Here is a 114118-nt window from a genome sequence, read left to right on the forward strand (position 1 = left end):
GCACGACCTTGCCAAGGTCGGGGTCGCGAGTTCGAGTCTCGTTTCCCGCTCCAAATTTCTTCTTATACCTGATTTATCCACAGCGCAATCACGCGCCGGGGATGATTTTCGTCCTGTCCAGAAAATACTGTGAACAGACTTATCCACAGGTTAATCTTTTGCCTTAATCCCGAAAAATACTTCACTATGTAAATAGTATTTATCTATATTGTTGAAATATAAGAATGAAATTTCATTTCAAAGTGTTAACTCGATCGCTTGACGAACGTCTGCATGTTGAAACGCAATGTGTTTTTATTTTTATTCACACCCTGTGAATGAATCAGGCGTCGCGCGGTAACCCTTTTTCAACCACCCTGACCAGCCGTAGCTTTTTCGGTAGTTGCACCTCAATCACATTGGCATTTCTTTTTGCAATTTGCTGCGCAATCGCCCATTCGATATGTTCGTCGAGAAGTGGGTGCTCACCCCGGCGGCTTTCCAGCGCCTGCAGGTTCGCTTCATTCCAGGGCGCATTGCCCAACGCAACGGCGATATTACGCAGCCAGCGCAGATGACCAATACGGCGAATGGCCGATCCTTCCGTCACTTTTAAAAACCAGGGCTCGCTCCAGGCGAACAGTTCTACCAGCGCCGGGGCATGCAGCGCCTGACGCGGGCTGAAATCATCTTCATCGGTTAATTGCGCGAAGCGGTTCCACGGGCAAATCAGCTGGCAGTCATCACAGCCGTATATGCGGTTACCGATCAGCGGACGAAATTCTTCCGGAATAGCGCCTTCCAGTTCGATAGTCAGATAGGAGATACAGCGCCGGGCATCAACGGTATAGGGCTCGACGATGGCGCCGGTTGGGCAGATGGTCATGCAGGCAACGCAGCGTCCGCACTCTTCTTCAACGGGCTGGTCGACGGGAAGAGGGAGATCGATAAGCAATTCGCCGAGGAAAAAGAACGAGCCGGCATCGCGGCTAAGGATGAGTGAGTGCTTACCTGTCCATCCCAGCCCCGCTTTTTCGGCTAAAGGGCGTTCAAGAATCGGCGCGGAATCGACAAAAGGTCTAAAATTGAGCGAAGCACACTGCCCCTGAATCATCTCACCTAATTTTTTCAGGCGATTACGTAACAGCTTGTGATAGTCCCGTCCAAGGGCATAACGGCTAACGTAACCCAACGCGGGATCTTTCAGGGTTCGGGCGAAAGCGGCATTAGCGGGAAGATAGTTCATCCTGACGCTAATCACGCGGAGCGTACCGGGCTGGAGTTCATGAGGTCGCGCGCGCATCATGCCATGACGCGCCATCCACTCCATTTCGCCATGGTATTGTTTATCCAGCCACGCCTGCAGTTTGGGTTCGCTGGCGCTGAGATCGGTATCGGTAATACCGACCTGCTGGAACCCCAGCTCTGTGCCCCATTGTTTGATTTGCTGCGCTAACTGATTGAGATCGAGGGGCTGTGACATGATGGACCATACGATGACGAAAAACGCTGACAGTATACCACATATCATCTGGTCGGCGGATGCGCTACGGCGGGCGGAAAAAGAGGCGGCGGATGCCCTCGGGCTGACGTTATACGAGCTGATGCGTCGTGCGGGCGAAGCGGCTTTTGAACGGGCTTACGAGTACTATCCTGAAAACCGGTGCTGGCTGATTCTCTGCGGTCACGGCAATAACGGCGGCGACGGCTACGTGGTGGCTCGCCTGGCGCAGTCGCGAGGTATTCAGGTCACGCTGGTGTCGCTGGATAGCGAGAAGCCGCTGCCGAAAGAGGCCAGTACCGCGCGTGAAGAGTGGCTCAACGCCGGCGGTACGATTCATGCCGCCGACATCGCCTGGCCAGAAGATATCACGCTAATTATTGACGGCCTGCTCGGGACCGGATTGCAGAGCGCTCCACGGGAAAACGTTGCGGAGCTTATCGCGCGCGTTAATGCCCATCCGGCGCCGGTTGTGGCGCTGGATATCCCCTCAGGTCTGAATGCGCAGACGGGGACCACGCCGGGTGCGGTTATCCAGGCTGCTCATACCATCACCTTTATCGCGCTTAAGCCCGGATTGCTGACCGGCAAGGCTCGCGATGTCGTTGGCCGCTTGCATCACCACGCCCTGGGGCTTGAGGGTTGGCTGGCAGGCCAGACGACGGCGCTCAGTCGCTTCGATGCCTCGAAGCTTGCCGACTGGCTACCGCCCAGACGCCCAACGTCGCACAAAGGCGACCACGGGAAGCTGGTCATTATCGGCGGCGAACCGGGTACGGCGGGAGCCATCCGCATGAGCGGCGAGGCGGCTCTGCGCGCGGGCGCCGGGCTGGTGCGAGTCCTGACTCACCGGGACAACATTGCGCCCATTCTGACCGCCAGGCCTGAACTGATGGTCCATGAGCTGACCTCCCGCTCGCTCGAAGAGAGTCTGCAATGGGCGGATGTCGTCGCGATTGGGCCGGGTCTGGGGCAGGGCGAGTGGGGTAAAAATGCGCTGCGCCAGGTGGAGAATTTTCGCAAACCGATGGTCTGGGATGCGGATGCGCTGAACCTGCTGGCAATCAATCCCGATAAACGTCACAATCGCGTGCTGACGCCGCATCCCGGCGAAGCCGCTCGTCTGCTGAACGTGAGTGCGGCAGAAATTGAAAGCGATCGCTTACATTCTGCACAACGTCTGGTAAAACGTTATGGCGGCGTCGTTGTGCTGAAAGGCGCAGGTACGATCGTGGCGAGTGACGCTGGCGAGACGGGTATTATCGATGCCGGCAACGCCGGAATGGCCAGCGGCGGAATGGGCGATGTCCTGACCGGCATTATTGCTGCGTTGTTAGGCCAGCAGCTGACGCCGTATGATGCCGCTTGCGCCGGATGCGTTGCTCATGGCGAAGCCGCCGATCGTCTGGCGGCCAGATACGGCACCCGCGGCATGCTGGCGACCGATCTTTTTTCCACGCTCAGGCGTGTTGTTAACCCGGATGTGATTGACGTAGACCATGATTAATCGAGTGATTCCTTTACCCGACGAGCAGGCAACTCTCAGCCTTGGCAACCGCGTAGCGCAGGCATGCACTGGCGCGACGGTCATCTATTTGTACGGCGATTTAGGGGCGGGTAAAACGACCTTTAGCCGCGGTTTCCTTCAGGCTCTCGGTCACCGCGGCAACGTTAAAAGCCCGACCTATACCCTTGTCGAGCCTTATAGTCTCGATAAGTTGATGGTCTATCACTTCGATCTCTATCGCCTGGCGGACCCTGAAGAGCTCGAGTTTATGGGGATCCGCGATTATTTTACCGACGACGCCATCTGCCTGGTGGAATGGCCGCAGCAGGGTACAGGCGTACTGCCGGAACCGGATGTTGAAATTCACCTTGAATATCAGGCTCAAGGGCGTGAGGCGCGCGTAACTGCGGTCTCCTCATTGGGTGAGTCTTTATTGGCGCGTTTGGCTAATTAGCCTGAAGGACGACGGGATGATGTATCGCTTAACCAGTTGGCTGACCGCCGCACTGATGCTGTTCAGCATTCAGGCCACTGCGGCAAGTTTATCCGATATCCAGGTCTCAAATGGCGATCGGCAGGCCCGTATTACCATAAGTTTTATCGGCGACCCTGAATATTCGTTTAGCCCGCAGGGCAAACGCACCGTCGCGCTGGATATCAAACAGAGCGGCGTACTCCAGGGCTTGCCGCTGCAGTTTAGCGGCAATAATCTGGTAAAAAGCATTCGTTCCGGAGCGCCGCAGGATACCCAGTCGCTGCGTCTGTTGGTGGATTTAACCGCCGACGGCAAAACGCGCGCGGTGAAACAGCAGAACGGTTCTAACTATACCGTGGTGTTTACGATTAATGCCGATGAACCGCCTCCGCCACCGCGTGTCGTGGTGAAACAGGCAGAACGGCCCGTGGCGCAGCCCTTGCGTCCGAGCGAACCGGCGCGCAACCCGTTTAAAGCCGATAACGACCGCCTGACTGCGGTGACCAGTACGACCAGCGTAACGCGTCCTGCGGCACGTACCGTTTCTAGCGACGATAAAGTGATTATCGCCATTGATGCCGGTCACGGTGGCCAGGATCCGGGAGCGATTGGTCCGAACGGCACTAAAGAGAAGAATGTGACCATTGCTATTGCGCGTAAGCTCCGCGCGCTGCTGAATGCCGATCCTCAGTTCAAACCCGTGCTGACGCGCGACGGCGATTATTTCATTTCAGTAATGGGGCGTTCTGACGTCGCGCGTAAGCAAAACGCCAATTTCCTTGTCTCGATTCACGCCGACGCTGCACCGAATCGCGATGCTACCGGAGCATCGGTTTGGGTGCTTTCCAACCGTCGCGCGAACAGCGAAATGGCCGGCTGGCTCGAGCAACATGAGAAACAATCCGAACTGTTGGGCGGTGCAGGCGATGTGCTGGCCAACAGCCAGTCGGACCCTTACCTGAGCCAGGCGGTGCTGGATTTACAGTTCGGCCATTCCCAGCGCGTCGGGTATGATGTGGCGACTAACGTGCTGAGCCAGCTGCAGCGGATCGGCGATTTACATAAGCGTCGTCCTGAACATGCCAGCCTCGGCGTACTGCGCTCGCCGGATATCCCGTCAATCCTGGTGGAAACGGGGTTTATCAGTAATAACGGCGAAGAGCGGCTGCTGGGGAGCGATGCTTATCAACAGCAGGTCGCAGAGGCCATTTATAACGGTCTGCGTAACTACTTTATGCAACATCCTCTACAATCCGCGCCGCGCGGGGCAGCCGCGCAGACTGCCAGCGCAGGTTCGTCAGATGGGACGCTGTTAAATTAAGGAGACGGCCATGCCGATTCAGGTTCTACCGCCGCAGCTCGCCAACCAGATTGCCGCAGGTGAAGTGGTGGAACGACCGGCGTCGGTGGTTAAAGAGCTGGTGGAAAATAGCCTCGATGCCGGGGCGACGCGCATCGATATTGATATTGAGCGCGGCGGCGCGAAGTTAATCCGCATCCGCGATAACGGCTGCGGCATTAAAAAAGACGAGCTGGCGCTGGCGCTGGCTCGCCACGCGACCAGTAAAATTGCTTCGCTTGATGATCTTGAAGCGATAATTAGCCTCGGTTTTCGCGGCGAAGCCCTGGCCAGTATCAGCTCAGTCGCTCGCCTGACGTTGACCTCGCGTACCGAGGATCAGCAGGAGGCCTGGCAGGCCTATGCCGAAGGACGCGATCAGGCAGTAACCGTGAAGCCGGCGGCCCACCCGGTGGGTACGACGCTGGAAGTACTGGATCTGTTTTATAACACCCCCGCCCGGCGCAAGTTTATGCGCACTGAGAAAACCGAGTTTGGCCATATCGACGAGATCGTACGGCGCATCGCGCTGGCGCGCTTTGACGTGACCATTAACCTCAGCCACAACGGAAAGGCCGTGCGCCAGTACCGGGCGGTATCGCAGGATGGCCAGCGCGAACGGCGTCTGGGCGCAATCTGCGGTTTGCTGTTTCTCGAACATGCTCTGGCTATCGAGTGGCAGCACGGCGACCTGACCCTCAGCGGCTGGGTGGCCGATCCTCTGCATACCAATCCGACGCTGGCGGAGATTCAGTATTGCTATGTCAACGGACGGATGATGCGCGATCGCCTGATTAATCACGCGATCCGTCAGGCCTGCGAAGACAAATTGGGCGCCGATCAGCAGCCCGCTTTTGTGCTGTACCTGAAGATAGATCCGCATCAGGTGGATGTGAACGTGCACCCGGCCAAGCATGAGGTGCGTTTTCATCAGTCGCGCCTGGTGCACGATTTTATCTATCAAGGCGTGCTAAGCGTTCTGCAGCAGCAGCTGAACGCTCCTCTGGCAGAAGAGGGCGCAGAACCCGCGTCGCGTCAGGTGCCTGAAAACCGCATTGCGGCAGGCGGCAATCATTTTGCCCAGCCCGCCGTCGCGCGTGAAACCGCCGCTCCCCGTTATCGTGACGAGCCCGTCGCGCCGCGCTTTAATACCAGCACCGGCGGCTCGCGAGAATCCGCTGCCACGGGGTCATCTGGCGGAGCCGGCTGGCCGCATGCGCAGCCAGGTTATCAAAAACAGCAGGGGGCGCTCTATCGCCAACTGCTGGATACTCCGGCCGCGGAGCGAAAACCAAAATCTCCTGCGCCGGTAGCGGAAGGCCTGGCAGGCCATAGCCAAAGTTTTGGCCGCGTGCTGACGATCGTCGATAACGACTGTGCGCTGCTGGAGCGCGACGGTAAGCTTGCGCTGCTGGCCCTGCCGGTTGCCGAGCGCTGGCTACGCCAGGCGCAGCTAACGCCGGGCGCGGAGGCGGTCTGTGCCCAGCCGCTGCTTATCCCGCTGCGGATAAAAGTGTCCGGGGCGGAAAAGGACGCGCTTGAGCAGGCGCAGTCGGCGCTGGCAGAAGTCGGTATTGAACTACAGTCCGATGCGCACTACGTGACGATCCGCGCAGTGCCTTTACCCTTAAGACAACAAAATTTACAAATCTTGATTCCTGAACTGATAGGCTACCTGGCGCAGCAAAACACATGCGACGCCGACAATATTGCTCAGTGGATAGCGCGTAATCTGGCGAGCGAACATGCGCAGTGGAATATGGCGCAGGCGATTGCCGTCCTGGCGGATATCGAGCGTTTATGTCCGCAGCTGGTTAAAGCGCCGCCGGGTGGCCTGTTACAACCTGTTGATTTACATTCGGCGATGAATGCCCTGAAAGATGAGTGATGTAACCGAGGCAAGCCTGCCTAAGGCAATATTTTTAATGGGCCCGACGGCCTCTGGTAAAACCGCATTGGCTATCGCCCTGCGTAAAGTTTTGCCAGTAGAGTTGATTAGCGTTGATTCAGCCCTAATCTATCGAGGGATGGATATCGGTACGGCCAAGCCCGATGCCGCGGAGCTGAGCGCTGCGCCGCATCGCCTGCTGGATATTCTGGACCCGGCCGAGGCTTATTCCGCGGCGGATTTCCGTCGCGATGCGCTGGCAGAGATGGCTGATATCGTTGCGGCCGGGCGTATTCCGCTACTGGTTGGCGGAACAATGTTGTATTTCAAAGCGTTGCTGGAAGGATTGTCGCCTTTGCCTTCGGCAGATCCGCAGGTCAGAGCGCGGATTGAGCAACAGGCCGCAGAGCAGGGATGGAACGCGTTACACCAGCAGCTACAGGAAATAGATCCCGTTGCCGCAGCGCGTATTCATCCAAATGATCCGCAAAGACTTTCCCGAGCACTGGAAGTTTTTTTCATTTCGGGTAAAACTTTAACGGAGCTGACGCAAACGTCAGGTGATGCTCTGCCGTATAAGGTGCACCAGTTCGCCATCGCCCCGGCGAGCCGTGAACTGCTCCATCAGCGCATAGAACAGCGTTTTCATCAGATGTTGGCTTCAGGTTTTGAAGCAGAAGTGCGGGCGCTTTTTGCCCGGGGAGATTTGCATACGGATATGCCTTCCATTCGTTGTGTCGGATATCGCCAGATGTGGTCTTACCTTAATGGCGAGATCCCGTATGATGAAATGGTTTATCGAGGTGTTTGCGCCACGAGACAGTTAGCTAAACGTCAGGTTACCTGGCTGCGCGGTTGGGAAGGTATTCACTGGTTAGACAGTGAACAACCTGAACAAGCGTTCAACAAAGTATTACAGGTTGTTGGTGCTAGCCTGGACTGAACGTGTACAATTGAACGGTATCGTGCGTAATTTTTAAGAATCGTAAGGTTCTGAGTACAAAACAAGCATACATATAAGGAAAAGAGAGAATGGCTAAGGGGCAATCTTTACAAGATCCGTTCCTGAACGCTTTGCGTCGGGAACGTGTTCCGGTTTCTATTTATTTGGTGAATGGTATTAAGCTGCAAGGGCAAATTGAGTCTTTCGATCAGTTCGTGATCCTGTTGAAAAACACGGTCAGCCAGATGGTCTATAAGCACGCAATTTCTACCGTTGTCCCGTCTCGCCCGGTGTCACACCACAGCAACAATGCTGGCGGCGGTACTAACAACTATCACCACGGTGGTGGTGCGCAGGGTTCTTCTGCACCGCAGCAAGACAGCGAAGACGCCGAATAAGGCAGATGCTGTTTTTCCACGTCGGGGAGCCAGGTTTTCTGCGTTCCCCGCTGGTATTTTATAAGGGGTTTACGCTTGTTTGACCGTTATGATGCCGGTGAGCAGGCGGTACTGGTACACATCTATTTTTCGCAAGACAAAGATATGGAAGATCTCCAGGAGTTTGAAACTCTGGCCTCTTCCGCCGGTGTCGAAGCAATGCAGGTGATTACCGGTAGCCGTAAAGCACCGCACCCGAAGTATTTTGTTGGTGAAGGTAAAGCTGTCGAAATTGCGGAAGCCGTAAAAGCGACCGGTGCATCGGTCGTGCTCTTCGATCATGCCCTGAGTCCGGCGCAGGAACGAAATCTCGAACGCTTATGCGAATGTCGGGTTATCGATCGCACCGGCCTGATTTTAGATATTTTTGCCCAACGAGCGCGTACCCACGAAGGGAAACTGCAGGTTGAGCTGGCGCAGCTGCGCCACATGGCGACTCGCCTCGTTCGCGGCTGGACCCACCTTGAAAGACAGAAAGGCGGGATTGGTTTGCGCGGCCCGGGTGAAACCCAGCTCGAAACTGACCGCCGATTGCTGCGTAACCGTATTATGCAGATCCTGTCGCGACTGGAAAAAGTTGAAAAACAGCGCGAGCAAGGACGGCGGTCACGGGCCAAAGCCGATATACCCACCGTGTCGTTGGTCGGTTATACCAACGCCGGTAAATCCACGCTGTTCAATCAGATAACTGAAGCTGAGGTCTATGCAGCGAACCAGCTGTTCGCCACTCTGGATCCGACGCTGCGCCGCATCGATGTCCCTGATGTTGGCGAAACCGTGCTGGCGGATACCGTAGGTTTCATTCGTCATCTGCCGCACGATCTGGTGGCCGCGTTTAAAGCGACTCTCCAGGAGACGCGCCAGGCGACGCTGCTGCTGCATGTCATTGATGCGGCGGATGTTCGCGTGCAGGAAAATATTGACGCAGTAAATACGGTACTCGCGGAAATCGAGGCCGATGAGATCCCGGCGCTGCTGGTCATGAATAAAATCGACATGCTGGATGATTTTGAGCCGCGTATCGATCGGGATGAAGAAAACAAACCGATTCGGGTCTGGCTTTCCGCCCAGACCGGGGTTGGCGTACCGCTGCTTTTTCAGGCTTTGACGGAACGGCTCTCTGGTGAAGTGGCTCAGCATACGCTGCGCCTGCCGCCGCAGGAAGGCCGGTTGAGAAGCCGATTCTATCAGCTTCAGGCGATAGAGAAAGAGTGGATGGAGGATGACGGTAGCGTTGGTCTGCAGGTGCGCATGCCGATCGTTGACTGGCGTCGCCTCTGTAAACAAGAGCCAGCGCTGGTTGAATACGTGATTTGACCTTGCAGCTTGCCTGAAGATATTAACCCCTGTGGGGATATCAAAAACAAATATGGAGCATATACATGGCGTGGAATCAGCCCGGTAATAACGGACAGGACCGCGACCCGTGGGGAAGCAGCAATAACCAAGGCGGCAACTCTGGGGGAAATGGCAACAAAGGTGGTCGCGAGCAGGGACCTCCCGATCTGGATGATATCTTCCGTAAGCTAAGTAAAAAACTTGGCGGCCTGGGCGGCGGGAAAGGTGGACTGGGCGGCGGTAGCGGCTCACAGGGACCACGCGGGCCTATGGGCGGACGTATCGTCGGCATCGTTGCCGCCGCTGCGGTTATTATCTGGGCAGCCAGCGGTTTCTATACCATTAAAGAAGCTGAACGTGGCGTCGTCACTCGCTTTGGTAAATTTAGCCATCTGGTTGAGCCTGGCCTTAACTGGAAACCCACCTTCATTGATAACGTTCAGGCGGTTAACGTTGAGTCGGTGCGCGAACTGGCGGCTTCTGGCGTCATGCTGACGTCAGACGAAAACGTCGTGCGCGTTGAGATGAACGTACAGTACCGCGTGACCGACCCGGAACGCTATCTGTTTAGCGTGACCAGCGCTGACGACAGCCTGCGTCAGGCAACCGACAGCGCGCTGCGTGGCGTTATTGGTAAATACACGATGGACCGTATCCTGACCGAAGGGCGTACCGTCATTCGTAGCGATACCCAACGTGAGCTGGAAGAGACGATTCGTCCGTATAACATGGGTATCACCCTGCTGGACGTCAACTTCCAGACGGCGCGTCCGCCGGAGGAAGTGAAAGCCGCATTTGATGATGCGATTGCCGCACGTGAAAACGAACAGCAGTACATTCGTGAAGCGGAAGCTTACACCAACGAAGTTCAGCCACGGGCTAATGGTCAGGCGCAGCGTATCCTTGAAGAGGCTCGCGCGTACAAGACCCAGACAGTTCTTGAAGCGCAGGGTGAAGTGGCTCGCTTTGCAAAAATTCTGCCTGAGTATAAAGCGGCTCCGGAAATCACCCGCGAGCGTCTGTATATCGAAACCATGGAAAAAGTGCTGAGCCATACTCGCAAAGTGCTGGTTAACGATAAGGGGAGCAACCTGATGGTTCTGCCTCTGGATCAGATGCTGAAAGGCGCTGGCGCGCCAGCGGCAAAGAGTGATAGCAGTGGCGCAAGCGATCTGCTGCGTCTGCCGCCTGCATCCAGCTCAAGCAGCGCCAGTAACGCTTCTACCTCTACGGGAGGCACCATTATGGACCAACGCCGCGCCAACGCGCAGCGTAACGACTACCAGCGTCAGGGGGAATAACGATGCGTAAATCTGTTATCGCGATAATTGTCATCGTGCTGGTGGTGCTCTATATGTCCATCTTTGTTGTCAAAGAGGGCGAGCGCGGTATCACGCTGCGTTTTGGTAAAGTTCTGCGCGACGATGAAAACAAACCGCTGGTGTATGCGCCTGGCCTTCACTTCAAGATTCCATTTATTGAATCTGTGAAGATGCTCGATGCGCGTATTCAGACGATGGACAATCAGGCCGACCGCTTTGTTACCAAAGAGAAAAAGGACCTGATCGTTGACTCTTATATCAAGTGGCGCATCAGCGACTTTAGCCGTTACTACCTGGCTACCGGCGGTGGTGACGTCTCCCAGGCCGAAGTACTGTTGAAGCGTAAATTCTCCGACCGTCTGCGTTCTGAAATTGGTCGTCTGGATGTGAAAGACATCGTGACCGACTCCCGCGGTCGTTTGACCCTGGAAGTGCGCGATGCCCTGAACTCAGGCTCTGCGGGCACAGAAGATGAAGTCAGTACGCCGGCTGCCGATGATGCAATTGCCAAAGCGGCGGAGCGAGTTGAAGCAGAAACGAACGGTAAGGTTCAGGTGATCAACCCGAACAGTATGGCGGCGCTGGGTATTGAAGTCGTCGACGTTCGTATTAAGCAGATCAACCTGCCTGCTGAAGTGTCTGAAGCGATCTACAACCGTATGCGCGCTGAGCGTGAAGCGGTAGCTCGTCGCCATCGCTCACAGGGTCAGGAAGAAGCTGAAAAACTGCGCGCGACTGCGGACTATGAAGTCACCAAAACGCTGGCGGAAGCCGAGCGCCAGGGGCGTATCCTGCGCGGTGAAGGCGATGCGGAATCCGCAAAACTGTTTGCTGATGCATTCAGTCAGGATCCAGGATTCTACGCCTTTATCCGTAGCCTGCGTGCGTACGAGAACAGCTTCAAGAGCAATCAGGACGTGATGGTTCTCAGTCCGGACAGTGATTTCTTCCGCTATATGAAATCTCCAGCGGCAGCGACTCGCTGATAAGCAATGAGTATGCAAAAAGGCGTCCATCAGGGCGCCTTTTTTACATGATGAAAGCGATTAATTACCGCGGTGTTTTTTATTCAATGAACCCACGGATGCTACGTTTTGCGAGAATGCTTCATTTTTAAAACCAGCGCTTAATTCATTATCTTCGTTTCTGGGGTTAGTACGCTAATCGATCATTGAAATTAAGAAAAAACAAGTTGTTATGTATTTCGTTTCATAAAGCCGGTTCATAACATTGATGAAATAGCGGAGAATGTGAAGTGAGGTGCAACTCAACGCGAGTGAGCGCCTGGTGCTGTACTGGCTGCATTTAAATAAAGGTGAATAATGAACTCAACAATCTGGTTGGCACTGGCGCTGGTTTTAGTACTTGAAGGGCTTGGACCGCTGCTTTATCCCCGCGCATGGCGCCGTATGGTCGCCACGATGAGCCAGCTACCGGATAATTTATTACGCCGCTTTGGCGGGGGACTTGTGGTTGCCGGCATCGTCATCTACTACATGTTGAGGAAAACGATTGGCTGAGCGCAAAGTAGACTAATTTACCGTCTTTTGAGTGCAAAAAGTGCTGTAACTCTGAAAAAGCGATGGTAGAATCCATTTTTAAGCAAACGGTGATTTTGAAAAATGGGTAACAACGTCGTCGTACTGGGCACCCAATGGGGTGACGAAGGTAAAGGGAAGATCGTCGATCTCCTGACTGAACGGGCTAAATATGTTGTGCGCTATCAGGGCGGTCACAACGCCGGCCATACTCTCGTAATCAACGGTGAAAAAACCGTCCTCCATCTCATTCCATCAGGAATTCTTCGTGAGAATGTCACCAGCATCATCGGTAACGGTGTGGTGCTGTCTCCGGCTGCGCTGATGAAAGAGATGAAAGGTCTGGAAGACCGTGGTATCCCTGTTCGCGAGCGTCTGCTGCTTTCTGAAGCTTGTCCGCTTATCCTCGAATATCATGTTGCGCTGGATGTTGCGCGTGAGAAAGCGCGCGGCGCGAAAGCTATCGGTACGACCGGTCGCGGTATCGGCCCGGCTTACGAAGATAAAGTGGCTCGCCGCGGTCTGCGCGTTGGCGATCTGTTTGATAAAGCTACCTTCGCTGACAAACTGAAAGAGGTGATGGAATATCACAACTTCCAGCTGGTGAATTTCTATAAAGCTGAAGCGGTTGATTACCAAAAAGTTCTGGATGACGTGATGGCGATTGCCGACATCCTGACCTCCATGGTGGTTGATGTTTCCGATCTGCTTGACCAGGCGCGTAAGCGTGGCGATTTCGTCATGTTTGAAGGCGCGCAGGGTACGCTGCTTGATATCGACCACGGTACCTATCCATACGTAACGTCTTCCAACACCACCGCAGGTGGCGTGGCGACCGGCTCCGGTTTGGGCCCGCGTTATGTTGATTACGTTCTGGGTATTATCAAAGCCTACTCTACTCGCGTAGGCGCAGGCCCGTTCCCGACTGAGCTGTTTGATGAAACCGGCGAGTTCCTGTGTAAACAGGGTAACGAGTTTGGCGCCACCACCGGCCGTCGTCGTCGTACCGGTTGGCTGGATGCCGTTGCGGTACGCCGCGCGGTGCAGATTAACTCCCTGTCTGGTTTCTGCCTGACTAAGCTTGACGTCCTGGACGGCCTGAAAGAAGTTAAAATCTGCGTTGCCTACCGTATGCCGGATGGCCGTGAAGTGACCACCACTCCGCTGGCTGCCGACAACTGGGAAGGTATTGAGCCGGTTTATGAAACAATGCCGGGCTGGTCTGAAACCACCTTCGGTGTGAAAGAGCGCAGCGGTCTGCCGCAGGCAGCGCTGAACTACATCGCCCGCATTGAAGAGCTGACCGGCGTACCGGTTGATATTATCTCTACCGGTCCTGACCGTACCGAGACGATGATTCTGCGCGATCCTTTCGACGCATAATTATCTCCAGGGGCGCCGTTCAGGCGCCTCTTGTTTTTGCTGTTCGCCCGCCCCATTTAAATAAATTAGCGGCCTGAGCGCTGGCTGGTTTATCATCAATAGTAATTACGTCTACCGACGCACTCTGTTTTTCTTTTCCCTGAGGTTGATTGTGCAGTTAACGAGTTTCACTGATTACGGACTACGCGCGCTGATTTATATGGCGTCGCTGCCGGATGGAAGAATGACCAGTATCTCCGAAGTGACGGAGGTTTACGGCGTTTCCCGTAATCATATGGTTAAGATAATCAATCAGCTGAGCCGCGTGGGTTATGTGACGGCGGTTCGGGGAAAGAACGGCGGAATTCGTCTGGGGAAACCGGCAAATATGATTCGCGTGGGTGATGTGGTTCGCGATCTGGAGCCGCTCTCTTTAGTCAACTGCAGCAGTGAATTTTGCCATATTACGCCCGCCTGTCGTCTGAAACAGGCGCTTGCTGAAGCCGCGCAAAGTTTTCTCAAGGAACTGGATAACTACACGCTGGCCGATTTGGTTGAAAAGAATCAACCGCTTTATAAATTATTACTGGTGGAGTGACGTAAACTTCACTGGAGATGACAACGGAGGAACCGACATGTCACAAGATCCTTTCCTGGACCGCGAATCTGAAAAATACGCTAATCCAATCCCGAGCCGGGAATTTATCCTCGATCATTTAGCAAAACGTGAAAAACCGGCCAGCCGAGATGAGCTGGCAATTGAGCTGAATATTGAAGGCGAAGAACAACAAGAAGCATTGCGCCGCAGACTGCGCGCAATGGAACGCGATGGTCAACTGGTCTTTACGCGTCGTCAGTGCTATGCGCTGCCGGAACGTCTCGATCTGCTAAAGGGGACCGTTATTGGCCACCGCGACGGTTATGGCTTCCTGCGCGTTGAAGGCCGTAAAGATGACCTTTATTTGTCGTCCGAGCAGATGAAAACCTGCATTCACGGCGATCAGGTACTGGCGCAGCCGTTAGGCGCCGACCGTAAAGGCCGCCGGGAAGCGCGTATCGTCCGCGTGCTGGTGCCCAAAACCAGCCAGATCGTGGGCCGCTACTTTACCGAAGCGGGCGTAGGCTTCGTTGTGCCTGATGACAGCCGCTTGAGCTTCGATATCCTGATTCCTCCCGAAGAGATCATGGGCGCGAGGATGGGCTTTGTAGTGGTAGTTGAGCTGACCCAGCGTCCAACCCGGCGCACCAAAGCGGTCGGCAAAATTGTTGAGGTCCTCGGCGACAACATGGGTACCGGCATGGCGGTCGATATGGCCCTGCGCACCCATGAAATCCCCTACGTCTGGCCGCCAGCAGTAGAAAAACAGGTTGCTGGCCTGAAAGAGCAGGTACCGGAAGAAGCGAAAGCCGGTCGCGTGGATTTGCGTAATCTGCCGCTGGTTACTATTGATGGCGAAGATGCCCGTGACTTTGATGATGCCGTGTACTGCGAGAAGAAACGCGGCGGCGGCTGGCGTCTGTGGGTGGCGATTGCCGATGTGAGCTACTACGTGCGTCCTGGTACGCCGCTGGATGGCGAGGCGCGCAGCCGCGGCACCTCGGTCTACTTCCCGTCGCAGGTCGTTCCCATGCTGCCTGAAGTTCTCTCTAACGGCCTGTGCTCACTGAATCCTCAGGTCGACAGACTCTGTATGGTTTGTGAAATGACGATTTCGGCTAAGGGTCGTCTCACCGGCTTTAAATTCTACGAAGCGGTGATGAGCTCTCATGCCCGTCTGACCTATACCAAAGTCTGGCATATGCTGCAGGGCGATCGGGATCTGCGTGAGCAGTACGCGCCGCTGGTCAAGCACATTGAAGAGCTACACAACCTCTACAAAGTGCTGGACGGCGCGCGTGAAGAGCGTGGCGGTATCTCATTTGAGAGTGAAGAAGCTAAATTCATCTTTAATGCTGAACGTCGTATTGAACGTATTGAGCAGACTCAGCGTAACGACGCGCACAAGCTGATTGAAGAGTGCATGATCCTGGCGAACATTTCCGCGGCGCGCTTCGTTGAGAAGGCCGAGGAGCCGGCGCTGTTCCGTATCCATGACAAACCAAGCACCGAAGCGATTACCGCATTCCGTTCGGTTCTCGCAGAGCTGGGGCTTGAGCTGCCTGGCGGCAACAAGCCGGAGCCGCGCGACTATGCGCAATTACTGGAGTCTATCGCCGACCGTCCTGACGCTGAGATGCTGCAAACTATGCTGCTGCGCTCGATGAAACAGGCAGTATACGATCCGGAAAACCGCGGCCACTTTGGTCTGGCGCTGCAATCTTACGCTCACTTTACTTCGCCGATTCGCCGCTATCCTGACCTGTCGCTGCATCGCGCGATCAAGTATTTACTGGCGAAAGAGCAAGGGCATAAAGGTAATAGCACTGAGACCGGCGGCTGGCACTACAGCATGGATGAGATGCTGCAACTGGGGGCGCACTGTTCGATGACCGAGCGCCGTGCTGATGAAGCGACGCGCGATGTCTCGGACTGGTTGAAGTGTGATTTCATGTTGGATCAGGTCGGTAACGTCTTTAAGGGCGTGATTGCCAGCGTGACCGGCTTTGGTTTCTTCGTACGTCTTGATGAACTATTTATCGATGGTCTGGTGCACGTCTCTTCCCTTGATAACGATTACTACCGTTTCGACCAGGTAGGACAGCGTCTGATCGGTGAATCCGGCGGTCAAACCTATCGTCTGGGCGATCGCGTTGAAGTACGCGTTGAAGCGGTGAATATGGATGAGCGTAAAATTGATTTCTCGCTTATCTCCAGCGAGCGCGCCCCGCGCAACGTCGGTAAGACCGAGCGTGAAAAGGCGAAGAAAGGGGCGGCAGGTAAAGCTTCCGGACGTCGCCGCCAGGCTGGTAAGCAGGTAAACTTCGAGCCGGATAGCGCATTCCGTAAACCGAAAGGTCAATCCCAGCCGAAGGCCGCTCAGCCAAAAGGCGAGAAGAAAGCGAAGAAGCCGTCGGCGAAAACCCAAAAGATAGCTGCTGCGACCAAAGCCAGGCGCGCGGCGAAAAAGAAAATAGCTGAGTAATGAGATTTCCTTTACCCTGGCTTCTTGCGTTATTCCGCAGTGGTCGGGGTGAAGGGAACTGATAACAGAACCTAAAACGAGTAGATAAATGAGTGAAATGATTTACGGCATCCACGCGGTGCAGGCACTGCTGGAGCGCGCACCTGAGCGTTTTCAGGAAGTCTTTATTCTGAAAGGCCGTGAGGATAAGCGCCTTATGCCGCTGATCCATGCTCTGGAAGCACAGGGCGTAGTGATTCAGGTCGCCAGCCGCCAGTTTCTCGATGAGAAAAGCGAAGGCGCCGTTCATCAGGGAATTATTGCCCGCGTGAAGCCCGGACGTCAGTATCAGGAGAACGATCTGCCGGATCTGATCGCTTCTCTCGATCAGCCATTCTTTTTGATCCTCGACGGCGTGACCGATCCGCACAACCTCGGCGCCTGTTTGCGTAGCGCTGATGCTGCAGGCGTACATGCGGTGATTGTGCCCAAAGATCGCTCCGCGCAGCTGAATGCCACGGCGAAAAAAGTCGCCTGCGGCGCGGCGGAGAACGTTCCGCTCATTCGCGTCACCAACCTGGCACGCACCATGCGTCTGCTGCAGGAAGAGAACGTCTGGATCGTCGGTACCGCGGGTGAAGCCGACCATACGCTGTTCCAGAGCAAGATGACCGGTTCGCTGGCGCTGGTGATGGGCGCGGAAGGTGAAGGCATGCGACGCCTGACCCGCGAGCACTGCGACGAATTGATCAGCATTCCGATGGCCGGCAGCGTCTCGTCGCTGAACGTATCGGTCGCCACCGGGATTTGCCTGTTTGAAGCGGTGCGTCAGCGCAGCTAATCTCTTCTTCCTGTATAAGCCATTCTCCGGGATGGCTTATCTTCGTCTTGCCTGTTCATCTTCTCGTTCCGTCTGACGGGCGATTTCCAGACCTCTTTCCACATAGTTCAATAGCTGGCTTAAGGATAACGCCTCTCCTGGTTCATCTCCCGTTTGCTCGATGAATTTAAGCTGCGCGCCCCGATTTTTTAATATCTTGATGAGATTGAGAAAATTTCCAACAGGATTCTGCTCTTCAAGGATATCGTCGCAAATTTTGCTTTCATCAAATGAGGTAACGTAGCCCGAAGCGTTCAGGTTCTGCTTGATGGCGTTAATCGCCAGATGGGGTAGATGCCGACGGATAAGCGGAATATAGGTCAGTGCGTTTTCCCGATCTTCAATAATTAAATGAATCATGAAATTCCCTTTCAGATTGTGAGAGAACTTTATAACAGAGTTCTCTGACGGAAAGTGCGCCGTTGTCCATACTTATCGGCAGAGCCATTGAAGGAGGGAAACGTCATGCACTGGCAAACTCATACCGTATTTAATCAACCCGCGCCGCTGTGTAACAGCAACTTATTCCTGTCCGATACCGCCCTGCGTGAAGCCGTTGTCCGCGAAGGCGCGGGCTGGGATGGCGATCTGCTGGCGAGTATTGGCCAACAGCTGGGGACGGCAGAATCGCTGGAGCTGGGGCGTCTGGCTAACGGTAATCCGCCGGAACTATTGCGCTATGATGCGACGGGATCGCGGCTTGACGATGTTCGTTTCCATCCCGCCTGGCATCTGCTGATGCAAGGATTATGCGCTAACCGGGTGCATAACCTTGCCTGGCAGGATGACGCTCGCGAAGGCGCCTTCGTTGCCCGCGCTGCCCGCTTTATGCTGCATGCGCAGGTCGAGGCGGGAACCCTGTGCCCCGTCACGATGACCTTTGCCGCTATTCCATTGCTGCAGCGCTCCTTACCCGGGGCTTTTAGCGACTGGCTATCGCCGCTCCTAAGCGATCGCTACGATCCGCATCTGGCGCCGGGTAACCAGAAGCGAGGACTGCTTATCGGAATGGGGATGACGGAAAAGCAGGGGGGATCCGATGTCCTGAGCAACACGACGCGTGCGGAAAAAACCGCCGAAGGCTTTTATCATCTTATCGGTCATAAATGGTTTTTCTCGGTACCGCAGAGCGATGCTCATCTGGTGCTGGCGCAGGCGCCGGCGGGACTCTCTTGCTTTTTTGTCCCGCGCCTGCTGCCGGACGGTCAGCGTAACGGCGTACGCCTGGAAAGGCTGAAAGATAAATTAGGTAACCGCGCGAACGCCAGTGGCGAGGTTGAGTTTTACAATGCTTGCGGCTGGCCGATCGGGGAAGAGGGCGATGGCATCCGTCAGATTCTTAAGATGGGGGGCCTGACCCGCTTTGACTGCGCGCTGGGCAGCCATGCGCTGATGCGCCGGGCTTATTCAGTCGCCCTATATCATGCTCTGCAGCGCCAGGCATTTGGCAAAAATCTGGTCGATCAACCGATGATGCGTCAGGTTCTGGGGCAAATGGCGCTGCGGCTGGAAGGGCAAACCGCCTTTCTGTTCCGCCTGGCGCGTGCCTGGGACAGACGCGGTGATGCGCAGGAAGCGCTGTGGGCAAGGCTTTTCACGCCCGCGGCAAAATTTGCGGTCTGCAAATCCGGGATCGCCTTCGTCGCTGAAGCGATGGAGGTGCTGGGGGGATCGGGCTATTGCGAAGAGAGTGAACTACCGCGTTTGTACCGCGAAATGCCGGTAAACAGTATCTGGGAAGGTTCCGCTAATATTATGTGCCTGGACGTGATGCGTGTACTGATGAAGCAGCCGGCGGCGCTTGAACTACTGGCGGCGGAGTGCGCGGAAGTGAAAGGGCAAAACCGTCATTTCGATCGCGCATGGCGGCAGTTGCAGCAATGGCTACGGCGACCTGTGGAAGCGCAGGGGCGGGAAATTACCCGGCTGGTCTATAGGTTGGGCGCTGGCGCGCAGGTATTACGCGTTGCTTCACCGCCGTTGGCGGAAGCCTGGTGCCGTATGATGCTCGACACGCGCGGCGGCATGCGTCTGGACGAGCAGACGCTGGACGACTTGCTGCTACGGGCAATGGGGCGTGGACGTCAGGCGCCTCAGGCATAGAGAATGGCCTGTACCCGCCAGTTATCCGGCTGCTGCTCTTCGTACATCTGGACGATGCGATACCAGGACGCGCCCTGCTCATCGGCCTGCAAGGCGATAGCATGTTCAACGTCCTGCTGGCTGCCGGAAATATTGTTAACGCAAATCAGGCCAATTTCGTTCAGGCCAGTCACGCAGTCAGCGCTGGCAAACTCCGCTGACTGCGCGGAGGTATTGGCCGTGACGGTGGTCAACATCAGGCTGGGTAGGGAAAAATTTCGTTTCATCGTCAGCTCCATTTCACATAGTCCTGAGGGCAGTCCGTTGCTAACGTTCTGCCAGGTTACAGCTGGCCGAACGTTATTATGCACAGGAGAACGTGAATGGGCGCAAAGCAGTGTAAAGCTCGCTTAAAGATTGACCGCTATTTACGGTACAAAATCGCCTGCGAATACCACTGGCCGGGAACCATGGTGTCATCAATCATAATGATGACGTAGTAATCCGCTTTAGCTGCTTCAGCTTTGACTTTTAGCGCAGCCTCGACATCCATCGGCGAGCCGTACTTTAAGACGCTCACCGTGCCCATCTTCTGCAAGCCCATCGTCTGATTACGTTGGATCTCTTGCGGATGGTCGGTTGCTGGCGGCGGCGCTTCTGGCGTCCCTTGTAGCGCACTACAGCCGCTTAAAGCGATAGCCAATAGCCAGGGTATAAACCTACGCATAGCCATATCTCGTTTCCTGATAGTCATAGTGTAGTGGTAGCCTGAATCTCATTTCTGGGGAATGTTCCCAAATTGTTATCCGGTACGCGATTTTCGAATGAAAATATCGTGAAAGCGTAATCTGGTTCTCAAGATTATGAATCATGTGCGAACAAGAGACTCGAGTAATAACATAGCACCACACCACTATAGAGAAAGGAGACGGTAAATGATTGCACTAGAAATGCGTAACCTTGCGGGTGGGGAAGTTCTCCATGCGTGCCCGCACGGCGCTGCGGATTCACCGCTGCCTTGCATCGTCTTTTATCATGGATTTACCTCTTCTAAGCTAGTCTACAGCTACTTTGCCGTTGCTCTGGCAGAGGCCGGGTTTCGGGTCATTATGCCCGATGCGGCCGAACACGGTGCGCGATATCAGGGTGATGAACAAGGGCGGATGCAGCGCTTCTGGCCGATCCTGATGCAAAATTTTGCTGAATTTCCGGCATTACAGGAGGCGATTCGTGCGCAGGGATGGCTTGCTGACGACAGGCTGGCGGTTGCCGGAGCATCGATGGGCGGAATGACGGCGCTGGGGATAATGACCCATCATCCAGAGCTGAAAAGCGTTGCCTGCCTGATGGGGTCTGGCTATTTCAGTACGCTCTCGCAGAGGCTTTTCCCTTCGCCTTCATTTGATGCAGCACAGCTGGCGGATTGGGACGTCAGCCAGCAGCTGGCGACGCTTGCCAGTCGGCCGCTGCTGCTCTGGCACGGCGATGAAGATGATGTGGTGCCTCCGGAAGAGACCTTCCGTCTGCAGCAGGCGCTGCGGCAACATGAGATGACCGATAAGTTAACCTGCCTCTGGCAGAAGGGCGTCCGTCACCGCATTACGCCAGAGGCGTTAGCGGCGACGGTGGCATTTTTTCAACGCCATCTTTAAACGCGAATCACCTGAACGCCCTGATCCTCAAGCTGCTTGAGGATCGCTTCATCCGCCTGTTTTCCGGTAATCACCAGGTCGATTTGCCCGGCCTGGCTAAACAGCATTCCGGCGCGTTCGCCAACTTTACTGCTGTCGACCAGTACCGCGAGTTTACCGACGACGTTAAGCATTTTTTGCTCCGCCATCGCTGTCAGCATATCGGTTTTATATAGCCCTTCGGCGGTGAGACCTTTGCCGCTGGTAAACATCCAGTGCCCGGCGTATAGGCTGTTTTCGCTGCCCTGCGGGCTCAGGGTGATGGAATGGCTGCGGTTATACTGTCCGCCCATAATGATGACGCTGTCGTGTTCCTGATCGATCAGGTAATTGGCCAGCGGCAAATAGTTCGTGATGATCTGTACCGGTTTTCCGCACAGCTCTTGCCCAAGCAGGAAGGCGGTAGAGCCGCAGTTGATAACAATACTTTCGCCGGGGTTGACCAGTTGCGAAGCCGCACGTGCAATCCGCACTTTCTCGTCGTGGTTTTGCGCCTGGTGAATATTCATTGGTGACCAGCGCGGGCGCTGCTCGCTGATGGCTTCCGCGCCGTTGCGGACTTTTTTTAGTTTGCCGCTGTCGTCGAGCTTATTGATATCGCGCCGTGCCGTCGCCGGAGAAATTCCCAGTCGGGAAATCACCTGCTCCACGGTGACAAATCCCGTTTGTGCCAGCAAATCCAGTAAAATTTGATGTCTTTGCGCTTCCGTCATGAGCAAATCCGATTAAAAGTGATAAGCAAAGATGATATTTGAAATCAGGTGAAAATACTAATGCTGACGGGGATAATTTCCGGCGGGGGCTCCCGCCGGAGATGGCTTAGAGGAAGGACTTAAAGGGGAGGTCCGGTTCCATGGTGAAGCAATCGTCGAATCCGCGAGGATAGTGGTATTCGAAGTTGTCTTTATCCAGCGGCCAGGTGAACTTCCCGCCGACCTGCCAGATAAATGGCTTAAAGCCATACTTCAGGCGGTCTTTTTTCATTTCCCACAGAACGCGGATCTCCTGCGGATCGGCCTGGAAATTTGACCAGATATCGTGATGGAAAGGGATCACCACTTTGGTATTCAGCGCCTCGGCCATGCGCAGGATATCGGCGCTGGTCATTTTGTCGGTAATGCCGCGCGGGTTCTCGCCATAGGAGCCCAGAGCCACGTCGATTTGGTGCTCGTTCCCGTGCTTCGCGTAGTAGTTAGAGTAGTGAGAATCGCCGCTGTGGTACAGGTTGCCGCCCGGCGTTTTAAACAAGTAGTTCACCGCGCGCTGATCCATCCCATCCGGCAGCACGCCCGCGGCTTTTTGTTCTGCGGGTAAGGTGATCAGGGCGGTACGGTCAAAGGCGTCGAGCGCGTGGATTTCAATATCTTTGATTTTAACCACATCGCCCGGTTTCATCACTATGCAGCGTTCTTTCGGAACGCCCCAGCCCATCCACAGATCGACGCAGGTTTGCGGGCCGATAAACGGTACGTCTTCGGCGCAGTTCTGCATGACCGCGGCGGCCACGTTCACATCAATATGATCGTTATGATCGTGGGTAGACAGCACGGCGTCGATCTGGCGAATGGCGAACGGATCGAGGACAAACGGAGTGGTCCGCAGGTTTGGCTGGAGCTTCTTCACACCCGCCATGCGCTGCATCTGGTGGCCCGTTTTCATCAGCGGGTTGCCGTGGCTTTGCTTGCCGGTGCCGCACCAGAAGTCGACGCAGATATTGGCTCCGCCTTCGGATTTTAGCCAGATGCCCGTACAACCCAACCACCACATGGCAAAGGTGCCCGGCGCCACCTGCTCTTGCTCAATCTCTTCGTTCAGCCAGCTGCCCCATTCCGGAAAAGTGTTCAGGATCCATGATTCGCGGGTGATGGTTTGCACTTTACTCATTTATTTTCCCCTCACATATTATCAGAAGTAATCACATTGTGATTTGTTTTGAAGAATACTGGCATCGTTTGTTCAGGATTGCAATCCTGAATTTTGCCTGTTCTGGGGGCAATCCTAAGGGGTAAACGGAGGTTAAGACAGATTTTATGATATGGGTGGAATTATATTTTATTGATTTTAATGCATTATTTTTTATTTTATGAAAATGAGAATTAATACGATGGCGGATTGTGTGATTATTTGCGGCGTGCGTCACATTTAATCAAATATAATCTTGTTGTGATTATTTTTGATTATTAGAGTGATCCCAACAACAAACCCTGAGCGTAGCGTGCGTTCAGAGCGTCCACCTTCTGGAGTGTGTTATGGAGATTCTCTACCACATCTTTACCGTGTTCTTTAACCAGGTAATGACTAACGCCCCGCTACTGCTGGGGATTGTGACCTGCCTGGGCTATATCCTGCTGCGTAAAAGCGCCAGCGTTATTGTTAAAGGGACGATTAAAACCATTATCGGTTTTATGCTGTTGCAGGCTGGCTCCGGCATTCTGACCAGCACCTTTAAGCCGGTAGTGGCGAAAATGTCTGAGGTTTATGGCATTAACGGGGCTATCTCCGATACCTACGCATCAATGATGGCCACGATCGAACGCATGGGAGACGCCTACAGCTGGGTGGGCTATGCCGTGCTGTTAGCTCTGGCGTTGAATATTTGTTACGTCCTGCTGCGGCGTATTACCGGTATTCGCACCATCATGCTGACCGGGCACATCATGTTCCAGCAGGCTGGGTTGATTGCCGTCTCTTTTTACATCTTCGGCTACCCGATGTGGACGACCATCATTTGTACGGCGGTGCTGGTATCGCTCTATTGGGGCATTACCTCGAACATGATGTACAAGCCGACCCAGGAAGTGACTGACGGCTGCGGCTTCTCCATCGGTCACCAGCAGCAGTTCGCTTCATGGATTGCTTACAAGGTCGCTCCGTATCTGGGTAAAAAGGAGGAGAGCGTTGAAGATCTTAAGCTGCCGGGCTGGCTGAACATCTTTCACGACAACATCGTCTCCACGGCCATTGTGATGACTATTTTCTTCGGCGCGATCCTGCTCTCCTTCGGCATCGATACCGTACAGGCGATGGCGGGCAATACCCACTGGACGGTCTATATCCTGCAAACGGGCTTCTCGTTCGCCGTGGCTATTTTCATTATCACCCAGGGCGTGCGCATGTTCGTCGCCGAACTTTCCGAGGCGTTCAACGGTATCTCCCAGCGCCTGATTCCCGGCGCCGTGCTAGCCATTGACTGTGCGGCGATCTATAGCTTTGCGCCAAACGCCGTCGTCTGGGGCTTTATGTGGGGCACCATCGGCCAGCTGATCGCCGTCGGTATTCTGGTGGGCGTCGGCTCTTCCATTCTGATTATTCCGGGCTTTATCCCGATGTTCTTCTCGAACGCCACCATCGGCGTCTTTGCTAACCACTTTGGCGGCTGGCGCGCGGCGCTCAAGATTTGCCTGGTGATGGGAATGATTGAAATCTTTGGCTGCGTCTGGGCGGTGAAGCTGACCGGCATGAGCGCCTGGATGGGCATGGCGGACTGGTCAATTCTGGCGCCGCCGATGATGCAGGGCTTCGCCTCCATCGGTATCGCGTTTATGGCCGTCATCATCATTATTGCACTGGCTTATATGTTCTTCGCAGGGCGCACGCTGCGTGCTGAAGAGGACGCGGAAAAACAACTGGCAGATGCTTCTGCTCAATAAGGAGTTTTGACTATGACCGTACGTATTCTGGCTGTATGTGGCAACGGGCAAGGAAGTTCCATGATCATGAAGATGAAGGTGGACCAGTTTTTGACCCAGTCAAATATCGATCACACGGTGAACAGCTGCGCGGTGGGGGAATATAAAAGCGAACTAAACGGCGCGGACATTATCATCGCCTCCACCCATATCGCCGGTGAGATTAGCGTCTCCGGCAATAAATACGTGGTTGGGGTACGCAACATGCTCTCGCCAGCGGATTTTGGCCCAAAACTGCTGGAAGTGATCAAAGCGCACTTTCCGCAGGATGTGAAGTAAGGACGCCAAATGAAATTACGTGATTCGCTGGTGGAGAATAACTCCATCCTTTTACAGGCTGATGCCAGCACCTGGCAGGAAGCCGTCAAGCTGAGCGTTGATTTGCTGGTGAAAGCCGATGTGGTAGAGCCGCGCTACTACCAGGCCATTCTGGATGGCGTAGCTCAGCACGGCCCTTATTTTGTGATAGCTCCCGGCCTGGCGATGCCGCACGGTCGCCCGGAAGAGGGGGTCAAGAAAACTGGCTTTGCGCTGGTCACGCTGAAAACGCCGCTGGTTTTCAATCATGAGGATAACGACCCGGTCGACATCCTGATCACCATGGCGGCCGTGGATGCCAATACCCATCAGGAAGTGGGCATTATGCAGATCGTCAATCTGTTTGAAGACGAAGCCAATTTTGACCGTTTACGCGCCTGCCGCACCGCGCAGCAAGTGCTGGATTTAATTGATAACGCCACGGCGGCGGCCGTTTAAAAGGAAGAGAAAATGTCATTACCTATGTTGCAGGTTGCGCTCGATAACCAATCCATGTCTTCCGCGTATGAAACGACGCGCCTGATAGCCGATGAAGTGGACATTATTGAAGTCGGTACCATCCTTTGCGTGGCTGAAGGCGTTCGCGCCGTTCGCGACCTGAAGGCGCTCTATCCCAACAAAATCGTGCTGGCGGACGCTAAAATCGCCGATGCCGGTAAAATCCTCTCCCGTATGTGCTTTGAAGCCAACGCTGACTGGGTAACCGTGATCTGCTGTGCGGACATCAACACCACCAAAGGCGCGCTGGACGTGGCGAAAGAGTTCAACGGCGACGTTCAGATTGAACTGACCGGCTACTGGACCTGGGAGCAGGCGCAGGAGTGGCGCGAAGCGGGTATCCAGCAGGTAGTCTATCACCGTAGCCGCGACGCCCAGGCGGCCGGGGTGGCATGGGGCGAGGCGGATATTAACGCTATCAAACGCCTGTCCGATATGGGCTTTAAAGTCACCGTCACCGGCGGCCTGGCGCTGGAGGATTTGCCGCTGTTCCAGGGAATTCCGATCCACGTCTTTATCGCCGGGCGCAGCATTCGCGACGCCGCTTCGCCGGTGGAAGCCGCCCGGCAGTTCAAACGTTCTATCGCCCAACTGTGGGGCTAAGGAGCGGCTATGCTGTCGAAACATATTCCGCTCGGCATCTATGAAAAAGCGCTCCCCGCCGGGGAGTGCTGGCTGGAACGCCTGCAGCTGGCTAAGGCGCTCGGTTTTGATTTCGTCGAAATGTCGGTCGATGAAACTGACGCCCGCCTGGCCCGACTCGACTGGAGCCGGGAGCAGCGCTTCGCGCTGGTTAACGCGATTGCCGAAACCGGGGTGCGCGTGCCCTCTATGTGCCTGAGCGCCCATCGGCGCTTCCCGCTCGGTAGCGAAGACGACGCGGTACGGGCGCAGGGGCTGGAGATTATGCGCAAAGCCATTCGGCTGGCGCAGGATGTAGGCATTCGCGTTATTCAGCTGGCGGGTTACGACGTTTACTACCAGGAGGCCAACAACGAGACGCGCCGTCGTTTCCGTGACGGGCTAAAAGAGAGCGTTGAAATGGCCAGCCGCGCGCAGGTAACGCTGGCGATGGAAATCATGGACTATCCGCTGATGAACTCGATCAGCAAGGCGCTGGGCTATGCTCATTACCTGAATAATCCGTGGTTCCAGCTCTATCCGGACATCGGCAACCTTTCCGCCTGGGATAACGACGTGCAGATGGAGCTGCAGGCCGGTATGGGGCATATCGTGGCGGTGCATATAAAAGATACGAAACCCGGCGTATTTAAAAACGTGCCGTTCGGCGAAGGCGTCGTCGATTTTGAACGTTGTTTCGAAACGCTCAAGCAGACGGGCTACTGCGGCCCGTATCTAATTGAAATGTGGAGCGAAACGACCGACGATCCGGCCGCCGAGGTCGCGAAAGCGCGCGATTGGGTGAAGGCGAGGATGGCCAGCGCCGGTCTGGTGGAGGCAGCATAATGCAAACGCTAAAACGGCAGGTATTTGAAGCCAATATGGATTTACCGCGCTACGGCCTGGTCACTTTTACCTGGGGTAACGTCAGCGCTATCGACCGCGAACGCGGGCTGGTGGCGATTAAGCCCAGCGGAGTCGCCTACGAGGCCATGAAAGCGGACGATATGGTGGTCGTGGATCTGGAGGGGAGAGTGGTAGACGGGCGGTATCGTCCCTCTTCCGATACCGCCACGCATCTGGCGCTGTATCGCCGCTACCCGAGTCTGGGGGGCGTGGTACATACTCATTCGACGCACGCAACGGCCTGGGCGCAGGCGGGTCTGGCCATTCCCGCGCTGGGAACGACCCATGCGGACTACTTCTTTGGCGATATCCCCTGCACCCGGGCGTTGAGCCCCCGGGAAGTGGAAGAGGCTTATGAGCTGAATACCGGCCACGTGATTATCGAAACGCTGGGCGATGTTGAGCCGCTGCATACGCCGGGCGTCGTGGTCTATCAGCACGGGCCTTTTGCCTGGGGCAAAGATGCGCACGATGCGGTGCACAACGCGGTGGTGATGGAAGAAGTGGCGCGGATGGCGTGGATAGCCCGCGCGATCAACCCGCAGCTGAAGCCCATCGATAGCTGGCTGATGGACAAACACTTCATGCGCAAGCACGGGCCAAACGCCTACTACGGGCAAAAGTGAAATACGTGCTCCGGAGCATTTCATCTTTATGATGAATCAACCGGTCTGCTCCGGAGCCTTTTTTAACGTTGTTGATAAGCCGACGGCATACAGCGCATACCTATCAGCGTCACGACGCAAATTATCGCGCCAGCATAAAACGTCGAGGCGGCGCCCAACATTTCCCACAGCACGCCTGCACCGGCGCTGGCCAGCAGTAGCGCGATTCCGCTCATCAGGTTGAACATTCCGAACGCAGTGCCGCGCAGTTCAGGCGGGGCGGTATGCGCCACCATTGCCGCCAGTAGACCCTGCGTCATGCCCATATGAATACCCCACAGCGCGACGCCGGCTAAAAGCGTGCTCCAGTGGCTACTCAGCGCCAGCACGATATCGGCGGCAATCAGCACCAGCAGGCCCCACTGCAGCATTTTGCTGTGGCTCATCCTGTCCGATAATTTCCCGAAAGGATAGGCAGTCAGGCTGTAGACCAGGTTCATGGCGACCATTACTAGCGGTATGGCGAATAGCGGGATCGCCATTTGCTGGGCGCGTAGCACCAGAAAGGCTTCGCTGAAGCGGGAGAGGGTGAAAATCGAGCCAATAGCCACCACCCACCAGTAAGCGGCGGAAAGCTTCTTGAGATTCTCGCGGCGCAGGGGATTGGTGCGTTTCTGGACGACCGATGTGTTGGGTTCTTTTAACCCAAAGCCCAACAGAGCGATTGAGAGGACGGCGGGAATCGCCGCGACCCAGAAAATCGACTGGAAATCGTTATCCCAGAGAAACATCAGCGCGACGGCAAGCAGCGGGCCCAGAAACGCGCCGATGGTGTCCAGCGCCTGGCGCAGTCCGTAGGCGGCCCCGCGAATTTCCGGGGGAGTGACGTCGGCAACCAGCGCATCCCGCGGCGCGCCGCGTATTCCTTTGCCGATGCGGTCGATCATTCGTGCGCTAAACACCATGCCGGAGGTAGGGGCGATAGCAAAAAGAGGCTTACTCAGCGCTCCCAGACCATAGCCGAGCAGCGCCAGCCCTTTACGTTTGCCGACATAATCGCTGATGACGCCGGAAAACACCTTCAGCATCAGCGCGGTGGCTTCCGCCACGCCTTCGATAATGCCGATAATAATCACGCTGGCTCCCAACGTGGTGGCCATAAATAAAGGGAGCAGGCTGTGGATCATTTCTGAGGAAACATCCATGAGCAAGCTAACGCCGCCCAGCACCCAAACCCCTTTTGGGATACGGCTGAGCGTGGCAAAACGCGGAACCATGAATCACTCCAGAGAATCATGTAGTTAAAGAGAGATTAAATCAGGTTACGCGCAGGCTGATAAGTCACGAGGAAAAATAATTCTCAATTGCATTAAGCAACGCTCTCTTCCGCGACGCGGCTGACGCCTTACAAACATCAGGTTCTGTGTTTTGTGTCGAATTGAGCAACGTCAGCGGGCCGGGCAGGAGCATCGCTGACTTCCTCTGTTATTGGATGAAGTCAGCGCTCCGGAGGCGTTAGCGGTAAATGACGGCGCTGGCGTGAATTTGCCCATCGCTTCCCGGTTCATGAATAAGGATTGGCTGGAAGTATTTCGCTCCCTGAACATCGCTCTGCTGGCTAAGCGCCTGGTCAGCTTCCTGCTCGGTGGCGATGTTATGGTTGATATAGATAACGCCGAGGCTCTGCACATCATCCATATTGCGGGCCTGGCGGGCATCGATTTTAATAGCAGCCAGCGCGTTGGCGCATAACAAAAGCGCTGCCATCATGGTTATGAGGATGTATTTCATCATCTACGCTCCTTATGACAGTCCTGACGTTCACCCGCTTCCCTGGGGTATGGATTGCTTCTGATCTAATTGTAATCGCTGCCTCTCTGGCGCATCGCGACCATTTCTGATGCAGTTGTTCAAAAAATTGTCGCTTCCGCTGTTGATTAATTTTAAATCACTGGCTTAGGGTCACTTTGCGCTTAGTGCGAATTATTTGCACAATTCACTTGTCTTAAACCCCGCTCGCCCGTATTATGACGCGTCAATTTTTCAGCCGCCCTTTAACACGTTCCTTGCCTCCATGGGCCGCGGCTGACCCAGACAGGAGGCTGAATAATCCGTAAGGAGCAATTCGATGCGTCATTACGAAATCGTTTTTATGGTCCATCCTGACCAGAGCGAACAGGTTCCGGGCATGATCGAACGTTACACTGGTGCAATCACTGCAGCAGAAGGTACGATCCACCGTCTGGAAGACTGGGGCCGCCGTCAGCTGGCTTATCCGATCAACAAACTGCACAAAGCTCACTACGTTCTGCTGAACGTTGAAGCGCCGCAGGAAGCGATCGATGAGCTGGAAACTAACTTCCGCTTCAACGACGCCGTTATCCGCAGCATGGTAATGCGTACTAAGCACGCTGTTACCGAAGCATCTCCGATGGTTAAAGCGAAAGACGAGCGCCGTGAGCGTCGCGAAGATTTCGCTAACGAAACCGCAGATGATTCTGAAGCTGGGGATTCTGAAGAGTAATCCTGATGACCAATCGTCTGGAGCTGTCCGGCATTGTTTGCAGGACTCCACTTCGTAAGGTCAGCCCGTCAGGAATTCCACACTGCCAGTTCGTGCTTGAGCATCGTTCAGTGCAGGAGGAAGCCGGTTTTCACCGGCAGGCGTGGTGCCAGATGCCCGTGATAATCAGCGGACACCAGAACCAGGCCATTACTCACAGTATAACGGTCGGTAGCGCAGTAATCGTTCGAGGGTTCATCTCTTGCCACAAGGCAAAGAACGGCTTGAGCAAAATGGTTCTGCATGCCGAGCAGATTGAATTGATAGATTCTGGAGACTAGCCATATGGCACGTTATTTCCGTCGTCGCAAGTTCTGCCGTTTCACCGCGGAAGGCGTTCAAGAGATCGACTATAAAGATATCGCTACGCTGAAAAACTACATCACCGAAAGCGGTAAGATTGTCCCGAGCCGTATCACCGGTACCCGTGCAAAATATCAGCGTCAGCTGGCTCGCGCTATCAAACGCGCTCGCTACCTGTCCCTGCTGCCGTACACTGATCGTCATCAGTAATCGGTCACGGTCCATTAATACGACTTTGAGAGGATAAGGTAATGCAAGTTATTCTGCTTGATAAAGTAGCAAACCTGGGTAGCCTGGGTGATCAGGTTAACGTTAAAGCGGGCTATGCTCGTAACTTCCTGGTACCACAGGGTAAAGCTGTTCCTGCTACCAAGAAAAACGTTGAATTCTTCGAAGCACGCCGTGCTGAACTGGAAGCCAAACTGGCAGAAGTTCTGAGCGCTGCTAACGCACGTGCTGAAGCAATCAACGCACTGGGCACCGTTACCATCGCGTCTAAATCTGGCGACGAAGGTAAACTGTTCGGTTCCATCGGTACTCGCGACATCGCTGACGCTGTAACTGCAGCTGGCGTTGCCGTTGCTAAGAGCGAAGTTCGTCTGCCGAACGGCGTTCTGCGCACCACCGGTGAGCACGAAGTGGACTTCCAGGTTCACAGCGAAGTCTTCGCTAAACTGGTTGTTAACGTTGTAGCTGAGTAATTTATTACTCAACTCACGTCGAGACGCCGGCCCTGTGCCGGCGTTTTGCTTTTCTGTATTTGCTTAATCTTTTCCTGGTATGGTGGCTATTCTTAGCAACTTTCTGGATAATAAAATAAAACACTATTTTATTTCTGGTAAAGTGAATGGACGCACCCTCAATATTTTCCCGCAAGAATGTGGCTTATGCCTGCGCAACCCTCTGCTGCCTGCTGTGGGGAAGCTCCTATCCGGCGATTAAAAGCGGCTATGAACTGTTTCAGATTGCCACTGATGATGTGCCGTCAAAAATCGTTTTTGCTGGCTATCGCTTCCTGTTTGCCGGAACCCTGCTGCTGCTCTTCGCGCTGGTGCAACGTAAGCCGATTGCCCGCTTAAATCCGCGTCAGTGCGGGCAGCTGGCGATACTGGGCGTTACGCAAACGTCTATCCAGTACGTTTTCTTCTACGTGGGCCTGGCGTTTACCACCGGCGTGAAGGGCTCGATTATGAACGCTACCGGAACCTTCTTCAGCGTCCTGTTGGCGCACTTCATCTATCAGAATGACAAGCTGAGCTATAACAAGGCCATCGGCTGCATTCTCGGTTTTGCCGGCGTCATGCTGGTGAACTTTAATCATTCATTGAGCGATTTTAGCTTTGTCTGGCAAGGAGATGGTTTTGTGGTGCTGGCGGCTTTTATTCTGTCGGCGGCGACGCTATATGGTAAACGCATTTCACAAACGGTTGACCCAACGGTGATGACCGGCTGGCAGCTGGCGTTTGGCGGTCTGGTGCTGGTTGGCGGCGGTTACCTGACCGGCGGAACCCTCGAGGTTCACAGCTCCGCAGCGGTGCTGGTTCTGGCTTATTTGACGCTGCTCTCCTCCATCGCTTTTGCTTTGTGGAGCGTGCTGCTGAAGCATAACCGCGTGAGCATGATTGCGCCGTTCAACTTTGTCATCCCGGTAGCCGGAACCGTGCTGTCGGCCATCTTCCTTGGCGAGAATATTTTTGAACCGAAATATGCGGTTGCGCTGGTGCTGGTGTGCGCCGGGATCTGGTGGGTAAATAAGCCGGGGGCAACATCCGGAAAATCTTCACAGCAGGCCGGGTAAGCTACCCGGCCGGAACGCTTAACGGACGCGAATAAAGCTACCGTTCGACTGGCGGGTAAACAGCACCTGCTGCCCGCCGCCGGTATCGATAGTCAGCCCGGTGACCACGCCGCTGGCATTCTGGCGGATCTGTACCGTCTGCCCGGTTTGCAGCGAGCTTAGCGGCTTACCGGCACCTTCAACCTGGGCCATGGCGTAAACGTCGGTCGGCGGCAGGTTGTGGTCGCGGAACAGCTGCGCGAGGGTTTTGCCGGATTCAATACGGTAGGTCCGCCACTGCTGCTCAATGCCGGGAGTCGACTGCGGCTCCTGATAAGGCTGGGAAGCGGTCTGCTGCTGCGGTTGATCCGGCTGCTCATCCTGAATGGGCTCCGGCGCGACCGGCGCCACCTGATCGGCATCGTTGACCGGCGGCGTGTTAGTGATGGGCGGCAGTGGGACGGCCTGATTACCTGAAGACTGCGACTGAGATTGCAGGTCGAGATTCGCCTCGCGGCTGGACTGAACTGAACTGCCGTTATCCTCTGAAGGGAGCAGAACGCCGATAACCACCAGCAGCGCTCCGGCAATAATACCGCGGCGGTGCATCGGCGGTAGCGGATCCATGAGGCGAAAATGATCCGGGGCATGCCAGATCTTCTCCAGGGTAGATTTCAGTTCAAAGCGCCCGGGCATGGCTTTCCTCCTGCTCCGCATATTTTTATCCTGCTGTCTCTAGAGTATAGATGGCTAACTTTCTGAAGGACGAGACAAAGATATGTTTCGTGAGGTTAACCTTATCTCTCTATTGTTTCTGTTTCCGTCAGATTTGTCATCATCCTGCCGACAAAGTTTTACCCGTCGTGCTGTGGCTGATATGCTGCCCACCTCTTTATACCCGTCATACTTCAGGTTGCAGATGCGTTGGCTGCAGCTCGAATTATTTAGGGTATATGTTCCGGCTTTTCTGCTTATGCTGCGTGAAGCCGTGGAATATAAAATTCTCACCCAAAAAAGGAACAAAGATGGCAACCCCTACTTTTGACACGATTGAAGCACAGGCAAGTTACGGTATCGGCTTGCAGGTTGGACAACAGCTGAGCGAATCTGGCCTGCAGGGGCTGCTGCCGGAAGCGCTGGTCGCGGGTATTGCTGACGCGCTGGAAGGTAAACAGCCGCAGGTGCCGGTGGAAGCCGTTCACCGCGCGCTGCGTGAAATTCACGAACGCGCTGACGCCGTGCGTCGCGAGCGTTTCCAGGAAATGGCCGCGGATGGCGAGAAATACCTGGAAGAAAACCGCGAGCGCGAAGGCGTGAACAGCACCGAATCTGGCCTGCAGTTCCGCGTACTGACCCAGGGTGAAGGCCCGATCCCGGCGCGTACTGACCGCGTTCGCGTTCACTACACCGGCAAACTGATCGATGGCACCGTCTTCGATAGCTCCGTTGCGCGCGGCGAACCGGCTGAGTTCCCGGTGACCGGCGTGATCGGCGGCTGGATTGAAGCGTTGACCCTGATGCCGGTAGGCTCTAAATGGGAACTGACGATTCCGCACAACCTGGCCTACGGCGAGCGCGGCGCGGGCGCATCCATTCCTCCGTTCAGTACCCTGATTTTTGAAGTTGAACTGCTGGACATTATTTAAATAGCAGGTGCTTCCTCTTCCGTATGGGGGAGGGAGCCGCTTTAAATAGTGTAAAACCCTTAAGTTGAGCATTTGCTGGAGCTTTATATTGCATATCTGCTGAATGGGTGTATTTTTGTGAGCTGTTTCGCGTAACCGGAGTGATATAACACTCACTTTAAACATAAAATTAACATTATCTCTAAATCATAGTATTCATCCCTCCGATTCTTACCTAATATCGATAAACCCTCGTTCCGGGGTTAATACGAATGAAGGGCCAATAGAGCCCGAACAACACAGACAGGTACAACAGGAAAAATCACATGGTAGATCAGGTAAAAGTCGTTGCCGACGAACAGGCTCCGACTGAACAATCGCTGCGGCGAAATCTCACTAACCGGCATATTCAGCTTATTGCTATCGGTGGTGCGATAGGCACCGGGCTGTTTATGGGGTCAGGCAAAACCATCAGCCTTGCCGGGCCGTCAATTATTTTTGTTTATATGATCATCGGTTTCATGCTGTTTTTCGTCATGCGCGCCATGGGTGAATTACTGCTGTCGAATCTCGAATACAAGTCATTCAGCGATTTTGCCGCCGACCTGCTGGGCCCCTGGGCAGGTTATTTCACCGGCTGGACCTACTGGTTCTGCTGGGTGGTGACCGGGATGGCGGACGTGGTGGCGATCACCGCCTACGCGCAGTTCTGGTTCCCGGGACTCTCCGACTGGGTCGCCTCGCTGGCGGTCATCCTGCTGCTGCTGGGTCTTAACCTCGCCACCGTGAAGATGTTCGGCGAGATGGAGTTCTGGTTTGCGATGATCAAAATTGTCGCTATCGTGGCGCTGATCGTGGTCGGCCTGGTGATGGTGCTGATGCACTTCCAGTCACCGACCGGCGTGGAAGCCTCTTTCGCCCATCTGTGGAATGACGGCGGCTGGTTCCCGAAAGGCATCAGCGGATTCTTTGCCGGCTTCCAGATCGCCGTTTTCGCCTTCGTGGGCATCGAACTGGTGGGAACCACGGCGGCGGAAACGAAAGATCCTGAGAAATCCCTGCCGCGGGCGATTAACTCGATTCCCATTCGTATCATTATGTTCTACGTCTTTGCGCTGATCGTCATTATGTCGGTGACTCCGTGGAGCTCAGTCGTGCCGTCAAAGAGCCCGTTCGTTGAGCTGTTTGTGCTGGTCGGGCTGCCAGCGGCGGCGAGCCTGATCAACTTCGTGGTGCTGACCTCGGCGGCCTCTTCCGCTAACAGCGGCGTATTCTCTACCAGCCGTATGCTGTTTGGTCTGGCGCAGGACGGGCAGGCGCCGAAAATGTTCGCCAAGCTGTCGAAACGCGCGGTACCGGCGAAAGGCCTGACCTTCTCCTGCATGTGTCTGCTGGGCGGCGTGGTCATGCTGATGGTCAATCCAAGCGTCATTGCGGCGTTTACCATGATTACCACGGTGTCGGCGATCCTGTTTATGTTCGTCTGGACAATTATCCTGTGCTCGTATCTGGCCTATCGCAGGAAACGTCCGCAGCTGCATGAGCAGTCCAAATATAAGATGCCGCTGGGCAAACTGATGTGCTGGGTGTGCATGGCATTCTTCGTCTTTGTGCTGGTGCTGCTGACGCTGGAAGCCGATACCCGCGAAGCGCTGATGGTGACCCCGCTGTGGTTTGTACTGCTCGGCGCGGGCTGGCTTTTTGCCGGCAAGAAGCGTCTGGCGAAATAAAAAATCCTCGGGAGAGATGTTTAACGTTGCTTGCAACGGCCCGAAGGGGGCAGGGCGCCCGTCATAAAAAAGGCCACCCGGGGTGGCCAATAAGACTGACAATGTCGAGGGCGCCTGCGGGCGCCTTTTTTATTACTTGCTATTTACCTGCGAGGGCACGCGGGAACAGCACGTTATTTTCGAGACTGATGTGCTCCATCAGGTCATCAATCAGTTCGTTGATGCCGTTGTACATCGCTTTCCAGGTGGTGCAGGCTTCCGCCGGCGGCGTCACGTTCTGCGTGATGTGCTTAATCACCTCCAGCAGCTCGCCCGCTTCATCATGCTCGCTTTCCATCACGCTGATAGGGCCGCCGGCCTGCGTTCCCATGCCCTGTTTGATCATCGGGAACAGAATCTGCTCCTCTTTCATCATATGGCTGGAAAGCTCCTGGTGCAGCATGGTCAGATACTTGGTTAAGCCTTTCGGAACGTTGGGCTTGTCGGCGTGAACGCGCTCGACTTTAGTGGCCTGTAAAATCAGCTCCGGCAGCTGCTCGCGATGCCTGTCGTGATAGCGAACGATAATGTGATCGATAATTTCCGCATAGGGCGCAACCCGCCAGTCGCGCTCTACCGGCTCTTCCGCCAGTTTTGCCAGCTCGGCTTCAATCACCGCGACGTCCAGCTCTTTGCGAGATGCCGCGCGATCCAGCGTCTGTTTGCCGCCGCAGCAGTAGTCCATATCGTACTTACGGAACAGCGCGGAGGCGCGCGGAATCGTCAGCGCCAGCTCGCCTAAAGGTTGGTCACGGAAAGCCATAGCAGTTACCTCGTCATCAAGAATATAAGTTGTATTTTAAATGCATCTTATGTTCCAGGGAATACCCCTTTAGGGTACCAGGCTATTTTTTCTCGCTGACCAGTTTCTGCAGCACGGGTTTTTCCGGACGAGCACGCACGGCAGACACCACGCCGAGCACCAGCAGCAGAATACCGCTTAGGGTCAGAAGCGGGGGCAGACTCTGGCGCAGAATAAAGGTATACAGCAGTCCGGCAAGGGTTTCGAAGACGATCAGCGGCCCGAGGATCACCGTTGGCAGACGCTGGCTGGCAACGTTCCAGCACCACGCCCCAACCCATGAACAGAAGATAGCGATCGCCAGCATCAGGGTGACGAACACCGCCGGGCGCGGGCCGAAGGGGAGCGGGAAGTCCGGGTGCTGTCCATGCAGCCACCCGCAGGCGATAAGGTATCCGACCAGCGATACCGGCAGGGTCACCAGCGCCTGCGCGGTAGCCCACATCATCGGCGGTTTATCCGGGTTTTCCCGCAGCCAACGGGCGTTGCGCAGCGCGTACCAGGCCCAGCACACCACCGAGATCAACGCCAGCAAGATACCGGAGCCGTAGCGCCACGGGCTGAAATCGGGTAAGCCCTGATGCAGTTCAGCGATATTGACGCATGCCAGGCCGAAGGCAATACAGACCAGCGCCGGGAACAGTCGCCGCCACGGCAGCTTTCCATCGCGCTGGCTATAGAGCAGGTTGGCGAAAACCGGCAGCACGACCGGCAGAGTGCCGATAATCATGGTCGACACCGGCGCGCCGGTACGCTGAATCGCGCTGGCCAGGCAGACGTAATAGATTAAGTTGCCCATCAGGGTCAGTCCCAGCGCCGTCCACCAGTCTTTCCTGGCGAGCTGGCGCAGCCGTGCGCGGCCCAGCCAGGCCAGCGGCAGGGCGATCAGCCCCAGCGCCAGATAGCGCCCCATCGACTGTAAAACAGCCGGGTATTCCGGCACCAGTAAAGGGCCCACGAATATCAATCCCCACATCAGCCCTGCCAGCAGGGCGTACAGCACACCACTAATCATCATGCTTTCCATTACTCTTTTTGTTGGCGACAGTGTAGGAGAGGCTTTAGCGGGAATATTGTATGAGGTTGCGCATTAGCGCGGGAGAACCTGCTTTTGATAACGTACCGGGGTAATGCCGTAACGGCGGGTAAACGCGCGGGTCAGGTGCGACTGGTCGGTCAGTCCGGCGGCGAGAGCGACGTCGGCAGCGGGCATACCGTGGGTGAGAAACGCTTTGGCGCGCCACAGGCGAATGGCCATTAACATCTGGTGCGGCGTAACGTGGAAGTGCGCTTTGAACTGGCGCTGGAAATGGTACGGGCTCAGCGCCGCCACCTGCGCCAGCTCATCGAGGGTCACCGTACGCATATAGTTATCATGCAGATAGTCGCGCACCCGCTCGAAGCGGTGGCGAGCTTCGGGCAGCGCAGCGGCATGGTGAGCGAACGGCCGGAAGGTATCGATTAAATCCAGCAGCAGACCCTGCTGCGCGAGCGGATCGTCAGTATGCCACAGGCCGTAGATGAGATTGCCGATTTGCCGGGAGCGAAGCGGGTCCTGACGCACCACTTCGCTGAACCACCAGTGGCGCACGCCAGTCACCTTTTCCAGCGTATCCGGGTCGAGATAAATCATCCGATAGCGCCAGCCGTCGGCAGTCTCCGCCTCGCCGGTATGCAGTTCATCGGGATTCATGGTGACGATAGAGTTAACCGAAGCCACATGCTGGCTGCCGCGATAGCGAAAACGCTCGGCGCCGAGCTCTATCGCGCCGATACCAAAGGCTTCATGGGTGTGCGGTTCAAAGGCGTAGCGGGAGATGTGGGCATGATACAGCTCAACGCCGGGCAGCTGCGCCAGATGGCGAAAGCGCGCGCTGTCTCTTTCATCATTAAACTGTTCCGGTACGCCTTGCATGCGATAACTCCCGACGGACATCCGTACATTATTGAGGATGGTCCGCCGGGATGCTACAAAAATTAACCAGCCTGTAACTTTTACAGGATGCCTTTGATGCTATCAGCGAGGGTGGTGGTCGGGCGGCAAATCAGCGCGCTCAGGGTGCGGCTATTGTCGAACAGCCCGCCTTTGGAGGCGCCGGTATCAGAATCCGCCAGCATATCAGCCAGGCCTGCGGGCAGGCCGACGCCCTTCAGCGCGGCGGCGAAGTCGGCTTCGCTGAGGTTTTGATACACCACGTTTTTACCGCTTTGTTTGCTCAGCTCAGCGGCGAGTTCGCTCAAAGTCCACGCCTCATCGCCCGCCAGTTCATACACTTTTCCGGCGTGGCCCTCTTCGGCGATAACGCGAGCGGCAGCGGCGGCGTAATCCGCGCGGGTAGCAGAGGCGATTTTGCCGTTACCGGCAGCGCCGATAAACACGCCGTGCTCAATCGCCGGCGGCGCGCTGGCGAGATAGTTTTCGGTGTACCAGCCGTTGCGCAGCAGGGCATATGCAATGCCGGAGTCGGCGAGCATCTGCTCGGTGGCGATATGTTCATCCGCCAGCCCCAACGGGGAGGTATCGGCGTGCAGCAGGCTGGTATAGGCGATAAATTTTACGCCGGCAGCTTTCGCTGCATTAATCACGTTGCGGTGCTGGACGGCGCGCTGACCGACCTCGCTGGAAGAGATCAGCAACAGTTTGTCCACGCCCTGTAGGGCGGCGGTCAGGGCCGCTTCATCGCTGTAGTCGGCCTGACGAACCCCTATGCCCCTTTGGCTCAGCGATTCGGCTTTTGCCGGGTTGCGCACGATAGCCACAACCTGGCCCGCGGGGACGGTTTTTAACAGGTTTTCCAGGACGTGTTGGCCAAGCTGGCCGGTTGCGCCGGTAATTGCGATCATGGGTCTTCTCCTTCGTGTTCATTGGCAGTTATGGTAAGCTAACACCTTAACTAACTTTTAGTAAGTACGTACAAAAAGGTAAGTATGAATATGGCGAATCTGACGCTGAGCGAGCAGTTACGTAACGGCAACCTGTTTGCCGAACAGTGCCCCTCGCGGGAAGTGCTCAAACACGTGACCAGCCGCTGGGGCGTACTGATTTTGGTGTCCCTGCGCGATGGCACCCATCGGTTTAGCGATCTGCGGCGTAAGATCGGCGGCGTCAGCGAAAAGATGCTGGCCCAGTCGCTCCAGGCGCTGGAACAGGACGGCTTTCTTAACCGCGTGTCGTATCCGGTGGTGCCGCCGCACGTTGAATATAGTCTGACTCCGCTCGGTGAGCAGGTGAGCGAGAAGGTGGCGGCGCTGGCGGACTGGATTGAACTGAACCTGCCCGCGGTTCTGGCGAACCACGAACAGGTAGCCTGAGGTTGATGTCAGTGTAGCCCCGGTAAGCGCAGCACAACCGGGGAACCGGCAATTATTTACTCAAATCCAGCTGATAAATAGCAAAGCCGATATCGTCGGTAGCCACCTGGCGCATCGGGTATTGCGCTTTCTCTTTGATAAATGCCGCGGCCTTGTCGCCCGGTGAGGTTTCAAAGCGAATATCCAGCGGTACTGTGCTGTGGATCGGCGCCAGGCGCCAGTTGTTATCCGCCGCCGGATGGATCTCGCCGTTTTTCTTCGACTCCGCGCCAATCCACGCCGCCAGCACCGAGCGGTTTTCATCCGGTGAAGCGAACGCGATATGATCCTCGCCGGTGCCCTGGAATTTACCGCCGTAAGCGCGATAGTTGTTGGTCGCGACGAGGAAAGTGGCGTTCGGATCGATTGGCTTGCCGTTAAAGGTCAGATGCTTAATTCGCTCGGCCTGCGGATTCACGCTGTTGCATTCGCCGTCGTAGCGCGCCGGCTGGGTGATATCGATCTGGTAGTTCACGCCGTCAATCACGTCGAAGTTGTAGGTGCGGAAGCCGTCCCAGTTAATCAGCGACTGCGGCTTGCTGCTGGCGGGATCAATTTGATTGAACTGTCCGGCGGAGCACTCCAGCCACTCTTTAACCTCTTTACCGCTGACTTTCATCACCACCAGGGTGTTGGGATACAGGTAGAGGTCGGCGGCGTTGCGGAAGGTGAGCTGCCCTTTTTCCACTTCAACAAAGCTGGCCGGGTCATTTTTACGTCCGCCGACTTTAAACGGCGCGGCGGCGGAGAGTACCGGCAGCTTCGCCAGATCCGGGTCGCCCTGAATGTAGTGCTCAACGTAGGCCTTCTGGGCCATATTGACCACCTGTACGGTTGGGTCGTCCTGCACCAGCGCCAGGTAGCTGTACATATTATCCGAGGATTTACCAATCGGTTTGCCGACAAACTCGCGGGTGGCGTCATGGTCGGCTTTTAATACCGCCACCATGTTGCTGTCTTCTGCCGCCAGCGATTTCTTCGCCACCGAGTCGTAGATCGGCCGCGCTTCGGCTTTCGCTGCGCTGACCTGCCATTTGCCGCTGTCGTTGTTAAGGACCAGATCGACCACCCCAAGGTGATCGCCCCACATGCCCGGCATCACTGCCGGTACGCCGTTCAGCGTACCTTTCGCGATATCCGCGCCTTTGATACCGGCAAAATCTTTGCTCGGGAAGACGGCGTGAGCGTGGCCGAACATAATGGCATCGACCCCAGGCACCTGGCTTAAATAGTAAACGGAGTTCTCCGCCATGGCCTGATACGGGTCGGCGGAGAGGCCGGAGTGGGCAATGACCACCACCACGTCCGCGCCTTTTTCGCGCATTTCCGGGACAAACTTGCGTGCGGTTGCGGTAATGTCGTTAACGGTCACCTTACCGCTAAGATTGGCTTTATCCCAGGTCATTATCTGCGGTGGTACGAAGCCGATATAGCCAATGCGCAGCGTCTGCGTTTTGCCGTCGCTATCCTTCACCTGGGTATCCTGAATCAGATAAGGCGTAAACATCGGTTTGCCGGTTTTGACGTCGATAATATTGGCGTTCACGTAGGGGAACTTCGCCCCTGCCAGCGCTTTATGCAGGAAGTCGAGCCCGTAGTTAAACTCGTGGTTGCCGAGGTTGCCCACGACATAATCCAGGGTATTCATCGCCTTGTAGACCGGGTGAACATCGCCCTCTTTCAGACCCTTTGCGGCCATATAGTCACCCAGCGGGCTGCCCTGAATAACATCGCCGTTATCGACCAGTACGCTATTGCTGACTTCCTGACGCGCTTTCTCAATCAAGGTTGCGGTACGCACCAGGCCAAATTTTTCCGTGGCGGCATCTTTGTAATAGTCAAAGTCCATCATATTACTGTGCAGATCGGTGGTTTCCATGATCCGCAAATCGACCGTTGCCGCATTTACGCTGGCGGCGATCAGCGTGGCCAGTAGCGTTGCGCTAAACTTAATCATCAGTGGCGTCCTTTTTATATGAGCAGTGGCACAGAAGAAAATGTATTTACATTCTGTTGCTTACAGAAATGTGAATCATGCCAGAAAAGCGGTGAAGGAAACCGCCATCGTTATCACAGATAGCGGAACTCACAATGATGCGATATAAATAAAACAACGAGTTAACGCCACTGTAACCAGACGAGGTGGAGAATGTTAGAACAAGTATGTCAGCTTGCACGGAATGCGGGCGATGCCATCATGGAAGTTTACGATGGAAAACAGCCGATGGACGTTACCAGCAAGAAGGACGATTCTCCGGTCACGGCCGCGGATATTGCGGCGCACAAGGTGATTATCAGCGGCCTGCTGGCCCTGACGCCCGATATTCCGGTTCTGTCGGAAGAGGATCCGCCGGCCTGGGAGGTGCGCCAGCACTGGCAGCGCTACTGGCTGGTGGACCCGCTGGACGGCACCAAAGAGTTTATCAAGCGCAACGGCGAGTTTACCGTCAATATCGCCTTGATTGAAAACGGTAAACCGACCCTGGGCGTGGTCTACGCGCCGGTGATGAAGGTGATGTACAGCGCGGAAAAGGGCAAAGCATGGAAAGAGGAGTGCGGCGTTCGCAAGCAGATTCAGGTCCGCGATGCGCGCCCGCCGCTGGTGGTGATTAGCCGTTCACACGGCAATGACCCGGAGCTGCAGGAGTATCTTGAGCAGCTTGGTGAACACCAGACCACCTCAATTGGTTCGTCGCTGAAGTTCTGTCTGGTCGCTGAAGGGCAGGCCCAGCTTTACCCACGCTTCGGGCCGACAAGTACCTGGGACACCGCGGCCGGTCATGCGGTCGCCAGCGCCGCCGGGGCGCACGTTCACGACTGGCAGGGGCGTACTCTTGATTACACGCCGCGTGAATCGTTCCTCAACCCCGGCTTCCGGGTCTCTATTTATTAAGCAACTTGTGCAGCAGGCCCACTACCTGCTGCACCTCCTGCTGGCTGAGCGCGCCGTCTTTAGCCCACTGCACGCGACCCTCTTTGTCCAGCACCACGATGGCTGAACTCTCTTCTTCGAGCTGCCACGCTTTGCGCACCGCGCCGTTGCTGTCGACGATGAACTGTGACCAGGGGTAGAGCTGCTTATTGTTCTCGATACTGCTGCGGACAAACATTCCCGAGCCTGGGATAGCGTCATCGGTATTGACGATAGTCGTCGTTTGGTAGCGATTGTGCGGCAGCTTCGCGCTTTTAATGGCTTCAATTAAGGTCGCGTTTTTTTCTTTTGCCGACGAGCGACCGGCAATGTGCATCACAACGCGCACTTTTCCCGCCAGCTGCGCGCTATTCCAGCTTTTATAGCTAAATTTATCGTTATCCAGCACCAGTTCTCCCCGATCCGCTACGCCGACCGGCGCAACGCGCTGACCATCGACAAAGTTATGCGCCGAGGCCAACAGTGGGAACAGGAGACATGAAACGGCCAGTAATCTACGTAGGGTCATGGTGTTTCCTTTTATTATCTTTGCAGGTGATCCGACCACTTGGTCTGCTTTAATCATAAGTGCGATTTATCGGCATTACCCGCAATGATGGTGCCAGTTTGCGTGTTGACGCACAATTCCGTCTAAAATCGGCGACTTATACTACCTTCATCGGATGCCTGAAACGAAAACTCTGAATTATTGTCATCATAAGGTAAATAAACTTATACAAACTGGGTATCACTCAGATTCTGGACTATAGTTTCAGGGCATTAAAATTTGCGATTCCGGTACGTGGGCTAACTGTGGCACCACAGGAGCGTAACCCTGGCAGGAGACAACAATGAAAATTTTCCAACGCTACAACCCGCTACAAGTAGCGAAGTACGTGAAGATCCTGTTCCGTGGACGTTTGTATATCAAGGACGTTGGCGCTTTTGAGTTTGATAAGGGCAAAATCCTTATCCCGAAGGTTAAGGACAAGCTGCATTTGTCAGTGATGTCCGAAGTCAACCGCCAGGTCAGCCGTCTACAAACAGAGATGGCATAACCTGAAAAGTGGTATGACTACACGGTAAAAAGGCGGCTCCCCCAGGGAGCCGTTGATGTTTCTGGACCCGGCATCAGCCCCAGATTGGTCGGCATACGCAGACTTAAGTGTATATCGATGGGCAATGCGTAATCTGACGAGATTGCGATCTTTATTGGCCGGGCAAGGCGTTAGCCGCCGCCCGGCAACAGGGGGGAAGAACAGCGTTCGCGAGAAAGCGTTACGCTGACTCTTTATCACTGTTCGCCGCGTCCGGCAGCTTGGGCACCAGCACCGTCGGCTTATTGTCGATGCGGGTCACCAGCAGCTGATCGATGCGGTAGTTGTCGATATCCACCACCTCGAATTTATAGCCGGAGAACTTCACCGCGTCGGTCCGCTTGGGAATTTTACGCAGCATAAACATCATAAAGCCGCCAATGGTCTCGTAATTTCCGGACTGTGGGAAATCATCGATATCCAGCACCCGCATCACGTCGTCGATCGGCGTGCCGCCGTCAATCAGCCAGGAGTTCTCATCGCGTGCGACGATCTGCTCTTCCAGCCCCTGGCCGACCAGATCGCCCATCAGGGTGGTCATCACGTCGTTAAGGGTGATAATCCCGACGACCAGCGCATACTCGTTCATGATCACGGCGAAGTCTTCACCGGCGGTTTTAAAGCTTTCCAGCGCTTCAGACAGCGTCAGGGTATCCGGGACAATCAGCGTATTGCGAATCTGTACGCCGCCGGTCAGCACCAGGCTTTGGTTCGCCAGCACGCGGTTCAGCAGGTCTTTGGAGTCAACGTAGCCGATGATGTGGTCGATATCTTCGTTACACACCAGGAACTTAGAGTGCGGATGCTCTGCAACCTTATTCTTCAGGCTCTGTTCATCTTCATGGAGATCGAACCAGATGACGTTTTCACGCGAAGTCATGGACGAAGGCACGGTGCGCGACTCCAGCTCAAACACGTTCTCAATCAGCTCATGCTCCTGCTTACGCAGCACCCCGGCCAGCGCGCCGGCTTCCACTACGGCGTAAATATCATCGGAGGTAATGTCGTCTTTACGCACCATCGGAATTTTGAACAGGCGGAAGATGTTGTTGGCCATGCCGTTGAACAACCACACCAGCGGGCGGAAGAGAAACAGGCAGAAGCGCATCGGGTTGATGATGCGTAAAGCGACGGCTTCAGGCGCAATCATACCGATGCGTTTCGGGGTCAGGTCAGCAAACAGAATGAACAGGCTGGTGACCAGGGTAAAGGAGATAATAAAGCTCAGCTGCTCGGAGAGCTCGGGGGACATATAGCGACTAAAGAGGCCGTGAAACGCCGGCGAAAATGCAGCATCGCCAACGATACCGCCGAGAATCGCTACCGCGTTGAGGCCGATTTGCACCACGGTAAAGAACATACCGGGGTTTTCCTGCATCTTCAGCACGCGTTGAGCGTTGACGTTGCCGTCATCGGCCAGCAGCTTGAGTTTGATTTTACGTGATGCGGCCAGCGAGATTTCCGATATCGAAAAGAACGCACTGACGGCTATCAGACAAAGTATTACTAAAATACTGTTTAACATATCTTATCTGACCGTTGAGATCAGATCCTCGGAAGGGAAGTGGATAACGCTAAGTGGAATTCACAAAAAGCCGGTCCGAAGGCTCTGGACCGGCGATAACACGGCGTAGTATAGCGTAAGGTACTGTAAAGCCGCCAGAGCGTAAATTATTCAATCCGGCAGCCTGCTATTACGGGTCAACGGCATCAGGGCTGCGGCGGTAAACAAACCCCAATCCCGCCGATACCGCAGTATCCGTAGGGGTTTTTATGCAGATACTGCTGATGATCGTCTTCCGCATAATAGAACGGCTTTGCCGTGGCGATCTCGGTGGTGATAGCGCGCGGGTCGTTGGCTTCCTTCATTGCCGCCTGGAAACGCGCGAGGCTGGCTTTCGCGGCTTCGCTCTGTTCCGGCGTCAGCGGATAAATAGCGGAACGATACTGCGTGCCGCGGTCGTTACCCTGCTGCATGCCCTGCGCCGGGTCGTGATTTTCCCAGAAGACCTGAAGCAGCTGCTCATAGCTGATAACCTGCGGATCGTAGACCACGCGCACGGCCTCAGCATGGCCCGTCTCGCCGCTGCAAACTTCACGATAGGTGGGGTTTGGCGTGTAGCCGCCGGTGTAACCTGCGGCGGTGCTATAAACGCCGGGCAGTTGCCAGAACAGGCGTTCGACGCCCCAGAAACAGCCCATGGCGAACAGAGCGACTTCCATTCCGGCGGGGACGTTGGTCATCGAATGGCCATTGACGGCGTGGAGCGTAGCCACCGGCATCGGCGTATTGCGTCCCGGCAGCGCGTCCGCTTGGGCGACAAGATGCGTTTTATCAAATAGACTCACGGTGGGCCTCTCTAACAGAAAATGTGGTTAAGGTTGTAACCAAGCGTGACTTTTAACACAATAACCACGCTTAATACGTCTAGATTTAAACATAAGAATTATTTGGGTTAACGTCTATTTTTCAACCCTTAGTTGTTAGGGTTTTGTTAAGCCGTGGAGCGGCACTTTCGTTTCCTTCGGGGGGAAACAAGGATATTCAGGAGAAAACGTGCTACAAATCCGCCAGTTATGTATCACCAGCCTTTTGCTGGTCAGCGGGGTCGCCAGCGCAGCGAACGTGCGTTTGCAGGTTGAGGGGTTATCCGGGGAACTGGAAAAAAACGTCCGCGCCCAACTCTCTACGATCCAGAGCGATGAAGTTACGCCGGACCGGCGCTTTCGTGCGCGCGTGGATGATGCTATCCGCGAAGGTCTGAAAGCGCTCGGCTACTATGAGCCCACCATCGATTTTGATTTACGTCCGCCGCCGGCGAAGGGGCGCCAGGTACTGATCGCCAAAGTCACGCCCGGCGAACCGGTGCGCATTGGCGGCACTGAAGTCATTTTACGCGGCGGAGCCCGAACCGATCGCGACTATCTGGATTTGTTAAACACGCGACCGGCCATCGGTACCATCCTCAATCACGGTGATTATGATAGCTTTAAAAGCTCTCTGACCCGGGTCGCGCTGCGTAAGGGCTACTTCGATAGCGAGTTTAATAAAAGCCAGCTTGGGGTTTCTCTTGACCGTCATCAGGCCTTCTGGGATATCGACTACAACAGCGGCGAGCGCTACCGCTTTGGCCCGGTGACCTTTGAGGGCTCGCAAATTCGCGACGAATATCTGCAAAATCTGGTGCCGTTTAAGCAGGGCGACTATTACACCTCGCAGGATCTCGCCGAACTCAACCGCCGCCTGGCGGCGACCGGCTGGTTCAGTTCCGTCGTCGTGGCGCCGCAGTTTGAGAAGTCCCGCCAGACGAAAGTGTTGCCTTTGCAGGGCGTGGTTTCTCCGCGCAAAGAGAATACTGTTGAGACCGGGGTCGGCTACTCAACCGACGTCGGGCCGCGCGTCAAAGGGACCTGGAGAAAGCCGTGGATGAACTCCTACGGCCACAGCCTGACCTCCAGCCTCAGTCTGTCCGCTCCTGAACAGCAGCTTGATTTCAGCTACAAGGTACCGCTGCTAAAAAGCCCGCTTGAACAGTACTACCTGATGCAGGGCGGCTTTAAGCGTACCGATCTCAATGATACCCAGGCGGATTCTACCACCCTGGCCGTGTCGCGCTATTGGGAGATGTCGAGCGGCTGGCAGCGCGCGCTGAACCTGCGCTGGAGTCTCGACCACTTTACCCAGGCCAACGTCACCAATACCACGATGCTGATCTATCCCGGCGTGTCGGTGAACCGGACCCGTTCTCGCGGCGGCCTGATGCCGACCTGGGGCGATTCACAGCGCTATTCGGTGGACTACTCCAACACCATGTGGGGCTCGGATATTAACTTTATCGTGATGCAGGCGCAGGACGTCTGGATCCGCACCCTTTATGACCGCCACCGCTTCGTGGTACGCGGCAACCTTGGCTGGATTGAGGCCGATAACTTCAGCAAAGTCCCGCCGGATCTGCGTTTCTTCGCCGGTGGCGACCGCAGCATTCGCGGTTATAAATACAAATCTATCTCGCCAAAAGATGATGACGGCAAGCTGATGGGGGCTTCGAAGCTGGCCACCGGCTCGCTGGAGTATCAGTACAACGTGAGCGGCAAATGGTGGGGCGCGGTGTTCGTCGATAGCGGCGAAGCGGTGAGCGATATCCGCGAAAGCAACTTTAAAACCGGCGCTGGCCTCGGCGTACGCTGGCAGTCCCCGGTCGGTCCAATCAAGCTGGATATCGCCAGACCGATCGGTGACAAAGAAGAACACGGTTTACAGTTTTATATCGGCCTGGGGCCTGAATTATGAGTTTATGGAAGAAGATAAGCCTCGGCGTACTGATTTTTCTGGTGCTGCTGCTGGGGACGGTAGGATTCCTGGTGGGGACGACGACTGGCCTGCATCTGGTTATCAAAGCCGCCGATCGCTGGGTCCCTGGGCTGGAAATTGGCAAAGCCACCGGCGGCTGGCGCGATCTGACGCTGGAGAACGTGCGCTTTGAGCAGCCGGGCGTGGCGGTCACCGCCGGGCAGTTCCACCTTGGCGTTAAGCTACGCTGCCTGTGGGACAGTAGCCTGTGCGTCAACGATATTTCTCTGCGCGATATCTATGTGGCGATCGATACCAGCAAAATGCCGCCAGCGGCGCCGGTTGAAGAAGAAGATAGCGGGCCGCTGAATCTCTCCACGCCTTACCCCATCACCCTGAGCCGGGTGGCGCTGCATAACGTCAACGTGAAAATTGACGATACGGCCGTTTCGCTGCGCGATTTTTCCACGGGGCTTAACTGGCAAGAGAAAAACCTGACCCTGACGCCGACCTCGCTGCAGGGGCTGCTTATCGCGCTGCCGAAGGTGGCGAAAGTGGCCCAGGAGCAGGTCGTTGAGCCGAAAATTGACAATCCGCAGCCGGAAGAAAAGCCGCTCGGCGAGACGATGAAAGACCTGTTCTCGAAGCCGGTGCTGCCGGAAATGACCGATGTCCATCTGCCGTTGAATCTCAATATTCAGGAGTTTCGCGGCGAGCAGCTGCGTCTGACCGGCGATACCGATATGACCATCTACTCGCTGCTGCTCAAAGTCAGCAGCATTGATGGGCAGATGAAGCTGGACGCGCTGGACGTGGATTCTGACCAGGGCAAAGTGACGGCTTCCGGTAATGCACAACTGCAGGATAACTGGCCGGTCGATATCACCCTCAACGGTACGCTGAATGTAGACCCGCTCAAGGGCGAGAAAGTGCAGCTCAAAGTGGGCGGCGAAGTGCGTAAAAAGCTCACGCTCGGCGTGGATCTGAACGGCCCTGTCGCCATGACGCTGCGCGCCGAAACGCAGCTGGCGGAGGCCGGCCTGCCGCTGGATATGGAGGTGAAAAGCAAGCAGCTTTACTGGCCATTTACCGGCGAGAAAGCGTATCAGGCTGACGACCTACTGCTGAAATTTAACGGCAAGATGACCGACTACACGCTGGCCTTCAGCACCGCGGTGAAAGGGCAGTCGCTGCCGCCAGCGAAAATTAGCCTGAACGCGAAGGGCAACGAGCAGCAGGTGAATCTCGACAAGCTCACCGTCGCCGCCCTCGAAGGAAAAACCGAGTTGAAAGCGCTGCTCGACTGGCAGCAGGCGATCAGCTGGCGCGGCGAACTGACGCTTAACGGTATCAACACCGCTAAAGAGGTACCGGACTGGCCGTCGAAGCTCAACGGACTGATTAAGACCCAGGGCAGCCTGTACGGCGGCAGCTGGCAGATGTCGGTACCGGAGCTGAAAATCACCGGTAACGTGAAGCAAAACAAAGTCGACGTGAGCGGTTCGCTGCAGGGCAACAGCTATATGCAGTGGAAAATCCCCGGCCTGCATCTGGCTCTGGGCCCCAACAGCGCCGACGTGAAAGGCGAGCTGGGAGTTAAAGATCTTAACCTCGACGCCACCATTGACGCGCCGCATCTCGATAACGCCCTGCCGGGCCTGGGCGGGACGGCGAAGGGATTAGTAAAAGTTCGCGGCACCGTCGATGCGCCGCAGCTGCTGGCGGATATCACCGCCCGGGCGCTGCGCTGGCAGGAGCTATCGGTGGCTCAGGTGAACGTGAAGGGCGATGTGAAATCCACCGACCAGATTGGCGGTCATCTTGACGTACGCGTGGACCGCATTAGCCAGCCGGGCGTGAATATCAGCCTGGTGCAGCTCAACGCGAAGGGCAACGAGAAACAGCACGACCTGCAGCTGCGGGTGCAGGGCGATCCGGTTTCCGGACAGCTGTCGCTGGCAGGCAGTTTTGACCGCAAAGAGGAGCGCTGGAAAGGTACGCTGAGCAATACCCGCTTCCAGACGCCGGTAGGGCCGGTGGCGCTGACGCGCAACATCGCGCTGGATTACCGTAACCTCGAGCAGAAAATCAGCATTGGACCGCACTGCTGGACTAACCCGAATGCCGAACTGTGCGTACCGCAGACCATTGACGCCGGCGCGAGCGGGCGCGCGGTAGTGAATCTCAACCGTTTCGACCTGGCGATGCTGAAGCCGTTTATGCCGGAAGAGACGCAGGCCAGCGGCGTGTTTAGCGGCAATGCCGACGTGAGCTGGGACACCACCAAAGAGGGGCTACCGCAGGGCAAGGTCACCCTGAGCGGACGTAACGTGAAGGTGACCCAGACGGTCAACGACGCGCCGCTGCCGGTGGCGTTCGATACCCTGAATCTTACGGCCGATCTGCACAACAATCGCGCCCAGCTGGGCTGGCTGATTCGCCTGACCAACAATGGTCAACTGGATGGGCAGGTGCAGGTCACCGATCCGCAGGGCCGACGTAATCTGGGCGGGAACGTGAATATCAGCAACTTCTCGCTGGCGATGATCAACCCTATCTTCTCGCGCGGTGAAAAGGCGGAAGGGCGGCTCAATGCGCGTCTGACGCTGGGCGGCAACGTACAGAGCCCGCAGCTGTACGGGCAGATGCAGCTGAATGGCGTGGATATTGACGGCAACTTTATGCCGTTCGATATGCAGCCGAGCCAGCTGGCGATGAATTTCACCGGTACCCGCTCGACCCTACAAGGGACGGTGAATACCAGCCAGGGCCATATTGCGCTCAGCGGTAACGCCGACTGGACGCAGATTGACAACTGGCGCGCGCAGATTGCCGCGAAGGGCAGCCGGGTGCGGATAACCGTGCCGCCGATGGTGCGCCTGGATGTTTCGCCAGATGTCGTCTTTACCGCCACGCCAAGCCTGTTTAACCTGGATGGTAGCGTTGACGTGCCCTGGGCAAGAATCGTCGTCAATGAAGTGCCGGAAAGCGCCGTTGGGGTCTCTTCTGACGAAGTCATGCTGGATAAAAATCTGCAGCCGATTAAGCAGCAGAGCGCCGGTATTCCGATTAACAGCAACCTGACGATTCATGTAGGCAACAACGTTCGCCTCGACGCCTTTGGTCTGAAAGCGCGTCTGACCGGCGATTTGAAAGTGGCTCAGGATAAACAGGGGCTGGGCCTCAACGGGCAGATTAATATCCCGGAAGGCCGCTTCCATGCCTACGGCCAGGATCTGATCGTGCGTAAAGGCGAACTGCTGTTCTCCGGACCGCCGGATCAGCCGCTGCTGAACATCGAAGCCATTCGTAATCCGGATGCCACGGAAGACGACGTGATCGCCGGCGTTCGCGTGACCGGTTCGGCCGATCAGCCGAAAGCGGAAATTTTCTCCGATCCGGCCATGTCGCAGCAGGAAGCGCTCTCTTACCTGCTGCGCGGGCAGGGTTTGGGCAGCGGACAGAGCGATAGTGCGGCAATGACCTCCATGCTTATTGGTATGGGGGTTGCACAAAGTGGTCAGGTTGTGGGTAAAATCGGCGAGACGTTTGGCGTAAGTAATCTGGCGCTGGATACCGAAGGGGTGGGCGACTCCTCCCAGGTGGTGGTCAGCGGCTACGTGCTGCCGGGTCTGCAGGTAAAATATGGGGTAGGGATCTTTGACTCCCTGGCGACGTTGACGTTACGTTATCGCCTGATGCCTAAGCTATATATGGAAGCCGTGTCTGGCGTAGACCAGGCTCTCGATTTGCTCTATCAGTTTGAGTTTTAGCAATGCGAATATTTGTTTACGGCAGTTTACGACGCAAACAAGGCAACAGCCACTGGATGACCAACGCTCAGTGGCTGGGCGATCATAGTGTCAATGATTATCAACTGTACAGCCTGGGCCACTATCCAGGCGCGGTGCCCGGAGATGGCACGGTACATGGTGAGGTCTATCGTATTGACGCATCGACGCTGGCTGAATTGGATGCGCTGCGTACTAAAGGCGGCGAGTATGCTCGTCACCTGATCCAGACGCCCTACGGTAGCGCCTGGATGTATGTCTATCAGCGCCCCGTTGAGGGCTTCACGCTGATAGAAAGCGGCAACTGGTTGGATAAAGACCAGTATTAATAACGATAACGCCACCTTCGGGTGGCGTTGTTTTTTATAGGGGGATGTTGTCGGCCCGCTAAGGCATCAGCCGCCGCTCAGCAATAGAGCAACGCCCAAAAAAAACACCGCCGGAGGCGGTGTTTTTGCGAACCTGAGTGCGGCAGAATTACTTCTTAGCGCGCTCGAAGGAAGCCACGATTTCGGCTTTCGCCGCTTCAGCGTTGTCCCAGCCGTCAACTTTAACCCATTTGCCTGCTTCGAGGTCTTTATAGTGCTCGAAGAAGTGGGTTATCTGCGCTTTCAGCAGTTCCGGCAGGTCGTTCACATCTTTGATGTGATCGTATTCTTTGCTCAGCTTGGTGTGCGGTACCGCAACCAGTTTCGCATCTTCACCGGATTCGTCGGTCATTTTCAGTACGCCAACCGGACGGCAGCGGATAACGGAACCCGGCTGCAGCGGGTACGGCGTCGGGACCAGAACGTCAACCGGGTCGCCGTCCAGGGACAGGGTGTGGTTGATGTAGCCGTAGTTGCACGGATAGAACATCGCCGTGGACATGAAACGGTCAACGAACAGTGCACCGCTCTCTTTGTCGACTTCGTATTTGATAGGATCTGCGTTCGCCGGGATCTCGATCACGACGTAGATGTCTTCCGGCAGATCTTTGCCCGCAGGTACGTTGAGTAAGCTCATGTCTGTTTCCTTTAAAATGTATGGCAAACAAGTGCCCGGTATTATAGCCAACTCACATCGAATGTCTTCGCTTCTTTTTCCCCAGAACGGGTGGGTGGAGTCCGAATTTTTCGGCGTAATACAGCCTGAAAATCCATAAACATAGCCGCATACTGAATAAAATTATGTAACCGTTTTCATTGCATATGCTTGATATCTCAAAGCGCGCAAAATTTCGTCATAAACGGCGAAGCTCGCGCGGGTCGCGAAGCCTCACCGGCTCTCCGCTGAAGAGTAACGCACCGATTAACATCTAATTAACTTTTTTGAAGTGTGATGTAACGCATTCAGTTACATCTCCGATTGTCTATAGTTTGTCCGCTGGTGAGGCTTTATCCAACAATAACCCTACGAGGATCCTCTTATGTGGAAGCGCTTACTTCTTGTCACCGCAGTTTCCGCAGCTATGTCGTCTATGGCCATGGCTGCCCCTCTGACCGTGGGTTTTTCACAGGTCGGCTCTGAATCCGGCTGGCGTGCGGCAGAAACCAACGTCGCGAAGGAGGAAGCCGCGAAGCGCGGTATCACTCTGAAGATTGCCGATGCGCAGCAAAAACAGGAAAACCAGATTAAAGCCGTCCGCTCTTTTATCGCTCAGGGCGTCGATGCCATCTTCATCGCTCCGGTGGTGGCGACCGGCTGGGAACCGGTACTGAAAGAAGCGAAAGAGGCCAAAATCCCGGTATTCCTGCTCGACCGCTCCATTGATGTTAAAGATAAAGACCTCTACATGACCACCGTGACCGCCAACAACGTGCTGGAAGGCCAGTTGATCGGCGAGTGGCTGGTGAAAACCGTCGATGGCAAACCGTGTAACGTTGTTGAGCTGCAGGGGACCGTAGGCGCCAGCGTGGCGATTGACCGTAAGAAAGGCTTCGCCGAAGCCATTTCTAAAGCCCCTAATATCAAAATTATCCGTTCCCAGTCCGGCGACTTTACCCGCAGTAAGGGCAAAGAAGTGATGGAAAGCTTTATCAAAGCGGAGAACAACGGCAAGAACATCTGCATGGTTTACGCCCATAACGACGACATGGTGATTGGCGCTATTCAGGCGATTAAAGAAGCCGGGCTGAAGCCGGGCAAAGATATCCTCACCGGCTCTATCGACGGCGTGCCGGATATTTATAAAGCGATGATGGCCGGTGAAGCTAACGCCAGCGTCGAGCTGACGCCGAATATGGCCGGCCCGGCGTTCGATGCGCTGGAGAAATACAAAAAAGACGGCACCCTGCCTGAAAAAGTCACCATCACTCAATCGACGCTCTACCTGCCGGATACGGCGAAAGAAGAGTTAGAGAAGAAGAAAAATATGGGCTACTGAGTCGTAGCTAAGAACAGGCCACGTTCCCGGTGGCGCTACGCTGACCGGGCTACAGTTTCACCGCCGTCTGCGGAGCGGGTAGCCCGGACAGGCGCGCAGCGCCGCCTCCGGGATTTCCCCGGTCGCTATAGCACGGCTGATTTCCCTCTCCTCCCCTCGGGGAGAGGGCAAAGGTGAGGGGAGAGCATGAACGGCGAATCGCATCAGGAAATCCTTCGTACGGAAGGGCTCAGCAAGTTTTTCCCCGGCGTGAAAGCGCTGGATAACGTTAATTTCAGCCTGCGCCGGGGCGAAATCATGGCTCTGCTAGGCGAAAACGGCGCGGGTAAATCTACCCTGATTAAAGCGCTGACCGGCGTCTATCACGCCGACCGCGGGACAATCTGGCTGGAAGGCCAGGCGATTTCGCCGAAAAACACCGCCCATGCCCAACAACTGGGGATTGGTACCGTCTATCAGGAAGTGAACCTGCTGCCTAACATGTCGGTGGCGGATAATCTGTTTATCGGCCGTGAGCCCCGGCGTTTTGGCCTGCTGCGGCGTAAAGAGATGGAAAAGCGCGCCACCGCGCTGATGGCATCCTACGGTTTTTCCCTTGATGTACGCGAGCCGCTGAACCGCTTTTCGGTGGCGATGCAGCAGATTGTCGCCATCTGCCGGGCGATCGACCTGTCAGCAAAGGTGTTAATTCTTGATGAACCGACCGCCAGCCTGGATACCCAGGAGGTGGAGATGCTCTTCACCTTGATGCGCCAGCTGCGCGATAGCGGGGTCAGCCTGATTTTCGTCACCCATTTCCTCGACCAGGTTTACGCCGTCAGCGATCGTATCACCGTGCTGCGCAACGGCGGTTTTGTCGGCTGCCGGGAAACCCGCGAGCTGCCGCAAATTGAGCTGGTGAAGATGATGCTGGGCCGCGAGCTGGAGCATAACGCCCTGCAGCGCGCGGGCCGCACCCTGCTCAGCGATAAGCCGGTGGCCGCCTTCGAAGATTTTGGCAAAAAAGGCACCATTGCACCGTTTAGTCTGCAGGTCCGTCCCGGTGAAATCGTCGGCCTGGCGGGTCTGTTAGGCTCGGGGCGCACGGAAACGGCGGAGGTAATCTTCGGCATTAAACCCGCCGACAGCGGCAAAGCGTGGATCAAAGGCAAGCCGCAAACCCTGCGCTCGCCGCATCAGGCATCCTGCCTCGGGATCGGCTTCTGCCCGGAGGACCGCAAAACCGACGGCATTATCGCCGCCGCCTCGGTGCGGGAAAATATTGTTCTCGCGCTACAGGCGCAGCGCGGCTGGCTGCGGCCGATTGGGCGGCGCGAACAAAATGAGATTGCCGAACGTTTTATTCGTCAGCTGGGTATTCGTACCCCCAGCGCCGAACAGCCGATCGAATTTCTCTCAGGCGGTAATCAGCAAAAGGTACTTCTCTCCCGCTGGCTGCTGACGAAACCGCAGTTCCTGATCCTCGATGAACCCACCCGCGGTATTGACGTGGGTGCCCACGCCGAGATCATCCGCCTGATCGAAACCCTGTGCGCCGATGGTCTGGCGCTGCTGGTTATTTCTTCAGAGCTGGAAGAGCTGGTGGGTTACGCCGATCGGGTGATTATCATGCGCGATCGCCAGCAGGTGGCGGAGCTGGCTCTGAGCGAGCTCTCCGTGCCGGCGATCATGAACGCTATTGCGGCATAAGGAGTAACCGATGATGCCTCAATCTGTTCCGAAAACCGGCCAGCCGAAACGGCGCGTTAACTGGCCCAAAGGGATGCCGCAGATCGTTGCGCTGCTGCTGGTGCTGGTGGTGGACAGCCTGGTCGCCCCGCATTTCTACCAGATCGTGCTCCAGGAGGGGCGACTGTTCGGCAGCCCGATTGATATTTTGAACCGCGCCGCGCCGGTGGCGCTGCTGGCGATCGGCATGACGCTGGTTATCGCCACTGGCGGGATTGACCTCTCCGTCGGGGCGGTGATGGCGATTGCCGGCGCAACGGCAGCGTCGATGACCGTGGCGGGACACAGCCTGCCGGTTGTGCTGCTGGCTTCGCTGGGAGCCGGCGCGCTGGCGGGCCTGTGGAACGGTATCCTTGTGGCGGTGCTGAAGATCCAGCCGTTTGTCGCCACGCTGATCCTGATGGTCGCCGGACGCGGCGTGGCGCAGCTGATCACCTCCGGGCAGATCGTCACCTTTGACTCCCCGCCGCTGGCCTGGTTGGGCAGCGGATCGCTGCTGCTGTTCCCGACGCCGGTGATAATCGCCATCGTTACGCTGGTGCTGTTCTGGCTGTTTACCCGCAAAACCGCGCTGGGGATGTTTATCGAAGCGGTGGGGATTAACATTCGTGCGGCGAAAAACGCTGGGGTAAATACCCGCATCGTCGTGATGCTGGCCTACGTGCTGAGCGGAGTATGCGCGGCCATCGCCGGCATTATCGTCGCGGCGGATATTCGCGGCGCGGATGCCAATAACGCCGGGCTATGGCTAGAGCTGGATGCCATTCTGGCGGTCGTTATCGGCGGCGGCTCGCTGATGGGCGGGCGCTTTAATCTGCTGCTCTCGGTTGTCGGGGCACTGATTATCCAGGGCATGAATACCGGGATCCTGCTGTCCGGTTTCCCGCCGGAGCTTAATCAGGTAGTCAAAGCGGTGGTGGTGCTGTGCGTACTGATCGTCCAGTCGCCGCGCTTTATCAGCATACTGAAGGGGATGCGTGGCCATGATAAAACGTAATTTACCGTTAATGATTACCCTCGCGGTCTTCGTACTGGGATACCTTTACTGCCTGACGCAGTTTCCCGGCTTTGCCTCGACGCGGGTGATCTGCAATATCCTGACCGACAATGCTTTTCTCGGGATCATCGCCGTCGGCATGACGTTCGTGATCCTCTCCGGCGGGATCGATCTGTCGGTGGGGTCGGTGATCGCCTTCACCGGGGTATTCCTCGCCAAAGCGATCGGTTTCTGGGGGATCTCGCCGCTGGTGGCATTTCCGCTAGTGCTGGTGATGGGCTGCGCTTTTGGCGCCTTTATGGGGCTGCTCATCGATGCGTTGAAGATCCCGGCGTTTATCATCACGCTTGCCGGGATGTTTTTTCTGCGCGGCGTCAGCTATCTGGTTTCGGAGGAGTCGATTCCCATCAATCATCCGGTGTATGACGCGCTTTCCGGACTGGCATGGACCATCCCCGGCGGCGGTCGTCTGAGCGCCATGGGGCTGTTGATGCTGCTGGTGGTGATCGGTGGCATTTTTATGGCCCACCGCACCCGCTTTGGCAATCAGGTTTACGCCATTGGCGGCAACGCGACGTCGGCCAACCTGATGGGGATCTCCACGCGGAGCACGACGATTCGCATCTATATGCTCTCTACCGGTCTGGCGACGCTGGCGGGGATCGTCTTCTCTATTTATACCCAGGCGGGTTATGCGCTGGCAGGGGTTGGCGTCGAGCTGGACGCCATTGCTTCGGTGGTGATCGGCGGCACGCTGTTAAGCGGTGGCGTGGGCACGGTTCTCGGCACCCTGTTTGGCGTCGCCATTCAGGGGCTGATTCAAACCTATATCAACTTCGACGGTACGCTTAGTTCATGGTGGACCAAGATCGCCATCGGTATTCTGCTGTTTATCTTTATCGCGCTGCAGCGCGGCCTGACGGTGCTGTGGGAGAATCGGCAGAGTTCGCCGGTGACAAGGGTAAATGTGCGTGCGACTGCTGAGTAGTATTCTGGTTTTTCGCTCAACTTATGTACGTACTCGCCATGTTCATCCATGATAGGTGCCTGATACAACAGGCACCCTGAAAAGGGATATTTTGAGCAAAGGAACGCTATTAATGGATATGGTTGAATGTGAAGGATTATCAGGCAAGTGCGCCAGCTGTGGGCAAAAGGTATTGCCTCCGGCGCGTTATTGCAAAACCTGTAAGGATAAAAAATATACCGGTATCGGCGGCTGGCTTTATCTGCCGGCTTTAACCCTGACGCTCAGCTCGCTTTTACAGATCGTCGGGATATGTAATACGGTAACGGTTTTTCTGGATGTTGAAGAGGAGTTTAGAGCGTTTGCGCTGTTTGAAGCGGCTGGGGCACTATTTCTTTGGTTATTGGTAGTTTATACGACGATGTTGTTTTTCAGGAAGAAACGTCAGTTGCCAAATTATTATACTGTCTGGGTTCTGTTCACCACGATTCTCTACGCCATCGACTGCTGGATTGCTGCGCATTTTTATGGTGTAGGGCTGGAGGTTGAAGATATAAAAATTTTGGCCTCATGCGCGCTGCAGATAATCATCTGGATACCTTATTTCCACCTGTCGAAACGCGTCAAACTCACCTTCGTGAACTAAAGCAAATAGACGCCGGAATTATCCGGCGTCTGAATATTACGCGTCCGGGAACTCTTTAATAAAGTTCTCGACGTCTTCGACCATATGGTTATTGCCGACGAAGAAAGAGCGGCGCTGGTGCAGGCTTTCCGGGATAATATCCAGAATGCGCTCTTTACCGTCGCTGGCCTTGCCGCCCGCCTGTTCAGCGAGGAACGCCATCGGGTTGCACTCGTACAGCAGACGCAGTTTACCGTCCGGGTGGCTGGCGGTGCTCGGGTAGAGGTAGATGCCGCCTTTGAGCAGGTTGCGGTGGAAATCCGCTACCAGCGAGCCGATATAGCGCGAGGTATACGGGCGCTGGGTCTCTTTATCTTCTTCCTGGCAGTACTTGATGTACTTCTTCACGCCCATCGGGAACTTGATGTAGTTACCTTCGTTAATCGAGTAGGTATTCCCCTTTTCCGGGAAGCGCATGCGTTCCTGGCACAGGCAGAACACGCCAAGGGACGGGTCGTAGGTAAAGGCGTGGACGCCGCAGCCGGTGGTATAAACCAGCATCGTCGAGGAACCGTAAACCACATAGCCGGCGGCGACCTGGCGGTTACCCGGCTGCAGGAAGTCTTCTTCGGTGACGGGAGTACCCACCGGCGTGACGCGGCGATAGATAGAGAAAATCGTCCCGACGGAGACGTTAACGTCGATGTTAGAGGAGCCATCCAGAGGGTCCATCAGCACCACGTATTTGGCGTGTTCACAGCCTTCAAAGACGACGATTTCATCTTCTTCTTCAGAGGCGATCCCGGCAACAATATCGCGTGCTCGCAGTGCGGCTTTCAGCTTTTCATTGGCAAACAGGTCGAGTTTTTGCTGCACCTCGCCCTGAACGTTTTCAGCACCGCTGGCACCCAGGATATCGACCAGACCGGCCTTGTTGATATCGCGGTGGATGATCTTGGCGCCTAACTTTATCGCCGACAACAAAGCAGTCAGCTCGCCCGTTGCGTGAGAGAACTCGTGCTGCTTTTCGACAATAAATTCACCTAACGTTTTCATAACCCGTTCCCTGCATGTTTATGTGAAGTAAAACGAACAAAACAATCTTAACAAAGAATAAAAAAAGTTCGCACAGGTGAATCGCGCCAGCAAAATACGGATTCCCCTGAAATGCATTTCTTTCAGCCCCAACATCCCGGTAAACTGTGCTTCAGATAAGAGAAGGAAATGACGAATGCGCATTCATATTTTAGGAATCTGTGGCACGTTTATGGGGGGGCTGGCGATGCTGGCGCGTTCCCTCGGTCATGAGGTAACGGGGTCGGATGCAAACGTCTATCCGCCAATGAGTACCCTGCTGGAAACCCAGGGAATTGAGTTAATTCAAGGATATGATGCCAGCCAGCTGGATCCTCAGCCGGATCTGGTGATCATCGGTAACGCGATGACGCGCGGCAACCCGTGCGTGGAAGCGGTGCTGGAAAATAACATCCCGTATATGTCCGGGCCGCAGTGGCTGCACGACTTTGTCCTGCGCGATCGCTGGGTGCTGGCGGTTGCCGGGACGCATGGTAAAACCACTACTGCCGGAATGGCGACCTGGATCCTTGAAGCCTGCGGCTACAAGCCGGGCTTTGTCATCGGCGGCGTACCGGGCAACTTTGAGGTGTCCGCGCGCCTTGGCGACAGCCCGTTCTTCGTGATTGAAGCCGATGAATACGACTGCGCTTTCTTCGATAAGCGCTCTAAGTTCGTTCACTACTGCCCGCGTACGTTGATTCTCAATAACCTTGAGTTCGACCATGCGGACATTTTTGACGACCTGAAGGCCATCCAGAAACAGTTCCATCATCTGGTGCGCATTGTGCCGGGCAAGGGCAAAATCATTCTGCCTGAGAACGACATCAACCTGAAACAGACGATGGCGATGGGCTGCTGGAGCGAGCAGGAACTGGTCGGCGAACAGGGCCACTGGCAGGCGAAAAAGCTGACCACCGATGCTTCCTCATGGGAAGTGTGGCTGGACGGCGAGAAAGTGGGCGAGGTGAAATGGGCGCTGGTCGGCGAACATAATATGCATAACGGCCTGATGGCCATTGCCGCCGCCCGTCATGTCGGCGTGCTGCCTGCCGATGCGGCCAATGCGCTGGGTAGCTTTATCAACGCCCGCCGCCGTCTGGAACTACGCGGCGAAGCCAACGGCGTCACCGTATACGACGATTTTGCCCACCACCCGACGGCGATTCTGGCGACTCTGCAGGCGCTACGCGGCAAAGTTGGCGGTACCGCGCGAATTCTTGCCGTGCTTGAACCCCGTTCCAACACCATGAAAATGGGCATTTGCAAAGACGACCTGGCGCCGTCTCTCGGTCGTGCCGACGAGGTCTTCCTGCTGCAGCCGCAGCATATTCCGTGGCAGGTAGCTGAAGTAGCTGACGCCTGCGTACAGCCCGCGCACTGGAGCGCCGATGTCGATACGCTGGTGGATATGATTGTGAAGACCGCGCATCCTGGCGACCACATTCTGGTCATGAGCAACGGTGGTTTTGGCGGCATTCATCAGAAGCTGCTCGATAAGCTGGCGAAAAAAGCCGAGGCGGCCGAATAGGCCATTCTCCGCGTTGGTCCGCCCTCCGCGTGAGGGCGGATAGTTACGGATGGTTCATGTTGATTTCACAAAGAGTGACCTCTACCGATTCCGCTTATTTTCCCGCGCTGGACGCCCTGTACGGCAGAGCCTTCCCGTGGCACGAACAGCGTGAAGCAGAGGCTAAACAGCAGGCGCTTGATAATCCCCATTATGTACTGGAAGCCTGGTTCGATGATGGTCTGTTTATCGGCCTGAGCGGCTGCTGGCGGTTTGCTGACTATAGTTACATTGAACATCTGGCCATCGACGATACGTTACGATCGCGTGGCTACGGCAAGCGGCTGTTAGCTGAAATACTTCAGCGTGCGCCGCTGACCATTCTCGAAATCGATCCGCTGACCAGCGAGATTGCCCATAAGCGTCTGCGCTTTTATGAAACCATGGGGTTTTGCGCGAATCCCTGGGCGCATCGCCATCCGACCTATCATCAGGGTATTGCCGATCATGAATTGATCGTGTTGAGCTACCCGCAGCCGATTGATGAGGCGCGGTATCAGCGCTTTGCGCGGGATTTGCGTTTGGTGGTCATGGCTCAGGCTGGTGCGATCGAGGTATTGTCGCCCGGACAAGGTGCGCCAGGCGCCGCCTCCGGGAAAATCCCCGGTTGCGGCTGATGCCTGAGCTGGGCTAAAGGTCCGCGTGTTTTGAGTTTTTGTCGTCCGGACAAGGCGCGTCAAGCGCCGCCTCCGGGAAGCCGTGCGTAATACGGCCTCCGCTTTTCTTCCGGTTCGCGCTGCGCTTAGCCGGACAACAAGTTCACCGCCGTCTGCGTGTTTTGTCGCCCGGAACATGCTTAACGCGTTAAATTACTCTTTCGCGATAGGCGTTTCGTTTTCCGCCACTTTGCTATCGCCCTGAATAGCCGCGATTTTCTTCTCCACCTCGGCAACCTGCTCGCTGCTGTGCAGCAGCGTATAGGTCAGATCAAACTGGGCGCTTTCCCCGGGCTGAAGCTGCTTAACGCGTTTTTGCTCCCGCTCGATAGTGACCGGATAGGCGTAGCTGGTGCCTGGCTCAATACCGGTGACGTAACCCTGTTTCTCGGTATCGGTATTTTTCCACAGGGTCAGCACCGGTAGCTGGCGGGTATCAAACTGAATAGATGCCCCTTTATCGCCGGCTTTGTTGACCACTGCGGCCAGCGTTTGATGATTTTCATCCGCCAGAGGCTGCATATTAAACACCATTTCATCGAAATCTTTCGTTGGTCCGGCGTAGGTTTGCCAGCTTTTTAAGCCCGCTTTGGCGTAGTCGTTGAATGGACTGATGCTGGCGATCGGGGCCAGGAAGCGGGCGCCTTCTTCGAGGATCGGCTTGCCAAAGTTGCTGTGATAGATAATTTGATAGTCATGCGGATAGTCGGCTTGGTTGGTCAGGACATCGTGCAGGCTAAAGCTATTGCTGCCTGGCACGTAGCGCAGTTCGGTCATGGTCTGCAAATCTGCTTTCTTGAAGGTGCTCTCCTTCACCAGTCCACGAACGCGAATTTCATATGGCGCGGTATCCGCCACTTCAACTTCTACCTGGGAAGCCGGCGTGTTGCCGACTTTGCCGTGCAGGGTGTAAATCTGCCCATCGGCGGTCACCGGGTGGCCTGTCCATTCGTAGCCGCAGCGTACCATCATTTCATTGAAACCCTCCAGCCATCCCAGTCCGTTACGGCTTTCGAGGTTAATAAAAGCGGGATTAACCACTTCTTTGACCGGCGAATCCCAGCCCATTCGCGATCCAAAGCCTTCGATTTTTAGCAGGTTCATGCCGCGGGTCGGGCTAAGCGCGATGGTCAGGCCGTCTTTACTATGGATCACAAGGATTTTACTGCCTTCTTGTTTACCGCCGTGAAGGACTTTTTGCTCAATGCTGAAGTTATGCTCTTTTATCTTCAGCTGATCGCTGGTTATTTGCCAGTTTCCTTTATCTATGCCGCTTTCAGCGCTTGTCAGCACCCACGTTTTTGCCATTGCCGGCGTAGAAATAAGCGCGGCAATGGCCGTCAAAGCTAATGTCTTTTTCATTTTTCATCCCTTTTGCTGAATCGATTGTGTCACTGATGCAGGGAATTTAGTTGCAAGTGGATTATGAAAATGTGAAGTGTCTCACCTGGTGAGAAAACAGGCGTTTTTATATTTTTAAATGAGATATAAATCTCTTTTCGTCAGTGATATTGAATTTCGTTGCTGAAATTATGTGATTACTATCGTCTTTTGCTTTAACGATTCAGCTTGGGTTCATTGCAGAAATACCGAGGCGGGATAAAAGGGATGGCTGCAGGGAGTCGCTATTCCCTGCAGCCTTAGGCAACGTGGCTTTACCGTTCACAACATCGCAGCGCTGAGGCTATCAAGCGCCGTAGAATGCCAGGGTGTACAACCCTTTAACGTCCTGAACTGACGGATAGTTAGGATTGGTTAACGTACAGGGATCGTCGACGGCATGGCGACTCATTCGGTCGAGCACATTAACAAAGGTCACTTCATTGATTTCCACTTCGTCACACTGGCTCAGCGTTTTCGGGACGCCCAGCCGTTGATTCAGCGCATTGATCGCGGCAATTAAATTATCCATACCTAATGCGGCTTCCAGCTGACGATATTTTTTGGTGAACTTCGCATTATATTGAATGATATACGGCAACATAATCGCATTCGCCAGACCGTGAGTAATGCCAAATTCACCGCCAATTTTATGCGCCATCGAATGCACTAATCCCAGTGACGCATTGGTGAAGGCGGTTCCCGCCAGCGCGGAAGCATTATGCATATGCATGCGGGCATTTAAATCATCGGGTGAGCGCCAGGCGGTTTCCAGATGCTTAAATACCAGCCGAATGGCCTCTACCGCATAAGGGTCGGTAAACGAGTTGGCTGCAGTGGAGACGTAGGCTTCAATCGCATGGGTCAAAACGTCCATGCCGGTGTGAACCGTCACGTGAGGCGGCATTTTTGCCGGAATAGTGGGGTCGAGAATGGCGATATCCGGCACCAGATCGGCGGCAACAATCGGGTATTTGATATGATTTGCCGTATCGGTGATCACCGAGAAGGCGGTGATTTCGGACGCGCTGCCGCTGGTGGAGGGGATCGCCACAAACCGTGCTTTGCTGCGCAGCGGCGGCATGGCACCGACGGGAATAATATCCTCAAACTTCAGCTGCGGATGTTCATAGAAACACCACATAACTTTAGCGGCATCCAGCGCGGAACCGCCGCCAATGGCCACTATCCAGTCAGGTTCAAAGGCCAGCATCGCTTTGGCTCCGCGCCAGACGGTTTTAATGGACGGATTGGGTTCAACATTATCGATAATAATGCACTCTATACCCGCTTTATTGAGTTCGCTGACGGCTTTATCCAGAAAGCCAAAACGCTTCATTGAACTGCCGCCGGTGACTAATGCGGCTTTTTTTCCGCTCAGGGTGGAAAGATGCTCTAAAGCATTTTCGCCATAAATAATACTGCGAGGAATTGAGAAGGCCTGGGTCATAGGAAACTCCATTTAATATTAAGGATTTTTTTAGTGTGCAGTCGTTATTAACGATTCAGCGACACGTGCAGAATAAAAAAATCGAATTAATGCTCCAGATACTGCCGAAGCAATATCTGGAGGGAGCTGACCGTCATATTTCAAGCTGCTTGTACGTTGCCCGCATTTGTTGACCTCAGCCATTTACGCCAGTAAATGACTGAGGATTCGCTGGGTTGCTACCTGTCCCGCAACTCGTTATATGTTGGGTTTAAATGGCTATTAAATCGTACCGTCCCAGGAGTCGACTTTTTCGCGTTTTGCTTCTTCTTCATCAAACCAGCGCGAAGTCACGCATTTGGACTCTGTATAGAAACGAACGCCATCTTTGCCCAGGCAGTGCAGGTCGCCGAAGAACGACTGTTTATGACCTGAGAAGGGGAATACGCCGACCGGCACCGGGATGCCGACGTTAATACCGACCATACCGCCGTGGGTGCGTTTCTGGAACTCGCGGGCGTAGTAGCCGCTTTGGGTGAAAATAACCGAGCCGTTGGCAAACGGGTTATTGTTCATTAATTTCAGACCTTCTTCGAAGGTTTTTACCCGCTTAAAGCACAGGACCGGCCCGAAAATTTCCTGCGTCCCGACGCTCATCTCCTCGGTCACGCCATCGAGTATAGTCGGCCCGACATAGAAGCCTTTTTCCTGGCCCGGCACCTTAATATCGCGACCATCGAGCACCAGCTTCGCACCCTCTTCGATGCCTTTATTAATCCAGTTGATGACGGATTGTTTATGGTCTTTAGAAATCACCGGACCCATGTCGGTATCGCGCAGATAGCCGGGGCCGATTTTCAGCTGTTTGGCTTTTTCGACGACGGCGGCAATCAGCTTGTCGGCAATCTCTTCCTGCACCACGACGACCGGCAGCGCCATACAGCGTTCGCCCGCGCAGCCGAACGCGGCGTTGATAATACCGGCGGCGGTACGGTTAACTGGCGCATCGGCCAGCACCAGGGCATGGTTTTTTGCTTCGCACAGCGCCTGGACGCGTTTGCCGTGGGCGGCGGCTTTGGAGTATACGTGCAGGCCGACGGACGTCGAGCCGACGAATGAGACGCCGTTAACGTCCGGATGGGTCAGCAGAATATCGGCTTCGTTACGTGAACAGGTCACGATGTTAATCACGCCATCCGGTACGCCCGCTTCCTGATAGAGTTTGGTGATTTCCATACAGGTCATCGGCGTCATACTGGCCGCTTTAATCACCATAGTGTTACCGGATGCGACGCATAGCGGCGCCATCCATCCCATCGGAATCATCGCCGGGAAGTTAAACGGCACAATGCCGGCGAACACGCCAATCGGCTCACGGTAAAGGTTGGTGTCGATCCCGGCTGACGCGTCCATCAGATTTTCACCCGCCAGCAGAGTCGGGATAGAGCAGGCAAGCTCGGTGCCCTCTTTCGCTTTTAATACATCGCCCTGAGCATCTCCCCAGGCTTTACCGTTTTCTTTCGCCACCAGCTCGGTTAAGCGATCCTGATGCTGGATTAATAATTCACGAACGCGAAACATAATTTGCGAGCGTTTAATCGCCGGAGTATCTGACCACGCCGGAAAGGCTTTGCGCGCCGCGGCAACGGCATCCAGCACTTCTTGCTCGGTGCAGCAGGGGGCCTGAGCCATGACTTCCCCGGTACTTGGGTTATAGACGTCCATATAGCGTTCGGTCTGCGAAACGCGCCATTGACCATCAACGAAATATTTCAGTCTTGGTACAGTAGTCATATTTTTCTCCATGATAATATCTGTCGACTTTCTCTCATAATCAGCCTCTGAGCGGCGGTAAATCACTTACCGCCGGGTCAGCCACTTTCTTGAATATTGAATAAGCGCTTATTTCCGGACAACGGCCTCCGTTTTTTGCGATTTTCCGGCTGCGGTCGGTGATTTTTCAGCGTATTGATTGCCGTAGAAGCTGTCTGTCAGCAGCTGTTTCAATTCAGAAATCAGCGGATAGCGCGGGTTGGCGCCGGTGCACTGGTCATCGAACGCATCTTCCGCCAGCTTATCGACGTGGGCGAGGAAATCGGCCTCCTGCATCCCCGCCTCGCGGATGGATTTTGGTATGCCCAGTTCAGCTTTGAGTGCTTCCAGCCAGCCAAGGAGTTTTTCGATTTTCGCTGCGGTGCGGTCACCCGGTGCAGTCAGACCCAGGTGGTCGGCGATTTCCGCATAGCGACGACGGGCCTGCGGGCGGTCATACTGGCTGAATGCCGTCTGTTTGGTCGGGTTGTCGTTGGCGTTATAGCGAATGACGTTGCAAATCATCAGCGCGTTCGCCAGGCCGTGAGGGATGTGGAACTGTGAACCCAGCTTGTGCGCCATCGAGTGGCATACCCCGAGGAAGGCGTTGGCAAAGGCAATACCGGCGATAGTCGCCGCGCTGTGCACGCGCTCACGCGCTGCCGGGTTCCTGGAACCTTCATGGTAAGACGCCGGCAGGTTATCTTTCAGCAGCTTCAGCGCCTGCAGCGCCTGGCCGTCAGAGAACTCGGAGGCCAGTACGGAAACGTAAGCTTCCAGCGCATGGGTCACCGCATCCAGACCACCGAACGCGCACAGGGACTTCGGCATTTCCATGACCAGGTTGGCATCAACAATCGCCATATCCGGGGTCAGGGCATAGTCAGCCAGCGGGTACTTCTGCCCGGTGGCGTCATCGGTAACAACGGCGAACGGCGTCACTTCCGAGCCGGTACCAGACGTGGTGGTGATCGCCACCATTTTGGCTTTAACCCCCATTTTCGGGAACTTGTAGATACGTTTACGGATATCCATAAAGCGCAGCGCCAGCTCTTCGAAGTGGGTTTCCGGATGTTCGTACATGACCCACATGATTTTCGCCGCGTCCATCGGGGAGCCGCCGCCCAGGGCGATAATCACGTCCGGTTTGAAAGCGTTCGCCAGCTCAGCGCCTTTACGGACGATGGTCAGAGTCGGGTCAGCTTCCACTTCAAAGAAAACTTCTGTTTCAACGCCAGCCGCTTTCAGTACGGAAGTGATCTGATCCGCGTAGCCGTTGTTAAACAGGAAGCGGTCGGTGACGATCAGCGCGCGTTTGTGACCATCGGTGATCACTTCGTCCAAAGCGACTGGCAGTGAGCCCCGACGGAAGTAGACAGATTTCGGAAGTTTGTGCCACAACATGTTTTCAGCTCGCTTAGCCACGGTTTTCTTGTTAATCAGGTGCTTCGGCCCGACGTTTTCCGAGATCGAGTTGCCGCCCCAGGAGCCGCAGCCGAGGGTCAGGGAAGGGGCGAGGCTGAAGTTGTAGAGGTCGCCGATCCCGCCGTGGGAGGTCGGGGTGTTGATCAGGATGCGCGCGGTTTTCATCTTTTCGCCAAACAGCCTGACGCGATCCGCCTGGTTATCCTGGTCGGTATACAGGCAGGAGGTGTGGCCGATGCCGCCCATATCGACCAGCTTCACCGCTTTCTCCACGGCATCGGCGAAATCCTTCGCCCGGTACATGGCGAGCGTGGGCGACAGCTTTTCGTGGGCAAAAGGCTCGCTGTCGTCGATGTCCCGGACTTCGCCAATCAGGATTTTGGTGTCCGCAGGCACCGCGATCCCGGCCATTCCGGCAATATTGACCGCTGACTGCCCGACAATAGCCGCGTTGAGCGCACCATTTTTCAGCAGAATCCCCTGCACGGCCTTCAGCTCCTGCCCCTGCAGCAGGTAGCCGCCGTGGCTGGCGAAACGTTCGCGTACTGCGTCGTAGGCCGCATCCACGACCACCACCGACTGCTCGGAGGCGCAGATGACGCCGTTATCGAAGGTTTTTGACATCAGAATCGAAGCCACAGCGCGCTTCACGTCGGCGGTTTCATCGATCACCACCGGGGTGTTGCCCGCGCCGACGCCAATCGCCGGTTTACCGGAGCTGTAGGCCGCTTTGACCATGCCCGGCCCGCCGGTGGCGAGGATCAGGTTGATGTCCGGGTGGTGCATCAGGCGGCTGGACAAATCCACGGTCGGCTCGTCAATCCAGCCAATGATATCCGGCGGCGCGCCGGCCTCTACCGCCGCGCGCAGCACGATCTCCGCCGCACGGTTGGTGGCGTTTTTCGCCCGCGGGTGCGGGGAGAAAACGATGCCGTTGCGGGTTTTGAGGCTAATCAGCGACTTAAAAATGGCGGTGGAGGTCGGATTGGTGGTGGGGACAATCCCGCAGATCAGGCCGATGGGTTCGGCAATGGTCATGGTGCCAAAGGCGTCATCTTCAGACAGCACCCCGCAGGTTTTCTCATCTTTATAGGCGTTGTAGATATATTCGGAGGCAAAGTGGTTTTTGATGACTTTATCTTCCACGATGCCCATGCCGGACTCGGCAACCGCCATTTTGGCCAGCGGAATGCGGGCATCGGCGGCGGCCAGCGCGGCGGCGCGGAAGATTTTATCGACCTTCTCCTGAGAAAAGCTGGCATAGGCCTGTTGCGCCTTTCGTACCCGCGCGACCAGGGCATCGAGGTCGTCATTACTGGTGATGAGTGACATAAGTTTTCTCCGTAAGGGATTGAATTCTCTTAAGTAAAACATGTGCCTTTCCTGTAATGACGCCAAACCTTCCGCCACTGCAGATGCCTGGTTTTAATTAACAGAACTGACTGACCAGAAACTTCTCGGGTACCGTTGCGTTTATTCGCTCGCTAATGAAATTAATTTTTCATTATAATTATGTATGAAATACAAAAACCGTTTTGAGAGATGGATCAAAGATAAGCAAACTGCTGTTAAAGGCAGCCTGTTAAAGGCGAGGTGATATTATTTAATTCATTAAAATCATGTAATTATAATTTTAATTTTTCAAGGGTGGTGAAAAGAGAGCGGTTGGCTGTCTTGCCGTGTCAGGTTTTGTTGTGAAATAAAAGTTAAAATTAAACGCTTATTTGAAATTAAAATGAAAAATTAAAACCAATCAGGATACAGAGAAAAGAAGAAGGGAGAGATCGATGATGTCGCTTGTACGGGAGGGCGGGTCGCCCGGATCGGGCAAGCGCCGTAATCCGGGGGAGTTATGCAGAATTAGCCTTCGTTTTCGGCCAGTTCACGCAGATACTGGAAGATAAGCCGCGCGGATTTCGGCGGTTTATTACCTTCTTTCTCTTTTTGCGCGTTGCGGATAAGCGAACGCAGCTGCTGACGGTCGGCGTCAGGCCACAGGTTCAGCACTTCCGCAACGGCGTCATCACCATTATCAATCAGACGATCGCGGATCTGTTCAAGCTTATGGAACAGCGCAACCTGCTGGTTGTGGCGGTTCTTCAGCTTGTCCAGCGCCTGACGGATCGGCTCGACGTCACGGCTGCGCAGCATTTTACCAATCAGCTGCAGCTGGCGGCGGCGGCCTTCTTTCTTGATACGCTGGGCGAGCTCAATCGCGTCGCGCAGGTCGGTATCCAGCGGGATTTTATCGAGCGCGTTTTTACCCAGCTCGACCATTTCCGCGCCAAGACGCTTCAGTTCTTCGGCGTCGCGCTTAATTTCACTTTTACTGACCCAGATAATTTCATCGTCTTCATCTTCGACGTCATCACCAGGGACGTCGTCGAGCCAGTCTTCGGGCTGCTTTGTCATCTCAGGCTCCTTAAAAAAGAGACTAATGTTACCAGTTAAGGCGCGCACTGAAAAACGGTTCTCTGTTAGACTTCAGTTAACTCCTTCTTACATTATGGCATTAGCGATGAAAGTCATCTCTCAAGTTGCACAACAGCGTAAGACGCTGGAAGAGGCCGTGACCACGGCGCTGGAACTGGCGGCAGGCAAATCCGACGGCGCGGAAGTCTCCGTCAGCAAAACCACCGGTATCGGCGTTAGCACCCGCTACGGCGAAGTGGAGAACGTAGAATTCAATAGCGATGGTGCGCTAGGCATCACCGTTTATCATCAGAATCGTAAAGGCAGCGCCTCTTCGACCGACCTTAGCCCGCAGGCCATTGCCCGCACGGTGCAGGCGGCGCTGGATATTGCCCGCTACACCTCGCCGGACCCGTGCGCGGGCGTGGCGGATAAAGAACTGCTGGCTTTTGATGCCCCGGATCTGGACCTGTTCCATCCGGCGGATGTTTCCCCGGATGAAGCCATTGAGCTGGCCTCCCGCGCGGAACAGGCGGCGCTGAAAGCTGATAAACGCATCAGCAATACCGAAGGCGGTAGCTTTAACAGCCATTACGGCATCAAAGTGTTTGGTAACAGCCACGGCATGCTGCAGAGCTACTGCTCGACTCGCCATTCGCTCTCCAGCTGCGTGATTGCTGAAGAGAATGGCGATATGGAGCGCGATTACGCTTACACCATTGGCCGGGCGATTGGCGATCTGCAATCGCCGGAGTGGGTTGGCGAAGAGTGCGCCCGCCGCACCCTGTCGCGCCTGGCCCCGCGTAAGCTATCGACGATGAAAGCGCCGGTGATTTTCGCCAATGAAGTGGCTACCGGTTTGTTTGGTCATCTGGTCGGGGCGATTGCCGGCGGTTCGGTTTACCGTAAATCCACCTTCCTGCTTGATGCGCTGGGAACCCAGATCCTGCCGGACTGGCTGACCATTGAAGAGCATCCGCATCTGCTGAAGGGGCTGGCCTCTACGCCGTTTGATAGCGAAGGCGTTCGTACGGAACGCCGCGATATCATTAAAGACGGCATACTAACCCAGTGGTTATTGACCAACTACTCGGCGCGCAAGCTGGGATTGAAGAGCACCGGCCACGCGGGCGGCATTCATAACTGGCGTATTAACGGCCGCGGCCTGAGTTTTGCAAAGTTGCTTAAAGAGATGGGGACCGGTCTTGTCGTCACGGAACTGATGGGGCAGGGTGTAAGCGGCGTCACCGGCGACTACTCACGCGGCGCATCCGGCTTCTGGGTAGAAAACGGCGAAATTCAGTATCCGGTCAGTGAGATAACCATTGCAGGAAATCTGAAAGATATGTGGCGTAATATCGTGACCATCGGCGACGATATCGAAACGCGCAGCAACATTCAGTGCGGTTCTGTACTGCTGCCGGAGATGAAGATCGCCGGTCAATAACACCTGTGTGCTTAATAATAAAAAAGGAAGTGAGCAATGCGTAAAAAACTGTTAGCGATGCTGGCCGTATCGGCTTTTGCGCTTGGTTCGGCATCGGCTTTCGCCGATCTGGGCGAAGATATGGATACCCTTGCCGAGAACCTGCAAGTGGTGCAGAAAACTTCAGATGCCGGTGAGCTGAAAGCGGCGCTGAATAAGATGCGTACAGCGGCGGTTGACGCCCAGAAAGAGACGCCGCCGAAGCTGGAAGGTAAAGCGGATGACAGCGCGGAAATGAAGGACTATCGTCACGGTTTTGATGTGCTGATCGGCCAGATTGACGGCGCGCTGAAGCTGGCTGACGAAGGTAAAGCCAAAGAGGCTCAGGCCGCAGCGGAAGAGTTTAAAACCACCCGCAATACGTATCATAAGAAGTATCGTTAATCGTCTGCAGATTTCGGGTATTTCTGCCGGGCGGAGGCTGACGCCTTGCCCGGCCTACCAGACCCCAAATCTAAACCTGAATCCTCGGTCGGTAACCTCAAGCCCTGTTCCCATCCTCAACCTTGATCCCAACCCTTTCCGCTTTCCCGGCAGCCTGGCGGGCGGATAAAAAACCTGTTCCATCACATTTCTGCGTTTTTCTCTTCAGGTCGTTCCGCGCCGCCAGCGCTGCGATTATGTGATATTCATCACGCGAATTTGGCTAAATGAACACATTCTCTGTGGTTATGTGAAATGAATCACACATGCCGTCGTTCTTTCCACTTCGAAGTGGAAAACAACTCGCTACAAACTCTTATCCCCCGGCATTAGTGTTATCCCCAGAGACATCAACGGGGTAATTCAAGTGAATAACGGAGCGGTAACACACGTCCCAGAGGAGCAGGCCACGCTAACCGAACAGCTGGCCGACAGGATGCTGCAGCAGGTTTTCGCGCTATTAAGCCGCCGCAACATCGTTCCCAACGACGTTCAGGAGCAAATGCTGACTTCCCACGTTCGGGCGATGGCCCATCGGTCAATCAGCGGCGAGCCGCTGCCGGAAGTGGATGCCAGCCTGTTCGAAGAGATCTCAGAAGATTCAATGATGCTGGCCCGCGAAGTGGTCGCGCAGTTCGGCAATCTGCCAGATGAAGAAGCCTGGCTGCTGTCCGTCCACTTCGAAGTCGCGAAAGATAACCTGTAAGGAGCATACAAATGGAACAAATCACCGTTGTTATTGGCGATCGCCTGGGTAAAGGTCAAAAAGTTGCCGCAGGGGCGGAAAAAGCTGGCGCTCGCGCCGTTGTCGTTCCGGGCGTTGCTGCGGATATGAAACTGGGCGACATGATGAAAGCCGAAAACGCTACCTTCGGTATCTCTTTCTGCGGCAGCGGCGGCGCAGGGGCAATCACCGCGCAGAATAAGCATGGCTACAAAGCAAAATATGGCATGCGTTCCGTTGATGAGGGCGTCACCGCGATCAACGAAGGCTACAACGTACTGGGCTTCGGCTTTATGGATAAAGAAGAACTGGGCGAACGCCTGGTGGAAGCCTGGAAGAAGAAATACGGCGCGTGAGTATGAAAGAGCAATTCACCACCACGGTGAGCGTTACCGGCAAAGGCGAGAGCAAAACGCGTGCTTTCGCCGATGCCCTGAACCATGTCCAGGCGGCGGTGATGAAAACGTCGCCGCACATCTTACTGCGTATTGAACCACAGGATGTGGAGGTTGTTCATGCGCGTGAAGCGGTACGGAAAGAGGCATTTTTATTCTTCTTTCTGCGCCGTGAGCGACGGACCTACAGCGTGGAGCTGAACGTTACCGTCACCGTGACCGCCATCAATCTCGATAAAGTGGATTTCGTCACGCAAACCTGATTTTCACCAAAGGGTCAGACTATGTTCCTGATAATTTTAATAAAATCGCTCATCATCGGCGGCCTGGTCGGCGTCGGCGTAGGCGCCGGAGCGGCACGCATGTTTCATGCGCCCACCACGCAGGGGATGGGGGCGTTTCGTACCTTGGGCGAGCTGAATTCATGTGAAGGCGATCCGGCTTCACACTTCTCTTTTGGTCTGGGCTTCTTCTTCAACGCCTGGGCCTCTTCCGTCGCGGCAGGCTCCTTCACTCAGGACGTTGACCACCGCATCATCCCCAACTGGGGGGCGGCAGCGCTGATGATCAAAAACCGCAACGTCGGCGAGACGCTGCACGATCCGAAAAAGATGGCCATCGCTTGCGGCATTATCGGCATGATCGTTGTGGCTTTCCTCAACCTGACCGCCTCTTCAGTACCGGAAGCGCTACAGGTGACGGCGGTCAAAGTGCTGGTTCCGGCGGCAAACCTGCTGGTGAACACGGTGATGCCGGTCATCTTCTGGCTGGCGGCGATTGATGCCGGCAAAAAGTCGGGCTTTTGGGCGACGATTTTCGGCGGCGCGGCGCAGCTGATTATGGGTAACGCCGTCCCGGGTCTGGTGCTGGGCATCCTGATCGGCAAAGGCGTGGAAGAGAGCGGCTGGCACCGCGTCACCAAAGTGATGATGGTAGCAATCGTTGCGCTGTTCGTTCTGAGCGGCTTCTTCCGCGGTTTCGACATGAAGATGATTGAATCCTTCCATCTGACCGTGCCGAACTGGCTGGAACTGATCCACAACTCGCTCAGCGGTAAATAACAGGGGCCTCTCATGGAACAAAATAAAGGTTTTTGGTATGCCGACTGGTCGTTCCCGATCTTTGTTGGTCTGCTCTCCGCCGGCGTTTTTGCCGGGACGCATATGTACTACCTCTACGGCATCGGCGCGTTTAACGAAGTCGCCTTCGTGGCGATGCTGAAAGCGGGAATTGATACCGGTGCCTACGGCGCGGTAGCGGCATTCGGCGCCAGCTTCCTGTTCGCGCGTATTATCGAAGGCTCACTGGTGGGGATTCTGGATATCGGCGGGGCGATCCAGACCGGCGTCGGCTTAGGCGTTCCGGCGCTGCTGCTCGGCGCGGGCTTTGTTTTCCCGGTCGCCAACTTTGCCGCCTCACTGGTCACTGGCCTGGTGCTGGGGCTCGCCATTGGCTACATCATTATCCTGGCGCGCAAATTCACCATCAACCAGAGCGACTCCACCTACGGCGCGGACGTCATGATGGGGGCCGGTAACGCCTCAGGCCGCTTCCTCGGACCGTTGATTATCCTCAGCGCCATGACCGCTTCTATTCCAATCGGCATCGGTTCCCTGGTGGGCGCGCTGCTGTTCTACATCTGGCAGAAGCCTATCACCGGCGGCGCGATCCTTGGCGCCATGCTTCTTGGGTCAATCTTCCCGGTGGCGATTAGTTAAGTCCTGCGGGCGCCTCGGCGCCCGCGTTAACAGGAGAGAGATATGTTTGATTTACTCCTGCGCCGTGCGCGCCTCGTCGACGATACCCTGACCGATATCGCCATCCGGGACGGTAAAATCGCGGCGCTTGGCGAGATTAGCGCGCCTGCGCGCAAAACCCTTGAACTGGACGGCCGCTATTACGTCAGCGCAGGCTGGATTGACTCTCACGTTCACTGCTATCCGAACTCGCCGATTTACCATGATGAGCCGGACAGCGTGGGGGTTGCTACCGGCGTGACCACCGTGATTGACGCGGGCAGCACCGGTGCGGACGACGTTGATGACTTCTACCAACTGACCCGCAAAGCCGCGACCGAGGTTTATGCCCTGCTTAACATTTCCCGCGTCGGGCTGATTGCCCAGAATGAACTGGCCAATATGGCGAATATTGACGCAGAGGCGGTGAAGCAGGCGGTCAACCGCTACCCGAACTTTATCGTCGGCCTGAAGGCGCGGATGAGCAGCAGCGTGGTGGGTGAAAACGGCATTACGCCGCTGGCGCGCGCAAAGGCAATTCAGCAGGAAAACGGCGGCCTGCCGCTGATGGTGCATATCGGCAACAATCCGCCCGATCTGGATGAAATCGCCGATCTGTTGACCTCCGGCGACATTATTACTCACTGCTATAACGGCAAGCCCAATCGCATTCTGACGCCGTCCGGCGAGCTGAAGAGTTCGATTACCCGCGCGCTACAGCGCGGCGTGCGCCTTGATATCGGCCACGGCACCGCCAGCTTCAGCTTCGAAGTGGCGCGCCGGGCGATTGCCATGGGCATTCTGCCGCACACCATCAGCTCCGATATCTACTGCCGCAACCGTATCGACGGTCCGGTGCGCTCGCTGGCGCTGGTGATGTCGAAATTCCTCGCTATAGGGATGTCGCTGCCGCAGGTTATCGACTGCGTGACCGCCAACGCCGCGGAAGGCCTGCATCTTTCCCATAAAGGGCGGCTGGAAGTGGGCTATGACGCCGACCTGACGCTGTTTACTCTCGCGCAGATGCCAACGGTGCTGGTGGATGCTGAAAAAGAGAGCCTTCAGGCCGACAAGATTCTGCTGCCGCTTGCCGCCATTCGCGCGGGCAAGGGCTATCTGACCGAACAAGGGAGCGCGGAAAATGCCTTCGATTTTTGAGAAATATGATTTAAAGCAGGTCATTAACACCTCCGGACGCATGACCATTCTCGGCGTCTCGACGCCGCGACCGGAAGTCGTGGAAGCCGCGATGGCGGGGATGAACCAGTACTTCGAGATGAAAGATCTGGTCAATAAAACCGGCGCGTATATTGCGAAGCTGCTGGACGTGGAAGGGGCGACCGTTGTCTCCTGCGCCTCGGCGGGCATCGCCCAGTCGGTGGCGGCGGTGCTGGTAAAAGACAGCGACTGGCTGCTGGAAAACCTGCACGTGACGCCGATTGAAAACAACGAAATCGTGCTGCCTAAGGGCCACAACGTCAACTTTGGCGCGCCGGTGGGCACCATGGTAGCGCTGGGCGGCGGCAGGCTGGTGGAAGCGGGCTACGCCAACGAATGTTCCGCCGGGCAGCTGGCGGCGGCTATCACCCCGCGCACCGCGGCCATTCTGTATATCAAATCCCACCACTGCGTGCAGAAAAGCATGCTCAACGTGGCGCAGGCGGCAGCGGTGGCGAAGAGCCATAATCTGCCGCTGATTGTCGATGCGGCGGCGGAAGAAGACCTCCAGGCCTACTATCGCGCCGGCGCGGATCTGGTGATTTATAGCGGCGCGAAGGCGATAGAAGGGCCGACCAGCGGGCTGGTTATCGGCAAAACCCAATACGTTGAGTGGGTCAAACGCCAGTCGAACGGCATTGGCCGGGCGATGAAGGTGGGTAAAGAGGGGATCCTCGGCCTGACCTGCGCCATTGAACACTATCTGACGGCGAGCAAAGAGAGCGGTGAAGAGATGGTGGCGAAGATGACGCCGTTTATTCAGCAGCTTAATACGCTCGATGGCGTCACCGCGCGCGTGGTCTGGGACAGCGCCGGCCGCGATATCGCGCGGGCGGAGATTAAGTTTGATGAAGCGGTGACCGGCGTCAACACCGGCGATCTGGTCAATGCGCTGAAGCAGGGCGAATACGCCATCTACTTCCGTGGCTATAAAGCAAATGAAGGCATTATTGAAGCCGATGTCCGCAGCGTGAACGCGCAGCAGCTGGAGATTGTCTCCCGTCGCATCGCAGAGGTTTTGAACAAGGAGAAAAACGCATGAAACTGACCCCTAATTTTTATCGTGACCGCGTCTGCCTGAACGTGCTGGCGGGAAGCAAAGAGAACGCCAGCGAGATTTATGAGGCGGCGGAAGGTCATGTACTGGTGGGCGTGCTCTCCAAAAATTACCCGGACGTCGCCAGCGCGGTTGCCGATATGCGTGAATACGCGCAGCGGATTGATAACGCGCTCTCCGTGGGGCTGGGCGCGGGCGATCCGAACCAGTCGGCGATGGTCAGCGAAATTTCGCGTCAGGTGCAGCCGCAGCACGTCAACCAGGTATTTACCGGCGTGGCGACCAGCCGCGCGCTGCTGGGCCAGAACGAAACCGTGGTTAACGGCCTGGTGTCGCCAACCGGTACGCCGGGAAGGGTGAAGATCTCCACCGGTCCGCTCAGCAGCGGCGCGCCGGATGGCATCGTGCCGCTGGAAACCGCGATTGCCCTGCTGAAAGATATGGGCGGCAGTTCAATCAAATACTTTCCGATGGGCGGGCTAAAGCATCGTGACGAGTTTATTGCGGTGGCCGAGGCCTGCGCCCGTCATGATTTCTGGCTGGAGCCCACCGGCGGGATCGATCTGGAAAACTACGGCGAGATCCTGCAGATCGCGCTGGACGCCGGCGTGAGTAAAATTATCCCGCATATCTACAGTTCGATTATTGATAAAGCCAGCGGTAATACCCGCCCGGCGGACGTGCGTCAGCTGCTTTCGATCACCAAACAGTTAGTACAATAGCGCCGATTGCCCCTCCACCCCGGCCCTCTCCCTGACAGGGAGAGGGAGAAAAACAGAGACGGAGCCTTTTGCGCCGATCGCGCGAAGAAATACCGAACTGCGCCCTCGGCCCTATGGGCGAGGATTAGGGTAAGGGGAAACCTCCACCGAACCATCAAGGAGTCACCATGCCAACCGCTCGTCACCTGCTTGTTGCTTCACTCTCTCTGCTCGCCGCCGGCGCCGCTGCGCAAACCCAGTACGCCTGGGTCGGTACCTACAACCCCAATGGGGAAGGCCTGTATCGCTTTACCGTCGATAACCAGACTGGGGAGCTGCGCGATAAAGCGCTGGTCGCTAAGCTACCTAACCTGGCCCAGCTCACCGTTTCGGCGGATGGCAAAACCCTGTACGCCGCCAGCGAAGTGGAAAAGGGTGTGGTGCAGGCGTGGCGCATCGGCAGTAACGGCGAACTGCGTGAGCTGAATCAGGTCGCTTCCGGCGGCGCCGGGCCGGTTTATCTCTCCCTGACTCCCGATGGACGCCATCTGCTGGTGGCAAACTACGTCAGCGGCAGTATCGCCGTGCTGCCGGTGAAAGAAGATGGTAACCTGGGCGAGGCGGTGGACGTGCATCAGGATCAAGGCCCTGCGGGAGCGGAACGCCCGGCGGCAGCCGTCGAAGGCAGTTTTGCCATTAGCGATCATAACGGCCCCCACGCCCATATGATCGCCGCCGATCCCAGCGGTAAGTTCGTTTACTCCACCGACCTCGGGCTGGATCGGATCTATCAGTACCGGCTGGATAACGCCACCGGGAAGCTAACGCCGAACGATCCGCCGTTTATTGCGGCCTCATCTCCCGGCGCCGGACCGCGCCATTTTGTGTTTACGCCGCAGGGCGACGGGCTATGGTTAATTAACGAAGAGGCGTCGACGCTCACTTTCTATCATCTCGATAAGCAAAGCGGCCTGTTGCGCGAGGGGAAAACGGTCTCGGCGCTGCCGGAAGCGTATAAGGGCACCAGTTTTGCCGCCGGTCTGGTTCTGAGCCGCGACGGCAAGCAGCTGTACGTTGCTAATCGACTGCATAACAGCATCGGCCACTTTACGGTGCTGGCCGACGGCAGCCTGCGCCATCAGGACGATATCTGGACCCGCGGCGACTATCCGCGCACGCTGACGCTCGACAGTCAGGGGCAGTGGCTGTACGTCATGAACCAGCGTAGCGACAACATCACCCGCTTTCGCGTCGCGCCGAAGGATGGCAGGCTGACGTTCTCTCCGGACTATACCCCGGTTGGCAGCCCGTCGCAGATGGTGATATCCGCTCAACCCTGAGCCGTAAGAAAAAGGAACTGACATGCGATTTCCCAATCAACGTTTAGCGCAGCTGTTTACCCTGTTGCAAAACGAAACGCTGCCCCAGGAGGAGCTGGCGCAGCGGCTGTCGGTTTCTACTCGCACGGTGCGCGCGGACATCACCGCGTTGAACGCGCTGCTGCAGCACTATGGCGCGCAGTTTATCCTCACCCGCGGCAGCGGTTATCAGCTGGTGATTCACGATCCGTCGCGCTATCAGACGCTGGCAGAGAGTGCGCCGAAAGCGCAGCATATCCCGCGAACCGCGGCGGATCGCATCCACTTTTTGCTGGTGCGCTTTTTAACTTCCGCTTTCTCAATCAAGCTGGAGGATCTGGCCGATGCGTGGTTCGTCAGCCGCGCCACCTTACAGGGCGATATGGTTGACGTACGCGAGCGCTTTCAGCGTTATCAGCTCACCCTTGAGACCCGGCCGCGTCACGGTATGAAGCTGTTCGGCAGCGAGGTCTCCATTCGCGCCTGCCTGACCGATCTGCTGTGGGAGCTAAGTCAGCAGGGGCCGCTGAACCCGCTTATCGGTGAAGAAGCGTTTGATGCCAGCGTACCGACGCTGCTGGCTGGCGTGCTGCAGGAAACGCTAACCCGCCATCACGTTCGCCTGACCGACGCCGGGGAGCGCTTTATTTGCCTGTACGGCGCGGTTGCCGTGCGCCGAGTGAGCGAAGGATATCCTTTAGCCGATTTTAGCGCCGAGGATGTCGCGCAAAACGTACGCGATGCCGCCCGCGAGCTGGCAAATACGATGCAGCAGCTGGCGGGCAAACCGCTTGCTCCGGCGGAAGAGGAGTGGCTGTGCGTCCACCTTGCCGCCCGCCAGGTGCAGGATGTCGATCCGGGGACTATCAGCGCCGACGACGACGAAGCGCTGGTGAACTACATCCTGCGCTATATCAATCAGCAATATAACTATAATTTGCTGGAGGATGCCCAGCTGCATGCGGATTTGCTGACCCATATTAAGACCATGATCACCCGCGTGCGCTACCAGATAATGATCCCCAACCCGCTTCTGGAAAATATCAAACAGCACTACCCCATGGCGTGGGACATGACCCTGGCGGCGGTATCCAGCTGGGGAAAATATACCCCCTACGCCATCAGCGAAAACGAGATCGGCTTTCTGGTGCTGCATATCGGCGTCGGGCTGGAGCGCCATTACAATATCGGCTACCAGCGCCAGCCTCAGGTGCTGCTGGTCTGCGATACCAGCAACGCGATGGTGAGGATGATTGAAGCCATCCTGCAGCGTAAGTATCCGCAGCTGGAAATTGCCGCCACCCTCTCGCAGCGCGAATATGAACAGCGGGAAGAGATCGCGGAAGATTTTGTCATTTCCACCGTGCGCATCAGCGAGAAAGATAAGCCGGTAGTTACCATTGCGCCATTTCCTACCGACTACCAGCTCGACCAAATCGGCAAGCTGGTGCTGGTGGACCGCACCCGTCCCTGGATGCTGAATAAGTATTTTGATGAGACTCACTTTCAGGTGATAGATACCCCGATGGATCAGCAGGCGCTGTTTGCTACGCTGTGCCAGCAGCTGCAGCAGGAGGGGTTTGTCGGGGCGGAGTTCCATGATTCGGTCGCGGAGCGTGAGGCTATCGTCAGTACCATGCTTGGCGACGGGATCGCGTTACCTCACGCCCTCGGGCTGCTGGCAAAAAAGACCGTGGTTTATACCGTAATTGCGCCGCACGGCATCGCCTGGGGCGATGAAACCGCGCATATCATCTTCCTGCTCGCCATCAGTAAAAGCGAGTATGAAGAGGCGATGGCGATCTACGATATTTTCGTCACCTTCCTGCGCGAGCGCGCAATGACCCGCCTTGCTGCCACCCGCAGCTTCGCTGAGTTTAAAGCGGTGGCCATGGAGTGCGTCAGCCGGTTTTGAGATGCGCTGCCAGAGAATGGTATAAGCTGGGTGAAACCGTAAAAGAGCAGTTCAAAAGTCAGCTGGCGGTCGTGCTGGAGAACCTTCATATTGAATCTTCGCGGTTGACCCGACTGCTATAAAATTCAGCTGAAATCAGCGGGATACCGACTGGTGTATCAGGTTCGGGATGAGGTGGTGATTGAAGGTTTAGGTTATTCCTGTGGGAAAACGAGAAAAACTAGCCGTCTATCGGAACGTCAATAAACGGCTGTCGCGAGAGGCTATCTCAGGTGATGCACAACCTGATTGCTGCTGCCGCGCCAGATTAGCGCCGGGTCTTTGAGATCCTGCACAAATTTGCCATCAACCAGTACGTTGATGAGATCCACCACCTGCATCTGCGCGTCGTTAAGTTCGTCCAGCTTGTAGCCGGTCCATACCCAGATATCTTTGCCGGGGCACTCGGCGCGAACGCGCTGCACCAGCTTAAGGATCTCCGGCACGTTCTGCGGGTGCAGCGGGTCGCCGCCGGAAAGCGTGATCCCCTGGCGCCTGATACGCGTATCGTTGAGGTCAGCAATGATGCGGTCGGCTATCTCGGCGGTAAACGGCATGCCGGAGTTCAGCCGCCAGGTGCTTTTGTTGTAGCAGCCGGGGCACTCGTGAACGCAGCCGGAAACGAACAGGGTGCAGCGGGTGCCCGGACCGTTAACAATATCTACCGGGTAGTACTGATGGTAATTCATTTTTCGCTTCTCAATTAACGCCATAGCCGCGTTGGCTGCGCTCGCTCACCCCAGTCACGTACTTAATGTACGCTCCCGGGGATTCCCTCGTTTGCCGCCTTGCTCTGACGCTAATTGCTTTGCGAAAACGGAGGGGCTGTGCATTTGTAAAGGGAACGGCTCCCGGCGTCGCTGCGCTCGGCCGGGCTACGAAGAGCCGCATACGCGGTTGTAGCCCGGATAAGGCGCTTTGCGCCGCGATCCGGGAACGGCTCCTTAGTGGCCAAACGGCTACGGGGCCGGCCCCCTCTCCCCGTCGGGGAGAGGGGAAGGGGCTAAACCACCTGGAATTAACCGATCTGCCCGTTGCCCAGATGCTTCACGCGGCGCTTCACTTCTTCCTGCTTGCCGGCGTTGAACGGGCGGGCGTCCGGGCTTCCGAGATAACCGCATACCCGGCGGGTTACCGACACGCGAGAAGCATCGTGGTTGCCGCATTTCGGGCAGGTGAAGCCTTTGCTGGTACACTCGAACTCACCGGTAAAACCGCACTCGTAGCACTCATCGATAGGCGTATTGGTCCCGTAATAGGGCACGTGCTGATAGCTATAATCCCACACGTCTTCCAGCGCCCGCAGGTTGTGCTGAATATTCGGGTACTCGCCGTAGCAAATAAAGCCCCCGTTAGCCAGTGGCGGGTAAGGCGCTTCAAAATCGATTTTATCGTACGGGTTCACCTTCTTCTCCACATCGAGGTGGAAGCTGTTGGTGTAATACCCTTTGTCGGTGACGCCTTCGATCACGCCGAACTCAGCGGTGTCCAGACGGCAGAAGCGGTCGCAGAGATTTTCGCTCGGCGTGCTGTACAGGCTAAAGCCGTAGCCGGTCTCGTCTTTCCACTGGTCTACCGCTTCGCGCAGACGCTGAACGATGGCGACGCCTTTTTCACGCAGCGCTTCGCTATCGTACATAGGCTTATTGCCGAACAGCGCGTTGATGGTTTCATGGATACCGATATAGCCAAGAGAAATCGACGCGCGGCCGTTTTTGAAAATCTCCGAAACGTCGTCATCCGCTTTCAGGCGCACGCCGCAGGCCCCTTCCATATACAGAATCGGCGCAACGCGAGCCTTCACTCCTTCCAGACGGGCGATGCGGGTCATCAGCGCTTTACGCGCCAGCTGCAGACGCTCATCCAGAAGTTTCCAGAACACAGCTTCGTCGCCGCGGGCTTCCAGGGCAATACGCGGCAGGTTGAGGCTGATAACGCCGAGGTTGTTGCGGCCATCGTGCACCTGTTCGCCGTCCTCGTTTTCCCACACGCCGAGGAAGCTGCGGCAGCCCATCGGGGTTTTGAACGAGCCGGTCACCTTCACGACCTGATCGTAGTTGAGGATATCCGGATACATGCGCTTGCTCGCGCACTCCAGCGCCAGCTGTTTAATGTCGTAGTTCGCGTCGCCAAACTTATGGTTCAGGCCGTCGCGAATGGCGAAGACCAGCTTGGGGAACACCGCCGTTTTGCGATTTTTACCGAGTCCCGCGATGCGATTGCGCAGAATGGACTGCTGAATCAGACGCGATTCCCAGCTGGTACCGAGGCCGAAACCGAAGGTGACGAACGGCGTCTGACCGTTGGCGGTATGCAGGGTGTTCACTTCATATTCCAGCGACTGGAAGGCGTCGTAGCACTCTTTCTCGGTGCGGGAACGGGCATAACCTTCGGCGTCGGGGATTTGCCACTCTTCGGCAATTTTACGGTGCTTATTGAAGCTTTCGGTAACAAACGGCGCCAGCACTTCATCGATGCGGTTGATGGTCGTGCCGCCATAAATATGGCTGGCGACCTGCGCGATAATCTGCGCCGTTACCGCGGTGGCGGTAGAGATGGACTTTGGCGGCTCAATCTCGGCGTTGCCCATTTTAAAACCCTGCGTCAGCATGCCTTTAAGATCGATCAGCATGCAGTTGAACATCGGGAAGAATGGCGAATAGTCGAGATCGTGATAGTGGATCAGGCCGCGCTCGTGCGCCATCACTACGTCATGCGGCAGCAGGTGCTGACGCGCATAGTGTTTAGCCACGATACCCGCCAGCAGATCGCGCTGGGTAGGAATGACTTTACTGTCTTTGTTGGCGTTCTCGTTGAGTAACGCCGAGTTGGTCTGCTCAACCAGGCCGCGAATTTCCTGGTTCAGACGACCGCGTTTTTCACGTTGGCTATCGCGGTCGTGGCGATATTCAATGTAGGCACGCGCCAGTTGCTTGTAAGGGCCGGACATCAGCTGATTCTCAACGGCGGTCTGGATCTCGTTGATATCAACCTGGGTGCGGCCCTGCATTTGCTGGCTAACGACTTCTGCGACGGTGGCGCAATAGTCTGCGTCATCGACTCCCGCTGCTTTAGCTGCACGTAGAATTGCTTCATTAATGCGCTCTGACTTGAACGGCACTTTACAGCCATCGCGTTTCATCACATGCGGTGTCATGATCACTCCATACTTTTTATAGAACAGGTTATCCACAGAGGCGGAAGGTTAACCGAAGTCCCGGGGCGCTATAGCTGCCGCCGTTTCCCTCCGATCCCGGCCCTTTTTATCCACATCCCATCACCGCCCGGGTACGATGGGTTGTGGTGACATAATAGACTATTAATACAATATGTGGGGCCGGGGCGCATTTTAAGTTCTATATGTAGTGCTTTGCATCAAAGATGTTTGCAATTTTATTGATGCAGAACAAAGTAAAAAGAGGAGAGCAGGAATGATGGGCGCTTGCGCTTAATGTAAATTTATCCGCTTATAAAATAAGCAAAAATGGGGCCTGAACGCAGGAAATTCAGGCCCGATAGGGATAACGTCAGGCGAGCAGCGCGTCGTTAAGCAGGTCGACCAGCAGCAGCAGGGCGTAGCGGGCGGCTTGTGCATTCTCGGGCAGGGGCAGCAGCGCGGAGGCCATATTGCTTAATGAATGGTCGGCGGGAGTGAGGGCGAAAATTGTCGCTTCTTGTACCCGGGCCAGCAGGGTCGCGCCCTGCAAAATCGCATCGGCCTCGCCGGTTGCCAGCACCAGCAGAAGATGATCGTCACTAAGGGTACTGGCTATCATGCGCATCAGGGCGCTGTCCTGGCAGAGATTCATCACGATCCCGATGGAGAGCAGCTGGTGCTGGAGCAGCGTGGCCAGCGCAATATCCTGTGCGCCAAGGGCGAAACAGTGTACGGCGCGGGCATTTTGCAGACGCGTGCGCAGCTTTTGCAGCGTAGATTCGGGGGTGCTTACCAGCTGTTGTTCCAGACTTGTGCTAATCAGGCTTAATTTGTCGCGCCACGCGGCGGGCAGCGCGGCGCTCTCTTCGTTTAGCCAACCGGTGCGCCGTTCGCAAGCCTGCGCCAGCTGCTTACGCAAATCACGAATATCCTCGCAGCCTACGGAGCGGGCAAAGCGGGTAATCGTGGCTGCGCTCACGCCAGCGCGCGCCGCCAGTTCATCAATCGAGGCGCTGGCGGTAAAACTTAAATTCTGCAGAATAAATGCCGCGACCTTCGATTCCTGAGCGCTTAAGCGAGTCATGCCTTCCTGTAACTGTCCTACGATATCCATGCTTTCAGCCTCTCTCTGCCACCGCCAGATTGAAAATATTTTTCAAATAATGATGGCTTTTTATACCACTTAATCACGCGTAATGCTTGGGATTATTGTTGGTTCGGCTTTTTATGGGCAATTATAAGGATGAAAAATAACGCCTCGATCACGTACGTGAAAAAAATTTTCATATAGCCTTCTTCTGTACCCGCACCTCGCCCTATAGTCGATGGTGCCTGTTTAGCACTCGCTCAAGCAAAACCCATGGGGAGGAATTATGCCACGTATTGTCCTGTGCTGCGCCGCCGGAATGTCCACCAGCATGCTGGTTAACAAAATGAAAGCCGAGGCGCAACAGCGCGCGCTGGCGCTGGAGATTTACGCTGTACCCGTCGCCGAGTTTGAGCGCGAGTTGCCCAATGCCGACGTGATTTTGCTGGGGCCGCAGGTGAAGTATGAAGCGGCCCGGTTGACGGAGCTTGCTGCCCCGCACGGAAAAGCCGTGGCGGTGATCGACATGGCGGATTACGGCATGATGCGCGGGGCCGCCGTACTGGATAAAGCGCTCGCTCTGCTGAACCACTAACGCTTTCCCATCAACGCGTTCATTTCGCAAAGCCACTGCGGCCTTGCGCGGGGATCTGTACGCCAAAAATGAGGCCACTATGCAAGCATTGAAAATAGCTGTAATCGGCGGCGGCAGCAGCTATACGCCGGAACTTATCGAAGGCATCATCCTTCGCCATCAGCAGATTCCGGTCACGGAGCTGGCGCTGGTCGATGTTGACGCCGGGCGCGAGAAAGTGGCGATTATCGCCGCGCTGACCCAGCGTATGTTTAAGCGCCATGGCCTCGAACAGGTTAAGGTCAGCGTGCATTTCAGCCTGGATGAGGCCATTCGCGGCGCTAAATTTGTGCTGACTCAGCTGCGGGTTGGTCAGCTGGCGGCGCGGGCGGCGGATGAGCGTCTGGGGCTGAAGTATCAGCTGCTGGGCCAGGAAACTACCGGCGTCGGCGGATTTGCCAAAGCGCTGCGCACTATTCCGGTGATTTTACAGGTTGCCCGCAAGGTGGAAGCGCTGGCGCCCGATGCCTTTATCCTCAATTTTACCAATCCGGCCGGGATTGTGACGGAAGCGGTGAGTCGCTACAGCAGCGCCAAAATCATCGGCCTGTGCAACGTGCCCATCAATATGCAGCATATGATTGCCGGAATGCTGGACGCAAAAGAAGAGGAGGTTCGGCTGAGCTTCGCCGGGCTGAATCATATGGTCTGGGTACACAAGGTGATGCAGGGGCGGGAAGAGGTGACCAGCAAGGTCATCGACATGCTGTGTGACGGTCAATCGCTCTCGATGAACAATATTCAATCGCTGCCGTGGCCGGCGGAGTTTCTGCGGGCCCTGAAGGCGATCCCCTGTCCCTATCATCGCTATTACTGGCTGACGCCGGCGATGCTGGCGGAAGAGATTGAAGCGGCAAAAACCAAAGGCACCCGCGCAGAGCAGGTGATGAAGGTGGAACAGGAGCTGTTTGATATCTATGCCCGGCCCGATCTGGATGAAAAGCCCGAACAGCTGAGCTTCCGCGGCGGTGCGTACTACTCCGAGGTGGCGGTGGAGCTGATTAACGCCATCTACAACAATCTTGGCAAGGAGATGGTCGTCAACACCCGCAACAACGGCGCGATTCACGGCTTCGATGATGATGCGGTGGTGGAAATTAACAGCATTATTGACGCGCAGGGCGCACGACCGCTGGCCTTTGGCGCGCTGCCGCCGATCATGAACGGACTGACGCAACAGGTGAAAGCCTTCGAGCGCTTGACGATTGAGGCCGCGGTCCACGGCTGCCGGGATAGCGCGCTGCTGGCGCTGGTGAGTAACCCGCTGGTCGGGAATGTGACCGATGCCCGGGCGCTGCTTGATGAGGTGTTAACCATCAACCGCCCCTGGTTAACGCAGTTTAACTAAACTTTTCCGCCTTCGGGGATACCACTATGTCTCGTACTTCATTTATTGAACGCTATGTCATGCCCGCCGCGCTGAAAATCGGCGGGCAGAAGCATGTCCTGTCGGTACGTGACGGCATTATCCTTAATATGCCGTTTATGCTGATCGGTTCGTTTTTCCTGATATTCGCTTATCTGCCGATCCCTGGTTACGGTGAGCTGATGGCCAGCGTGTTTGGCGATGCCTGGCGCGATAAGATGCTGTACCCGGTCAAAGCGACCTATGACATCATGGCGCTGCTCTCCGCCTTCGGCATTGCCTACCGGCTGGCGGAGAAATATCGCACCCTGGATCCGCTAAGCGCCGGGGCGATGTCGCTGGTGGCGTTTGTGATGACAATCCCCCAGGTGACGCTCTTTACGCCGGCAGACGGTTCAGCGGCGCAAATCGTCAAAGGCGTGCTGCCGGTGGGGATGATTGGCAGCCAGGGACTGTTTGTGGCGATTGTGATTTCGCTGCTCTCTACAGAGATTTATCGCCTGGTGGCCAGCCGTAATCTGGTGATCCGCATGCCGGACGGCGTACCGCCCGCGGTGGCGAAATCTTTTCTCGCCCTGATCCCCGGTTTCTGCGTGCTGGCCGTGGTGCTGGCGCTGCGCCTGATCGTTGAAGCTTCGCCGTTCGGCGATATCAATAGCATGATTACCACCCTTATCGGTATTCCCATGTCGCACGTCGGCGGTTCGCTGCCGGGGATGATTATCTCGGTGATCCTGATTGGTATCCTGTGGACCCTGGGGCTGCACGGCGACACCATTGTGCTGGTGTTTATTCGCCCGGTCTGGCTGTCGAATATGTCGGAAAACCTGGAAGCGTTTCAGAATGGACTGCCGATCCCTCATATCATTACCCAGCAGTTTTATGATCTGTGGATTGCGCCCGGCGGTACCGGTGCGCTGCTGGGGCTGGTGATTTTTATGCTGCTGCACAGCCGTAGCCAGCAGATGAAACAGCTGGGAAAAATCGCCGCGCCGGGGGCGCTGTTTAATATCAGCGAGCCGATGGTATTCGGCATTCCGCTGGTGATGAACCCGTACTTCTTCCTGCCGTTTATTTTGACGCCGGTCCTGCTGGTGATTGTCTCGTATACCGCGATGGCCACCGGGCTGGTGATGAAGCCGGCGGGGATTGCGCTACCGTTTACCACGCCTATTTTTATGAGCGGCTATCTGGCGACCGGAGGGCATATTTCCGGCGCGGTGCTGCAGGTGGTGAACCTGGCGATCTCGCTGGTGATCTACTATCCGTTCTTCCGGGTATGGGATCGCCTGAAGGCGAAAGAAGAGCAGGCGTCCGCGCAGCCGGAGGCCAGCGCGACGCTGTCGGCGGCTGACCGTATTTAAAGCGTATTCCCGGAGGCGGCGCTTGACGCGCCTGCCCGGGCTACCGGCCCGCAGACGGCTGTGAATCGGTAGCCCGGCTAAGCGTAGCGCAAGCCGGGGAGGGGGTTACGCCTGCAGCCACCATACCGCTTCAAACGGGCGCAGGGTCATATCGGCAGGGCGGTTCGCCGCTTCCGCGTAGTTGCTCATGAGCGTCCGCCAGTCGCCACTCATGGCTTCCGGCTGCCAGCGCTGGAACTCGCGGCTCAGGTTCGCCACGACGACCAGCGTTTGTCCCTGCCACTGACGGCGGTAGCACCACAGCGACGGATGTTCCGGCAGCAGGTCCTGGTAATCGCCCCAGGTCAGCACCGGCGTGCTCTTGCGCAGCGCAATCAGCTGCTGATAGGCATAAAACACGGATTCCGGGTCCGCCAGCGCTGCTTCGGCGTTAATCTCGCGATAGTTGTCGCACAGCGCAATCCACGGCTCGCCTGCGGTGAATCCGCCGTTTTCACCGCGGTTCCACTGCATGGGCGTGCGGCTGTTATCGCGCGATTTACTGGCCAGAATCGCCAACAGTTCATCCGCGTCCCGGCCCTGAGCCGCGCGTTCGATATACATGTTGTGGCTCTCAACGTCGCGATAATCGGTGATGCGCGTAAAGTGCGGATTAGTCATGCCAATCTCTTCGCCCTGATAAATATAGGGCGTGCCCTGCATGCCGTGCAGCACCATCGCCAGCATTTTCGCCGCCGGGACGCGGTATTCCCCTTCATCACCGAAACGGGAGACGATGCGCGGCTGATCGTGGTTACACCAGAACAGCGCATTCCAGGCGCGATTGTGCATTCCCTGCTGCCAGTGCCTGAACAGCGATTTCAACGCCACAAAATCCGGTCGCGCCAGCGTCCACTTCTCTCCGCCGGGGTAGTCCACCTTCAGATGGTGGAAGTTAAAGGTCATCGAGAGTTCGCTGCCGTCGAGCGCCGCATATTTTTGGCAATGTTCAAGCGTGGTGGAGGACATTTCGCCCACCGTCATCAGATTTCGCGGGGTGAAGACATCGCGGCTCATCTCCTGCAAAAATTCGTGCGCTCGCGGACCGTCGGTATAAAAGCGGCGGCCATCGCCAGCGGTATCGGACGGGAAGGACTGGTCTTTGGAGATAACATTGATCACGTCGAGGCGCAGGCCGTCGACGCCGCGATCGGCCCAAAATTCGCAGACTTTTTTCAGTTCTGCGCGCACGGCAGGGTTTTCCCAGTTCAGATCCGCCTGCTCAACGGCGTACAGATGCAGATAGTACTGCTCGCTTTCGGCGTGCCACTGCCAGGCGTTGCCGCCAAACTTAGATTGCCAGTTGTTCGGCGGGGTGGTCGGCTCGCCGTCGCGCCAGATATAGAACTGGCGATACGGACTCTCTTTGCTGAGCGCTTCCCGGAACCAGGCATGCTCGGTCGAAGTGTGGTTCAGCACCATATCCAGCACGATACGAATTCCTCGCGCCTTCGCCTGAGCCACCAGCTCATCGAAATCGTCCAGCGTGCCGTAGGCAGGGTCGATAGCGGTATAGTTGGCCACATCGTAGCCGTTATCCACCTGCGGCGAGACATAGAACGGCGTCAGCCAGATAGCGTCAACGCCAAGCTTTTGCAGATAGTCGAGGCGGGAGGTGACGCCGCGCAGATCGCCGGTACCGGTGCCGGTCGTATCCTGGAAACTCTTCGGATAGATTTGATAAATAACGCCGTTTTGCCACCAGAGGGGAAGGGTATTCATATTGCGTTCCTGCTACAAAAGAGGGGGGCGACAGCGCGCCCCGAAAATAAGATGTCAGACAATCTGTAAGGTGCCCTGGCGGAATTTGCGTTGGTAAACGACCGTCGTCAGGACAATCGGCACAATCACGGCAATGGCCATCGCCAGTGCGTAAACCTGCCAGTAGGTGGGTTGAATAGAGAGAATGCCCGGCAGGCCACCGACGCCGATGCCGTTGGCCATCACACCGTTCAGTCCGCACAGCAGCCCGGCAAGACCGGAGCCGACCATCGCGCAAAGCATCGGGAAGCGGTATTTCAGATTGATACCGTACATAGCGGGTTCCGTCACGCCGAGATAGGCGGAAATGGCGGCCGGAACGGAGATTTCGCGTTCGTTCTGTTTACGGCTGGCGATGATTATCCCCACCACTGCCGACGCCTGAGCGATGTTGGACAACGCAATCAGCGGCCATACCGGCGTACCGCCCATGCTTTGAATCATCTGCATATCGATGGCGAGCGTGGTCTGATGGACTCCGGTGATCACCAGCGGGGCGTACAGGAAGCCGAACAGCGCGGCGCCAATCGGCGCAAAGCTGCCGGTTAACAGATGACGCACGGCCCAGGCCACGCCGTCGCCAATCATGCGGCCAACCGGTCCGATAAAGGCGTGCGCGAGGAAGACCGCCAGGATCAGCGAACAGACCGGCACGATCACCAGGTAAAGATAGTCAGGCACGATGCGTTTCAACCGCGTTTCAATAAAGCCGAGCGCCAGCCCCGCCATCAAGGCCGGAATCACCTGCGCCTGGTAGCCGACTTTCTCAATCGTAAACAGGCCGAAGTTCCATACCTCCGGCACCTGCTGACCCAGCAGGTAGGCGTTCATCAGCTGCGGAGAAACTAACGTAACGCCCAGCACGATGCCGAGGATCGGCGTGCCGCCTATTTTCTTTACCGCAGACCAGCAGATACCCACCGGCAGGTAGAAGAAGATCGCCTCGCCAATCAGCCACAGGAAGTCATAAAGGGTTTTCAGCGACGGATGCATCTGCGCCAGCGTCTGGCCGTTGCTCATTGGCAGATCGCCGATCACGTTGCGGAAGCCTAAGATCAGGCCGCCGCTGATCAGCGCAGGTAGCAGCGGGAAGAAGATCTCCGCGAAATGTGAAATGAGTTGTTCATGCCACTTCATATTCTGGCGTGCGGCTTTTTTGGCCTGCTCTTTATCCGCGCTGGCCTGGCCGGTGGTCGCCAGTAGCGCTTTATAGTAGTCGCCAACCTCGGTACCGATCACCACCTGGAACTGACCGGCGTTGGTAAAGCAGCCCTTCACCATGCGTAGTTGTTCAATTTCTTTCGGTTTGGCAATGGCTGGATTATTCAGCACAAAGCGCAGACGGGTAATACAGTGGCTGACGGTGGCGATATTATCGCGTCCGCCCACCAGTTCGATAAGTTTATCGATGTCCTGCTGATTTACTTTACTCATGATGAGGCCTCATGACCGAGGGGAGAGGTTGCATTTAACTTGCAGTGGATCCTACTCGCTCCGTTTGAATTGCAAAATGGGAACGTTCCCGAAACGCAGCGAAGATCACATAAATCGTTAAGACTGGCTTAATTCAGTACGGCGGGAATGACGATTTGACGAGGCTCTCGACTGCCGGCGATCTGCTCGATCAGCTGCTTAGCCGCCTGGCGTCCGGACTCGGCGTAGCCGGGATCGACGGTCAGGATCTCCGGGTGGAGAAACTTCATCAGCGGCGTGCTGCCGACGCTGGCAAGCTGGAGATGATCGATACCCTGTTGCTGGAGATATTTGCTGGCCCCCAGCGCGAGGGTGTCGGTGGCGCAGACCAGCGCGCTGGTTTCAGCCGACAGCAGGCAGGCGACGTTTTCGTAGCCCTGCTTCATGCCCAGGCCTGGCAGCGCGGCAAGGGGCGAGAGGTGCTTTTGACGGCAGAAATCGAGGTAGGCCTGGTGGCGGCGCTGCCCGGTGGTGACGTCGCTGTGCGGAACGCCGAGGAAGCTAATGTGGCGATGCCCGCGATCGTACAGGCGCTGCATCAGCATCCTGATCGACCCTTCATCGTCATAGCACACGGAGGCGATGCCCGGCGCGTCGCGGGCCAGCAGCACCAGCGTCTCCCGCCACGGGGTGAGCATCTCTTCATGGATGCCGGTAAAACCAAACAGCACCACGCCGTCGATATTGCGCCGGGCGAGCATGCCGAGATGCTCCTCTACCAGCGCCGGGGAGAACTGGCTTTCCATCATAATCGGATCGTAGCCCTGCTCGTAAAAGGCGGGCAGCATGGTCTGGACGGCAAGGTTTTCCGACAATGAATCCAGACGCGTGACGATAATCGCCACCACTTTGTCGCTTTGGCCGCGCATCGCCCTGGCAGAACGAGAGGGTGAAAAACCGTGCTGCTGCATCACCGCTTCGACTCGCTCGCGAGTGCGTTTGCTAACGCCGCTTTCGTTATTAAGCACGCGCGATACCGTCGATTTCCCGACGCCGCTTAAGCGCGCGATATCTTTGATGGTCAGCCGGTTTTGCATGCAGGGTTCTCGTTGTAGTCCGCTTAAAGTGAGCCTAATGCTACTCAACGAAACCACAATGAGCAAAGTCTGGTTTACGTCTGGTTTAGTTGCCGGGGGGTATCATCGCCATAATAGCCACAAATAGATTATCGGTGACGTTATAATTCGCGCCGTTTGTATTCATTTACCGGAGATTTTATGGACCCCGATCCCACTCCTCATCCTCGATGGAGCTACCACTTTTTCCGGTAAATCTGCTTAGCGCTGCTTTACCGGAAGCGTAAAGCAGCGATGTCTTTGATGTCCCTGCCATAAAAATAACATGCCTGACAGGTAAGGTTGACTTGCGCCTGTCGTTAGCGCTGCGTTCGCTCGTGCGAGCGCGGAGGGACCGTTTATGTTGAAAAATTTTACCCGCCAGCTGTTCGCCCAGCTTGGCCGCCATTTACCGCATCGTTTAGTCCAGCGCGATCCGCTTCCTGATGCCCGCAATATGGCGAGCGCGCCAATCCCCGATTCTCTTGGCAAGCAGTGCCTGAATGTCGCGGCAATGGATGAGAATGAAATCTGGCGCGCTTTCGCCAGCCATCCGGAAGGGCTCAATGCAGGCGAAGTGGCGCAGAAAATCGCCCGGTATGGCGAAAACCAGATCCCGGCGCAGAAACCGTCACCCTGGTGGGTGCATCTGTGGAGCTGCTATCGCAACCCCTTCAACCTGCTGTTGACCGTCCTGGGTATCGTCTCCTACTCGACGGAAGATCTGTTTGCCGCGGCGGTCATCGCCCTGATGGTGGGGATCTCCACGCTGCTGAACTTTATCCAGGAAGCCCGCTCGACCAAAGCGGCGGACGCCCTGAAGGCGATGGTCAGCAATACCGCGACGGTACTGCGGGTGGTGAATGAGCAGGGTGAAAGCCGCTGGTGCGAGCTGCCCATCGACCAGCTGGTGCCGGGGGATATCGTTAAGCTATCGGCGGGAGACATGATCCCCGCAGATCTGCGCGTTATTCAGGCGCGCGATCTGTTTGTCGCCCAGGCGTCGTTGACCGGTGAATCGCTGCCGGTTGAAAAAGTCGCCCGTACCCGCGATCCGCTGCAGACGAACCCGCTGGAGTGCGACACTCTGTGCTTTATGGGCACCAACGTGGTGAGCGGTTCGGCGCAGGCGATTGTTTTCGCCACCGGCGGCGGTACCTGGTTTGGTCAACTGGCTGGCCGCGTCAGCGAGCAGGAAAGCGAGCCGAACGCCTTTCAGAAAGGGATCAGCCGGGTCAGCATGCTGCTGATCCGCTTTATGCTGGTGATGACGCCGGTTGTGCTGCTGATTAACGGCTATACCAAAGGCGACTGGTGGGAAGCGGCGCTGTTCGCGCTCTCCGTCGCGGTGGGTCTGACCCCGGAGATGCTGCCGATGATCGTCACCTCGACCCTGGCGCGCGGGGCGGTGAAGCTGTCAAAACAGAAAGTGATCGTCAAGCACCTCGACGCGATACAGAACTTTGGCGCGATGGATATTCTGTGCACCGATAAAACCGGTACCCTGACGCAGGATAAAATCGTGCTGGAGAACCACACCGATGTCTCCGGCAAGGTGAGCGAACGCGTGCTGCATACGGCCTGGCTGAACAGCCACTATCAGACCGGACTGAAGAATCTGCTCGATACCGCAGTGCTGGAAGGCGTTGAACAGGAGTCGGCGCGCGGGCTGGCGGAACGCTGGCAGAAAGTGGATGAGATCCCGTTCGATTTTGAGCGTCGCCGCATGTCGGTGGTGGTGCAGGAGCAGAGCAACGTTCATCAACTGATCTGCAAAGGGGCGCTGCAGGAGATCCTCAACGTCTCGACCCAAGTGCGCTATAACGGCGACATCGTACCGCTGGACGACACCATGCTGCGGCGCATCCGTCGGGTGACCGACAGCCTCAATCGTCAGGGATTGCGCGTGGTGGCGGTGGCGACGAAGTATCTGCCCGCCCGCGAAGGCGACTACCAGCGCGCGGATGAATCCGACTTGATCCTTGAAGGCTATATCGCCTTTCTGGACCCGCCGAAAGAGACCACAGCCCCGGCGCTGAAAGCGCTGAAGGCCAGCGGTATTACGGTCAAAATCCTGACCGGAGACAGCGAGCTGGTGGCGGCCAAAGTCTGCCACGAAGTAGGTCTGGATGCGGGTGAAGTGGTCATCGGCAGCCAGGTTGAAGCGCTGAGCGATGATGAACTGGCCGAGCTGGCAAAACGTACCACCCTGTTTGCGCGCCTGGCGCCGTTGCACAAAGAGCGTATCGTGACTCTGCTGAAACGCGAAGGACACGTGGTGGGATTTATGGGCGACGGCATTAACGACGCCCCGGCGCTGCGCGCGGCGGATATTGGTATTTCCGTCGACGGCGCCGTGGACATTGCTCGTGAAGCGGCAGATATCATCCTGCTGGAGAAGAGCCTGATGGTACTGGAAGAAGGGGTTATTGAAGGCCGCCGGACCTTCGCCAATATGCTCAAATACATCAAAATGACCGCCAGCTCCAACTTCGGCAACGTGTTCAGCGTGCTGGTGGCCAGCGCCTTCCTGCCGTTTCTGCCGATGCTGCCGCTGCATCTGCTGATCCAGAATCTGCTGTACGATGTCTCCCAGGTCGCCATTCCGTTTGATAACGTTGACGATGAGCAGATCCGTAAACCGCAGCGCTGGAACCCGGCGGATCTCGGGCGCTTTATGGTCTTCTTTGGGCCGATCAGTTCGATATTCGATATTCTGACGTTCTGCCTGATGTGGTGGGTGTTCCACGCCAATACGCCGGAACATCAGACCCTGTTCCAGTCCGGCTGGTTTGTGGTGGGCCTGCTGTCACAGACGCTGATCGTGCATATGATCCGCACGCGGCGGATCCCCTTTATCCAGAGCCGCGCGGCCTGGCCGCTGATCGTGATGACGCTGCTGGTCATGGTGGTTGGGGTAGCGCTGCCGTTCTCACCGCTGGCGGGGTATCTACAGCTTCAGGCGCTGCCGTTAAGCTACTTCCCATGGCTGATTGCTATCCTGGCGGGCTATATGACCCTGACCCAAATGGTTAAGGGCTTTTACAGCCGTCGCTACGGCTGGCAGTGAGCGAGGCGCTTTAAGAGCAGAAACAACAAAGGCAGCCACGGGCTGCCTTTGTTCATACTGTCTACGATTAGCGGCGAATGGCGATCGCTTCAATCTCAATCTTCACGTCTTTCGGCAGACGCGCCACTTCCACGCAGGAGCGCGCCGGGAAGGTGGCCTTGTGCTCGGTGAAGAAGGCTTCATACGCAGCGTTAACGGTTGCGAAATCGTTGAGGTCTTTCACGAAAACGGTGGTTTTAACGATATCGCCCACTTTCAGGCCCGCGGCTTCGACGATAGCTTTCACGTTCTCCAGCGACTGACGCGCCTGAGCCGCAACCTCTTCAGGCACGCTGCCGGTTTTCGGGTCTACCGGGATCTGCCCGGAAGTGATGATCATGTTACCCAGATCAACGCCCTGAACGTACGGGCCGATGGCTGCTGGCGCATTTTCCGTCGCGATAGTTTTAGACATGAGTTCTCCTGAAATATTTAAATGTAATCAGACTGGCGTGGGCCATTATAAAGAGTGCTGGCTGCTTTATCATTAAGCAGGCCGCATTTTGCGAAGGAGAAAAGCGGATAACGCAGGGCGCTATCCGCATAAGGCGTGAGCCGCCGGGAGAAATTATTGGGTGACTTCGGTCCAGGCCATCGCCCAGTCAGAGCCAACCCCCGGCTCGTACTGGCTGGCGTGTTGGCTCCACTGCACGCAGTAGCCGCTGTAGGGGAACGGACGACATTGGTACACTTTGCCATTTTTAGGCTGCATGACCTTCGTCCCCGCCGTATAGCTTTTCAGGTTATCCGGGAAGGTATAATCGTAGTTTCCCGCAGGCGCTGGCGTTGGTTCGCTCTTCTCTTCCAGCATCAGGTTGATCACACCCTGGCTGATAATGGCGCCCTGCGCATTACTGGCTGAGTAGCGCAGCATATGATGGCCTGCCTGAACGTTGGTCAGTGGAATCGATAACGGCAGAGAGCGATTATCTATCGTTTGCTGGAGACTCCCTTTCTCTGCACCCGCATGATCGCTGACGACGGCGGTGAGATGCATTTCGCCTTTGGCCGCGGCGTTGAAAGTCACCGTTGCTTTGCCGTTTTCGATGGGGGTTGCGGCGACGTTGCTGAGGCTCAGGGATTCTTTCGCGGTATCGTCCGCTTGCGATTCGCTATAACTCAGCGTGACGCTTTGCAACGCGCTGCCTTGCGGCGCATACACCTGGTTAACGCCATAGATGGGATTAATGTTGCCACTGCCGTCTTTTACTCCGGCACGCAGGCTATCATGGTGTGCGGTATTAATGACTTCCGCCAAATCGTAAGACCATTGGCTGGATTTCCCTTGCGCTTCGCTGGCAATAGTCAATTCCGTTTGCAGCGAATGAACCTCTCCGCTGGCATTAAAGAAATGGGCAATGACTTTATCACCAGCATGAAGATCTTTTCCGCTCAGCTGACCGGTAAGCTGCGTTGTCCAGAGGGAACCGTTCTCAGCGTCATCGCCGGTACCGCCAAAATCGACGTCAATGGCCTGATAAAAACTATTTGCCGTATCGGCGATTTCCCAGACTGCATAAATAACCTGATAACCGGTACGCTCTGGCACATTACATGAGTGGGTGACCTCAATAGCCGGCGTCATGCCGTTACCGTCAATTTGACAGAAGGGCTTACTTTCAAAATCGCTGCGCGTCAGCGGCTTATTTTGGTCCCAGTTCTGTTTGGTTATGTAATAACGCCAGTTGGTGGTTTTATGGGGGGCAGAATGGTGCCAGATGAAGTTATTTGCCCCGCTCTTTATTGCGCTTTTAGCCCAGCGAGTCGGGCTCTGGCTATCAAGCTGCGAGAAGTTGGCTTTACCCGCGCTGGCCAGTTGACCGTCCGGCGGCATTGCGCCTTCAGGAAAACCGCTCGCTTGCTCAACGCTTTGCGGCTCCCACTGTACTGAACCGCAGTCGCTGTTTTTGCCTGTATTACATTGATAGGCCCGACTGGGCGGAAACGCCACGTAGCCATGAGCCAACGCCGAGGAGGTAAATAATAATGCGGCGGTATATATCGATAATTTCTTCAGTTGCATAATTCATCCAGTGAACAATGATTAATTATTGGAAAGCGTTTATGCAGTGTATAAAGCGAAAAATACCGGAGCAATATCGATGATATTTAATGATGAATATAAATAATGACTCATTTTAGCAATGAGGTGAGACGATCGTAAATGATAATAAACTGAGATAGAGTGATGCCTTTTCAAACGAACATTGAAATGGCAGCCGCGCGTTTAATGTATATGATGCTTTCAGGAACAGGCCCCTTTTCGGGGCTGCTCCTGATGACGCTAATAAATTTAGTTTGCCAGCACGACATGATGTGAAAATTCTTTTTCACAGTATTTGCACTTCAGCGCGATATCGTTTTCACGTTTCTTCACCGCAAAGCTGGAGGATACCGGCTCGGCGTGGCTGATGCAGTTGCTGTTCGGGCATACCAGCACGTTATTGATACGGTCCGGCAGATTCGGTCGTGATTTACCAACGACTTCATACTCATCAATGCGGTTCACCGTGGCCTGAGGCGCATACAGAGAGAGCTGGTTGACCTGCTCATCGGTCAGGAAGGTGTTCTCAATTTTGATTAAATCCTTACGGCCCATTTCGCCTGACGGCAGGTTCAGGCCGATGGTGATGCGCTGATCCGTTTCGGTTAGTTTGAACAGCGTCAGCAGCTTAAAACCGACCTGCGCCGGGATATGGTCGATAACGGTGCCACGTTTGATGGCTTCTACCTGTAATTTATTGTCGTGTGTCATCTTTATTTCCCCTTACAGTGCCAGATCGCTATTCAGTACCAGCGCCAGTAACGCCTGGCGCGCGAAGATGCCGTTGCCCGCCTGCTGGAAGTACCAGGCGTGCGGCGTTTTATCAACATCGGTGGTAATTTCGTCAATGCGCGGCAGCGGATGCAGCACCTTCATATTCTCACGGGCGCCTTCCAGGTCGGCGGCGCGCAGAACAAACTGCGCCTTGACGTTGGCATATTCTGACGGGTCGAGACGCTCTTTCTGTACGCGAGTCATATACAGAATGTCCACCTCTTCCATCACCTCTTCAATCGCGTTATGCAGGCTCCAGGCAATGCCTTTTTCGTCGAGCATATCGAGAATGTACTGCGGCATGGCCAGCGCGTCCGGCGCGATAAAGTAGAAGCGATTGCCGTTAAATTTCGCCAGCGCCTGCGTCAGGGAGTGGACGGTACGGCCATACTTCAGGTCGCCGACCATCGCCACGTTAAGATTTTCCAGACGGCCCTGCGTCTCCTGAATGGTGAAGAGATCGAGCAGGGTCTGCGTCGGATGCTGGTTAGCGCCATCGCCGGCGTTGAGTACCGGAATACCGCCGGAGAACTCGGTCGCCAGGCGCGCCGCGCCTTCCTGCGGGTGGCGCATCACGATAGCATCGACGTAGGTGCTGATGACCGAGATGGTGTCGGCCAGGGTTTCGCCTTTTTTGCCCAGCGAGGTGTTGCTGCTGTCTGAGAAACCGACCACGCTGGCGCCCAGGCGGTGCATGGCGGTTTCAAAAGACAGGCGTGTGCGGGTCGACGCTTCAAAAAAGCAGCTGGCAATCACTTTATGCTTGAGCAGCTCCGGCTGTGGATTTGCTTTCAGTTTTGCAGCGGTCGCCAGTACCAGTTCAAGGTCTTCGCGGCTGAGATCGTTTATGGAAATGATATGTTTTTGGAATAGCGGGTTAGCCATGTTTATCTCCTGACGCCTGGGCAAAAAAAAAGCCCCTTAAATAAGGGGCTTTACGAATACGGATGCAACGGAAAGGAAAAACGGCAGGCCAGCGTCTGTTCTCAGACGCGGTAAGACGCGATGTCGTACACACTGAACCATAATTCCTCCCGGCAAAACGGGTGGCATTATACGCAGCTCATTTTTCGGATCAAGCGATTAATCCACAAACAGGTAAACGTTTGCCTGGGTAATCATGCGTTAACGCAAAAAACCCGTAAAAAGTGGTGGTATGGCAGTCAGAAGGGGGGTATAAAACCTGAAAATGAAAAGCTGTTTTACATTTGAGGTTACTATGAACGTTGGAAATATTCACCATCTGCAAAGCGGGTTGCCGGAGCCTCTGCGCAAAGCTATTGAATACGTGAAAGCCCATGTCACCGACGCGACGCCGCTGGGTAAACATGATATTGACGGTAACAATCTGTTTTATCTCATTTCTGAAGATACTACCGAGCCGATGGCCGACCGCCGCGCCGAGTATCACGCCCGCTACCTGGACATCCAGATTGTATTGAAAGGTCAGGAGGGCATGACCTTTAGCGTTCTCCCTGCCGGCGAGCCGGATACCGACTGGCTGGCGGATAAAGACATCGCTTTCCTGGCTGAAGGGGCGCAGGAAAAAACCGTGATTCTCAGCGAAGGCGACTTTGTCGTGTTCTATCCCGGCGAAGTGCATAAGCCGCTATGCGCGGTTGGCGCACCGGCGAAGGTGCGCAAAGCGGTTGTGAAGATGCTGATGGTTTAGTTGACGAGCGTATTTTTACCCAAGGCTAGCAATTGTCGTCTTGTGACCATTGTTAGCCTTTGTTTTTTCTAGCTATTCCCAATTTTTTACTTCTTGTTCCCTCTCATTTGATGCTTCAGCCAAATGCTCATACCGCGCGCATTGTGCAAATTTTGATGGCGATCTCATTAATACGTTATATAACGTATTAATGTTGTTTCCGTTAATTTGAACAATCAATAATGAGATGTGGAGTTATTACTATATGAATACTAAAGAAATAATTAATGCCGTTGCGAAAGAGATAGAAGATAAAGGCGGAATCCGCCAGGTGTTCCTTGTGGCCTGCGGCGGGTCATTAGTGGATATGTATCCGGCTAAATACTTTCTTGATAGCGAGGCGACAACGCTTCATGTAGGCATGTATACCGCCAATGAGTTTGTCTACGCGACGCCAAAAACGTTGGGGGTGAATTCGCTGGTTATCGTCTGTTCGCACGGGGGCAACACGCCAGAATCCGTCGCTGCGGCTAAGCTTGCACAGCAGCATCAAGCGCATACTATTACGCTGACTCACAACGCTCAGGCACAGCTGATCGAATACGCCAGCCACAACATTCTCTATGCCTGGGGTAACGATACCAATGTGGTCGATAATCCGATGGCGATTATCCTCAATCTGTGCGTTGATACGCTGCAGCAGGTTGAAGGTTTCGATAATTACGCTGATTTCCAACAGGGAATGGCCCAAATTAACGGCGTCATTGCTCATGGCCGTCAGCAGGTTGCGGATCGCTGCCAGCGTTTTGCCCAAAAATATCAGGATGAAAAACTCTTCTATATCCTCTCCAGCGGAGCTTCTTACGGCCATGCTTATGGTTTTGCTATCTGCTCACTAATGGAAATGCAATGGCTACATGCCGCACCTATTCACTCCGGTGAGTACTTCCACGGGCCTTTCGAAGTTACGGATAAAGAGACGCCGTTTATTTTATTAATGAACGAAGGCCGTACGCGGGCGATGGATGAGCGAGCTTTGGTCTTCCTCACCAAGTACGCAGAGAAAGTGGAAGTCGTTGATGCTAAAGAACTGGGTATCGGGGTTCTCCCTCCGTCAGTCGTGGAGTTTTTCAACCCGGTGCTGTTTTACAGCATCATGTGTGAATATCGTTCTGCGCTTGCCGACATTCGTCAGCATCCATTGGATACCCGCCGCTATATGGGGCTGGTGGAATACTAAGGGGAATTATGATGAATGTGATTGGAATTGGCGATAACGTCGTCGATAAATACGCCCATACTCAGACCATGTATCCCGGTGGAAATGCGTTGAACTTTGCCGCTTATGCGGCCATGTTGGGACACAATGCGGCCTATCTGGGGATTTTTGGTAATGATGCCGCTGCGGAGCACGTTATGCAGGTGCTGGATAAAGTTGGCGTCAAGTGGCCCCACTGTCTGCAGGTGGCCGGGGAGAACGGCTGTGCGCAGCTGAAAATCGAAGAGGGAGAACGGATATTTCTTGGTTCGAACGCCGGGGGGATTCGTAAGACAACTTCGATGGATTTTATTTTTCAGCATGAGCAATACCTGCGTGAGTTTGATCTGATCCATAGCGGTTGTTATAGCTACATGGAGACGCAATTACCTCAGTTACGCAAGCTCAACATTCCTGTCTCTTTCGATTTTTCAGATGACTTTGTAATGGAGCAGGCGCTGCCGCTGTGCCGTTACGTCGACTTCGCATTCTTCTCATGCGCTGACTACAGCCTGGCGCAAACGCGTGAAATTGTGCAACAGGCGCAGGCCAGCGGGAGTCGCATTGTCTGCGCGACGCGTGGGGATGAAGGCGCGATTTTATTTGACGGGCAGGATTGGTATCAGCAGGCGCCCGATTACGTCACTCCAGTCGATACAATGGGCGCAGGTGATGCTTTTATTACCGCTTTCGTTTGCCATTTTCTGGCCCAACCTACGGGTAACAAGCGCGAAGCGATTACCAATAGCCTGCAAAAAGCAGCAGCTTTCTCGGCACAAATTTGCCTGAAAGAAGGGGCGTTTGGCTACGGGACTCACTACTAACCTATAACGCCCTCTCTCATTTTTCCGTACTGATTTCCGTCCGCTTGCCGGGCGGAAACGGGGATTTGTGCGCTTTTTCCGTGAGGAAAGAAATATGCATAGTGAAGCTGCTGATTTGATTTTACGTTCTGATGCTATTTTTACTGCTGCCAGAAATGAGCTATTTAGCGGATATGTCGTCATTAAAAATGGCGCTATCGCGGCGATGATAGCGAATGGGGAAGATATTCAACCCTGGAGAGGTGAAAGTACTCGCTTTATCGAACTTGGCGATCGCCTGATTTGTCCGGGATTTTGCGATAATCACACGTTTTTTACCGGCTATATGAGCATGCGGCGTGGCGTCGATCTCCATGCCGCCCGCGACAGTAATCATGCTCTTGAACTACTACAGGCTGCAGAAAATCTTCTCCCTGAGGGGAAAAGCCTCTATGGCTGGGGCTGGTCTGTTGCCCGTTGGGGAGCGGTGCCTGATGCCAGGTTACTGGATGACGCTTTCCCGCAGAGGCCGGTTGTCGCCATTAACGATGACAAAAGCTATTGCTGGATGAACCGTGCCGCCGTGGAGCTTTATGGCTTTACCGCTGAAGAGTGCAGCGCGGAGGCGAGAATCGCATTATTGGATGAGATGCTGGCTGATACCGCACAGTTAAAAAAAGAAATGCGGGCATTTATGACCCGACTTGCCGGACAGGGAATCACGGCGATAAAAGACGTTTGTTTCAACGATGCGCCGCGGTTGATGAATGCCTGGGATGAACTGGAAAAAGAGGATGCGCTGTCGCTGAGGGTGAGCATTGTTTCTCAGCCCGTATCTGCGCCTGTCGATCTTGCTTTCGGTGAACAGGCCCGACGCCGCTTTCATTCGCCATGGCTGCGGTTTCATGGTTTTAAATTTATGGTCGATGGCGTTATTGCCGATCATACCGGCGATATGATTTACCCCTATGCCGATCGTCCCGGCACGAACAATGAAAGGCCCGTTGACTATGATGCCCTGCGCCAGCAGGTTTTGCTGGCTGATGCTCGTGGATTCAACTGCTGTATGAATGCGGAGGGCGATGCCGCAATTCGCTGCTGTATAGATATTTTTGCCGAATGCCGTCAGCGTCACCCGCAGAGTGTGATCAGACATTCTCTGAGCGATCTGGAATGCCCGCATCCAAACGATATTCCCAGAATGGCTGAGCTCGGCCTCTTTGCCGAAGTTTATGCACAAATTCTGCTCCTTAACCCCTGCGAAGCCGAAGCCTATATGCGCGAACGCTATGGCGAAGAGCGCGAAGCGCAATTCTACGATTATGCCGCACTATTCGGGGCTGGCGTAACGGTCACTATTGGTACCGATCTGCCCCTGTTTATTCCTTCTGTTCCTGACGCGATGTATGCCGCCTGCTGTCGCCAGTTCCCTGATGGTTCACCCGTGAATGGCTGGTACCGCGAACGCGGAATGACGCGACAGCAGCTCTTAACGGCCTGGACGCTGAATAGTGCTCGACATCACGGCATGGAAGATATGACCGGTAGCCTTGAGCCGGGAAAACGTGCGGATATCGCGGTTTTTGACCGTAATTTGTTGAGCTGCCCGAATGATGAGTTACGGACTTCCACCGTTGTACTGACCCTGGTGGATGGCCGTATTACCCATGACCTTCTGTGACTCTAAAAATGCCGAATGACGGCGAACATAATATAAACATCTTACCGAGGCGGATTATGCGTATTGCAAAAATAAAGTGGGCGATGCCACACTGCTACGCTCTGATTTTCTTCATTATTATATTAGTAGCGCTGCTGACATGGTGTATTCCCAGCGGCAGTTTTGATTATCACTCAGTGACTTTACCCGGCGGTGAAACGAAAACATTAGTGATCCCGGGGTCTTATCATCTGCTGGAAAAAGTCAGCAGCGAGGGCGATTTACGTCAGGGTATTGCCGCCGTACTGGCCGCGCCGATGGAGGGAATTATCAAGGCCGCCGACGTAGTGGCGTTTGTACTCATTGTTGGTGGTGCTTTTGGCGTTATTTTACGTACTGGCGCTATTGAGCGGGGGCTGGTGGCGCTGGCTGAACGTCTGGCTGGTAAAGGGATTCTGGTTATCCCTATCGCAATGACCTTGTTTAGCCTGGGGGGCGCAACTTTTGGTATGAGCGAGGAGGTGATCCCTCTTTATGCGATCTTTATATCCCTCATGTTCGCGCTGGGTTATGACTCAATGACCGCGATCCTGATTCTTTTTCTGGGAACCCAGATTGGCTATGTTGGCGCAATGACCAATCCGTTCTCTGTACTCATTGCACAGGGCGTAGCGGGTATTCAGGGAAATCCGCAGCTTTGGCTGCGTGCCATCGCATGGCTGGTCTTCACATTGCTGGCGATGACTTACACCATGTGGTACGCACATCGTGTTAAACGCACTCCACAAAAGTCGCCGGTATATGAGAATGATTGCCGCAACCGTGAGCAGTTTTTGTCGATACAGGATACGTCGGTCCATTTTTCCATCGCCGATCGAGTGATTATCATCGCTTTTGTGCTGGCGCTGACCATCATCTCATGGGGGTTAATCACGCGTGGCTGGTACATGGTTGAGATCGGCTCCGTGTTCCTGGCTCTGGGGCTGTTTTCTGGGATCGTCGGGCGCATGGGTATTAGCGGGATGGCCGACAGCTTTGTCGAAGGGTGTAAAGAGTTTGTTTACGCCGCCGTAGTGATAGGACTCGCGCGCGGTATTTTGGTGGTGGCGGAGAACGGACGAATTATCGACACGTTGCTCTTTGGCTTGTCGGAAATGCTGGAAGGGTTGCCGCAGTACGCATTCACCACTCTGATGCTATTAGGGCATAACGTCATCACCTTTTTTGTCCCCTCCTCTTCGGGCGAGGCTGCGCTCACTATGCCCGTGCTGGCGCCTTTAGGCGATTTAGTGGGTATCAATAAAGAGGCGATGGTAATGGCTTATCAATTTGGCAATGGCCTGACGAACCTGGTCTCTCCTACCGGTGGTGTATTGCTGGCCGGGCTGTCTATTGCGCGCATTGGATTTGGTCAGTGGTTAAAGGCGATTGCGCCGCTGTTTCCGGTGCTGTGGATAGTCAGCGCCGTGTTTGCTGCGATTTCGGCCTGGGTCTAAGGGATATGCGCGCCGTCGTAGTTTGATGGGCGCGCTTCGATTATAATCCTGCTTCGCATTAATGGCCGTGCTGGTACCTCTTTTATGTCGAATTTTGGACTGCAACAGAATACTTCCGTACCGTTATACAGGCAGCTTAAAGATAAAATCCTCAGCGATATCTCGTCCGGGAAACTCGCTGAAGGAGAGAAAATCCCCACCGAGATTGAGCTCAGCGAACTTTACAATATCAGCCGCATTACGGTGCGCAACGCAGTGAAAGAGCTGGTAGCCGAAGGCTATTTGGTGAAAAAGCAGGGGAAGGGGACTTTTGTCTGTCTGCCTAAAATTGAGCGTAAAGTTGTTCACCTGCTTAGCTTTACTGCCGCATGCGATGCTAACCATCTACCAACCCACAGCGTAGTGACTCGTCGTGAGATTCTGCCGGACTATCGTAATGCGCGTCAGCTTCTTGAGCTTGAGAGGGATGATTCCGTGCTTTATATCCAACGCCTCAGGATCGCTGGCGATGCGCCGTTAATGTTAGAGAATAATTACTACTCTCTGAAACGATTAGGATTTTTACAGCAGGAAGATCTCAGCGGGTCGCTTTATCAGCTATTGCGTGATAAATACGCGATCGTGCCTACCTATGCGGGTGAAACGACGGTAGAGATGGTGCGCGCGCATTCTGACAACGCACCGCTGCTGCAGCAACCGCCCGGCGAACCGTTATTCCTGATGAAAACGCTGATTCTGGATAGCCAGCATCAGCCTATTCACTATGGAGAACAGTATATTGTCGCCGAGCGTTACACGTTTAGTTTTTGATTTCAGTGGGAAAGCGTCGCAACCATCACCGCTTTGATGGTATGCATGCGGTTTTCCGCCTGATCGAAAACGATGCTCGCCGCGGATTCAAATACCTCGTCGGTCACTTCCATTCCGCCGTGCAGGCCGTACTCCGCCGCCATCTGTTTGCCGAGCGTGGTCTGGTCGTCGTGGAACGCGGGCAGACAGTGGAGAAATTTCACCTGCGGATTGCCGGTCAGCGCCATCATCTCGCGGTTCACCTGATACCCGCGCAGCAGCGCGATACGCTCCGCCCACTTCTCTTTGGCTTCGCCCATCGATACCCAGACGTCGGTATAGATAAAGTCCGCGCCCTTCACGCCCGCAGCGATATCTTCAGTTAGCGTAATATTGCCGCCGTTTTTCTGCGCCAGCGTGCGGCACTGCGCAACCAGCTTCTCTTCCGGCCAGCAGGCCGTTGGCGCGACCAGACGCAGATCCAGCCCGGTCAACGCAGCGGCTTCAAGCATGGAGTTACCCATGTTATTCCGCGCGTCGCCGGCGTAGACCAGAGTCATCTCGTTAAAGGCTTTGCCCGGCAGGTGTTCCTGCATAGTCAGTAAATCCGCCAGCAGCTGGGTGGGGTGAAATTCGTTGGTCAGGCCGTTCCACACCGGAACGCCGGCATACTCGGCAAGGGTTTCCACCACTTCCTGGCCATGGCCGCGATATTGAATACCGTCATACATGCGCCCCAATACGCGAGCGGTGTCTTTAATCGACTCTTTGTGGCCAATCTGGCTGCCGCTTGGTCCGAGATAGGTGACGCGAGCGCCCTGGTCAAATGCGGCAACTTCGAAAGAGCATCGGGTGCGGGTAGAGTCTTTTTCGAAGATGAGCGCGATGTTTTTACCGGCGAGATGCTGAATTTCGATATTGTTTTTCTTATCAGCTTTAAGCCTGGCGGCCAGCTCAAGCAGAGCGGTGATTTCGGCGGGGGTAAAATCGAGCAACTTTAAAAAATGCTTCTGATAAAACGCGGACATGGTTCCCTCACGTGGCTCAAGCCATTTGTTGAATTAAAATTCACTTTATATGTATGAATATTCATTTGCAACCCCGCATCATAAATCTTTCTCTCAGAAGGTGGAGGCAATCACGGCGGTATGTGACAATAGAAGTATCTGCGACACATTATGAGGAACGAGCCATGGCTAACCCGGAATTACTGGAAGAACAGCGTGAAGAAACGCGTCTGATTATTGAAGAACTGCTCGAAGACGGCAGCGATCCTGACGCGCTGTACACCATTGAACACCATCTTTCTGCCGATGATTTCGAAACGCTGGAAAAAGTGGCGGTCGAGGCCTTCAAGCTGGGTTATGAAGTGACTGAGCCAGAAGAGCTGGAAGTTGAAGAGGGTGATACCGTGATTTGCTGCGATATCCTCAGCGAATCCGCGCTGAATGCCGAGCTGATCGATGCCCAGGTTGAGCAGCTGATGACCCTGGCGGAAAAATACGACGTCGAGTACGACGGCTGGGGTACCTACTACGAAGATCCTAACGGGGAAGAAGGCGATGACGACGAAGATCTCGTTGATGAAGACGACGACGGCGTCCGCCACTAAGTAGCAGAGGTATACGGCGGCACGGTATGCCGCCGTATAGCAAGGAACTTCAATGGATTACCCGCAAATACTCGCTCCGATTTTAAGCTTTCTGCATTGCCCAACACCTCAGGCGTGGATTGATGAAGCCCGTAAACCGGAAAACCTCCCGCTGCTGTTGACCGACCATATGGTGTGCGAACTGAAAGCGGCGCAAAACGCCATGCTGCTGGTGCGTCGATACGTCGCGGATAAAGCAGGCGCGGATGAACTGCTGGCCTGCCTGAAGCCGTACGAGGACTTTACCTACCGCTGGGGGCCGGAACCGGATTTCGTCGCGCTGCATAAGCAGATAAATAAAAGCGCTATGCCGCAGACCGACGATCCCTGGGGACGTCAGCTACTCGACAGCATGATCCTGCTAATCAAAGAAGAGCTGCATCACTTCTGGCAGGTGAGGGAAATTATGCTTTCCCGCGATATCCCATACGTCAAAATCACCGCCAGCAACTATGCTCGCGGGCTGCGACGGGAAGTGCGTTCGCATGAACCGGTCATGTTGATCGATAAACTCATCTGCGGAGCCTATATTGAAGCCCGCTCCTGCGAGCGTTTTGCCGCGCTGGCGCCATGGCTGGATGACGATCTGCAAAAGTTTTATCTGTCGCTGCTGCGCTCTGAAGCGCGCCACTATCAGGACTATCTGGATTTGGCGCAGAAGATTGCCGGGGACGATATCAGTGAACGCGTACGCCAGCTTGGCGAGGCGGAAGCGGCGCTCATTAACGCGCCCGAGGCGGAGTTTCGCTTTCACAGCGGCGTGCCCGCCTGAGCGTCAGGCCGCAGCTTCACCGCAGCGGCCTGACGATCCATTACAGATTGGCGTTTTTATCTTTTTCTGCTGTCGCGGCGGCTTTGGGCGCGCCGAGGGTGGTTTTAAACCAGTTCACTACCCGTTCAATAACCGGCTTCTGATACCAGCTGTCGTCGCCGTGCTCCGCGCCTTCCAGCAGCACGTAATCGGCCGGGTTACCCTCTTTCTTCAGCGCACGATAGAGCTGTTGACTTTGTACCGGTGAAACCAGAGTGTCGGCGCTGCCGTGCATAATTAAAAATGGCGGCTTTTTACCGCGGATATGGCCCATCGGGCTGGCAGCCAGCGCTTTTTGCGGGTCACTGGCAATCGTCGCTCCCGGCCAGTCACGAAAAGCGCTACCGTGGACCAGCAGCGCTTCAGTGACTGCAGGTGACTGGTGCACTTTTTGAATCGCCTGCGGAAAACCTTCGCCGATATTCAACAGATTCGAAATTCCGTACAGCGTGGCGGCGGCCTGCACGTCCGATGACTGCGCCAGGTTATCGCCACGATCGAACGTTTTGTCGCCATTGGTAAGCGCCAGCATCTGCGCCATATAGCCGCCTGCGGAATCCCCCAGCACGCCAATACGCGACGGATCTATACCGTATTCCGCTGCATGTTCGCGCAGATAGCGAACGGCGGCTTTACCATCGATAATCGGGGCCGGGAAGGTATCGGGAACCGTACGGTATTCCGCCGCCGCGACGACGAATCCCGCCGACGCCAGCGCCATACGCATCTCGATAAACTTATTCCAGGCCGCGCTGGTGAAACCGCCGCCGGGGAAATAGACGATTGCCGGTTTCAGATCGCCGTTACGCGGCACCAGCAAAGACATATGCAGTTGACGAACGGCGACGGTGCTTTTTACCTGGCTATATACGATTTCGTTGAGCGCATCGATACGGCCCCGTGTTTTTTCCACGCGGATGATCTGAGCGCCTTCGGTATTGCCAGCGAGTTCGCCGGCGTTAACGCTGGAAGCCATGCCGGCAAGTATCATGCTGCCGGTGAGCAGGAGGGAGAGTTTTTTCATTGTGTTCTATCCTGAGCAAGGCCTGCCGCGGCGGCAGGCTAAAAGATCCAATGCTCGAAGAGTGTATTAGCGAACACTTGCGGTGAATAACGCTCTTTTTGCATGAAAACCATGCGTTTTTTCGATTAATCCGCATCGCCTTTTCGCTGGCGCTACAGCACTTTCAGCATCCTGACTTCGCAGTCAACGTGGCCGGTGCAGCCCAGCGGCTCAGCAATATGCTCGAAGCCAAGGTGTTCATATAAACCGATCGCTTCTTTAAGGAAAGCGGTGGTTTCCAGATAACAGCGTTTGAATCCCTGCTGGCGGGCGTGATCCAGGGCCATCAGCGCCAGCTTTTTCGCCAGCCCCTGGCCGCGCGCGGAGGTCATAAAATACATTTTCTGGAGTTCGCAGATATCGGGCTCGCTACAGGTCAGAGGCGCAACCCCGCCGCCGCCAACAACCTGACCGTTTTGCTCAACTACCCAATAGGCGGCGCCCGGCTGGCTATATAGCTCATAGAGTTCATCCAGATTCGGATCGGCTACCGTATAGCCTTTGTCGGCGGTCAGGCCATATTCAGCGGAAACCTGGCGGATAACAGCGGCTATCGCCGGATTATCATTAGCCGTGATGCGGCGCAGGGTTAGCGGTAGGGTTGCGCTCGTATTCATGTGAAGACTCATTGCAAAATAATGACGGATAATGTTGTTAATAACACTGCTGGAGGGGAGAGTGCAAGCGAGGATCTTTCACAGAAAACGCCCCTTATCCGAATGGATAAGGGGCGAGTGAATTACAGCGCGGCGATAACCGCCTGCTGCTCAATCAGCTTCGCTTTCGCTTCCGCATAACCTTCCAGCTTCTCACGCTCTTTGGCGATCACCGCTTCCGGCGCGCGGGCCACAAAGCCTTCGTTGGAAAGTTTGCTTTCGATACGGCTAATCTCGCCTTCGATTTTGCTCACTTCTTTCGCCAGGCGCGCCAGCTCATCTTCTTTATTGATGAGGCCAGCCATCGGGATCAGCAGCTCGGCGCCGTCGATAATTTTGGTCACGGAAACCGGACCTTTATCATCGGCCGGCAGCACGGTGATGCTTTCCAGACGCGCCAGGTTCAACAGGAAGCTGCGGTTATCGTTCACGCGACGAATCGCGGCATCGCTGCAGCCGCGCAGCAGCAGCTCAAGCGGCTTACCAGGGGCGATGTTCATTTCCGCACGGATGTTACGCACGGCGACGATCGCCTGCTTCAGCCATTCGGTATCGGCCAGCGCCGCTTCGTCAACCTGAGACGCATCGTACTGCGGGAACGGCTGCAGCATGATGGTATCGGCAGTGATACCGCAAATGACCTTCACGCGCTGCCAGATGGTCTCGGTGATGAACGGAATAATCGGGTGCGCCAGGCGCAGCAGACCTTCCAGAACGGTCACCAGCGTGTGACGGGTGCCGCGCAGCTCAGACTCGGAACCGCCGTTCATTACCGGCTTGGTCAGCTCCAGATACCAGTCGCAGAACTGATTCCAGGTAAACTCGTACAGAATGCCTGCGGCGATATCGAAGCGGAAGCCGTCCAGCGCTTCGCGGTAGGCTTTGATGGTCTGGTTGAATTCCGCAAGGATCCAGCGGTCCGCCAGCGACAGGGTCATTTCGCCGCCGTTAAAGCCGCAATCCTGATCTTCGGTATTCATCAGCACAAAGCGGCTGGCGTTCCACAGCTTATTACAGAAGTTACGGTAACCTTCCAGACGCTTCATATCCCAGTTAATGTCGCGGCCGGTAGAGGCCAGCGCCGCCAGGGTAAAGCGCAGGGCGTCGGTACCATGCGGCTCAATGCCGTTCGGGAACTGTTTCTCGGTGCGTTTGGCGATTTTCTCCGCCAGCTGCGGCTGCATCATGTTGCCGGTACGTTTCTCCAGCAGCTCCGGCAGGGAGATGCCATCAACCATATCCAGCGGGTCGATAACGTTGCCCTTCGATTTGGACATCTTCTGGCCTTCGTCATCGCGGATCAAACCGGTCATATAGACGGTTTTAAACGGCACCTGCGGCTTGCCGTTTTCATCTTTGATGAAGTGCATGGTCATCATGATCATGCGGGCAATCCAGAAGAAGATGATGTCGAAGCCGGAAACCATCACGCTGGTCGGATGGAACTGGCGCAGGGCATCGGTGTTTTCCGGCCAGCCGAGAGTGGAGAACGTCCACAGCGCGGAGGAGAACCAGGTATCCAGCACGTCTTCGTCCTGGCGCAGCGCCACGTCGGCGCCGAGGTTATTTTCCTGGCGTACTTCGTCTTCGGTACGGCCAACGTAAACGTTGCCGTCGTTGTCGTACCATGCCGGGATGCGGTGACCCCACCACAGCTGGCGGGAGATACACCAGTCCTGAATGTCGCGCATCCAGGAGAAGTACATGTTTTCGTACTGCTTCGGCACGAACTGAATGTCGCCGTTCTCGACCGCTTCAACCGCCGGTTTAGCCAGCACGTCGGCACGTACGTACCACTGATCGGTGAGCATCGGTTCGATAACGACGCCGCCGCGGTCGCCGTATGGTACGGTCAGATCGTGCGGTTTAATCTCGTCCAGCAGGCCCAGCGCGTCGATGGCGGCAACCACCGCTTTACGCGCGGCAAAGCGCTCCAGCTTCTGGAACTCCGCCGGGATGGCGTTTGAGTAGACGTCGGACTCGTTGCCTCTGGTGTCGTAAACTTCCGCGGTTTCGCGGATATCGCCATCAAAGGTCAGGATGTTGATCATCGGCAGCGCATGACGCTTGCCCACTTCATAGTCGTTAAAGTCGTGCGCCGGGGTGATCTTCACGCAGCCGGTGCCCTTTTCCATATCGGCGTGTTCATCACCAACAATCGGAATACGGCGGTCAACCAGCGGCAGAATGACGAATTTGCCGATAAGGTCTTTATAGCGCGGATCTTCCGGGTTAACGGCCACGCCGGTATCGCCCAGCACGGTTTCCGGACGGGTGGTAGCGACGACCAGATAATCTTTACTGTCAGCGGTTTTCGCGCCGTCGGCCAGCGGATAGCGGATATGCCACATCGAGCCTTTAGACTCGCGGTTTTCCACTTCCAGATCGGAGATGGCGGTACGCAGTTTCGGGTCCCAGTTGACCAGACGCTTGCCGCGATAGATCAGATCTTCTTTGTACAGGCGGACAAAGACTTCTTTTACGGCGTTGGACAGGCCTTCGTCCATGGTGAAGCGCTCGCGCTCCCAGTCCACGGAGTTGCCCAGGCGGCGCATCTGACGGGTAATGGTGCCGCCGGATTCCGCTTTCCACTGCCAGATTTTATCGATAAAGGCGTCCCGACCGTAGTCGTGGCGGGTTTTACCTTCTTCGGCGGCAATCTTA

105 protein-coding genes and 1 pseudogene (1 of these 106 cut by a window edge) are annotated in these 114118 nt (G+C 55.6%); 67 read left to right on the forward strand and 39 right to left on the reverse strand.

Features of this window, described 5'->3' with window-relative positions:
- Nucleotides 1-322: 322 nt before the first annotated feature.
- Nucleotides 323-1462 (reverse strand): tRNA epoxyqueuosine(34) reductase QueG, encoded by a 1140-nt coding sequence (gene queG, locus ABLV75_RS05335; protein ID WP_004109161.1) that lies wholly within the window; start codon nt 1460-1462, stop codon nt 323-325.
- Between the two features lie 13 nt (nt 1463-1475).
- Between queG and nnr the strand changes: the two genes are divergently transcribed.
- The 14 genes from nnr (at nt 1476) to rlmB (ending at nt 17532) form a co-directional block, all read left to right on the forward strand.
- On the forward strand, nt 1476-2987 hold the full coding sequence (nnr, locus tag ABLV75_RS05340) for a bifunctional ADP-dependent NAD(P)H-hydrate dehydratase/NAD(P)H-hydrate epimerase (protein WP_024273617.1): 1512 nt from the start codon (nt 1476-1478) through the stop codon (nt 2985-2987).
- Nucleotides 2980-3441 (forward strand): tRNA (adenosine(37)-N6)-threonylcarbamoyltransferase complex ATPase subunit type 1 TsaE, encoded by a 462-nt coding sequence (gene tsaE / locus ABLV75_RS05345; protein WP_004109155.1) that lies wholly within the window; start codon nt 2980-2982, stop codon nt 3439-3441. Before nnr ends, tsaE begins: the two co-directional genes overlap by 8 nt.
- Nucleotides 3442-3457: 16 nt before the next feature.
- Complete coding sequence (amiB, locus tag ABLV75_RS05350; RefSeq protein ID WP_047720443.1) at nt 3458-4783, forward strand: N-acetylmuramoyl-L-alanine amidase AmiB; 1326 nt, start codon at nt 3458-3460, stop codon at nt 4781-4783.
- 10 nt (nt 4784-4793) lie between these two features.
- Nucleotides 4794-6689: a DNA mismatch repair endonuclease MutL gene (gene mutL, locus ABLV75_RS05355; RefSeq protein WP_047720441.1), complete on the forward strand. Its 1896-nt coding sequence runs from the start codon at nt 4794-4796 to the stop codon at nt 6687-6689.
- On the forward strand, nt 6682-7632 hold the full coding sequence (gene miaA, locus ABLV75_RS05360) for a tRNA (adenosine(37)-N6)-dimethylallyltransferase MiaA (RefSeq protein WP_016809366.1): 951 nt from the start codon (nt 6682-6684) through the stop codon (nt 7630-7632). Before mutL ends, miaA begins: the two co-directional genes overlap by 8 nt.
- A gap of 89 nt (nt 7633-7721) precedes the next feature.
- Nucleotides 7722-8030 (forward strand): RNA chaperone Hfq, encoded by a 309-nt coding sequence (gene hfq, locus ABLV75_RS05365; RefSeq protein WP_004097968.1) that lies wholly within the window; start codon nt 7722-7724, stop codon nt 8028-8030.
- A gap of 75 nt (nt 8031-8105) precedes the next feature.
- A complete protein-coding gene (gene hflX, locus ABLV75_RS05370) occupies nt 8106-9386 on the forward strand; it encodes a ribosome rescue GTPase HflX (protein WP_004109143.1) in 1281 nt (426 codons plus the stop codon).
- A 65-nt stretch (nt 9387-9451) separates the two neighbouring features.
- A complete protein-coding gene (gene hflK / locus ABLV75_RS05375; RefSeq protein WP_004109140.1) occupies nt 9452-10708 on the forward strand; it encodes an FtsH protease activity modulator HflK in 1257 nt (418 codons plus the stop codon).
- A 2-nt stretch (nt 10709-10710) separates the two neighbouring features.
- Nucleotides 10711-11715, forward strand: coding sequence for a protease modulator HflC (gene hflC / locus ABLV75_RS05380; RefSeq protein WP_004109137.1), 1005 nt, complete (start codon nt 10711-10713; stop codon nt 11713-11715).
- Between the two features lie 336 nt (nt 11716-12051).
- Nucleotides 12052-12249 carry a DUF2065 domain-containing protein gene (locus ABLV75_RS05385; protein WP_004097978.1) on the forward strand — a complete coding sequence of 66 codons (198 nt, stop codon included), beginning with the start codon at nt 12052-12054 and terminating at the stop codon, nt 12247-12249.
- Nucleotides 12250-12351: 102 nt separating this feature from the next.
- On the forward strand, nt 12352-13650 hold the full coding sequence (locus tag ABLV75_RS05390; protein WP_004109135.1) for an adenylosuccinate synthase: 1299 nt from the start codon (nt 12352-12354) through the stop codon (nt 13648-13650).
- A 151-nt stretch (nt 13651-13801) separates the two neighbouring features.
- Complete coding sequence (nsrR, locus tag ABLV75_RS05395; RefSeq protein ID WP_004097980.1) at nt 13802-14227, forward strand: nitric oxide-sensing transcriptional repressor NsrR; 426 nt, start codon at nt 13802-13804, stop codon at nt 14225-14227.
- 37 nt (nt 14228-14264) lie between these two features.
- Nucleotides 14265-16712 (forward strand): ribonuclease R, encoded by a 2448-nt coding sequence (gene rnr, locus ABLV75_RS05400; protein WP_004109132.1) that lies wholly within the window; start codon nt 14265-14267, stop codon nt 16710-16712.
- An 88-nt stretch (nt 16713-16800) separates the two neighbouring features.
- Nucleotides 16801-17532 (forward strand): 23S rRNA (guanosine(2251)-2'-O)-methyltransferase RlmB, encoded by a 732-nt coding sequence (gene rlmB, locus ABLV75_RS05405; RefSeq protein ID WP_004109129.1) that lies wholly within the window; start codon nt 16801-16803, stop codon nt 17530-17532.
- 36 nt (nt 17533-17568) lie between these two features.
- On the opposite strand, the gene ABLV75_RS05410 is transcribed toward rlmB, so the two are convergent.
- The gene (locus ABLV75_RS05410) at nt 17569-17931 is read right to left on the reverse strand and encodes a hypothetical protein (protein WP_004109127.1); all 363 of its coding nucleotides are present in this window, start codon (nt 17929-17931) and stop codon (nt 17569-17571) included.
- Nucleotides 17932-18036: 105 nt separating this feature from the next.
- Here ABLV75_RS05410 and ABLV75_RS05415 point away from each other — a divergent pair, with 105 nt between their 5' ends.
- Nucleotides 18037-19674: an isovaleryl-CoA dehydrogenase gene (locus ABLV75_RS05415; protein ID WP_004109124.1), complete on the forward strand. Its 1638-nt coding sequence runs from the start codon at nt 18037-18039 to the stop codon at nt 19672-19674.
- Here the strand turns inward: ABLV75_RS05415 and yjfN are convergent.
- Nucleotides 19665-19940 (reverse strand): DUF1471 family protease activator YjfN, encoded by a 276-nt coding sequence (gene yjfN / locus ABLV75_RS05420; protein ID WP_026055994.1) that lies wholly within the window; start codon nt 19938-19940, stop codon nt 19665-19667. The genes ABLV75_RS05415 and yjfN overlap by 10 nt on opposite strands.
- 137 nt (nt 19941-20077) lie before the next feature.
- On the reverse strand, nt 20078-20386 hold the full coding sequence (gene bsmA / locus ABLV75_RS05425) for a biofilm peroxide resistance protein BsmA (protein WP_004109119.1): 309 nt from the start codon (nt 20384-20386) through the stop codon (nt 20078-20080).
- A gap of 202 nt (nt 20387-20588) precedes the next feature.
- Between bsmA and yjfP the strand changes: the two genes are divergently transcribed.
- A complete protein-coding gene (gene yjfP / locus ABLV75_RS05430) occupies nt 20589-21305 on the forward strand; it encodes an esterase (RefSeq protein WP_004109116.1) in 717 nt (238 codons plus the stop codon).
- Here yjfP and ulaR read toward each other — a convergent pair.
- The gene (ulaR, locus tag ABLV75_RS05435; protein WP_004109113.1) at nt 21302-22057 is read right to left on the reverse strand and encodes an HTH-type transcriptional regulator UlaR; all 756 of its coding nucleotides are present in this window, start codon (nt 22055-22057) and stop codon (nt 21302-21304) included. The two genes, yjfP and ulaR, sit on opposite strands and share 4 nt — an antisense overlap.
- Nucleotides 22058-22163: 106 nt before the next feature.
- Nucleotides 22164-23228: an L-ascorbate 6-phosphate lactonase gene (gene ulaG, locus ABLV75_RS05440; RefSeq protein WP_004109111.1), complete on the reverse strand. Its 1065-nt coding sequence runs from the start codon at nt 23226-23228 to the stop codon at nt 22164-22166.
- 365 nt (nt 23229-23593) lie between these two features.
- Here ulaG and ulaA point away from each other — a divergent pair, with 365 nt between their 5' ends.
- The 6 genes from ulaA to ABLV75_RS05470 are packed head-to-tail and all read left to right on the forward strand — an operon-like array spanning nt 23594 to nt 28002.
- On the forward strand, nt 23594-24994 hold the full coding sequence (gene ulaA / locus ABLV75_RS05445) for a PTS ascorbate transporter subunit IIC (RefSeq protein ID WP_004109094.1): 1401 nt from the start codon (nt 23594-23596) through the stop codon (nt 24992-24994).
- A gap of 12 nt (nt 24995-25006) precedes the next feature.
- A complete protein-coding gene (gene ulaB, locus ABLV75_RS05450; protein WP_004109091.1) occupies nt 25007-25312 on the forward strand; it encodes a PTS ascorbate transporter subunit IIB in 306 nt (101 codons plus the stop codon).
- A 9-nt stretch (nt 25313-25321) separates the two neighbouring features.
- Entirely contained in the window at nt 25322-25789 is a 468-nt protein-coding gene (gene ulaC, locus ABLV75_RS05455; RefSeq protein ID WP_004109090.1) for a PTS ascorbate transporter subunit IIA, read from the forward strand.
- 12 nt (nt 25790-25801) lie between these two features.
- Nucleotides 25802-26452 (forward strand): 3-keto-L-gulonate-6-phosphate decarboxylase UlaD, encoded by a 651-nt coding sequence (gene ulaD / locus ABLV75_RS05460; RefSeq protein WP_004109088.1) that lies wholly within the window; start codon nt 25802-25804, stop codon nt 26450-26452.
- Nucleotides 26453-26461: 9 nt separating this feature from the next.
- A complete protein-coding gene (ulaE, locus tag ABLV75_RS05465) occupies nt 26462-27316 on the forward strand; it encodes an L-ribulose-5-phosphate 3-epimerase UlaE (protein ID WP_004109085.1) in 855 nt (284 codons plus the stop codon).
- Nucleotides 27316-28002 carry an L-ribulose-5-phosphate 4-epimerase gene (locus ABLV75_RS05470; protein WP_004109075.1) on the forward strand — a complete coding sequence of 229 codons (687 nt, stop codon included), beginning with the start codon at nt 27316-27318 and terminating at the stop codon, nt 28000-28002. Before ulaE ends, ABLV75_RS05470 begins: the two co-directional genes overlap by 1 nt.
- Before the next feature lie 62 nt (nt 28003-28064).
- Here the strand turns inward: ABLV75_RS05470 and ABLV75_RS05475 are convergent, their stop codons facing one another.
- Together ABLV75_RS05475 and ABLV75_RS05480 are read right to left on the reverse strand one after the other, a co-directional pair.
- Nucleotides 28065-29258, reverse strand: coding sequence for an MFS transporter (locus ABLV75_RS05475; protein ID WP_004109072.1), 1194 nt, complete (start codon nt 29256-29258; stop codon nt 28065-28067).
- Between the two features lie 238 nt (nt 29259-29496).
- Complete coding sequence (locus tag ABLV75_RS05480) at nt 29497-29772, reverse strand: DUF1471 domain-containing protein (protein ID WP_004109070.1); 276 nt, start codon at nt 29770-29772, stop codon at nt 29497-29499.
- Between the two features lie 337 nt (nt 29773-30109).
- On the opposite strand from ABLV75_RS05480, the gene rpsF reads away from it, so the two are divergent.
- From rpsF to ABLV75_RS05505, 5 genes are all read left to right on the forward strand, one after another.
- The gene (gene rpsF, locus ABLV75_RS05485; protein ID WP_004098001.1) at nt 30110-30505 is read left to right on the forward strand and encodes a 30S ribosomal protein S6; all 396 of its coding nucleotides are present in this window, start codon (nt 30110-30112) and stop codon (nt 30503-30505) included.
- Between the two features lie 5 nt (nt 30506-30510).
- The gene (gene priB / locus ABLV75_RS05490; RefSeq protein WP_004098002.1) at nt 30511-30825 is read left to right on the forward strand and encodes a primosomal replication protein N; all 315 of its coding nucleotides are present in this window, start codon (nt 30511-30513) and stop codon (nt 30823-30825) included.
- Between the two features lie 4 nt (nt 30826-30829).
- Nucleotides 30830-31057, forward strand: a complete 228-nt coding sequence (gene rpsR, locus ABLV75_RS05495) for a 30S ribosomal protein S18 (RefSeq protein WP_000135199.1) — start codon at nt 30830-30832, stop codon at nt 31055-31057.
- 41 nt (nt 31058-31098) lie between these two features.
- A complete protein-coding gene (gene rplI, locus ABLV75_RS05500) occupies nt 31099-31548 on the forward strand; it encodes a 50S ribosomal protein L9 (RefSeq protein WP_004109068.1) in 450 nt (149 codons plus the stop codon).
- 146 nt (nt 31549-31694) lie between these two features.
- Nucleotides 31695-32645 (forward strand): DMT family transporter, encoded by a 951-nt coding sequence (locus tag ABLV75_RS05505; RefSeq protein ID WP_004109067.1) that lies wholly within the window; start codon nt 31695-31697, stop codon nt 32643-32645.
- 18 nt (nt 32646-32663) lie between these two features.
- Here the strand turns inward: ABLV75_RS05505 and ABLV75_RS05510 are convergent, their stop codons facing one another.
- Nucleotides 32664-33320, reverse strand: a complete 657-nt coding sequence (locus ABLV75_RS05510; RefSeq protein ID WP_004109066.1) for a LysM-like peptidoglycan-binding domain-containing protein — start codon at nt 33318-33320, stop codon at nt 32664-32666.
- Between the two features lie 329 nt (nt 33321-33649).
- On the opposite strand from ABLV75_RS05510, the gene fklB reads away from it, so the two are divergent.
- Both fklB and cycA read left to right on the forward strand, forming a co-directional pair.
- Nucleotides 33650-34270, forward strand: coding sequence for an FKBP-type peptidyl-prolyl cis-trans isomerase (gene fklB, locus ABLV75_RS05515; RefSeq protein ID WP_004109064.1), 621 nt, complete (start codon nt 33650-33652; stop codon nt 34268-34270).
- A 305-nt stretch (nt 34271-34575) separates the two neighbouring features.
- Complete coding sequence (gene cycA, locus ABLV75_RS05520; RefSeq protein WP_004109063.1) at nt 34576-35979, forward strand: D-serine/D-alanine/glycine transporter; 1404 nt, start codon at nt 34576-34578, stop codon at nt 35977-35979.
- 139 nt (nt 35980-36118) lie between these two features.
- On the opposite strand, the gene ytfE is transcribed toward cycA, so the two are convergent.
- The 4 genes from ytfE to ABLV75_RS05540 form a co-directional block, all read right to left on the reverse strand.
- Nucleotides 36119-36781 (reverse strand): iron-sulfur cluster repair protein YtfE, encoded by a 663-nt coding sequence (ytfE, locus tag ABLV75_RS05525; protein WP_004109062.1) that lies wholly within the window; start codon nt 36779-36781, stop codon nt 36119-36121.
- An 82-nt stretch (nt 36782-36863) separates the two neighbouring features.
- The gene (locus ABLV75_RS05530) at nt 36864-37835 is read right to left on the reverse strand and encodes a DMT family transporter (protein ID WP_004109061.1); all 972 of its coding nucleotides are present in this window, start codon (nt 37833-37835) and stop codon (nt 36864-36866) included.
- A 75-nt stretch (nt 37836-37910) separates the two neighbouring features.
- The gene (locus tag ABLV75_RS05535; protein ID WP_004109060.1) at nt 37911-38735 is read right to left on the reverse strand and encodes an AraC family transcriptional regulator; all 825 of its coding nucleotides are present in this window, start codon (nt 38733-38735) and stop codon (nt 37911-37913) included.
- 80 nt (nt 38736-38815) lie between these two features.
- Nucleotides 38816-39664 carry an SDR family oxidoreductase gene (locus ABLV75_RS05540; RefSeq protein ID WP_004109057.1) on the reverse strand — a complete coding sequence of 283 codons (849 nt, stop codon included), beginning with the start codon at nt 39662-39664 and terminating at the stop codon, nt 38816-38818.
- Between the two features lie 90 nt (nt 39665-39754).
- On the opposite strand from ABLV75_RS05540, the gene ABLV75_RS05545 reads away from it, so the two are divergent.
- A complete protein-coding gene (locus ABLV75_RS05545) occupies nt 39755-40132 on the forward strand; it encodes a helix-turn-helix domain-containing protein (protein WP_004098015.1) in 378 nt (125 codons plus the stop codon).
- Nucleotides 40133-40184: 52 nt separating this feature from the next.
- Here the strand turns inward: ABLV75_RS05545 and ABLV75_RS05550 are convergent, their stop codons facing one another.
- Complete coding sequence (locus tag ABLV75_RS05550; protein WP_004109051.1) at nt 40185-42128, reverse strand: bifunctional 2',3'-cyclic-nucleotide 2'-phosphodiesterase/3'-nucleotidase; 1944 nt, start codon at nt 42126-42128, stop codon at nt 40185-40187.
- 192 nt (nt 42129-42320) lie between these two features.
- Between ABLV75_RS05550 and cysQ the strand changes: the two genes are divergently transcribed.
- On the forward strand, nt 42321-43064 hold the full coding sequence (gene cysQ, locus ABLV75_RS05555; RefSeq protein ID WP_004109048.1) for a 3'(2'),5'-bisphosphate nucleotidase CysQ: 744 nt from the start codon (nt 42321-42323) through the stop codon (nt 43062-43064).
- Here cysQ and ABLV75_RS05560 read toward each other — a convergent pair.
- The gene (locus ABLV75_RS05560) at nt 43054-43611 is read right to left on the reverse strand and encodes a YtfJ family protein (RefSeq protein WP_004109045.1); all 558 of its coding nucleotides are present in this window, start codon (nt 43609-43611) and stop codon (nt 43054-43056) included. The two genes, cysQ and ABLV75_RS05560, sit on opposite strands and share 11 nt — an antisense overlap.
- Nucleotides 43612-43933: 322 nt before the next feature.
- On the opposite strand from ABLV75_RS05560, the gene ABLV75_RS05565 reads away from it, so the two are divergent.
- Nucleotides 43934-44140, forward strand: coding sequence for a DUF1107 domain-containing protein (locus ABLV75_RS05565; RefSeq protein WP_004098023.1), 207 nt, complete (start codon nt 43934-43936; stop codon nt 44138-44140).
- Between the two features lie 220 nt (nt 44141-44360).
- Here ABLV75_RS05565 and ABLV75_RS05570 read toward each other — a convergent pair whose 3' ends face one another.
- Both ABLV75_RS05570 and msrA read right to left on the reverse strand, forming a co-directional pair.
- Complete coding sequence (locus ABLV75_RS05570; RefSeq protein WP_004109043.1) at nt 44361-45704, reverse strand: hemolysin family protein; 1344 nt, start codon at nt 45702-45704, stop codon at nt 44361-44363.
- 185 nt (nt 45705-45889) lie between these two features.
- The gene (gene msrA, locus ABLV75_RS05575) at nt 45890-46528 is read right to left on the reverse strand and encodes a peptide-methionine (S)-S-oxide reductase MsrA (protein WP_004109039.1); all 639 of its coding nucleotides are present in this window, start codon (nt 46526-46528) and stop codon (nt 45890-45892) included.
- Nucleotides 46529-46736: 208 nt separating this feature from the next.
- Between msrA and tamA the strand changes: the two genes are divergently transcribed.
- From tamA to ABLV75_RS05590, 3 genes are read left to right on the forward strand one after another with little or no spacing between them, the layout of a single operon-like run.
- Entirely contained in the window at nt 46737-48470 is a 1734-nt protein-coding gene (gene tamA, locus ABLV75_RS05580; RefSeq protein ID WP_004109036.1) for an autotransporter assembly complex protein TamA, read from the forward strand.
- Nucleotides 48467-52243, forward strand: a complete 3777-nt coding sequence (gene tamB / locus ABLV75_RS05585) for an autotransporter assembly complex protein TamB (RefSeq protein ID WP_004109028.1) — start codon at nt 48467-48469, stop codon at nt 52241-52243. The genes tamA and tamB overlap by 4 nt, the downstream gene beginning before the upstream one ends.
- 2 nt (nt 52244-52245) lie before the next feature.
- Nucleotides 52246-52590 carry a gamma-glutamylcyclotransferase gene (locus ABLV75_RS05590; RefSeq protein ID WP_004098039.1) on the forward strand — a complete coding sequence of 115 codons (345 nt, stop codon included), beginning with the start codon at nt 52246-52248 and terminating at the stop codon, nt 52588-52590.
- A 148-nt stretch (nt 52591-52738) separates the two neighbouring features.
- Here the strand turns inward: ABLV75_RS05590 and ppa are convergent, their stop codons facing one another.
- On the reverse strand, nt 52739-53266 hold the full coding sequence (gene ppa / locus ABLV75_RS05595; RefSeq protein ID WP_004109025.1) for an inorganic diphosphatase: 528 nt from the start codon (nt 53264-53266) through the stop codon (nt 52739-52741).
- Nucleotides 53267-53669: 403 nt separating this feature from the next.
- Here ppa and ytfQ point away from each other — a divergent pair, with 403 nt between their 5' ends.
- The 5 genes from ytfQ to ABLV75_RS05620 all read left to right on the forward strand — a co-directional run bounded on the left by ytfQ (nt 53670) and on the right by ABLV75_RS05620 (nt 58964).
- Nucleotides 53670-54626, forward strand: a complete 957-nt coding sequence (gene ytfQ / locus ABLV75_RS05600; RefSeq protein WP_004109022.1) for a galactofuranose ABC transporter, galactofuranose-binding protein YtfQ — start codon at nt 53670-53672, stop codon at nt 54624-54626.
- A gap of 186 nt (nt 54627-54812) precedes the next feature.
- Nucleotides 54813-56315 (forward strand): galactofuranose ABC transporter, ATP-binding protein YtfR, encoded by a 1503-nt coding sequence (gene ytfR / locus ABLV75_RS05605; RefSeq protein WP_004109019.1) that lies wholly within the window; start codon nt 54813-54815, stop codon nt 56313-56315.
- Nucleotides 56316-56325: 10 nt separating this feature from the next.
- A complete protein-coding gene (gene ytfT, locus ABLV75_RS05610) occupies nt 56326-57351 on the forward strand; it encodes a galactofuranose ABC transporter, ATP-binding protein YtfT (protein ID WP_017145075.1) in 1026 nt (341 codons plus the stop codon).
- Complete coding sequence (gene yjfF / locus ABLV75_RS05615) at nt 57338-58339, forward strand: galactofuranose ABC transporter, permease protein YjfF (RefSeq protein ID WP_004109013.1); 1002 nt, start codon at nt 57338-57340, stop codon at nt 58337-58339. The genes ytfT and yjfF overlap by 14 nt, the downstream gene beginning before the upstream one ends.
- A gap of 112 nt (nt 58340-58451) precedes the next feature.
- Nucleotides 58452-58964 carry a DUF2569 domain-containing protein gene (locus ABLV75_RS05620; protein ID WP_047720436.1) on the forward strand — a complete coding sequence of 171 codons (513 nt, stop codon included), beginning with the start codon at nt 58452-58454 and terminating at the stop codon, nt 58962-58964.
- 36 nt (nt 58965-59000) lie between these two features.
- On the opposite strand, the gene fbp is transcribed toward ABLV75_RS05620, so the two are convergent.
- On the reverse strand, nt 59001-59999 hold the full coding sequence (gene fbp, locus ABLV75_RS05625) for a class 1 fructose-bisphosphatase (RefSeq protein WP_004109008.1): 999 nt from the start codon (nt 59997-59999) through the stop codon (nt 59001-59003).
- A gap of 175 nt (nt 60000-60174) precedes the next feature.
- Between fbp and mpl the strand changes: the two genes are divergently transcribed.
- Both mpl and ABLV75_RS05635 read left to right on the forward strand, forming a co-directional pair.
- Nucleotides 60175-61548 carry a UDP-N-acetylmuramate:L-alanyl-gamma-D-glutamyl-meso-diaminopimelate ligase gene (mpl, locus tag ABLV75_RS05630; RefSeq protein WP_004109005.1) on the forward strand — a complete coding sequence of 458 codons (1374 nt, stop codon included), beginning with the start codon at nt 60175-60177 and terminating at the stop codon, nt 61546-61548.
- Between the two features lie 56 nt (nt 61549-61604).
- Nucleotides 61605-62204, forward strand: coding sequence for a GNAT family N-acetyltransferase (locus tag ABLV75_RS05635; RefSeq protein ID WP_047720435.1), 600 nt, complete (start codon nt 61605-61607; stop codon nt 62202-62204).
- Between the two features lie 192 nt (nt 62205-62396).
- On the opposite strand, the gene ABLV75_RS05640 is transcribed toward ABLV75_RS05635, so the two are convergent.
- From ABLV75_RS05640 to yjgA, 5 genes are all read right to left on the reverse strand, one after another.
- The gene (locus tag ABLV75_RS05640) at nt 62397-63605 is read right to left on the reverse strand and encodes an aldose 1-epimerase family protein (RefSeq protein ID WP_047720433.1); all 1209 of its coding nucleotides are present in this window, start codon (nt 63603-63605) and stop codon (nt 62397-62399) included.
- A gap of 325 nt (nt 63606-63930) precedes the next feature.
- A complete protein-coding gene (locus tag ABLV75_RS05645; protein WP_348854901.1) occupies nt 63931-65073 on the reverse strand; it encodes an iron-containing alcohol dehydrogenase in 1143 nt (380 codons plus the stop codon).
- A gap of 261 nt (nt 65074-65334) precedes the next feature.
- Entirely contained in the window at nt 65335-66846 is a 1512-nt protein-coding gene (locus tag ABLV75_RS05650; protein WP_004108995.1) for a CoA-acylating methylmalonate-semialdehyde dehydrogenase, read from the reverse strand.
- 108 nt (nt 66847-66954) lie between these two features.
- Nucleotides 66955-69621, reverse strand: a complete 2667-nt coding sequence (gene adhE, locus ABLV75_RS05655) for a bifunctional acetaldehyde-CoA/alcohol dehydrogenase (protein ID WP_047720432.1) — start codon at nt 69619-69621, stop codon at nt 66955-66957.
- A gap of 528 nt (nt 69622-70149) precedes the next feature.
- Complete coding sequence (yjgA, locus tag ABLV75_RS05660) at nt 70150-70701, reverse strand: ribosome biogenesis factor YjgA (protein ID WP_016809342.1); 552 nt, start codon at nt 70699-70701, stop codon at nt 70150-70152.
- A gap of 94 nt (nt 70702-70795) precedes the next feature.
- Between yjgA and pmbA the strand changes: the two genes are divergently transcribed.
- From pmbA to ABLV75_RS05725, 13 genes and pseudogenes are all read left to right on the forward strand, one after another.
- Nucleotides 70796-72148 (forward strand): metalloprotease PmbA, encoded by a 1353-nt coding sequence (pmbA, locus tag ABLV75_RS05665; protein ID WP_004108992.1) that lies wholly within the window; start codon nt 70796-70798, stop codon nt 72146-72148.
- Between the two features lie 36 nt (nt 72149-72184).
- On the forward strand, nt 72185-72571 hold the full coding sequence (gene cybC, locus ABLV75_RS05670) for a cytochrome b562 (RefSeq protein ID WP_348854902.1): 387 nt from the start codon (nt 72185-72187) through the stop codon (nt 72569-72571).
- Between the two features lie 406 nt (nt 72572-72977).
- Entirely contained in the window at nt 72978-73316 is a 339-nt protein-coding gene (locus ABLV75_RS05675; RefSeq protein WP_004108984.1) for a glycine dehydrogenase, read from the forward strand.
- Nucleotides 73317-73327: 11 nt separating this feature from the next.
- Nucleotides 73328-73690: an SFCGS family glycine-rich protein gene (locus ABLV75_RS05680; RefSeq protein WP_004098072.1), complete on the forward strand. Its 363-nt coding sequence runs from the start codon at nt 73328-73330 to the stop codon at nt 73688-73690.
- 2 nt (nt 73691-73692) lie between these two features.
- A complete protein-coding gene (locus ABLV75_RS05685) occupies nt 73693-73992 on the forward strand; it encodes a DUF4312 family protein (RefSeq protein WP_004108982.1) in 300 nt (99 codons plus the stop codon).
- 21 nt (nt 73993-74013) lie between these two features.
- Nucleotides 74014-74790 carry a DUF4311 domain-containing protein gene (locus tag ABLV75_RS05690; protein WP_004098075.1) on the forward strand — a complete coding sequence of 259 codons (777 nt, stop codon included), beginning with the start codon at nt 74014-74016 and terminating at the stop codon, nt 74788-74790.
- Nucleotides 74791-74802: 12 nt separating this feature from the next.
- Entirely contained in the window at nt 74803-75447 is a 645-nt protein-coding gene (locus ABLV75_RS05695) for a DUF4310 family protein (protein ID WP_016809340.1), read from the forward strand.
- 42 nt (nt 75448-75489) lie between these two features.
- A complete protein-coding gene (locus tag ABLV75_RS05700) occupies nt 75490-76623 on the forward strand; it encodes an amidohydrolase/deacetylase family metallohydrolase (RefSeq protein ID WP_017145069.1) in 1134 nt (377 codons plus the stop codon).
- The gene (locus tag ABLV75_RS05705; protein ID WP_004108979.1) at nt 76607-77725 is read left to right on the forward strand and encodes a DgaE family pyridoxal phosphate-dependent ammonia lyase; all 1119 of its coding nucleotides are present in this window, start codon (nt 76607-76609) and stop codon (nt 77723-77725) included. The genes ABLV75_RS05700 and ABLV75_RS05705 overlap by 17 nt, the downstream gene beginning before the upstream one ends.
- Nucleotides 77722-78462 carry a KDGP aldolase family protein gene (locus tag ABLV75_RS05710; RefSeq protein ID WP_004108976.1) on the forward strand — a complete coding sequence of 247 codons (741 nt, stop codon included), beginning with the start codon at nt 77722-77724 and terminating at the stop codon, nt 78460-78462. Before ABLV75_RS05705 ends, ABLV75_RS05710 begins: the two co-directional genes overlap by 4 nt.
- A 167-nt stretch (nt 78463-78629) precedes the next feature.
- Nucleotides 78630-79781 (forward strand): lactonase family protein, encoded by a 1152-nt coding sequence (locus tag ABLV75_RS05715; RefSeq protein WP_004108973.1) that lies wholly within the window; start codon nt 78630-78632, stop codon nt 79779-79781.
- 22 nt (nt 79782-79803) lie between these two features.
- Nucleotides 79804-81714 carry a PRD domain-containing protein gene (locus ABLV75_RS05720; protein ID WP_016809337.1) on the forward strand — a complete coding sequence of 637 codons (1911 nt, stop codon included), beginning with the start codon at nt 79804-79806 and terminating at the stop codon, nt 81712-81714.
- Nucleotides 81696-81967 (forward strand): annotated as a pseudogene (locus tag ABLV75_RS05725) (type II toxin-antitoxin system RelE/ParE family toxin); the annotation flags it as partial. The gene ABLV75_RS05720 and the pseudogene ABLV75_RS05725, both read left to right, overlap by 19 nt.
- A 10-nt stretch (nt 81968-81977) precedes the next feature.
- On the opposite strand, the gene nrdG reads toward ABLV75_RS05725, so the two are convergent.
- From nrdG to ABLV75_RS05740, 3 genes are all read right to left on the reverse strand, one after another.
- Complete coding sequence (nrdG, locus tag ABLV75_RS05730) at nt 81978-82442, reverse strand: anaerobic ribonucleoside-triphosphate reductase-activating protein (RefSeq protein ID WP_004108967.1); 465 nt, start codon at nt 82440-82442, stop codon at nt 81978-81980.
- A gap of 329 nt (nt 82443-82771) precedes the next feature.
- Complete coding sequence (gene nrdD / locus ABLV75_RS05735; protein WP_004108965.1) at nt 82772-84910, reverse strand: anaerobic ribonucleoside-triphosphate reductase; 2139 nt, start codon at nt 84908-84910, stop codon at nt 82772-82774.
- 370 nt (nt 84911-85280) lie between these two features.
- Entirely contained in the window at nt 85281-86024 is a 744-nt protein-coding gene (locus tag ABLV75_RS05740) for a MurR/RpiR family transcriptional regulator (RefSeq protein ID WP_004108963.1), read from the reverse strand.
- Between the two features lie 259 nt (nt 86025-86283).
- On the opposite strand from ABLV75_RS05740, the gene ABLV75_RS05745 reads away from it, so the two are divergent.
- The 3 genes from ABLV75_RS05745 (at nt 86284) to celB (ending at nt 89361) form a co-directional block, all read left to right on the forward strand.
- Entirely contained in the window at nt 86284-86592 is a 309-nt protein-coding gene (locus ABLV75_RS05745) for a PTS sugar transporter subunit IIB (RefSeq protein WP_016809334.1), read from the forward strand.
- A gap of 79 nt (nt 86593-86671) precedes the next feature.
- Nucleotides 86672-87979 carry a 6-phospho-beta-glucosidase gene (locus ABLV75_RS05750; protein WP_004117522.1) on the forward strand — a complete coding sequence of 436 codons (1308 nt, stop codon included), beginning with the start codon at nt 86672-86674 and terminating at the stop codon, nt 87977-87979.
- Nucleotides 87980-88005: 26 nt separating this feature from the next.
- Entirely contained in the window at nt 88006-89361 is a 1356-nt protein-coding gene (celB, locus tag ABLV75_RS05755; protein WP_047720430.1) for a PTS cellobiose transporter subunit IIC, read from the forward strand.
- A 105-nt stretch (nt 89362-89466) separates the two neighbouring features.
- Here celB and treC read toward each other — a convergent pair whose 3' ends face one another.
- From treC to treR, 3 genes are all read right to left on the reverse strand, one after another.
- The gene (gene treC, locus ABLV75_RS05760) at nt 89467-91122 is read right to left on the reverse strand and encodes an alpha,alpha-phosphotrehalase (RefSeq protein ID WP_004117526.1); all 1656 of its coding nucleotides are present in this window, start codon (nt 91120-91122) and stop codon (nt 89467-89469) included.
- Between the two features lie 54 nt (nt 91123-91176).
- Entirely contained in the window at nt 91177-92595 is a 1419-nt protein-coding gene (treB, locus tag ABLV75_RS05765; protein ID WP_004108948.1) for a PTS trehalose transporter subunit IIBC, read from the reverse strand.
- Nucleotides 92596-92723: 128 nt separating this feature from the next.
- On the reverse strand, nt 92724-93671 hold the full coding sequence (gene treR / locus ABLV75_RS05770) for a trehalose operon repressor TreR (protein ID WP_004108945.1): 948 nt from the start codon (nt 93669-93671) through the stop codon (nt 92724-92726).
- 379 nt (nt 93672-94050) lie between these two features.
- Between treR and mgtA the strand changes: the two genes are divergently transcribed.
- Nucleotides 94051-96759 carry a magnesium-translocating P-type ATPase gene (gene mgtA / locus ABLV75_RS05775; RefSeq protein WP_023329150.1) on the forward strand — a complete coding sequence of 903 codons (2709 nt, stop codon included), beginning with the start codon at nt 94051-94053 and terminating at the stop codon, nt 96757-96759.
- 67 nt (nt 96760-96826) lie between these two features.
- Here the strand turns inward: mgtA and ridA are convergent, their stop codons facing one another.
- The 5 genes from ridA to ABLV75_RS05800 form a co-directional block, all read right to left on the reverse strand.
- Nucleotides 96827-97213, reverse strand: a complete 387-nt coding sequence (gene ridA, locus ABLV75_RS05780) for a 2-iminobutanoate/2-iminopropanoate deaminase (protein WP_004108925.1) — start codon at nt 97211-97213, stop codon at nt 96827-96829.
- A gap of 153 nt (nt 97214-97366) precedes the next feature.
- Nucleotides 97367-98821, reverse strand: a complete 1455-nt coding sequence (gene gbpA, locus ABLV75_RS05785) for an N-acetylglucosamine-binding protein GbpA (protein ID WP_200794736.1) — start codon at nt 98819-98821, stop codon at nt 97367-97369.
- A 270-nt stretch (nt 98822-99091) separates the two neighbouring features.
- Nucleotides 99092-99553: an aspartate carbamoyltransferase regulatory subunit gene (gene pyrI / locus ABLV75_RS05790; protein ID WP_004098115.1), complete on the reverse strand. Its 462-nt coding sequence runs from the start codon at nt 99551-99553 to the stop codon at nt 99092-99094.
- 12 nt (nt 99554-99565) lie between these two features.
- Nucleotides 99566-100501 carry an aspartate carbamoyltransferase gene (gene pyrB / locus ABLV75_RS05795; RefSeq protein WP_004108911.1) on the reverse strand — a complete coding sequence of 312 codons (936 nt, stop codon included), beginning with the start codon at nt 100499-100501 and terminating at the stop codon, nt 99566-99568.
- Between the two features lie 36 nt (nt 100502-100537).
- On the reverse strand, nt 100538-100642 hold the full coding sequence (locus ABLV75_RS05800; protein ID WP_077260121.1) for a pyrBI operon leader peptide: 105 nt from the start codon (nt 100640-100642) through the stop codon (nt 100538-100540).
- 193 nt (nt 100643-100835) lie between these two features.
- On the opposite strand from ABLV75_RS05800, the gene ABLV75_RS05805 reads away from it, so the two are divergent.
- The 6 genes from ABLV75_RS05805 to ABLV75_RS05830 all read left to right on the forward strand — a co-directional run bounded on the left by ABLV75_RS05805 (nt 100836) and on the right by ABLV75_RS05830 (nt 107294).
- Nucleotides 100836-101288 (forward strand): YhcH/YjgK/YiaL family protein, encoded by a 453-nt coding sequence (locus tag ABLV75_RS05805; RefSeq protein ID WP_200794735.1) that lies wholly within the window; start codon nt 100836-100838, stop codon nt 101286-101288.
- Nucleotides 101289-101532: 244 nt separating this feature from the next.
- A complete protein-coding gene (locus tag ABLV75_RS05810; protein WP_004108909.1) occupies nt 101533-102507 on the forward strand; it encodes an SIS domain-containing protein in 975 nt (324 codons plus the stop codon).
- Nucleotides 102508-102518: 11 nt separating this feature from the next.
- Nucleotides 102519-103349: a PfkB family carbohydrate kinase gene (locus ABLV75_RS05815; RefSeq protein WP_200794747.1), complete on the forward strand. Its 831-nt coding sequence runs from the start codon at nt 102519-102521 to the stop codon at nt 103347-103349.
- Between the two features lie 94 nt (nt 103350-103443).
- Nucleotides 103444-105009 carry an amidohydrolase family protein gene (locus tag ABLV75_RS05820; RefSeq protein ID WP_200794734.1) on the forward strand — a complete coding sequence of 522 codons (1566 nt, stop codon included), beginning with the start codon at nt 103444-103446 and terminating at the stop codon, nt 105007-105009.
- Nucleotides 105010-105065: 56 nt separating this feature from the next.
- Nucleotides 105066-106484 carry a YfcC family protein gene (locus tag ABLV75_RS05825; protein ID WP_024273635.1) on the forward strand — a complete coding sequence of 473 codons (1419 nt, stop codon included), beginning with the start codon at nt 105066-105068 and terminating at the stop codon, nt 106482-106484.
- Nucleotides 106485-106568: 84 nt separating this feature from the next.
- A complete protein-coding gene (locus ABLV75_RS05830) occupies nt 106569-107294 on the forward strand; it encodes a GntR family transcriptional regulator (protein WP_001727696.1) in 726 nt (241 codons plus the stop codon).
- Nucleotides 107295-107296: 2 nt separating this feature from the next.
- On the opposite strand, the gene argF is transcribed toward ABLV75_RS05830, so the two are convergent.
- Nucleotides 107297-108301, reverse strand: a complete 1005-nt coding sequence (gene argF, locus ABLV75_RS05835; protein ID WP_004108896.1) for an ornithine carbamoyltransferase — start codon at nt 108299-108301, stop codon at nt 107297-107299.
- A gap of 164 nt (nt 108302-108465) precedes the next feature.
- Between argF and rraB the strand changes: the two genes are divergently transcribed.
- Nucleotides 108466-108885, forward strand: a complete 420-nt coding sequence (rraB, locus tag ABLV75_RS05840; protein ID WP_004108894.1) for a ribonuclease E inhibitor RraB — start codon at nt 108466-108468, stop codon at nt 108883-108885.
- A gap of 52 nt (nt 108886-108937) precedes the next feature.
- Nucleotides 108938-109696, forward strand: coding sequence for a tRNA isopentenyl-2-thiomethyl-A-37 hydroxylase MiaE (gene miaE / locus ABLV75_RS05845; protein WP_348854903.1), 759 nt, complete (start codon nt 108938-108940; stop codon nt 109694-109696).
- A 40-nt stretch (nt 109697-109736) separates the two neighbouring features.
- Here the strand turns inward: miaE and ABLV75_RS05850 are convergent, their stop codons facing one another.
- The 3 genes from ABLV75_RS05850 to ABLV75_RS05860 all read right to left on the reverse strand — a co-directional run.
- Nucleotides 109737-110759, reverse strand: coding sequence for an alpha/beta hydrolase (locus ABLV75_RS05850; RefSeq protein ID WP_032728801.1), 1023 nt, complete (start codon nt 110757-110759; stop codon nt 109737-109739).
- A gap of 152 nt (nt 110760-110911) precedes the next feature.
- Nucleotides 110912-111415 carry a GNAT family N-acetyltransferase gene (locus ABLV75_RS05855; protein ID WP_004108871.1) on the reverse strand — a complete coding sequence of 168 codons (504 nt, stop codon included), beginning with the start codon at nt 111413-111415 and terminating at the stop codon, nt 110912-110914.
- Nucleotides 111416-111537: 122 nt separating this feature from the next.
- On the reverse strand, nt 111538-114118 hold the 3' portion of the coding sequence (locus ABLV75_RS05860; protein ID WP_348854904.1) for a valine--tRNA ligase. Its footprint extends 275 nt past the window's final position; only the last 2581 of its 2856 coding nucleotides appear in the window; its start codon lies beyond the right edge, outside the window — the gene reads right to left on this strand; the stop codon is at nt 111538-111540.

This window comes from Klebsiella sp. CN_Kp066 (assembly GCF_040065135.1).
In the GTDB taxonomy this organism is placed as follows: Bacteria; Pseudomonadota; Gammaproteobacteria; order Enterobacterales; family Enterobacteriaceae; genus Klebsiella; species Klebsiella oxytoca.

What these genes read in the sequence shown, in the direction of transcription:
- queG (WP_004109161.1), bottom strand. Translation starts at nt 1,462, where the DNA reads ATGTCACAGCCCCTCGATCTCAATCAGTTAGCGCAGCAAATCAAACAA.
- nnr (WP_024273617.1), top strand. Translation starts at nt 1,476, where the DNA reads ATGACGAAAAACGCTGACAGTATACCACATATCATCTGGTCGGCGGAT.
- tsaE (WP_004109155.1), top strand. Translation starts at nt 2,980, where the DNA reads ATGATTAATCGAGTGATTCCTTTACCCGACGAGCAGGCAACTCTCAGC.
- amiB (WP_047720443.1), top strand. Translation starts at nt 3,458, where the DNA reads ATGATGTATCGCTTAACCAGTTGGCTGACCGCCGCACTGATGCTGTTC.
- mutL (WP_047720441.1), top strand. Translation starts at nt 4,794, where the DNA reads ATGCCGATTCAGGTTCTACCGCCGCAGCTCGCCAACCAGATTGCCGCA.
- miaA (WP_016809366.1), top strand. Translation starts at nt 6,682, where the DNA reads ATGAGTGATGTAACCGAGGCAAGCCTGCCTAAGGCAATATTTTTAATG.
- hfq (WP_004097968.1), top strand. Translation starts at nt 7,722, where the DNA reads ATGGCTAAGGGGCAATCTTTACAAGATCCGTTCCTGAACGCTTTGCGT.
- hflK (WP_004109140.1), top strand. Translation starts at nt 9,452, where the DNA reads ATGGCGTGGAATCAGCCCGGTAATAACGGACAGGACCGCGACCCGTGG.
- hflC (WP_004109137.1), top strand. Translation starts at nt 10,711, where the DNA reads ATGCGTAAATCTGTTATCGCGATAATTGTCATCGTGCTGGTGGTGCTC.
- ABLV75_RS05385 (WP_004097978.1), top strand. Translation starts at nt 12,052, where the DNA reads ATGAACTCAACAATCTGGTTGGCACTGGCGCTGGTTTTAGTACTTGAA.
- ABLV75_RS05390 (WP_004109135.1), top strand. Translation starts at nt 12,352, where the DNA reads ATGGGTAACAACGTCGTCGTACTGGGCACCCAATGGGGTGACGAAGGT.
- rnr (WP_004109132.1), top strand. Translation starts at nt 14,265, where the DNA reads ATGTCACAAGATCCTTTCCTGGACCGCGAATCTGAAAAATACGCTAAT.
- rlmB (WP_004109129.1), top strand. Translation starts at nt 16,801, where the DNA reads ATGAGTGAAATGATTTACGGCATCCACGCGGTGCAGGCACTGCTGGAG.
- ABLV75_RS05410 (WP_004109127.1), bottom strand. Translation starts at nt 17,931, where the DNA reads ATGATTCATTTAATTATTGAAGATCGGGAAAACGCACTGACCTATATT.
- ABLV75_RS05415 (WP_004109124.1), top strand. Translation starts at nt 18,037, where the DNA reads ATGCACTGGCAAACTCATACCGTATTTAATCAACCCGCGCCGCTGTGT.
- yjfN (WP_026055994.1), bottom strand. Translation starts at nt 19,940, where the DNA reads ATGAAACGAAATTTTTCCCTACCCAGCCTGATGTTGACCACCGTCACG.
- bsmA (WP_004109119.1), bottom strand. Translation starts at nt 20,386, where the DNA reads ATGGCTATGCGTAGGTTTATACCCTGGCTATTGGCTATCGCTTTAAGC.
- yjfP (WP_004109116.1), top strand. Translation starts at nt 20,589, where the DNA reads ATGATTGCACTAGAAATGCGTAACCTTGCGGGTGGGGAAGTTCTCCAT.
- ulaR (WP_004109113.1), bottom strand. Translation starts at nt 22,057, where the DNA reads ATGACGGAAGCGCAAAGACATCAAATTTTACTGGATTTGCTGGCACAA.
- ulaG (WP_004109111.1), bottom strand. Translation starts at nt 23,228, where the DNA reads ATGAGTAAAGTGCAAACCATCACCCGCGAATCATGGATCCTGAACACT.
- ulaA (WP_004109094.1), top strand. Translation starts at nt 23,594, where the DNA reads ATGGAGATTCTCTACCACATCTTTACCGTGTTCTTTAACCAGGTAATG.
- ulaB (WP_004109091.1), top strand. Translation starts at nt 25,007, where the DNA reads ATGACCGTACGTATTCTGGCTGTATGTGGCAACGGGCAAGGAAGTTCC.
- ulaC (WP_004109090.1), top strand. Translation starts at nt 25,322, where the DNA reads ATGAAATTACGTGATTCGCTGGTGGAGAATAACTCCATCCTTTTACAG.
- ulaD (WP_004109088.1), top strand. Translation starts at nt 25,802, where the DNA reads ATGTCATTACCTATGTTGCAGGTTGCGCTCGATAACCAATCCATGTCT.
- ulaE (WP_004109085.1), top strand. Translation starts at nt 26,462, where the DNA reads ATGCTGTCGAAACATATTCCGCTCGGCATCTATGAAAAAGCGCTCCCC.
- ABLV75_RS05470 (WP_004109075.1), top strand. Translation starts at nt 27,316, where the DNA reads ATGCAAACGCTAAAACGGCAGGTATTTGAAGCCAATATGGATTTACCG.
- ABLV75_RS05475 (WP_004109072.1), bottom strand. Translation starts at nt 29,258, where the DNA reads ATGGTTCCGCGTTTTGCCACGCTCAGCCGTATCCCAAAAGGGGTTTGG.
- ABLV75_RS05480 (WP_004109070.1), bottom strand. Translation starts at nt 29,772, where the DNA reads ATGAAATACATCCTCATAACCATGATGGCAGCGCTTTTGTTATGCGCC.
- rpsF (WP_004098001.1), top strand. Translation starts at nt 30,110, where the DNA reads ATGCGTCATTACGAAATCGTTTTTATGGTCCATCCTGACCAGAGCGAA.
- priB (WP_004098002.1), top strand. Translation starts at nt 30,511, where the DNA reads ATGACCAATCGTCTGGAGCTGTCCGGCATTGTTTGCAGGACTCCACTT.
- rpsR (WP_000135199.1), top strand. Translation starts at nt 30,830, where the DNA reads ATGGCACGTTATTTCCGTCGTCGCAAGTTCTGCCGTTTCACCGCGGAA.
- rplI (WP_004109068.1), top strand. Translation starts at nt 31,099, where the DNA reads ATGCAAGTTATTCTGCTTGATAAAGTAGCAAACCTGGGTAGCCTGGGT.
- ABLV75_RS05505 (WP_004109067.1), top strand. Translation starts at nt 31,695, where the DNA reads ATGGACGCACCCTCAATATTTTCCCGCAAGAATGTGGCTTATGCCTGC.
- ABLV75_RS05510 (WP_004109066.1), bottom strand. Translation starts at nt 33,320, where the DNA reads ATGCCCGGGCGCTTTGAACTGAAATCTACCCTGGAGAAGATCTGGCAT.
- fklB (WP_004109064.1), top strand. Translation starts at nt 33,650, where the DNA reads ATGGCAACCCCTACTTTTGACACGATTGAAGCACAGGCAAGTTACGGT.
- cycA (WP_004109063.1), top strand. Translation starts at nt 34,576, where the DNA reads ATGGTAGATCAGGTAAAAGTCGTTGCCGACGAACAGGCTCCGACTGAA.
- ytfE (WP_004109062.1), bottom strand. Translation starts at nt 36,781, where the DNA reads ATGGCTTTCCGTGACCAACCTTTAGGCGAGCTGGCGCTGACGATTCCG.
- ABLV75_RS05530 (WP_004109061.1), bottom strand. Translation starts at nt 37,835, where the DNA reads ATGATTAGTGGTGTGCTGTACGCCCTGCTGGCAGGGCTGATGTGGGGA.
- ABLV75_RS05535 (WP_004109060.1), bottom strand. Translation starts at nt 38,735, where the DNA reads ATGCAAGGCGTACCGGAACAGTTTAATGATGAAAGAGACAGCGCGCGC.
- ABLV75_RS05540 (WP_004109057.1), bottom strand. Translation starts at nt 39,664, where the DNA reads ATGATCGCAATTACCGGCGCAACCGGCCAGCTTGGCCAACACGTCCTG.
- ABLV75_RS05545 (WP_004098015.1), top strand. Translation starts at nt 39,755, where the DNA reads ATGGCGAATCTGACGCTGAGCGAGCAGTTACGTAACGGCAACCTGTTT.
- ABLV75_RS05550 (WP_004109051.1), bottom strand. Translation starts at nt 42,128, where the DNA reads ATGATTAAGTTTAGCGCAACGCTACTGGCCACGCTGATCGCCGCCAGC.
- cysQ (WP_004109048.1), top strand. Translation starts at nt 42,321, where the DNA reads ATGTTAGAACAAGTATGTCAGCTTGCACGGAATGCGGGCGATGCCATC.
- ABLV75_RS05560 (WP_004109045.1), bottom strand. Translation starts at nt 43,611, where the DNA reads ATGACCCTACGTAGATTACTGGCCGTTTCATGTCTCCTGTTCCCACTG.
- ABLV75_RS05565 (WP_004098023.1), top strand. Translation starts at nt 43,934, where the DNA reads ATGAAAATTTTCCAACGCTACAACCCGCTACAAGTAGCGAAGTACGTG.
- ABLV75_RS05570 (WP_004109043.1), bottom strand. Translation starts at nt 45,704, where the DNA reads ATGTTAAACAGTATTTTAGTAATACTTTGTCTGATAGCCGTCAGTGCG.
- tamB (WP_004109028.1), top strand. Translation starts at nt 48,467, where the DNA reads ATGAGTTTATGGAAGAAGATAAGCCTCGGCGTACTGATTTTTCTGGTG.
- ABLV75_RS05590 (WP_004098039.1), top strand. Translation starts at nt 52,246, where the DNA reads ATGCGAATATTTGTTTACGGCAGTTTACGACGCAAACAAGGCAACAGC.
- ppa (WP_004109025.1), bottom strand. Translation starts at nt 53,266, where the DNA reads ATGAGCTTACTCAACGTACCTGCGGGCAAAGATCTGCCGGAAGACATC.
- ytfQ (WP_004109022.1), top strand. Translation starts at nt 53,670, where the DNA reads ATGTGGAAGCGCTTACTTCTTGTCACCGCAGTTTCCGCAGCTATGTCG.
- ytfR (WP_004109019.1), top strand. Translation starts at nt 54,813, where the DNA reads ATGAACGGCGAATCGCATCAGGAAATCCTTCGTACGGAAGGGCTCAGC.
- ytfT (WP_017145075.1), top strand. Translation starts at nt 56,326, where the DNA reads ATGATGCCTCAATCTGTTCCGAAAACCGGCCAGCCGAAACGGCGCGTT.
- yjfF (WP_004109013.1), top strand. Translation starts at nt 57,338, where the DNA reads ATGATAAAACGTAATTTACCGTTAATGATTACCCTCGCGGTCTTCGTA.
- ABLV75_RS05620 (WP_047720436.1), top strand. Translation starts at nt 58,452, where the DNA reads ATGGATATGGTTGAATGTGAAGGATTATCAGGCAAGTGCGCCAGCTGT.
- fbp (WP_004109008.1), bottom strand. Translation starts at nt 59,999, where the DNA reads ATGAAAACGTTAGGTGAATTTATTGTCGAAAAGCAGCACGAGTTCTCT.
- mpl (WP_004109005.1), top strand. Translation starts at nt 60,175, where the DNA reads ATGCGCATTCATATTTTAGGAATCTGTGGCACGTTTATGGGGGGGCTG.
- ABLV75_RS05635 (WP_047720435.1), top strand. Translation starts at nt 61,605, where the DNA reads ATGTTGATTTCACAAAGAGTGACCTCTACCGATTCCGCTTATTTTCCC.
- ABLV75_RS05640 (WP_047720433.1), bottom strand. Translation starts at nt 63,605, where the DNA reads ATGAAAAAGACATTAGCTTTGACGGCCATTGCCGCGCTTATTTCTACG.
- ABLV75_RS05645 (WP_348854901.1), bottom strand. Translation starts at nt 65,073, where the DNA reads ATGACCCAGGCCTTCTCAATTCCTCGCAGTATTATTTATGGCGAAAAT.
- ABLV75_RS05650 (WP_004108995.1), bottom strand. Translation starts at nt 66,846, where the DNA reads ATGACTACTGTACCAAGACTGAAATATTTCGTTGATGGTCAATGGCGC.
- adhE (WP_047720432.1), bottom strand. Translation starts at nt 69,621, where the DNA reads ATGTCACTCATCACCAGTAATGACGACCTCGATGCCCTGGTCGCGCGG.
- yjgA (WP_016809342.1), bottom strand. Translation starts at nt 70,701, where the DNA reads ATGACAAAGCAGCCCGAAGACTGGCTCGACGACGTCCCTGGTGATGAC.
- pmbA (WP_004108992.1), top strand. Translation starts at nt 70,796, where the DNA reads ATGGCATTAGCGATGAAAGTCATCTCTCAAGTTGCACAACAGCGTAAG.
- cybC (WP_348854902.1), top strand. Translation starts at nt 72,185, where the DNA reads ATGCGTAAAAAACTGTTAGCGATGCTGGCCGTATCGGCTTTTGCGCTT.
- ABLV75_RS05680 (WP_004098072.1), top strand. Translation starts at nt 73,328, where the DNA reads ATGGAACAAATCACCGTTGTTATTGGCGATCGCCTGGGTAAAGGTCAA.
- ABLV75_RS05685 (WP_004108982.1), top strand. Translation starts at nt 73,693, where the DNA reads ATGAAAGAGCAATTCACCACCACGGTGAGCGTTACCGGCAAAGGCGAG.
- ABLV75_RS05690 (WP_004098075.1), top strand. Translation starts at nt 74,014, where the DNA reads ATGTTCCTGATAATTTTAATAAAATCGCTCATCATCGGCGGCCTGGTC.
- ABLV75_RS05695 (WP_016809340.1), top strand. Translation starts at nt 74,803, where the DNA reads ATGGAACAAAATAAAGGTTTTTGGTATGCCGACTGGTCGTTCCCGATC.
- ABLV75_RS05700 (WP_017145069.1), top strand. Translation starts at nt 75,490, where the DNA reads ATGTTTGATTTACTCCTGCGCCGTGCGCGCCTCGTCGACGATACCCTG.
- ABLV75_RS05705 (WP_004108979.1), top strand. Translation starts at nt 76,607, where the DNA reads ATGCCTTCGATTTTTGAGAAATATGATTTAAAGCAGGTCATTAACACC.
- ABLV75_RS05710 (WP_004108976.1), top strand. Translation starts at nt 77,722, where the DNA reads ATGAAACTGACCCCTAATTTTTATCGTGACCGCGTCTGCCTGAACGTG.
- ABLV75_RS05715 (WP_004108973.1), top strand. Translation starts at nt 78,630, where the DNA reads ATGCCAACCGCTCGTCACCTGCTTGTTGCTTCACTCTCTCTGCTCGCC.
- ABLV75_RS05720 (WP_016809337.1), top strand. Translation starts at nt 79,804, where the DNA reads ATGCGATTTCCCAATCAACGTTTAGCGCAGCTGTTTACCCTGTTGCAA.
- nrdG (WP_004108967.1), bottom strand. Translation starts at nt 82,442, where the DNA reads ATGAATTACCATCAGTACTACCCGGTAGATATTGTTAACGGTCCGGGC.
- nrdD (WP_004108965.1), bottom strand. Translation starts at nt 84,910, where the DNA reads ATGACACCGCATGTGATGAAACGCGATGGCTGTAAAGTGCCGTTCAAG.
- ABLV75_RS05740 (WP_004108963.1), bottom strand. Translation starts at nt 86,024, where the DNA reads ATGGATATCGTAGGACAGTTACAGGAAGGCATGACTCGCTTAAGCGCT.
- ABLV75_RS05745 (WP_016809334.1), top strand. Translation starts at nt 86,284, where the DNA reads ATGCCACGTATTGTCCTGTGCTGCGCCGCCGGAATGTCCACCAGCATG.
- ABLV75_RS05750 (WP_004117522.1), top strand. Translation starts at nt 86,672, where the DNA reads ATGCAAGCATTGAAAATAGCTGTAATCGGCGGCGGCAGCAGCTATACG.
- celB (WP_047720430.1), top strand. Translation starts at nt 88,006, where the DNA reads ATGTCTCGTACTTCATTTATTGAACGCTATGTCATGCCCGCCGCGCTG.
- treC (WP_004117526.1), bottom strand. Translation starts at nt 91,122, where the DNA reads ATGAATACCCTTCCCCTCTGGTGGCAAAACGGCGTTATTTATCAAATC.
- treB (WP_004108948.1), bottom strand. Translation starts at nt 92,595, where the DNA reads ATGAGTAAAGTAAATCAGCAGGACATCGATAAACTTATCGAACTGGTG.
- treR (WP_004108945.1), bottom strand. Translation starts at nt 93,671, where the DNA reads ATGCAAAACCGGCTGACCATCAAAGATATCGCGCGCTTAAGCGGCGTC.
- mgtA (WP_023329150.1), top strand. Translation starts at nt 94,051, where the DNA reads ATGTTGAAAAATTTTACCCGCCAGCTGTTCGCCCAGCTTGGCCGCCAT.
- ridA (WP_004108925.1), bottom strand. Translation starts at nt 97,213, where the DNA reads ATGTCTAAAACTATCGCGACGGAAAATGCGCCAGCAGCCATCGGCCCG.
- gbpA (WP_200794736.1), bottom strand. Translation starts at nt 98,821, where the DNA reads ATGCAACTGAAGAAATTATCGATATATACCGCCGCATTATTATTTACC.
- pyrI (WP_004098115.1), bottom strand. Translation starts at nt 99,553, where the DNA reads ATGACACACGACAATAAATTACAGGTAGAAGCCATCAAACGTGGCACC.
- pyrB (WP_004108911.1), bottom strand. Translation starts at nt 100,501, where the DNA reads ATGGCTAACCCGCTATTCCAAAAACATATCATTTCCATAAACGATCTC.
- ABLV75_RS05800 (WP_077260121.1), bottom strand. Translation starts at nt 100,642, where the DNA reads ATGGTTCAGTGTGTACGACATCGCGTCTTACCGCGTCTGAGAACAGAC.
- ABLV75_RS05805 (WP_200794735.1), top strand. Translation starts at nt 100,836, where the DNA reads ATGAACGTTGGAAATATTCACCATCTGCAAAGCGGGTTGCCGGAGCCT.
- ABLV75_RS05810 (WP_004108909.1), top strand. Translation starts at nt 101,533, where the DNA reads ATGAATACTAAAGAAATAATTAATGCCGTTGCGAAAGAGATAGAAGAT.
- ABLV75_RS05815 (WP_200794747.1), top strand. Translation starts at nt 102,519, where the DNA reads ATGAATGTGATTGGAATTGGCGATAACGTCGTCGATAAATACGCCCAT.
- ABLV75_RS05820 (WP_200794734.1), top strand. Translation starts at nt 103,444, where the DNA reads ATGCATAGTGAAGCTGCTGATTTGATTTTACGTTCTGATGCTATTTTT.
- ABLV75_RS05825 (WP_024273635.1), top strand. Translation starts at nt 105,066, where the DNA reads ATGCGTATTGCAAAAATAAAGTGGGCGATGCCACACTGCTACGCTCTG.
- ABLV75_RS05830 (WP_001727696.1), top strand. Translation starts at nt 106,569, where the DNA reads ATGTCGAATTTTGGACTGCAACAGAATACTTCCGTACCGTTATACAGG.
- argF (WP_004108896.1), bottom strand. Translation starts at nt 108,301, where the DNA reads ATGTCCGCGTTTTATCAGAAGCATTTTTTAAAGTTGCTCGATTTTACC.
- rraB (WP_004108894.1), top strand. Translation starts at nt 108,466, where the DNA reads ATGGCTAACCCGGAATTACTGGAAGAACAGCGTGAAGAAACGCGTCTG.
- miaE (WP_348854903.1), top strand. Translation starts at nt 108,938, where the DNA reads ATGGATTACCCGCAAATACTCGCTCCGATTTTAAGCTTTCTGCATTGC.
- ABLV75_RS05850 (WP_032728801.1), bottom strand. Translation starts at nt 110,759, where the DNA reads ATGAAAAAACTCTCCCTCCTGCTCACCGGCAGCATGATACTTGCCGGC.
- ABLV75_RS05855 (WP_004108871.1), bottom strand. Translation starts at nt 111,415, where the DNA reads ATGAATACGAGCGCAACCCTACCGCTAACCCTGCGCCGCATCACGGCT.